The following is a 115,343-nucleotide window of genomic DNA, read 5'->3' as shown; positions in this document are numbered from 1 at the left end:
CGCCATCCTGAATAGCGAAGGCCAATGGCAATGGTTCACTGCGTTGGGTCAGGCATCCGGTCAGAGTAAAGCGGTTCAACTCGCCAGGAACGACATCCAGCTCACAATACTGTGCATCCGTGGAACCCCTTGCCAGCGTCCTCACCTGGCTGAACATATTGACCGGATAAAAAGATGCGACGCGGATAAACGCCATCTCTCCTGGGTTCGGAGCACTATAGAGCGAAACCGAGAAACAGTTGCGATCAACAATCGCCGCCGCCGGTGGCGCACTGAAACATTGGGTCAGATCGTTCCATGGCCAGCCTGGCGCTTTGTCGTGGCTGGCGAATACCGAAGTATCCACCAGAACATCGCCGGTGATCTGGCGCACGCCCTGTTTTTTCAACTCCGCCACCATATTGCGCAGACTCTGGCGTTTGAACGTGGGATCCCCACTGAACCGGGCGATAAGGTTACCGCGCAACACGCCATCCGTGATGTTGCCCTGGCTTTCCAATGTCGTCGTGAAACGATAATCAGGCCCGAGCTGTAATAATGCCGCCAGCGCGGTAAGTACTTTCTGAGTACTGGCCGGTAATGCCATTTGCTGTGAGTGATAATCGACAGTTGGCGCAGTTGCGCCAACCTTCTGAACAACCAGGGCAAGGTTGGCCCCATCAGGCAAATATTGTGTGTAATCTTCAACCGGGGCCGCATTGGCATTAAGGGTAAATGCGCAGGCCATTGCACTGACAATTCGTGAAAAACGCATAATCTCGGGGTAACAGCTGGATAACGTGTTGTCATACTACGGTGCATTAAGGGAGAAAGTAAACGATGACCCTTAAGGAACTCTACGCTAAAATGCATATCAAAATGCAAAATCGATACTGACTTGGAAGACATTCCGGGTTTGGTATCTTTTGTTTATCGCCTGGAGACGGGAGGCGCAACGCTTACCGTAATTTCATACGAATACGTCAGGATGACGGCCATACCTTTGGGTTTCAAGTTGGCCGCTCTAGCGCATTCATGCGCTTGCGGGCATTTGTACCGCCTGTACAGCACTGCCAGTACAGGTAGCAACAGTGCGGCTTGAAAGATGACAGGTATATTTGAACAGGAAAGATTTAGAGGTATTTAAACGATGAAACAGATTCCGATGACCTTGTTTGGCGCAGAACAACTGCGTGAAGAACTCGAATATTTGAAAAGCGTACGTCGCCCGAAAATCATTGCGGATATCGCTGATGCGCGCGAACACGGTGACCTGAAAGAGAATGCCGAGTACCATGCTGCCCGCGAACAACAGGGTTTCTGTGAAGGGCGTATCCAGGAGATCGAAGCTAAATTATCTAACGCGCAGGTGATCGACATCACTAAAATGCCAGATACTGGCCGCGTGATTTTTGGTGCTACCGTAACGGTAATGAATCTGGATACCGAAGATGAAGTGACTTATCGTATCGTGGGCGATGATGAGGCTGACTTTAAGAAGAATCTTATCTCGGTCAATTCGCCAATGGCACGTGGCCTGATTGGCAAAGAACAAGATGATGTGGTTGTCATCAAAACGCCTGGCGGTGATGTAGACTATGAAATTCTGAAAGTGGAATATCTTTAATTGCAATAAAGTTGGTCACATATTCAGCAGCGTTTTGTAAAGAAAGGAAAAAGGCCGCGTGCGGCCTTTTATCTGAGCCCGGTGCATGGCACCGTTTCAGCAAATTGAACGGTGATTAGCGCGGCAAAGTGATCTTGCGATCTTTCGAAGGGCGGTAAAGAATAAGCGTACTGCCGATCACTTGTACATTGCAGGCACCCGTTTCACGCACAATAGCGTCGGCGATCAAGGCTTTAGTTTCACGATCTTCGGCAGCAATTTTTACCTTGATCAGCTCATGATGCTCCAGAGCCTGTTCAATTTCAGCCAGCACCCCTTCGGTGAGACCGTTATTACCCAGCATGACAACCGGTTTTAACGGATGCGCCAAGCCTTTCAGGTGCTGTTTTTGTTTATTATTTAGATTCATTGTCTTTTTTGCTTAAGTTGGGATTGAAAACGGCACATTCTACCGCCATCTCATGTGTATCACCAAATCGGTCTGCACCGAATGGAGTCTATGTGAGTAGCGAACCTGGCTTACCCTATGAATTTCAAGCCGTAACCAGGCATACTGTCGCCCATGTCAATGGGGCGGGGTTTTCGCACCCTGCTGTGAACTGCACAGTCAACGGCATGACAGCTTGAAAGGCGACGGGCATAAGACTCTTTTTAGGATAGTTGGAAAACGAGATGGCAAATAAAAAGCGTTCGGCCAGTTCCAGTCGCTGGTTACAAGAACACTTTAGCGATAAATATGTGCAACAGGCTCAGAAAAAGGGGCTGCGTTCACGCGCCTGGTTTAAACTTGATGAAATACAGCAAACTGACAAACTGTTTAAGCCGGGTATGACAGTCGTTGATTTGGGGGCGGCACCGGGCGGTTGGTCGCAATATGTGGTAACCCAGATTGGTGGTAACGGGCGTATCATTGCCTGTGATATTTTGCCAATGGATCCTATTGTTGGCGTCGATTTCCTTCAGGGCGATTTTCGTGATGAACTGGTCCTTAAAGCGCTGTTGGAACGTGTAGGTGAAAGTAAGGTTCAGGTAGTCATGTCTGACATGGCTCCGAATATGAGTGGCACCCCGGCGGTCGATATCCCGAGATCGATGTATCTGGTGGAATTAGCACTGGAAATGTGTCGTGATGTCCTCGCACCAGGCGGTAGTTTCCTGGTGAAGGTGTTCCAGGGAGATGGTTTTGACGAGTACCTACGGGAAATTCGCTCCCTGTTTACGAAGGTTAAGATTCGTAAGCCAGACGCTTCCCGCGCACGTTCGCGTGAAGTGTACATTGTAGCGACAGGGCGGAAACTGTAGTACCCTAACGCTGTTTGTTAACACAGTTGTAATATGAGGTTAATCCCTTGAGTGACATGGCGAAAAACCTAATTCTCTGGCTAGTCATCGCGGTAGTGTTGATGTCTGTATTCCAGAGCTTTGGGCCCAGCGAGTCTAATGGCCGTAGGGTGGATTACACTACCTTCATGTCCGAACTGACCCAAGATCAGATTCGTGAAGCGCGCATTAATGGGCGTGAAATCAACGTTACTCGTAAAGACAGTAACAAATACACGACATACATCCCTGTCAACGATCCCAAGTTGCTGGATACGTTGTTGACCAAGAATGTCAAAGTTGTCGGTGAGCCACCGGAAGAACCGAGTTTGCTGGCTTCCATCTTTATTTCCTGGTTCCCAATGCTGTTGCTGATTGGGGTCTGGATCTTCTTTATGCGGCAAATGCAGGGCGGCGGCGGCAAGGGGGCAATGTCCTTCGGCAAGAGCAAGGCCCGAATGCTGACGGAAGACCAGATCAAAACCACTTTTGCCGACGTCGCAGGTTGTGACGAAGCAAAAGAAGAAGTCAGTGAATTGGTGGACTATCTGCGCGAGCCGAGCCGTTTCCAGAAACTGGGCGGCAAGATCCCGAAAGGCGTGCTGATGGTGGGTCCTCCGGGTACCGGTAAAACCCTGCTGGCGAAAGCGATCGCCGGTGAGGCCAAAGTGCCATTCTTCACCATTTCCGGTTCTGACTTCGTTGAAATGTTCGTCGGTGTGGGGGCTTCCCGTGTCCGTGACATGTTCGAACAAGCCAAGAAAGCGGCTCCATGCATCATCTTCATCGATGAAATCGACGCCGTAGGTCGCCAGCGTGGTGCTGGTCTGGGCGGTGGTCACGATGAACGTGAACAAACGCTGAACCAGATGCTGGTTGAGATGGACGGTTTTGAAGGCAACGAAGGCATTATCGTTATCGCGGCAACCAACCGTCCTGACGTGCTTGACCCTGCGCTGCTGCGTCCAGGCCGTTTCGACCGTCAGGTCGTGGTTGGCCTGCCGGACGTGCGTGGCCGCGAACAGATCCTGAAGGTGCATATGCGCCGTGTGCCATTGGCTACGGATATTGACGCCTCTGTAATCGCTCGCGGTACTCCGGGTTTCTCCGGTGCTGACTTGGCCAACCTGGTCAACGAAGCCGCCTTGTTCGCGGCGCGTGGCAACAAACGTGTGGTGTCGATGGTTGAGTTCGAAAAAGCCAAAGACAAGATCATGATGGGTGCGGAACGTCGCTCCATGGTGATGACCGAAGCACAGAAAGAATCAACCGCCTATCACGAAGCGGGCCATGCCATCATCGGCCGCCTGGTTCCTGAGCACGATCCGGTGCATAAAGTCACGATTATTCCTCGTGGACGTGCGCTTGGTGTGACCTTCTTCCTACCGGAAGGGGATCAGATCAGTGCCAGCCGTCAGAAGCTGGAGAGCCAAATCTCTACCTTGTACGGTGGGCGTCTGGCTGAAGAAATTATTTACGGGCCGGAAAAAGTCTCTACCGGTGCATCAAACGACATTAAAGTCGCTACTTCGATTGCGCGTAACATGGTGACCCAATGGGGCTTCTCTGAGAAGCTTGGGCCATTGCTGTATGCGGAAGAAGAGGGCGAAGTGTTCCTGGGCCGTTCAGTGGCCAAGGCAAAACACATGTCGGATGAAACCGCACGTATCATCGATCAGGAAGTAAAATCTCTGGTTGAGCGCAACTACACCCGTGCGCGTGCGTTATTAATGGAAAACATGGACATCCTGCATTCTATGAAGGATGCTCTGATGAAATATGAAACCATTGATGCACCACAGATTGACGATCTGATGAACCGTAAAGATGTGCGTCCGCCAGCAGGTTGGGACGACGCGGCAAAGAATAACAGCTCCGACAACGGGGGACTCCAAAAGCCCCTACGCCGGTAGATGAGCCGCGTACGCCAAACCCAGGCAACACCATGTCTGAGCAGCTCGACAAATAACATCGGCTGTGTAATAAAATCGAACCCCGGCCAGCCCGGGGTTTTTTATTGGCCGCAGGCAAAGAAACAGCAACACTAAGATGGAATTATCATGCAGTTAACCGTGCGCGACCAAATCCTTGACCTCAACCATCCTCAGGTCATGGGGATCCTCAATGTCACTCCAGACTCTTTTTCCGATGGTGGGCGGCATAATTCGCTCAATGATGCCCTGTTGCACGCTCATGCGCTGATTTCTGCGGGTGCGACGATGATCGATGTCGGTGGGGAGTCTACTCGTCCAGGCGCGGCGGACGTCAGTGAGGAAGAAGAGATGGAGCGCGTAGTGCCGGTGGTGGAAGCCTTGGCGCAGCGGTTTGAAATCTTTATCTCGGTAGATACGTCGAAAGCCGGGGTGATCCGTGAGTCTGCCAAGGTTGGCGCACATCTGATTAATGACATTCGCTCATTGCAGGAGCCAGGGGCCATGCAAGCCGCTGCTGAAAGCGGGCTGCCGGTCTGCCTGATGCATATGCAAGGCGAGCCGCGTACCATGCAACAGGCTCCGCAGTATGATGACTTGATGGGTGACGTAAATGCGTTTTTCCAGCATCATATTGACCGCTGCATTGCCGGTGGTATAGCAAAACAGAAATTGTTGCTCGACCCGGGCTTCGGTTTCGGTAAGAATTTAGCGCATAATTACCAGCTTCTGGCCCGGTTGGCGGAGTTTCATCACTTTGGTTTACCACTTTTGGTGGGGATGTCGCGTAAGTCGATGATTGGTCAACTGTTGAATGTGCCGCCCGCTCAACGGGTTATTGGTAGCGTTGCCTGCGCGGTGATTGCCGCCATGCAGGGGGCACAAATAGTCAGAGTGCATGATGTAAAAGAAACCGTCGAGGCGATGCGTGTCGTCGAGGCAACACTTTCAGCTAAGGGATAGTAGAGACATGAGCGAGCGCAAATACTTTGGTACCGATGGCATCCGCGGTAAAGTCGGTGACAACCCGATAACCCCAGAATTCGTTCTTAAGCTTGGCTGGGCGGCCGGTAAAGTATTGGCACGCCATGGCTCCCGTAAAATCATTATCGGTAAAGATACCCGTATTTCTGGCTACATGCTGGAATCTGCCCTGGAAGCCGGGCTGGCGGCGGCGGGGCTTTCTGCTTCGTTTACCGGCCCGATGCCAACCCCGGCGGTGGCCTACCTGACCCGGACCTTCCGAGCCGAAGCCGGGATCGTTATCTCTGCTTCGCATAACCCGTTTTACGATAATGGCATCAAGTTCTTCTCCATCGACGGGGCCAAGTTGCCAGACGATGTGGAAGAGGCTATCGAAGCGGAAATGGAAAAGCCGTTGACCTGTGTTGAGTCAGCAGAGCTGGGTAAAGCTACCCGCATTGTTGATGCCGCCGGGCGCTATATCGAATTCTGCAAAGGCACTTTCCCAAGTGAGCTGAGCCTGAACGGCTTGAAAATTGTAGTGGACTGCGCCAACGGTGCGACCTATCACATTGCCCCAAGCGTATTACGCGAACTCGGCGCTACGGTGATTGCTATCGGCTGTGAGCCGGATGGTATGAACATCAATGAAGAGTGTGGTGCTACCGACGTGCGCCAACTACAGGCGCGCGTGCTGGAAGAACAGGCACATGTTGGTCTGGCGTTTGATGGTGATGGCGACCGTGTGATGATGGTTGACCATCAGGGCAACAAAGTTGATGGTGACCAAATCCTTTATATTATCGCTCGTGAAGGCCTGCGTCAGGGCCAATTGCGCGGTGGTGCGGTCGGTACACTGATGAGCAACATGGGCCTGGAATTAGCGCTCAAGCAGCTTGGCATTCCATTTGCCCGTGCGAAAGTGGGCGACCGCTACGTATTGGAAAAACTGCAGGAGATGGGCTGGCGTATCGGGGCAGAAAACTCGGGCCATGTGATCCTGCTGGATAAAACCACTACCGGTGATGGTATTGTTGCTGGTTTGCAGGTGCTGACCGCGATGGTGCGCAACGACATGAGCCTGCACGATCTGTGCAGTGGCATGAAACTGCTGCCGCAGATCCTGGTTAACGTCCGCTTTGCCGGTGAGCACAACCCGCTGGAATCAGATGCTGTACTGAAAGTAACCGAGCAGGTAGAAGCCGAATTGGCCGGTCGTGGCCGAGTGCTGCTGCGCAAATCGGGCACTGAGCCATTGATTCGCGTGATGGTGGAAGGTGAGGACGAACAGCAGGTTATAGCCTTGGCACACCGCATCGCTGATGCGGTAAAGCTGGCGGGTTAATCCCCTGTTTTCACGCAGGCACGGTGCAAGTGCCTGCGTAAGTCACAGATTAACCCTGTTTTTGGTGCTTTTTTCCGCAAACGCATCAGAGGCTGTAAATTGCCCTTGCGTGCTCTGGCGGCTTTGGTTAGTATTCACACCCGCTTCAGTGGGCTGTTTAGTTACACGCCACGACTTCTTTAGTTTGGAAGCATCTGGGGTGAGAAGCATTTGGCACGCGGTGAACCCGCAAGGATACAGGTACAACTATGTACGAAGCTCTTCTGATAATTTTCTTGCTGATTTCAATCGGGCTTGTCGCTCTGATTATGCTGCAGCAAGGTAAAGGCGCTGATATGGGAGCCTCATTCGGAGCAGGTGCTTCTGGCACATTCTTCGGATCGACCGGTTCAGGCAACTTTATGACCCGCATGACGGCTGTTCTGGCGACGCTGTTTTTCGTCATCAGTCTGATCCTGGGCAACCTGAGCAGCAACCAAAGCAAGAAAGGCAGTGAGTGGGAAAACCTGGGTCAGCCAGTGAAAACTGAGCAGACTACAGCGCCGGTGGCACCAGCCAAACCGAGCAGCGATATCCCGCAGTAAGCAGAAAAGGTTTGAAAACGGTTGTTTGGTTTCAGCATAAACAGCCGTTAGCAGTAAGAATCAGTACCGAGGTGGTGGAATTGGTAGACACGCTACCTTGAGGTGGTAGTGCCCTAACGGGCTTGTGGGTTCGAGTCCCATCCTCGGTACCAAATCCCAGAGATAACTTGCGTTTTTGCGATTATCGGCGTAATATTTGCCACGTTTTCGGACGCGGGGTGGAGCAGCCTGGTAGCTCGTCGGGCTCATAACCCGAAGGTCGTCGGTTCAAATCCGGCCCCCGCAACCACTTTCCTTTAAGTGTTTATTTTCAAATACACTTTTCGATTGAAATCCGCTTTTCTCGAACAACATTTGAAAATGACACTTGTTAGAAAGTTGCACCGAAGCCGCATTGCGGCAAACAGGGTCCAGTTGCATAAAGCCCCGAATTTTCGGGGTTTTTTGTTATTTGGCAACAGAATCACTGGGCTATTAGGCCCTTTTTTTATGTCTTGGGGGTGGGCTTGTCCACGTTAGAGCAAAAATTAACAGAGATGCTTTCCGCACCAGTAGAAGCGTTGGGCTTTGAGCTCGTCGGCATCGAATTTATTCGGGCGCGTCAATCGACATTACGCATCTATATTGATAGTGAAAACGGAATCAATGTTGATGATTGTGCTGATGTCAGCCACCAGGTCAGCGCTGTAATGGACGTTGAAGATCCCATTACGGTAGCTTACAACTTGGAAGTCTCCTCTCCTGGCCTTGATCGTCCTATGTTCACCGCAGAGCATTATCAGCGTTTCATCGGTGAAGAAGTCAGCGTTGTGCTGCGTATGGCGATACAAAACCGTCGTAAGTGGCAGGGCATCATCAAGTCTGTTGAAGGCGAGATGATCACGGTTACTGTGGAAGGGAAAGATGAAGTGTTCGCACTGAGCAACATTCAGAAAGCGAACCTGGTACCCCACTTTTAAAGTTTGGATGAGGCAACTAGGATGAACAAAGAGATTCTGGCTGTTGTTGAAGCTGTTTCCAATGAAAAATCCCTTCCGCGTGAGAAGATTTTCGAAGCGCTGGAAACCGCATTAGCCACCGCAACCAAGAAAAAATATGAGCAGGAAATCGAAGTACGCGTCAGCATTGACCGTAAAACGGGCGATTTCGACACCTTCCGCCGTTGGGTTGCCGTTGAAGAAGTAACTCAACCAACGCGTGAAATCACGTTGGAAGCTGCACAATACGAAGATCCGTCCATGGAACTGGGCGGCTATATCGAAGATCAGATCGAATCTGTGACCTTCGACCGTATCACCACCCAGACCGCCAAGCAGGTTATCGTACAGAAAGTACGTGAAGCCGAGCGTGCAATGGTGGTTGACGCCTTCCGTCAGCACGAAGGTGAAATCGTCACCGGCGTGGTGAAAAAGGTTAACCGTGACAGCATTGCGCTGGATCTGGGCAGTAACGCCGAAGCGGTCATTGGCCGTGAAGATATGCTCCCACGCGAAAACTTCCGCCCGGGTGACCGTATCCGCGGTGTGTTGTACGCAGTACGCCCAGAAGCACGTGGCGCGCAACTGTTCGTCAGCCGTTCCAGCCCGGATATGCTTAAAGAGCTGTTCCGCATCGAAGTGCCGGAAATCGGCGAAGAAGTGATCGAGATTAAAGCGGCGGCCCGCGATCCTGGCTCCCGTGCCAAAATTGCCGTGAAAACCAACGACAAGCGTATCGACCCGGTCGGTGCCTGTGTTGGTATGCGCGGTGCCCGCGTCCAGGCCGTTTCAAGTGAGCTTGGTGGGGAACGTATTGACATCATCCTGTGGGATGATAACCCGGCACAATTCGTCATTAACGCGATGGCTCCGGCAGATGTTGCCTCGATCGTGGTGGACGAAGATCGGTGTACAATGGATATCGCCGTTGAAGCCAGCAACCTGGCACAGGCGATCGGCCGTAATGGCCAAAACGTGCGTTTAGCTTCCCAACTGTTGAAACAGCATCGTGATGACGATCGCTGGGAGCTGAACGTGATGACGGCGGACGATCTGCAAGCCAAGCATCAGGCCGAAGCTCATGCCGCCATTGATACCTTCACCAAGTATCTTGATATCGACGAAGATTTCGCCACCATTCTGGTCGAAGAAGGCTTCTCAACGCTGGAAGAGCTGGCCTATGTGCCAATCAAAGAGCTGTTGGAAATCGACGGACTGGATGAAGATACGGTCGAAGCGTTGCGCGATCGCGCCAAAGCTGCATTGACCACGCTGGCCCTGGCTCAGGAAGAAAGCCTGGGTGACCAAAAACCTGCTGATGATTTACTCAACCTTCCGGGGCTTGAGCGCAGCATGGCCTTTAAACTGGCCGCGCGTGGGGTTTGTACGCTGGAAGATCTTGCCGAGCAGGGTGTTGACGATCTGGCTGATATTGAAGGGCTTAGCGATGAGCAGGCCGGCGAGCTGATTATGGCCGCACGTAATATCTGTTGGTTTGGCGACAACGCGTAATAAACTGTAGCAGGAAGGAACAGCATGACGACAGATGTAACCGTAAAATCGCTGGCAGCAGAGATTCAGACTCCGGTTGATCGCCTGGTACAGCAATTTGCTGATGCAGGGATTAACAAGTCCGAAACCGACTCTGTTACCCAGCACGAGAAAGAAGCATTGCTGGCACACCTGAACCGTGAACACGGTAGTGCGCCTGGCAAACTGACGTTGCAGCGCAAAACGCGCAGCACCTTGAATATTCCGAGCACCGGCGGTAAAAGTAAATCGGTGCAAATTGAGGTCCGCAAGAAACGCACATATGTAAATCGCGATACGCAAGAAGCCCAACAGGCTGAAGCGGCAGAGCAGGCACAGCGTGAAGCGGAAGAGCAGGCAAGGCGCGAAGCGGAAGAGCTAGCAAAACGCGAAGCAGAAGCGAAGCGCGCAGCCGAAGAGCAAGCCAAACGTGAGGCCGCGGAGATTGCTAAGCGTAATTCAGCGGAAAAAGAAAAAGTGACCAATCAACATACCGACGAAATGACCAAGCCAGCTCAGGCAGAAAAAGCACGCCGTGAAGCCGAAGCCGCTGAACTGAAACGTAAAGCGGAAGAAGAAGTACGCCGCAAGGTTGAGGAAGATGCCAAACGCGTTGCGGAAGAAGCGCGCAAAATGGCTGAAGAGAATGGTGAGAAGTGGGCAGAAGCTGAAGCAGCAAGCGCTGCGGTTGAAACAGCGGACTACCACGTCACCACTTCTCAGCATGCCCGTGCTGCCGAAGACGAAAACGACGCCAAAGTTGAAGGCGAGCGCCGCAGCCGTACTCGCGGTGGCAAAGCGACCAAGCAGAAAAAAGGCAACAAGCTCTCTGAATCAAAAGCAGATCGCGAAGAAGCTCGTGCCGTTACCCGTGGTGGTAAAGGCAAGCGTAAGCCAAGCACTCTGCAGCAGGGCTTCAACAAGCCAGCTCAGGTGGTTAACCGTGATGTTGTGATCGGCGAAACCCTAACCGTTGCCGAACTGGCTAACAAAATGGCAGTTAAAGGTTCTCAGGTCATCAAAGCGATGATGAAACTGGGCGCCATGGCTACCATCAACCAGGTCCTTGACCAGGAAACCGCGCAACTGGTTGCCGAAGAGATGGGCCACAAAGTTATCCTGCGTCGTGAGAACGAGCTGGAAGAAGCGCTGATGAGCGACCGTGACACCGGTGCTGCAGCCGAGCCTCGTGCGCCGGTTGTTACCATCATGGGCCACGTTGACCACGGTAAAACCTCTCTGCTTGACTACATCCGCTCCACCAAGGTGGCAGTGGGTGAAGCTGGCGGTATTACCCAGCACATCGGTGCTTACCACGTAGAAACCGAAAACGGTATGATCACCTTCCTGGATACCCCAGGCCACGCAGCCTTTACTTCAATGCGTGCCCGTGGTGCTCAGGCGACCGATATCGTCGTTCTGGTGGTTGCCGCCGACGACGGTGTGATGCCACAAACCATCGAAGCTATTCAGCATGCTCAGGCAGCAAAAGTGCCATTGGTGGTTGCGGTTAACAAAATCGATAAGCCAGAAGCGGATCCCGATCGCGTCAAGCAGGAACTTTCCCAGTATGGCGTCATGCCAGAAGACTGGGGTGGTGAAGCACAGTTCGTTCACGTATCAGCCAAAGCCGGTACCGGGATCGACGAATTGCTGAATGCTATCCTGCTGCAGGCTGAAGTTCTCGAGCTGAAAGCGGTTCGCAGCGGTATGGCGAGTGGCGTAGTCATCGAATCCTTCCTGGATAAAGGCCGTGGCCCGGTCGCTACCGTACTGGTTCAGGAAGGTACACTGAACAAAGGTGATATCGTGCTGTGCGGCTTCGAATATGGCCGTGTGCGTGCGATGCGTGACGAGTTAGGCCGCGAAGTGGCTTCTGCGGGTCCTTCTATTCCGGTTGAGATCCTGGGCCTGTCCAGCGTTCCTGCTGCGGGTGATGAAGCGACCGTGGTACGTGACGAGAAGAAAGCGCGTGAAGTTGCGCTGTACCGTCAAGGCAAGTTCCGTGAAGTCAAACTGGCACGCCAGCAGAAATCCAAACTGGAAAACATGTTTGCCAACATGACCGAAGGTGAAGTTTCTGAGCTGAACATTGTCCTCAAAACTGACGTTCAGGGTACTTGTGAAGCGATTTCTGATTCACTGCAGAAACTCTCCACCGACGAAGTGAAGGTGAAGATTGTTGGCTCCGGCGTGGGTGGTATCACCGAAACCGACGCTACGCTGGCTGCGGCATCCAACGCTATCATTCTGGGCTTCAACGTTCGTGCCGATGCTTCTGCACGCCGCGTGATCGAATCAGAAAGCCTGGATCTGCGTTACTACTCCGTCATCTATAATCTGATCGACGAAGTGAAGCAGGCGATGAGCGGTATGTTGGCGCCTGAGTACAAACAGCAGATCATTGGCCTGGCCGAAGTGCGTGACGTGTTCAAATCACCTAAATTCGGTGCAGTTGCCGGCTGTATGGTTACTGAAGGTACGATCAAGCGTCACAACCCAATCCGCGTTCTGCGTGACAACGTGGTTATCTACGAAGGCGAGCTGGAATCCCTGCGCCGCTTCAAAGATGACGTTAACGAAGTCCGTAACGGCATGGAATGTGGTATCGGCGTTAAGAACTACAACGATGTGCGCGTTGGCGACATGATCGAAGTGTTCGAAATCATCGAGATCCAGCGCACTATCGCTTAAGCCTCGAATAACGCTTAAATTTGTTTTAGGGGGCCTTGTGCCCCCCGATTTGTCTGGAGGATTTCCAAATGGCAAAAGAATTCAGCCGCGGTCAACGCGTGGCACAAGAGATGCAAAAAGAGATCGCAATCATTCTGCAGCGTGAAGTCAAAGATCCACGGATCGGCATGGCGACCGTCTCAGGGGTAGAAGTATCACGCGATCTGGCCTATGCCAAAGTTTTCGTCACCTTCCTGAACGTTCTGACCGAAAACCACGATCCGGATCTGGTGACCAACGGCATCAAGGCGTTGCAGGACGCTTCAGGTTATATCCGTACTCTGCTTGGCAAGGCAATGCGCCTGCGTGTCGTGCCGGAATTGACCTTTGCCTACGACAACTCACTGGTTGAAGGCATGCGTATGTCCAACCTGGTGACCAACGTAGTGAAGAACGACGCCGAACGTCGCAACGCATCAGGCGATGACGAGGAGGCTTAATGAGTCGCCCTCGTCGCCGTGGCCGTGACATTCACGGTGTTCTGTTGCTGGACAAACCGCAGGGCCTGTCGTCCAACGACGCCCTGCAAAAAGTAAAGCGTATCTACAATGCCAACCGCGCGGGCCATACCGGTGCGCTCGATCCGTTGGCGACCGGTATGCTGCCAATTTGCCTGGGCGAGGCGACCAAATTCTCCCAGTACCTGCTTGATTCTGATAAACGCTACCGCGTGATTGCCCGCTTGGGGCAGCGCACGGATACGTCGGATGCTGATGGCCAGGTGGTGCAAGAGCGGCCAGTGAAGTTCACACAGGCTCAGCTTGATGCTGCACTGGACACCTTCCGGGGTGAAATCCAGCAAATACCTTCTATGTATTCAGCACTAAAATACCAAGGCAAGAAGCTGTATGAATATGCTCGCCAGGGAATTGAAGTGCCGCGTGAAGCGCGCAGCATCACCGTGTATGAACTGCAGTTTATCCGCTGGGAAGGGGATGAACTTGAGCTGGAAATCCATTGTTCGAAAGGCACCTATATTCGCACTATCACCGACGATCTTGGTGAATTGCTGGGTTGCGGAGCACATGTGATTTATCTGCGTCGTCTGCAGGTGGCGAAGTATCCGATAGCTCGCATGGTCACGTTGGAACACCTGAACGCATTGTTGGTACAGGCACAGGAGCAGGGTATCGCTCCGAGCGAGCTGCTTGACTCATTGCTGATGCCAATGGACAGCCCGGCAGAAGATTTCCCTGAAGTCAATCTGTTACCCGCGGTAGCAGGTTACGTCAAACAGGGGCAACCAGTGCAGGCGGCAGGTGCGCCAGCTTCCGGTCTGGTGCGTATTACCGAAGGCGAAGCGCGTAAATTTATCGGTATCGGCGAGATTGCCGATGATGGCCGGGTGGCTCCGCGCCGTCTGGTTGTTGAATATTTCGACTGACCTGCCTGCCTTGCGATCATTCAGCGCTAAGAGTAGAATGGCGCAGCTTATGCATTGGGTTGCTGAATTAGAGATCGGCGCCTGTATTTATTATCTATAATCTGGAGTATGACAATGTCTCTAAGTGTTGAAGCTAAAGCTAAAATCGTAGCTGATTTCGGTCGTGGTACTAACGACAGCGGTTCTACCGAAGTTCAGGTTGCCCTGTTGACTGCGCAGATCAACCATCTGCAAGGCCACTTCTCAGAGCACAAAAAGATCACCACAGCCGTCGTGGTCTGCTGCGTATGGTTTCTCAGCGTCGTAAGCTGCTGGACTACCTGAAGCGTAAAGATGTAGCACGTTACACCAGCCTGATCGAGCGTCTGGGCCTGCGTCGCTAATCGAGCAAGTTTCAGTGGAAAGGGGCCTAATTTGGCCCCTTTCTTCTAGGAAGCATAAGCAAATCAGGTTAATGTATTAACGAGGATCTTCCGTTACAGAGGTTCGCGCGGCTAATGAGAGGCTTTATCTCAGGCTGGGATAAGGATTGTCATTAGTCGCGAGGATGTAGGGTGAAGGTCAGTGAGTCACTGGCGTGTCGAGTCGTCAAAACGATTGCGCGCCGTCAATTAAGGGTTAAATTTTGCTGACACCGATTATTCGCAAATTCCAGTATGGCCAACACACCGTTACTATCGAGACCGGTATGATGGCACGTCAGGCCACTGCCGCCGTTATGGTGAGCATGGATGACACCGCAGTATTCGTCACCGTTGTGGGCCAGAAGAAAGCCAAACCAGGCCAGAGTTTCTTCCCACTGACCGTGAACTATCAGGAGCGTACCTACGCTGCTGGCCGTATCCCAGGCAGCTTCTTCCGTCGCGAAGGCCGCCCGAGCGAAGGCGAAACCCTGACTTCCCGTCTGATCGACCGCCCGATTCGCCCACTGTTCCCAGAAGGTTTCCTGAACGAAGTGCAAGTGATTGCGACCGTGGTTTCTGTTAACCCGCAGGTTAACCCAGACATCGTTGCGATGATCGGCGCTTCTGCTGCCCTGAGCCTGTCCGGTATCCCTTTCAATGGCCCAATCGGTTGTGCACGCGTAGGTTACATCAACGATCAGTACGTGCTGAACCCAACTACCGACGAACTGAAAGAAAGCCGTCTGGATCTGGTTGTTGCCGGTACTGCTGGCGCAGTGCTGATGGTTGAATCCGAAGCAGACGTGCTGAGCGAAGATCAGATGCTGGGCGCTGTGGTATTCGGCCACGATCAACAGCAAGTGGTTATCGAAAACATTAATGCTCTGGTTGCTGAAGCTGGCAAGCCTAAGTGGGACTGGCAGCCTGCTGCGATCAACGAAGCGCTGCATGCGCGCGTGGCCGAACTGGCAGAAAGCCGTCTGGGCGATGCTTACCACATCACCGAGAAACAAGAGCGTTACACGCAGGTTGATGCGATCAAAGACAGCGTAGTGGAAGCTCTGCTGGCACAAGACGAAACGCTGGATGCGTCAGAAATCAAAGACATCCTGGGCAGCGTCGAGAAAAACGTCGTACGTAGCCGTGTGCTGCGTGGCGAGCCACGTATCGATGGCCGCGAAAAAGACATGATCCGTGGTCTGGACGTGCGCACTGGCGTTCTGCCACGTACTCACGGTTCTGCACTGTTCACCCGTGGTGAGACTCAGGCGCTGGTTACCGCCACGCTGGGGACCACGCGTGACGCACAGAATATCGATGAGCTGATGGGCGAGAAAACCGACAGCTTCCTGTTCCACTACAACTTCCCTCCGTACTCGGTAGGTGAAACCGGCATGGTCGGTTCACCGAAGCGTCGTGAAATCGGTCATGGTCGCCTGGCAAAACGTGGCGTATTGGCTATGATGCCTAAACCAGAAGATTTCCCGTACACCGTACGTGTGGTGTCTGAAATCACTGAATCCAACGGTTCCTCTTCAATGGCTTCCGTCTGTGGCGCGTCTCTGGCGCTGATGGATGCAGGTGTGCCTATCAAGGCAGCCGTTGCGGGGATCGCGATGGGCCTGGTGAAAGAAGAAGAAAACTTTGTGGTTCTGTCTGATATTCTGGGTGACGAAGATCACCTGGGCGACATGGACTTCAAAGTGGCCGGTAGCCGTGAAGGTATCACCGCGCTGCAGATGGACATTAAAATTGAAGGCATCACCCGCGAAATCATGCAGGTAGCTCTGAACCAGGCCAAGGGTGCGCGTCTGCACATTCTGGGCGTGATGGAACAGGCAATCAGCACGCCACGCGGTGATATCTCTGAATTCGCACCACGTATTCACACCATCAAGATCAATCCAGACAAGATCAAAGATGTTATCGGTAAAGGCGGTTCTGTTATCCGTGCATTGACCGAAGAGACTGGCACTACTATCGAAATTGAAGATGATGGTACCGTCAAGATTGCAGCGACCGATGGCGATAAAGCGAAATACGCGATTCGTCGCATCGAAGAGATCACCGCTGAGATCGAAGTTGGTCGTGTGTATCAGGGTAAAGTAACCCGTATCGTTGATTTCGGTGCCTTCGTGGCCATCGGCGGCGGTAAGGAAGGTCTGGTTCACATCTCTCAAATCGCAGACAAGCGCGTAGAGAAAGTGACCGACTACCTGCAGATGGGCCAGGAAGTGCCGGTTAAGGTACTGGAAGTTGATCGCCAGGGCCGTGTACGCCTGAGCATCAAAGAAGCGACAGCGCCAGAAGCGTCTGCGGCTCCTGCACCAGAAGCAGAGTAACTGTATCAGAAGTTTTACAGCTCCCTGCCGCAAGGCAGGGGCTGTTCTTATCGCGTGGGTAGGATACTCGCGTATTAGCAAGCGGAGGACAGGACGTTCATCCAATGTTTGTCTTCGGGAGTGGGAAATGAAGCCTTTCTTGCGCTGGTGTTACGTTGCGACAGCACTCATGCTGGCAGGATGCAGCAACCATGATTGGCGTAAAGACGAAGTTCTGGCTATTCCTTTGCAGCCAACACTGCAGCAGGAAGTGATCTTGGCGCGCATGGAACAAATACTTGCCAGCCGGGCACTGACGGACGATGAGCGCGCGCAGCTTTTATATGAGCGCGGTGTGCTGTATGATAGCCTCGGGCTACGTGCACTAGCGCGCAACGATTTTTCGCAAGCGCTGGCGATACGTCCTGATATGCCGGAAGTTTTCAACTACCTGGGCATTTACTTAACGCAGGCAGGCAATTTTGATGCTGCCTATGAAGCGTTTGATTCTGTACTAGAGCTTGATCCAACTTATAACTACGCGCGTTTAAACCGGGGCATCGCACTGTATTATGGCGGCCGCTTCCCGTTGGCGCAGGATGATCTGCAGGCGTTTTATCAAGACGACCCAAACGATCCCTTCCGTTCGTTATGGCTTTACCTGGTGGAAAGAGAAATCGATCCCAAGGCAGCCATCGTTGCGCTTCAGCAACGTTCTGACAAAGCGGACAGAGGGCAATGGGGATGGAATATTGTCGAATTCTACCTGGGCAAAATCAGCGAAAAAACGCTGATGGAAAGCCTCAAGGCAGATGCAACGGATAACACTTCGCTCGCTGAGCATCTCAGTGAAACTGACTTCTATTTAGGTAAACATTACCTAAGTCTGGGGGACAAGGACACCGCTTCGGCGCTGTTCAAACTGACGGTGGCTAACAACGTTCATAACTTTGTTGAGCACCGCTATGCATTGTTGGAATTGGCGCTATTAGGCCAAGAACAAGACGACCTATCGGAATCGGACCAGCAATAGCTGACGGACACTATACCCAATAGATTTCGGGTTGCGGCAAGGCGGCAATCGAACGGATCCCTGGGAGCTTAGTTGACTAAGTGACGAGGGTGAGAGAGAGCGGCTAACGCAGCGGTAACTTGAAAAATTAAGGGTAATCAGCCTGATATACATTGGTTTTTAACCAAAGTAATCGCCTTAGCGGGCGAGGGCTTTTTTGTCTGTTTTATAATCTAATTTGAGCCGGTTCACACTTTTCAATGAAAATGACTGAAAATTTTCTCGACGAGTTATGTAGACTGGCAGCCATTATTAATGAGGCACGTGTACATGACTACTGAGATTGAAACCTCTTTTGCTGACCTGGGGCTGTCTGCTCCTATTATCGCTGCTCTGACCGATCTGGGCTACGAAAAACCATCACCGATCCAGGCTGAGTGTATTCCTCACCTGTTGAACGGCCGCGACGTGCTGGGCATGGCACAGACCGGTAGTGGTAAAACTGCGGCGTTCTCGCTGCCACTGCTGCACAATTTAGATGCAGCCCTGAAAGCACCACAAATCCTGGTGCTGGCACCTACCCGCGAACTGGCGGTTCAGGTTGCTGAAGCAATGACCGATTTCTCTAAACACATGCATGGCGTGAACGTGGTTGCCTTATACGGCGGCCAGCGTTATGACGTGCAATTGCGCGCTCTGCGTCAGGGCCCGCAAATCGTCGTAGGGACGCCAGGCCGTCTGCTGGACCACCTTAAGCGTGGCACCCTGAACCTCTCCAGCCTGAAAGGCCTGGTGTTGGATGAAGCCGACGAAATGCTGCGCATGGGCTTTATCGAAGACGTTGAAACCATCATGGCGGAGATCCCGGCTGAACATCAGACCGCGCTGTTCTCTGCAACCATGCCGGAAGCGATCCGCCGTATTACTCGCCGCTTTATGAAAGAGCCGCAGGAAGTACGCATTCAGTCCAGCATCACGACTCGTCCAGACATCAGCCAGAGCTACTGGACGGTGCACGGTATGCGTAAAAACGAAGCGCTGGTTCGTTTCCTTGAATCAGAAGACTTTGACGCTGCGATCATCTTCGTACGTACCAAAAATGCAACCCTGGAAGTGGCCGAAGCGCTGGAGCGCAGTGGTTACAATAGTGCGGCACTGAACGGTGACATGAACCAGGCACTGCGTGAGCAAACCCTGGAGCGTCTGAAAGATGGCCGTCTGGATATTCTGATCGCCACTGACGTTGCTGCGCGTGGTCTGGACGTTGAACGTATCAGCCTGGTAGTAAACTATGATATCCCTATGGATTCAGAGTCTTACGTTCACCGCATCGGCCGTACCGGCCGTGCTGGTCGTGCTGGCCGTGCGCTGCTGTTTGTGGAAAACCGCGAACGTCGCCTGCTGCGTAATATTGAACGCACCATGAAGCTGACCATTCCAGAAGTAGAACTGCCAAACGCAGAACTGCTGGGTGAGCGCCGTCTGGCCAAGTTTGCCGCTAAAGTACAACAGCAGCTGGAAAGCAGCGATCTGGATATGTACCGTGCGCTGCTGGCTAAACTGCAACCGGCAGAAGAGCTGGAAATGGAAACCTTGGCCGCAGCACTGCTGAAAATGGCTCAGGGCGAACGTCCTCTGATCCTGCCACCGGATCCGGTCTTCAAACCACGCCAGCGTCGTGAGTTCAACGATCGTGACGAACGTGGTAGCGACCGTCGTCGTGATTCGCGTCCAGACAGCCGTGACGGTGGCGCTGAGCGTCCACGTCGTGAGCGTCGTGACGTTGGCGAAATGCAGCTGTACCGCATTGAAGTGGGCCGTGATGACGGTGTGGAAGTTCGTCATATCGTTGGTGCGATCGCTAACGAAGGTGATATTAGCAGCCGTTACATTGGTAACATCAAGCTGTTCGCTTCTCACTCCACCATCGAGCTGCCAAAAGGCATGCCGGGCGAGATCCTGAATCACTTCACCCGTACCCGTATTCTGAACAAGCCGATGAATATGCAACTGCTGGGTGATGCGCAGCCGCATGAACGCCGTGAGCGTCGTGATGGTGGTGCTGGTAACGGTGGTGAGCGTCGTGGTAATGGCCGCCCGTCCAACGGTGGTGAACGCCGTGAAGGCGCTGGCGCTCCGCGTCGTTCTTTCGGTGATCGTCGTGAAGGCGGTAACGCCGGTGGCGAACGTCGTGGCGGCAACTTCAACCGCGATGGCAAGCCAGCACCACGTCGTGATGATGCAGCAGCACCAGCTGCTCCACGTCGCCGTTTTGGTGATGCATAATTGTTGAGTTGACCTTTTACGGTTAATCAAACCAAAAACCAGCTTTCGGGCTGGTTTTTTTACGTCTGAATAGCGGCTAACGGGGATAAATGGCGTATCATTCGCAAGGTTTATCTTACGGATGTAACGTGCAGGAGATGCCATGAGCTGGCAGCAATTCAAATCTCAATACCTGGTGCGCTTTTGGGCACCTTTACCGGCGGTAATCGCGGCCGGGATCCTCTCTACTTACTATTTTGGTATGACCGGCACCTTCTGGGCGGTGACCGGCGAGTTCACCCGCTGGGGCGGTCACGTTCTGCAATGGTTTGGCTTCCACCCGGAGCAGTGGGGTTACTTCAAAGTGATTGGCCTGCAGGGCACACCGCTGGAACGCATTGATGGCCGGATGATAATCGGCATGTTTGCTGGCTGCATCGCCGCTGCGCTTTGGGCCAACAACATCAAATTGCGCATGCCACAGCACCGTATTCGTATAGTCCAGGCGTTGTTAGGCGGCATTATTGCCGGTTTTGGCGCACGCCTGGCTATGGGATGTAACTTGGCCGCCTTCTTTACCGGCATTCCTCAGTTCTCGGTGCATGCCTGGTTCTTCGCATTAGCGACGGCGGTGGGCTCCTATTTTGGTGCCAAATTCACCCTGCTGCCGATGTTCCGTATACCTGTGAAGCTGCAAAAAGTTAAATCGGCATCTCCGTTAACGCAAAGGCCTGAGCAGGCGCGCCGTCGCTTCCGCTTGGGTATGGTGATCTTTTGTCTTACCGTTGCCTGGTCGTTATGGACGCTGTTTGATGCCCCGAAACTCGGCATTGCCATGCTGTTCGGGATCGGCTTTGGCCTGCTGATCGAACGGGCACAGATTTGCTTTACCTCGGCGTTCCGCGATTTGTGGATCACGGGCCGTACTCATATGGCTAAAGCGATAATTCTCGGCATGGCGGTGAGCGCTATTGGCATCTTCAGTTACGTGCAACTGGGGGTCGCACCAAAGATCATGTGGGCCGGGCCAAACGCTGTGCTGGGCGGCCTGCTGTTCGGTTTTGGTATTGTGCTGGCTGGCGGTTGTGAAACCGGCTGGATGTACCGCGCGGTTGAAGGGCAGGTGCATTACTGGTGGGTAGGTCTGGGTAATATTATCGGCGCGACCCTGTTGGCTTACTATTGGGACGATCTGGCACCGGCCCTGGCTACCAATTACGACAAGATTAACCTGCTGGATACCTTCGGCCCGATCGGTGGTCTGTTGGTGACCTACCTGCTGCTGGCCATCGCCTTTGGTGCGATGTTGTGGTGGGAAAAACGCTTTTTCCGCGCAAAACCGGATGCTCAGGTGGTGAACTTAAGGAGTGACGCATGAAACAGGCCGAGATAGTGCCGGATTATCGTCTGGATATGGTAGGAGAGCCTTGCCCATACCCGGCGGTAGCCACGCTGGAAGCGATGCCGCAACTGAAACCCGGTGAAATACTGGAAGTGATCAGCGACTGCCCGCAGTCGATCAATAATATCCCGCTTGATGCCCGCAACCACGGCTACAAAGTGTTGGATATCCAGCAGGACGGGCCGACCATTCGTTACCTGATCCAACGCTGAAAAATTGGGGCACCATTGCGGTGCCCCTGCCCTTTATCCCTTCACCAGATCGCCTTTCACACCGGCGACAATCTCAAATGACTGCAATCTTGCCTGATGATCAAAAATCTGGCCGTTAACCATGATTTCATCCGCGTCGGTTTCTCGCAACAGTGCCTGCAGGCCATGGCGTACCGTGCTTTCGCTACCCACAATCGACATACGCAGTGCCTGATCGACGCCATACTGCTCACCGGCGGTCCACAGAGCGTGAATATTATCAACCGGCGGTGGAAGTGGGCCCGGTGAGCCACGGCGCAGGTTGATAAATTGCTGCTGCATTGAGGTGAACAGGAAGCGTGCATCGTTATCGCTCTGGGCGGCAATCACGTTCACACACACCATGGCATGCGGTTTCTGGCACTGTTGCGAAGGCGTGAAATTCTCGCGGTACAGATTCAGCGCCTGGAACAGCATATCTGGCGCAAAGTGCGAAGCGAAGGCAAACGGCAGGCCGAGTTGTGCCGCCAACTGCGCGCTGTAAAGGCTGGAGCCGAGCAGCCAGATCGGTATGTGTAATCCCTGGCCCGGTACAGCCTGCACCGCTTGCCCAGGTTGCACATCGCCGAAGTAATGTTGCAGCTCCTGCACGTCACGCGGGAAGTTGTCTACCTCGCCAGAAAGATGGCGGCGCAGCGCCATCATGGTACGTTGGTCGGTACCCGGTGCGCGGCCAAGCCCCAGATCGATACGCCCAGGATAGAGAGATTCCAGGGTGCCGAACTGTTCGGCAATTACCAGTGGGGCGTGGTTTGGCAGCATTACGCCACCGGAACCAAGACGAATACTCTGGGTGCCCGATGCCAGATAGCCCAGTAACACCGAAGTCGCCGCACTGCCGATGCCGGTCATATTGTGGTGTTCAGCCAGCCAGTAGCGCTGATAGCCCCACTTTTCGGCGTGCTGGGCTAAATCCAGGGAGCAATGAAACGCATCGCGCGCTTTGGCTCCCTGAGGGATTGGGGATAAATCCAGTACCGAGAGCGGCACCCGTGTATTTTCAGTCATATTATCGTCCATTGTGCTGATACCCTCGGTTTTCGCCGGGTATTAGGTTCATCGCTTAAAGGGCGATTGCAGGAGTCTGCAATTTCAAAAGCATTTATGCTTTTAGTGTTAAAAGCATAATTCAATTTGCGGTTATAAAAGAGGATATACGTGCTTGCGTTATCCTTATAGACCCGTCGTCTTGCAAGCCGCAGCCTTTATTACGAACCCCATCGGTGGGTTTCACCCCTCACCAGGCGACAGATTTGTCACTTACCCCAGTGGCTTACTGGAGTATGCTCCAGGGGATGAGTGAGGTGGACGACGAGCTGCAACATGAAACTCATAAGGTATAGGAATAGTAGTTTTTACTGGGAGAAGGATCCGAAGGGGCCGATGTAATGAAAAAAGACGCTGTTTACACTGCTGCTGATAGCAATTGCTATTGCGATGGCGGTGTTGTTCCGGGCTCACAACCAGGATTTATTATTGCAGGGTGAGGTGGATGCCCCAGAAGTGATTGTTGTCTCCAAGGCCAAAGGACGGGTGATTGAGCGCCTGGTAGAGCGTGGGGATGATGTAAAAGCCGGGCAACTGATGATCCGGCTGGAAAGCCCGGAATTGATGGCGCAACTGCATGCGGCACAGGCCACGCGCGATGAGGCCAAGGCACAACTGGATGAATCGCTGCATGGCACCCGTGAAGAGAGCATCCGCAACTTGCGAGCCAACCTGGCACAGGCCGAAGCGGAATATCAAAATGCCCAGCACGATTACGATCGTAACCTGAGCGTCGCAAGTAAAGGCTACGTATCCAAATCCGAACTGGACAGCTCGCGCCGTTCGCGTGATACCGCCTATCAGCAAGTGCAGGCCGCCAAAGCCAATCTGGATGAAGGCATTAACGGCGATCGCATCGAGCTGCGGCAGAAATACCAGGCCGCGCTGCGCGCTGCAGAACAGAATCTGCTGGAAATTCAGGCCCAGACCGACGATTTGCAGGTTGTGGCACCGGTAGCTGGTGAAGTGGGGCCGATCCCGGCGGAGGTGGGTGAACTGCTGAACGCATCAAGCCCGTTGATGACGTTGGTTCGCCTACCGCAGGCGTACTTCGTGTTTAACCTGCGTGAAGATATTCTGGCGAATGTGCGCAAGGGCGATAAAGTCCAACTGCGTGTACCGGCGCTGCAAGACAAAATGATCGAAGCCGAAGTGCGCTATATCGCTCCATTGGGGGATTACGCTACCAAACGGGCCACCCGGGCTACCGGCGACTTTGATTTGAAAACCTTTGAAGTTCGTTTATATGCCTTGCAACCGCTTGATGGTCTGCGCCCAGGGATGAGTACCTTATGGCAATGGAAAGAGTAAGAGCAGGCTGGCGCTGTTTCAGCCACGCGTTTGGTAACGAATGCCGCATCGCTTTCCGCCAGCCGGTAGTGCATTGGCTGGGATGGATTTTCCCGTTGCTGCTGTTCGGCCTGATCAGCAGCAACTTCTCGGAAGGCACTTTGCTCGATCTGCCGGTATCGGTGGTAGATAACGATCACAGCTCATTGTCAAAAAACCTGACGCGCAGGCTGGATGCCGGTTCGCATGCTCACGTACAAGCCTATGAAGGCGGGTTGCCAGAGTCGTTACGCCGCCTGCGCAGCGCGCAGGATTTCGCATTACTCTCCATCCCGGTAGATTTCGAGGCGGATGCACTGGCGGGTAAGCAGCCGAACATCGTGCTGTATTACAACGCACTATTCTATGGCGCAGGGTTGTATGCTACGCAGGATTTCAGCGGCCTTATGGCCGAGGCCAATACCAATTACCGTTCGATCATGGCCAGTGCCATGGGGAAATCGCTGCCGCCGTTGGCGGATGTCACCCTCAACTATGGCAGCTTGTTCAATGCCAGCGGCAGTTACATTTACTATCAGCAGTTCGCCGCCACCATACATATGCTGCAACTGTTTGTGGTGACCTGCATGATTTACGTTATGGCACGCAGCAAGTCCTTGCTGAAGGCCAAACCGTTCAGCCTGGCCCTGCTGGGCAAACTGGCGCCTTATACCCTTTGCTTTACCGCATTGCTGATGGTTGAAATTGCTGCCCTGGTGGGCATTTTCGGCGCCCGCGTCAGCGGTAATCCGCTGTTCATGCTGATGATTGGTTTTTTCTATGTGATGGCGGCACAAAGTGTTGGCCTGTTGCTGTACACCTTTACCGGCAGCAGCATTACCGCCTACACCCTGATTGGGATGCTGGTGAGCATTGCATTGACCTTTTCAGGTCTGGCGGTGCCTGAGCTTTCCATGCCGCTGCCAGCGCGCATTATCTCGAATATTGAGCCGCTTACCCACGCCCTGTACGCCATGTTCGACGTCTTCCTGCGGCAGGTGCCTGCCAGTGCCATCCTCAGCGTATGTGCCCTGTTGTTGATCTACCCGCTGGTGACCGCCGTGCTGGTACGTAAAAGGCTGCCGCAGCGGTTGGCAAAAGAGGAGGCGGCAGCATGAAAAGTTACTGGCAAACCTTCAGCCGGGTATTGATCGGCATGCTGGAGCGGCCGATGTGGCTGATGCTGATCCTGTCGTTGTGCGTGATGAGCATGGTTTATGCCAACCGCACGGTGTGGGATTTGCCGGTAGCGGTGGTCGATCAGGATCACAGCACGGCCAGCCGCGAACTGATCCGCCAGTTGGATGCCACCTCAAAGATCTCCATTCAGATCTACGACGAACTAGATGAGGCCAAGCGCGATCTCGGTTGGCGCAAACTGTTTGCGGTGATCATCATGCCGGTGGATCTGGAGAAAAAGATCCTCAATGGTAAAAACCTCGAGATCCCGGTGTTCGGTGATGCCACCAATCGGCTGGCAAACGGCCAGATCCAACAGGACGTGGTGGCGGTGTACCAGCAGTTGCTAAATCAGTACAACGGTTCGCTGCTATTGCGCAGTGGTTTCAGTGAGCGGCAAGCGCAGGTGATCCTGACACCTATCCAGAGCCAGACGCTGGATGTGTTTAACCCTGGGATCAGCTTTGCGGCGATTATCTTCCCTGGCCTGTTGGTGATGTTATTGCAGCACTCCCTGCTGATTGCCTGCGTGCGCGTCAGCATTGTGCTGAAAGGGGCGCCGGGAGGTAAACCGTCGATCCCGGTTTATTTGGGGGGTTGTCGGCACTGATACCGATCTGGTTATTCCTGTCGATCGTATTGTTTGTGCTGTGGCCGTGGCTGCTGGGTTATCGCCAGACGGCGGCGATCCCAGAGATCCTGCTGTTGACGTTCCCTTTCCTGCTGGCGGTACTTGGTTTGGGTAAGCTGGTGACCGAATGCTTGCGCAGCGTGGAGATGATCTACCTGACGTTATCCTTTATCACCACCCCGGTATTTTACCTTTCCGGCACCATCTGGCCGTTGCAGGCAATGCCGCAATGGGTGCGGGCGGTTTCTTCAATGATCCCGTCAACCTGGGCGACCAAAGCTATAGCTGGGGTAAACCAGATGGGGTTATCGTTGCGTGATGTGGGCGGTGACGTGGCCATGTTGTTGCTGCTGGGGGCGATTTATACATTGATTGGCATTGGCGTGGGCCATGTGCGCAACCGCGTGGCGATGCGCAGCCTGTTCCGTAAACGCCGGGCTTCCTGATGAGGTTAAGGGGCCGCGAGCCTGGCCCCTGTCTAACGCGTTATTGCACCAACTCCAGCCCGGCTACGCGCCGCCAATAGCCGTTGCATTCGGCGTGATCGGTTAATGCCAGCGGTTGTGTGCCTTGCTCATTGGCACGGAAGCTGTCGATTAGCGCCAGGGTTTCCAATCCCTGTGGCGAAAGCCGCACAATATCCACCAACCCTTGCATACTTGCCAGCTCGTTACCCAGGTTATAGCAATAGCCACTCATGGTCTGAATGCCGTTGAGCACGAACACCTGCTGGTTCTCCTGCGAGTTGACTATGCGCCCCTGAGGATATTTGATGCAGCAGGTTTTGCATTCATCTTTGCCACGGTTTTCTGAGCGAGCGGTAAAGCAACGTGCAGAATAGGCCAAGGGCAGATGGCCATAACTCAACACTTCCACTTCAAACTGCTGGCGGAACCCCAACTCTTCGCATTGCTGCAGCAATGCGATCAGCCAGTCGCGGGAAAGCTCCACCGGCATGCACCAGCGCATCATGCCTTGCTTATGCAGCAGGCGCAGCGTGTAGGCGTTGTAACAGTTGAGGGCATGCCCGGCCACAAACGGCAGGCCACGGTCGGCGGCCATATTTACCGTGCCGAGGTCGTTGGCTTCGATCAGGAACTCCCCGTTTTCCACATAGCGCTTCAGTTCGTTCAGCTCTGAGGGCGCCTGCAACAGCGCCAAAGTGGAGATCACTACCTGTTTACCCGATTTGGCGATCTCCTGCGCCAGCGCCAGCCAATCAGCAACCTTCAGCTCACGCCGCTTGGTGCAGACGCTCTCGCCAAGATAAACGATCTCGGCGCTGCTGCTGGCGACCTGTTGGTAAAAGGCCTCCACCTCGGTTTTTGGCCAGTAGTAGAGCACCGGGCCTAATGCATATTTCATGGTTTCTCCTGCTACTGCCATTTGCGGTGATAAGCGCCAAGTGTGGTCTGGGTGCCTTCGGACATCGAGCCGAGCGTTTCCATCCAGGCAGCATCGGCCTGGTAGCTGGCCGGATTGGCCATACAGCGGTCGATCGCCTGGCGCCAGACGCGGGCCACCTGGCTGACATATGCCGGGCTACGTTGGCGGCCTTCGATCTTCACCGAAGCAATATTGGCGGCCAGCAGTTCCGGCAACAGTTCCAGCGTATTCAGGCTGGTGGGCTCTTCCAGCGGATGATAAAGCACGTTATCCACCAGATAGCGTCCTTTGCACAGCGTTGGATAACCGGCGTTTTCACCGTCCTGATAGCGATCGATCAGCACGTCATTCAGGCGCGATTCCATCCCTTGCGGTGTCTGCTGCCAGCGTACAAAACGGGCAGGGGAGCAGGCACCCACGGTGTTGGGGGATTCACCAGTCAGATAGGAGGAGAGGTAACAGCGCCCTTCGGCCATGATGCACAGGCTGCCAAAGGCAAACACCTCCAGCGGTACCGGGCTGGTGCGGGCCAACTGCTTCACCTGGTGCATGGAAAGCACACGCGGCAGCACCACGCGGGCGACATCAAAGTGGCGCTGATAAAAACGGATGGCTTCTTCATTAGTGGCGGAGGCCTGCACCGAAACGTGGCGTTCTACTTGCGGGTATCGTTCGGTGGCATACTCCAGCACCGCCAAATCCGCCAGGATCAGCGCGTCAGCCCCAAGTTGGGCCGCCATATCGACGGCGCGTTGCCAGCGGGCATAACCATCGGGATGAGCAAAGGTGTTGATGGCGATGTGCAGTTTACGGCCATGGCGGTGCACATAATCAGCCGCTTCCTGCAATTTTTTCTCGGTAAAGTTCAGCCCGGCGAAGTGGCGCGCATTGGTATCATCTTTCAGGCCGATGTAAACGGCATCTGCGCCATTATCCACCGCGGCTTTCAAGGCTGGCAGGTTGCCAGCGGGACAAAGCAGCTCCATAGGTCTATCCTGATTCAGTCGCATACCAGGCCAGGCATGCGCTGTAATAAGCGTTGCCGGGCAATTTCTTCGACCGGCAAAAATGTAAACGGGTGGGCAATTTTAGTAAACCCAAGGTTAACAAGCTTTGATTTGGGGCAGTTTCTGGCGTATTGGTATACCCATCGCCTTTCAAGCCGTACCCTGAGTGCCATAAGGTACAGAAGGGATAACACGAGCGTAAATTACACTATTTGTTGATATAGGCCGGTTACGCGTGGCATCAATGTGGCAAAATAGACTCAGATTGAGTCGAAAGGAGTGAATGACAGTGTTGGAAAAACTACGAGCACGTATTGTGCGTCAAGGGCCGTCGCTGTTGCGCGTACCGTTAAAATTCACGCCGTTTGCTCTGCAGCGCCAACTTCTGGAACAGGTGTTGGGCTGGCAGTTTCGTCAGGCACTGGCAGACGGCGATTTAGCATTTCTTGAATCGCGCTGGCTGAGGATTGAGGTCCGCGATCTGGCATTGCAATGGTTTATGACGGTTGAGAACGATAGGCTGGTGGTGAGCCAACAGGCTGAGGCTGATGTCAGTTTCAGTGGTGAAGCCAACGATCTGATCTTGATTGCAGCACGTAAACAAGATCCCGATACGCTGTTTTTCCAGCGTCGGTTGCAGATTGAAGGAGATACAGAATTGGGTCTGTATGTAAAAAATCTGATGGATGCCATCGATCTGGATGCTATGCCCGCGCCGTTACGCATAGGGTTGCTGCAGCTGGCAGATTTTGTTGAGGCAGGTTTGCAGGAGGGCACGGTGCAGTCTTCCCGTGTGCCGCAGCCATGCTGATCCGTGTAGAAATTCCGGTAGATGCCGCAGGCATTGATGCCCTGTTGCGTAAAGCATTTGGCCGCGATGACGAAGCCGAACTGGTGCAGCAACTGCGTGAAGACGGCTTGCTGACGCTGGGGATTGTCGCCACGGATGACGAAGGTGGCGTGGTAGGCTATGCCGCTTTCAGTCCGGTTGACGTTGCGGGTGTTGATCGCCAGTGGGTTGGCCTGGCGCCGTTAGCAGTAGAGGAAAGCCTGCGCCGCCAAGGGCTGGCTGAAAAGCTGGTTTACGAAGGGCTGGATGCGCTGAATGAATTCGGTTATGCCGCCGTTGTGGTGCTGGGTGAACCTGCTTACTACGGGCGTTTTGGCTTTAAAAATGCCGCCCAGTACGATCTGCACTGCCGCTGGCCAGGAACGGAAGCCGCATTCCAGGTTTACCCACTGGCGGAAAATGCGCTGAACGGCGTAAACGGGCGGGTAGAGTATTCGGCTCCCTTTAGTCGCTTTTAATCATTTTTAACTGCGGGCAGTAAGTAGGCCAATGAGAGAGGCCGGTCAATGACCAGCCTCTCTTTTTGTTTTTACCCAGTTGCTTAACCCGGTATTCCAGCCTCAATGCCGTAGAGCGATCCCCCACCAGGCAGTGAAAAACCAGATCCAGCTCCCCCTTCCCGCGCAGAGCTTTAGCCCCTTTGCCGGCCTGATGCTGTGCCAAACGCCGCGCGACATCGGTGGTAATGCCGGTATACAACATGCCGCTTGGCATCCGCAGCATATAAAGGTGCCAGACTGGTTCATTCATAACGGCCTGCGTAAAGTTTCGTGAGGATATCCGCCGCTATTTTTAAGGGTTACTCGCGACAGTTCAACTGATAAATGACGACGCTTATAATGGCATGAAACCCTTAAAAAACGCTGGGGTTCATCTCATTGAGTCAGGTGATCGCGTGAACGATCACCTGGGTGGCATAGGAATGATGGTGGGTTGTCTTAATCCTGCGGACCACTCGCCATTAATTATCGCTTATCATCGGCTCAAGACCCTGTTCAAAAATGACCTCTTGTACCGCCCCATTGTTGAGCACAATGGGCTTTGTTGAATAAATCATATTTGGAATAAGCATCCCCGTAGCAGGTCGGTGCCAGTCAGGCGATACGCACACTTTCAGGCATACCAGCCTTCGTTAGTCACATTATTCAGTGACAGGTCCGCACAGATGACTTCATGTGTTTTGCTGTCAACGGCCAGATGCAGCTTCCGCCAGATACGACGGCGTTCTTTACCGTGCTTTTTGACTTTCCACTCACCTTCACCGAAGACCTTCAGCCCGGTAGAATCAATCACCAGGTGTGCGATTTCACCCCGAGTGGGCGTTTTAAAACTGACGTTAACCGACTTAGCCCGCTTACTGACACTGGTGTAATCCGGGCTGCGCAACGGAACGCCCATCAGGGCAAAAATGGAATCAATAAAGCCCTGTGTGGCCCGCAGAGTCAGCCGGAATACGCGCTTAATCACCAGGACAGTCGTGATGGCAAGATCAGAATAGCGCTGAGGTCTCCCCCGTGATGAAGGTATTGCTGACTCATACCAGGCCTGAATAGTCTCGTCATCCAGCCAGAACGTCATGGAGCCTCGATTGATAAGGGCTTTGTTGTAAGTGCGCCAGTTGGTGATCCTGAACTTCTGCTTTGCCACGGGACTGTCTGCGTTGTCAGAGAATGCGTGATCTGATCCTTCAACTCAGCAAAAGTTCGATTTATTCAACAAAGCCCAAAAAAGAATAAATGTACTTCAATTTATAGCATAGTTAAGTGAGCATATTATGTATGTTAAAATACAAAAAAGTATCTTATAATCCTATTCTTTCTGCTTGTGATAATCATTGTTTTTGCAGTAATAAATCGCAACCACTTATTCCAATCGGATGTCATAAACTGCTCAACGCATATGATCATTAAAAATGGTCATACGCCTGATACTTGTATGGAAATCTATGTTAATTATAGAATGAAAAATGGAAAACTGATTGCTCGGATTGAGGGCGAAGTTCACCATCAAGGCAGGGAAAGTGGGCTGAGTCGGTTGGTATATCTTGATTATAAGAAAAATGGCAGCAACCTGAGTATTATCACTAATAAAATTGTTATTTCTCCCGTCGATAAGGTGAGTAATGATATATTAAAAGGCATGCTCCCACCGTTTTATCTCATGGTAGGAGCCAGTGCAGATATCTATATTTATCCATTTCATAACGCAGGTTATGTATTTTCTACGGGTATGACGCCGTCTTTAATTTGCCTAAATAAACATCGTTAGTTACAGAGCCCATACTGACATCGCCATATTATTTCCCCCAGAAAGGCCCATGACCAATCGAATCCCTGACGATAAGGTCTGAGGTAAAAAGATTGTCCTTCGAAAGATAACCGCCGTCGAGCATGGAAATCAGCCGGTTGATCACTTCGCTTATCATATCGCTAACCGGGTCTTTAACGCTGGATAATGCCGGGGACAGGTAGGGAGCCGTTGGCACGTTATCGAACCCGATAATAGAAACCTCGCCCGGCACGGCAATGCCCGCGTCGGTCAGTTTTTTAATGGCGCCAATGGCCATATCATCATTACTGGCGAGCACTGCGCTAAAGGCAACGTTATCCTTTAACAGAGATTCGATCGCTGCCGCGCCGCTGGCTGGCGTCCACTTTCCCTTGATGATGAGCTTATCCTGCAACTCGATCTGATGCTGATTTAATGCCTCTTTATAACCGGAAAGACGCTCGATCGCCGTCGGGGAATCCAACGACCCGGTAATAAAGGCGATATCCCGGTGGCCCTGCTTAATCAGGTATTTTGTCGCCATAAAACTGGCGCCTTTGTGGTCACAGCAGATGCAGTGGCTTTGGTTTTTCCGTAGCCTGCGGTTCGCCACCATAATCGGTTGTTTATGCTGTTCAATGATGTCATCCATCACGTCAACGGTTAAGAAACGCGGGTAGATGATTACCGCATCGCATTGTAAATCAAGAAGAAACTGAATCGCCTCCTGTTCTTCTTTGGCGCTGTGCTTGCCATCGACCAGAATAAGTTGTCGCCCGTTGTCTTCCAGTTTCTGGGCCGCCTGGGAAAGCAGCTCGCTGAAATAATTACCGTTGTAGAGCGTGTTGGTCACCACTATGCCAATACATTGAGATCTATTGGTTGCCAGATTTCTCGCCAGCAGATTTGGGCGATAGCCCGCCTCTTCAATGGCTTTATAAACCTGATCTTTAGTTGCCTGGCTGACGTACCCTTTGCCGGAAAGAACACGCGAAACAGTGGCTTTTGATACGCCTGCTTTGTTGGCCACTTCTTGCATGGTAGACATAGGGTTTTCCTGGCTCTTTGAAAATTAATCACATTCTATACCCAAAGTCATTGGAGTTGCAGCCTGGCGGCAAGAGAGTTAACCCCCCTGTAACCCATTTAGCCAAGAGACTGGGGTCCATCCCGCCGCCAATAACGCAGCAACTTCAAGTAACAAGGGTATCGGCATTCTGACGTGTCAGCGCAAATTATCGAGCGCGCCCATGTCGATCGTCATCACAAAATAGACAATAAATAAATTTATAGATTGATATTTAATCTGAATGTTTACACCATTGTGTGAAACCGGTTACTTACCTATGAGAGTTGGCCTCATGTCTAAGAATTATGCGGCAGTATCAGGATCGATTGTGGATGCACTTGGGGGCGTGAGTAATATCGCTGCGGTCACACATTGCATGACGCGTTTACGCTTTGTACTCAACGACGACACCCTTGTCGATGCCGCCAGACTAAAGGCGATCGGCGGAGTGCTGGGTGTGGTAAGAAGTGAAAACCAATGCCAGGTGATCATCGGCAACACGGTTTCACAAGCCTATGCCGAAGTGCTGAAATTGCTGCCTGAAGGGGCGCAGGCACAAGAGCCTGTACCGGCAAAAAACAAGATCACCCTGAAACGCATCGGGGCCGGGATCCTGGATGCGCTGATTGGCACCATGTCACCGCTTATCCCGGCAATTATCGGCGGTTCGATGGTGAAACTGCTGGCCATGATCCTCGATATGACGGGCGTATTCGAGAAAGGCTCCTCAACGCTGATCATTCTTAACGTGATTGGTGACGGGGCATTCTTCTTCCTGCCAGTGATGGTTGCTGCTTCTGCAGCGATAAAATTTAAAACCAATATGTCATTGGCTATCGCGATTGCCGGGGTGCTGGTGCATCCCAGCTTTATCGATTTAATGGCCAAAGCGGCGCAGGGGCAGCAGGTTGAATTTATGGGGTTATCGGTCACGGCGGTGAAATATACCTATACGGTGATCCCGGCGCTGTGTATGACCTGGCTACTCTCATATATCGAAAGATGGGTCGATCGCATTACCCCAGCCGTGACGAAAAACTTCCTCAAACCGATGCTGATCGTGTTGATCTCTGCGCCGATTGCCATTCTGTTGATCGGCCCGTTGGGTATCTGGATCGGTAGCGGTATTTCCGCGTTGGTGTACACCATCCACAGTTATCTGGGGTGGTTATCCGTGGCGATTATGGGCGGGTTGTGGCCACTGCTGGTGATGACCGGTATGCACCGCGTATTCACGCCAACCATCATTCAAACCATCGCGGAAACCGGCAAAGAGGGCATGGTAATGCCGTCAGAAATTGGGGCCAACCTCTCGTTGGGGGGCTCATCGCTGGCGGTGGCCTGGCGCACCAAAATCCGGAACTGCGCCAGACGGCGTTGGCCGCGGCGGCATCTGCTATCGTTGCCGGTATTTCAGAGCCTGCGCTTTATGGCGTGGCGGTGCGCCTGAAGCGCCCATTGATTGCCGCGCTGATCAGTGGGTTTGTCTGTGGCGGCGTTGCCGGGGTTGCCGGGTTGGCAAGCCATTCGATGGCCTCACCGGGCCTGTTTACCAGCGTCCAGTTCTTTGACCCGGCAAACCCGATGACCATTGTCTGGGTGTTTGGCGTGATGATCCTGGCGGTAGTGCTTTCCTTTGTTCTGACGCTGTTACTTGGCTTTGAAGACATTCCTGTCGCTGAAGATAATGAAAGTGAAAAAGCTAAATCGGCACCCGCGCTAACCGTATAACTTGTTGTAAAAATGCATAATTGAGAAGAGGTATCTTATGCCAGCATCTGTTTTCCCCACAGATTTTTTATGGGGTGGTGCGTTAGCTGCCAACCAGGCCGAGGGCGCTTATCTTGAAGGTGGCAAAGGGCTGACGACGGTTGATATGATCCCTCATGGTAAAGATCGGCTGGCGGTAAAGTTGGGCCAGGAAAAGCGCTTTACGCTACGTGAGGATGAGTTCTACCCAAGCCATTTGGGTATCGATTTTTATCACCGCTATAAAGAAGATATCGCCCTGATGGCGGAAATGGGGTTCAGCGTATTTCGTACCTCCATCGCCTGGAGCCGTATTTTCCCTAATGGTAATGAAACGGTCCCCAACGCGCAGGGCATTGCTTTTTACCGCGCGGTGTTCGCCGAATGTAAAAAACATGGCATAGAGCCGCTGGTGACCCTGTGCCACTTTGATGTACCGATGCATCTGGTGCGGGAATATGGTTCGTGGCGTAACAGGAAAATGGTGGAGTTTTTCACGCACTACGCCCGTACCTGTTTTGAAGCATTTGATGGGCAGGTGAAATACTGGCTCACCTTTAATGAAATCAACATCCTGCTGCACAGCCCGTTCTCTGGCGCGGGGTTGGTGTTCGAGAAAGACGATAACCAGGAGCAGGTGAAATACCAGGCTGCCCATCACGAGCTGTTAGCCAGCGCTTTAGCCACTAAAATTGCCCATGAGGTCAACCCGCATAATCAGGTTGGCTGTATGCTGGCCGGTGGCAATTTCTACCCCTGGTCGTGCAAACCCGAAGATGTGTGGGCCGCGCTGGAAAAAGACCGCGAAAACCTGTTCTTCATCGATGTTCAGGCCCGTGGAGCTTATCCCTCATACACAACACGCCTGTTCAAGGAAAAGGGCATTACCATCCAGATGGAGGAAGGTGATAGCGAGATCCTCAAAAACAGCGTCGATTTTGTCTCCTTCAGCTATTACGCTTCCCGCTGTGCATCGGCCGATATGAACGAGCACAACAGCAGCGCTGCCAACATCGTCAAGTCATTGAAGAACCCATATGTCCAAGCCAGCGAATGGGGTTGGGGCATCGATCCTCTGGGCCTGCGCATCACCATGAATATGATGTATGACCGCTACCAGAAACCGCTGTTCCTGGTGGAAAACGGTCTGGGTGCGAAAGACGAGATCAATGCGCAGGGCGAGATTGATGATGAATATCGCATCAGCTATTTGCGCGAACATATCAAAGCGATGGCGGATGCTATTGAGGACGGCATCCCGGTAATGGGTTACACCTCCTGGGGCTGCATTGATCTGGTATCTGCCTCCACCGGGGAGATGAGTAAACGCTATGGTTTGGTTTATGTCGACCGCGACGATCAAGGTAATGGAACATTAGCCAGAACCAGAAAGAAATCGTTCTATTGGTACAAAAAAGTCATCGCCAGTAACGGTTCAGATTTAAGCTAATCAAAAAGGGGATATCGGCGATACGGTATTCCCTTTTGTTTCGCACCTTCATTTATCCTCTTCTGCTGACCTTATTTTTGATAAGTTATCTAATACTCTGATTTTAAATAGATAAAAAATAGCCGTGAAAAAAAGGTATTTCTCCCTTTAACATAACGACGCTTGGCATATCAGAGAGTTATGGTTACTCTGCAACAGTTCACTGCCGTACAGGCAGCTTAGAAAAGGGAAGCCAGGAGGCTAAGGCAGAACTCAAGGTTCACTGCCGTACAGGCAGCTTAGAAACCTTTGGCATTACACCTGAACCCATACACAGCGTTCACTGCCGTACAGGCAGCTTAGAAACACAAACTGCGATGATGGACGCTGGCCAAATCGGTTCACTGCCGTACAGGCAGCTTAGAAATGGCTGCTGGTTTGAAAAATGTTGATGATAGTGTTCACTGCCGTACAGGCAGCTTAGAAACCGGTTTGCTACTTCTTCAATTGGCCTGTCGGTTGTTCACTGCCGTACAGGCAGCTTAGAAATGATGAAGCCCAGCGCGGATCGAAGTGATTTTGTTCACTGCCGTACAGGCAGCTTAGAAACATAGCGCGGCATTTCGATGATGGATTAACTCGTTCACTGCCGTACAGGCAGCTTAGAAAAATTGCGCCACCTCTAATGCGGATATATGGCCGTTCACTGCCGTACAGGCAGCTTAGAAATAAAGGCCGCATGAAAGACCTGCTGATGTGTAGTGGATCACAAAATTAGGACACCGGGATAACCTGTCTCCACTGTTCTTCATACGCACAAGGGGGTATACCCCCGTTATGCGTATGAGGACGAAAAACGTTGTAATAACCGTTTATCCAATTGCTGATATCACGTATCGCATTGCCAAAATCAACATAGCCTCCCTTTGGCAACCACTCACTTTTTAGACTACGAAATACCCTTTCCATTGGTGAATTATCCAGGCAATTCCCTCTGCGACTCATGCTTTGCATTACCCCATATAGCCAGAGTAACCTTCTATATTTATTGCTTTTATATTGACTGCCTTGGACGGAATGAAAAAGCAGACGACCATTGCGAGGGCGAGTTTCCAATGCATTACGTAAAGCCCTACACACCAGGTCAGCGTCAGCTGTTAATGACAGAGCTGACCCCACAATCCGGCGTGCATATAAATCCACAACCAAAGCGAGATAACACCATTTATCCTGTAAACGAACAAAACTGATATCGCCACACCACACGCGATTGGGGGCTGAAGGGGTAAATCTGCGACCCAATATGTTGGGTAATGCAGGACTGTTATTATCGTTTATTCGGTAATGGTGTTTACGCGGTTGACAGCTTGTCAGGCCGCACTCTGTCATCAAGCGTCGCGCCAACCATCGACCTACATCACATCCACTCTGGCGCAACATTTGGCTAAGTGTACGGCTGCCTGCCGCACCACGACTGAGTGCATGAAATGCTCTCAGTCGGCTACGTAACTCCACTCTACGAGCATCAAGGGGACGTCTTACATAAGCATAATAAACGCTGCGATGAACCCCCAGCAAACGGCAGAGTGTCACTATCGGCCATTTCACCTTTAGCCGTGTGATTAGCGGACAGATTTTCCGGGGATTTCGCTCATCAACACGGCAGCCTGCTTTAGTATTTCTTTTTCCATCTCAAGGCGCTTTATCTGCGCTTTAAGCTGCTGAATTTCCCGCTGTTCGGGGGTATAGCGTTCCCCATCGGCTCAATGCCGCGGAGTTCTTGTTGATAAAGCCGTATCCATTTACGCAGATGGTCAGGATTGAGTTCAAGTGATTGAGCAACCTCTCGAACATCGCGCTGATATTTAACGACTTGCTCGATAGCTTCAAGTTTAAACTCTGGGGAGAATGTGCGTTTGGTTCGCCGAGTTTTGAGCATGTATCACCTCATATTCACTGTTTTAACATTAACAGGTTTTAGAGATGTCCTGAATGACCGAACCACTACACTTCCATACCACCAAATTTCGCTTTCCAATTGTAGTACGAGGCCTCAGATATCCCTGCTTCACGGCAGACATCTTTGACAGTACGTCCGGCTTCAACGGACTTCAAAACGGCGATGATCTGGTGTTCGGTGAATCGAGTTTTGCGCATAGCGATCTCCTCAATGGGACATAATCAGTATGTCGGAAGATCTCTAAAAGTGAATGGTTCGTTTTGCCGGGATACTTACACTATCCCCTTGCTCTTGAACGGCATCACCATAGAACCCACATTATATTTCAATAAAGGTAAATGATTGTAACTATATAGAATGTGTATTGTTTCAGTGGGGGATTATTGGTACCTTTCTTCTCAATATCCATATCTTAATCAAGGGAATATCATGAAGAAAATCTCAGGCATTATCAGTTCATTACTACTGATTTCTAGCTCAGCATGGGCAGCAGCACCTGCTGCAGATTGTGTGAAAACAGACAAAACGAATATTGAAGGCCTATTTGACCGTTGGAATAATTCATTAAAAACTGGTGATGCTAAAAAGGTTGCTGATACATATCTTAGTGATGCAGTTTTATTGCCAACGGTCTCAAATAAAGTTCGCCTGACTGATGCTGAACGCATAGATTACTTTGAACATTTCCTAGAAAAAAGCCGGTTGGTAAGATTGACACCCGAACTATCCGCCTAGGTTGCAATAAAGCAATAGACACCGGTACGTACACCTTTACGTTCGCCGATAAAACAGAAGTTTCTGCTCGTTATACGTTCACTTACGCCTGGAATGGCAGTGAGTGGAAAATCTCCTCACACCATTCCTCAGCAATGCCTGAAGCTTGATGTTCATACGGCTTGATGTTCATACGGGTAGCAACAAAAGTCACCATCTATAAACGATGGATAACGCGCGGAGCGACCATTGCTGACTCTGACGTTATGGACAGAAAACCAAGGCATGATTCGTCAGCCGGGTTATGATGCAGCCCGAAGCAGAACTGACTCCTTGTTTCGTCTAAGCTTCTTGGCTATTTTCGTCAGGGACCTGACATTGGCTTTTTTGTGCCAGGTTCCTGACGTCATCAAAAGCAACATCGGCCTAAAAAGGTGCGCCAGATCCGATTGCGGCTTCAGTCTGTCTTCCCTCAGCCTCAAGGGCCAGACGCTGGCTTATACCCTGGAGAATAATCAGAGGGGAAAGAAAACTACGCATCACGGTTCATCGGGTTGATGTACGAAAAAGAGCCTCAGCTGAAAATAGCCCAGCAGTTGGCACTCGACTTCTACAGAATGTTGAAAACGAAAAATAAAACACTGTTAAATCCGTGGTTCATCAATGTACGCGAAAGCGGACTGGTTGACCTTCAACGGGTTGCAGCAGGAATTGAATCTGACGCAGCCGCAATAGTTGAAGTTGTTTATTGTAGGTGAAGTAGCTGAGTTGTTGAGGGAAATGTAAACCGACTGAAGATGTAGAAACGCCAGATGTATGGTCGTGCCGGGTTCGAGCTGCTGAGACGGCAGTCTTGCAGGATCAGATCCAACCAGTCGCGAAAGACAATCTAATACAAATCGAGATGATTGACACATCTGTTATGCAGCGCGATAGGGAGCAAACATGAAATACAATAATAATACATTCGCATTTATCAGCGTGATGTTGTGATCTGCTCTTTAGTGGTTATATATTCGACAATGACCTAACTAAGAATATGGATATAAAGTGAACGGAGTGCTTTTTCACCACACTCCATCTGCTCACAGATCATATTCCTCACCTATTTCTGTTGTTGGTGGAGGTTTGGATATAGAGAATTATCATCGGTAAGCCTGTTTTTTGAACAGGCTTACCGATGATAATAAAGTATAGGGCAGAATTGTCTATCGGGGCAAAGTCAGCCCACCTTACTCAGTTGAGTTTCCAACTTTTGGGCTGCAGTTCTAACTGGCGGGACGGTTGATTATACTGCTGGAAAAAAGCTTTAATCCCTAGTAGTAGGCTATAAGAAAAATAGTGGTGATATCTATTATCAAAATGGAGATAATTTTTTAGATATGAGCAGGATTTATCCTAATTCTAGGAATTAGCTTTTGATGTTCAGCTCGGTCATGCCATCGACGAATGTATAACTCCAATTGGTTATGTTGCGTGGCGTTGTGAAAAATTATTTAAGTTACTCGAAAGACAAATAAGTCTTTTAAGGACAATGTAGAAATAAGTCAGCGTAGGCTGTTGTTTATAGTCGTTTTAGTAACACTTATATCACCGGTGCTCAGTTGCTCACGTAGGTAATAGCGCGCAACATAAATATTCATGTCACAATAGTTAGCATCCTCTCGGCTTTTAGTCCAGTGATGTTGAAGTGGCATTTTTTCAGTCCTTAAACGGCGGCACAATGTCTGTTAATCCTGTCGTGCCTTTTATTTTCAATTGTTTTTATTGCCTTTTTCATGGTTAACCTTAAGTTAAGATTGAATTGGTGACAGGGTGACAGTAAAAAACTTATCATTCAAGCGCGGGAATGTGCACTCTTTTACCCACAAAATCCCAGTCGATGATACCCATCCTTCTTAAGTTAGTCTGCCTAGGCTTGTGCTCCATTATAGTTAAATTAAGCTATATTTTAAATATACTACAGCCAATATGCCGATTGTGTATAATTACATACCGATTTTTTAATTATTTATAATTATTATCTATAGTTATTCTATTAATTTGGAGTTGTCGCCTTCATGTTTAAATTATTCTTAAGTATTGGTGGGTGAATGGAAAATATCTGTATTTATGCTTTTAATTATTAATTGAAGTTGTTATAGTTATCGGCGTAAAGCGAGATTTATCCTGTTGTTGTGATTTTATTTTTCATGCATGAAGTGTTTTTTAATAAAACAATGTATGTCCACGTGTGGTTATTTATTGGCTTAATGTTCGCAAACTGATTATAGCATAGTGTGACTCACTTGATGATTTTTCGGAATGTTATTTCCTTTCTCCCCCGTTTTTTATAATGGGAGGGGGAAGGAAAAGCCTTCATTTTATTATCGCTGAAAGAAGCATGCTGTGGTTTTACTGATTTTGGGGCGGTGTGAGCAGAATAACGCTTTATATCGTGTCCAGAGCCCCTGTCTGTAACTGTGTTTCTGGCCTAAGGGGCGGGCCTACTCTCAACCAATGGAATTCAATGCCTAACTACGCATTTATTTTAATCAAGGAATAAGTACACATGAAAAAGAAAATTATTGCTGCACTGTTTGTTAGCGTCTTCTCTGCCTATGCTGTGGCGGATGATGGCCAAATCAACTTTGTGGGCTCTATCACCGATGATGCTTGCACAGTTACAAACAACATGAGCAATCCATTGACCGTGACGCTAGGCAATGTGGCCAGCGCCGCGTTCTCTAACGGTTCCCTGACCGCAGCACCGACTGCATTCACCCTTAAACTGGACAGTTGCCCGGCAAGCGTGGTGACCGCCAAAGTGGTGTTCGACGGTACCGCAGACGCCAACGATAACACCCTGCTGGCCCTGACACCGGGTGCTGACGTGGCAACTAACGTGGGTATTCAGTTGATGGATCATAACAACGCCGTTGTACCGTTGTACACCGCCTCTTCAGCATACCCGCTGTCAGCCGGTACCAACGATCTTGCCTTCGTCGCCCGTTACTTTGCAACTGCGTTGCCCGTGACGGCCGGTTCAGCGAATTCAACCAGCAGCTTCACCATCGTTTACAACTAATTACTCGTCACTTACCGACGAGTTCTGTGCCGGAAAGTAACGCCTGCGGGCCGACTCAGGTGGGCCCGTATTTTTAGGAGCTGTGCATTATTATGAATATCCGGTTTAAAGCTCTTTCTCTCTCCTTACTGCTGAGTGGCACGCTGGTGCACGCTGCCGAGACGGGCGGCGTGACCGTCGGTGGCACACGCGTGATTTACGAGGGCGGCAAGAAGGAGGCTTCACTGAGCGTCACCAACTCTGACATCCATCCCTATCTCATCCAGTCTTGGGCGGAGCACCCAAACGGCGGTGCTGAGAAAGCCCCTTTATTGTTACCCCGCCGCTGTTTCGCCTGGAAGGTAACGAGCAGAACTTGCTGCGTATCATCCGCACCGGCGGCAATCTGCTCGAGGATCGGGAATCGCTTTACTGGCTGAATATCAAATCCATCCCGTCTGACGGTAATCAGGAAAACGTCAACACCTTAAAAATCGCGGTGAAAACCCGCATCAAACTGCTCTACCGCCCGAAGGGGCTGAAAGGGGTCCCCGAAGACGTGACGAATAAATTGACCTGGTCACAGAACGGCACGCGTTTAAGTGTTACCAACCCGACGCCGTTTGTGATGAATTTCAATGGGGTCAAAGTAGGCGGACGTGACATTAAAGACGCCACCTATGTGCTGCCGATGAGCCAGGCCACCTTTACCGTGCCGGCGAATGTTAGCGGCAAAGTGAGCTGGAAATTGATCAACGATTACGGCGGTGTCGGGCCGGAGCACGTGAACGGACAGTAACATGATGTCTATGCGGAGCATGAATATTCAGGATTTTTGTGAGCAAACGGAGTAATTAAGGATGAAGAGTAATCGTTGCGTAAGGCTGCGTTTAAGACGAGTCGACTACTTTGTGGCGGCTCAGTTTGCGTTGCTGACCGGATCAATGATGAATGCGCAGGCGCGGGATTACTTCGACCCGGCGCTGCTGGAGCAGGGCGCTCCCGGGCAGAGGGCTGTTGATCTTTCCTCTTTTGAGAATAAAGGGGGCCAGATCCCCGGGACCTACCGGGTAGACGTTTTTCTCAATAATCAAAAGATGGAAACCCGTAACGTTGACTTCAGCGCGATCAGGGGCGCGGCAGGCAATACGGCTCTGTTGCCGTGTATCCCGGTCGACGATCTGGCCAACTGGGGTGTATTGACACAAAAATACCCGGGACTCGGCGCATCAGGTCACGTCTGCGCCAATTTGGCAGCCATTCCCCAGGCAAGCAGTGATTTCCGTTTTAACCGGCAAGAGTTACTGCTGAGTTTACCGCAGTCGGCGATGAATAATGCGGCTCGTGGTTGGGTGGATCCAAAACTGTGGGATGAAGGGATCCCTGCGGCCTTGTTTAACTACAGCGCCACCGGAGCTAACAATTACGCCAAACATGGGCGAGGTAGTAACAGCAGTAGCCAATACGTTAACTTGCGCCCGGGCATTAACATGGGTCGCTGGAGACTACGCAACTACACCACCTGGAACCGTTCTGACAGCGGCTCCAATGGGAAAGCCAAAAATGACTGGGATACAATTTATACCTACGCCCAGCGCGACATCATCGCCCTCAAGAGCCAGTTGACGCTGGGTGACAGCTCCACTGCGGCCGATATTTTTGACAGCATCCCGTTCCGGGGTGCACAACTGGCCTCGGATGACGACATGCTACCAGAGAGCTTGCGCGGCTATGCGCCGATTGTGCGGGGGATCGCACGCAGCAACGCCCAGGTCACCGTCCGTCAGAACGGTTATGTGATTTATCAGACTTATGTGTCGCCGGGCAGTTTTGAAATAAACGACATGTACCCCACCGGCGGCTCGGGTGACTTGAATGTGACCATCAAAGAGTCTGACGGCAGCGAACAGCTACTGATTATTCCTTTCGCCTCCCTGCCGGTATTGCAACGAGAAGGCCGCCTGAAATACGCTGTCACCACCGGGGTTTACCGTTCTTATGACAACAGCGTGGACCAGACTCCGCTGAGCGAGGGCACGGCGATTTACGGCCTGCCGGCCGGTTTTACCCTTTACGGAGGCGGGCAGTTAAGCAGCCAATATCAGTCACTGGCGCTGGGGCTGGGCAAAAACCTAGGTGATTTTGGTGCGTTGTCTACCGACGTCACCCAGGCCTGGTCTAAACAGCGTAATCAGGAGAGAGAGAACGGGCAGTCCTGGCGTGCGCGTTACAGCAAAAACTTCGTGCGAACGGGCACCAACGTTGCGATGGCCGGTTACCGTTATGCCTCGGATGGCTATTGGGGCATGCAGGAGGTGTTGGACACCTACACCAGTGGCAGCAGCTATTGGATGCAGGAGCGCAGGCGCAACCGGACCGAACTGACCCTGTCCCAGGATCTGTGGGTAGTCGGTGGCAACCTGGGGTTGACGGTAGCGCGAGAAGATTATTGGAATACCGACCGACGAATGGCGTCGTATAGCGCCAATTACAGCAACGGCTGGAACGGGATTAGCTACGGGCTCAGTTACACTTATAACCGCAATTCAAGCCAGAACTACGGTGCAAGCAGCAGTGGCCGTATTTATGACAAAGACCAACTGTTCGCCTTCAACCTGAGTGTGCCGCTGAGCAAACTGTTCGGGGAGACTTCTTCTACCTATGTGAACTACGCGGCCAATACCAGCAAAAACGGCAACACCACGCACAGTGCCAGCGTGAGCGGAACCACACTGGCGGATAACAACCTGAGCTGGAGTGTGCAGCAGGGTTACGGTACGCAAGGGCAGGGCAACAATGGCAGCATCAATGCCGACTGGCGTGCGACCTACGGCGAAGTCAATGGCGGCTATGCCTATGACAGTAACAACCAGCGTCTGAATTACGGTTTGCAGGGTGGGATTGTCGCTCATGAGAATGGCGTGACGTTGGGCCAACCGCTGGGTGAAACGGTGGTGTTGGTGGCTGCCCCGCAGGCCAATGGGGTTGCTGTTCAAGGGCAAACCGGGGTGAAGACCGATTTCCGTGGTTATGCTGTGGTGCCCTATGCCAGCCCATATCGTAAAAATGCGGTGACGCTCAATCCCGAGACTTTCAGTGACGATACGGAAGTGGTCATTACCACCCAGACGGTTATTCCCACTCGCGGCGCGGTGGTCAGGGCCAACTTTCAGACCAATGTCGGCAACCGAGTATTAATGACCTTGCTGCATGCGGGGGGCAGCCGGTACCTTTTGGTGCTATTGCTATAGAGACCGATCTGGTGGTCAACGATGCCCAGGGCTTTATTGTGGGGGAGGGGGGCCAGGTTTACCTGACGGGGTTGAGCCCGAACGGAAAATTAAAAGTGCAGTGGGGCAACAGTATTGATGAACAGTGCTCGGTCGCTTACAGCCTGTCAAATAATACCCAGGGTATTTTGAATATCACCGAGCAATGCCGATAAACATTCCATGTTACGTTGGTTACATCGAATTATTTTAAGGTGGGAAAATGAATATATTATTTATAATTGAAAGCTTTGCAAAATTGACCAGTACTAACAGTGTTTCAGTGTCTACCCCACCGAAATGGTTTCGACCAATGATTCGCCATTTATAGAGTAGTTTAATACAATGGTAACGGCATATTACAACTAATGCTATCAACCAATAATTATATCATTTAATTAAAACACACAGACATATGATAATTATCAAAAAAAGCTATTTCACTTGTAATGGCAGTGGCGATCTTATTTGTACTTTTGGGTGCCACTGCGGCTCCTGTAACCGTCAATATTACGGGCAATGTTGTTGCCGCTGCTTGTACTGTCGATAATAACGGTATTTATAGCGTTATTATGTCTGATGTTAACGCTGCGACTCTGAGCCCGGCTAACTCGTCGGGTATCTGGAAAAATTTTGACGTGACCCTGAGTAATTGCCCCGAAGGTACCTCTACGGTGACTGCTAATTTTGATGGTACAGCGGATGGCACCGATGCCAATAAATATGCTAATGCTATAGGGGTGGGCTATGCCACCAACGTCTCGGTCCAGTTGCAAAACCGTTCTGGCACAGTGGCCGACAAAGGGAAAAACAGCACCATGACGGTGAATGTTGATGCCAGTAAAAATGCCACTTTTGATCTGCAGACGCGCCCCTACAGCACTATGGGCGGTGTTACCGTCGGGGATATCAGCACCGTTGTGTCAATCAACTTTACCTATAACTGATGGCGCCATCATCAGGCGGGAGGGTAATTCATGTTAAAACGTCTTCTTTTTCTCAACATCCTGCTTTCCATTTTCGCTGTCCTGTCGGGCACGAAGGCCGGAGCTGCCGATGTGATTATCACGGGCAAAGTGACGGCGGCATCCTGTACTGTCAGCCATGTTTTGGTCGGTGGACAGGGGGTTAATCTCGGTACATTGGGAAGAACGCAGTTCCAGCATGCTAACGATACGGGTGACTGGAAGAACTTTAGCCTCGACCTAACAAACTGCCCGACAGGTACCAGCCAGGTCACGGCGGTGTTTACCGGCACAGCAAGTGGCCCGGGTGGCACATTATTTGCCAATACTGAACCGGTTGCCACCGCCGCGTCTAACATGGCAGTGCAAATGGCAAAAGACACCAACCCTGGCTCAGTATTATCCAATGGCAGCACCATGACGGCCAATGTGGATAGGACCACCGGGATCGCAACATTTCCTCTGATGGCCCGCCTTTACACGCCGTTAGGCAGCGTACAGGCGGGGCAGGTGTCCAGTAGTGTATTGGTGAATTTCACCTACCAATAATGCCTGACCATTTTCGTATTATTATAATGATATTATCATTTGATGATTCCAATGTATGGAAATATATAAGTGTCTTATTGTATTTGTGTGGGGTTTTAAATAACCCCCCCTCCTTTATTTTATGTTTTTGTAATTGACGGATTTGGAAAGGATAAATTAAATTTTAACGATCAATGAAAATCGTTATGGAGAGAAAATTAAATTATGATAAACCTAGCGTTGATATTGAGTATTTTATCTGCTCCGTATTAATTCTATAACTAGGCCTGCATGATCGACTTGGCAAAAATAGCATGTTGTAAGTTGAGCACGAAGGTTAGTTAAATATACTTTTAAGAATATATGTTCTCATGGGGAGGTAGTCAGTATCGATGGAAAAGAAAAAATAAAGGCTCATTATATTACTGTAAGCGTTAGTTATCTACGCCAATTTTATTTCATAAAGGATAAACAATGATTCATTTCATAAAAATGATCACTTTCTTAATTTTAGCAGGGTTTTCATTAATAGCTCAAGCGAATTGCACTATATCTAATGCTATGGCAGTCAACCCCGTCGGTCCTTTAACATATAAGGGGCAAGCAGATGGTGCTGTAATTGGATCTCAAATAGGTAGCGGGTGGGGAGGCTCTGTCACGCAGCCTACAGTTTTTGGTAACTGCGGAGGAGCGACTAAACAGAATGCCTATGTTAAACCAAGAGATATCCCGACAGGTGTTATATATAGCAACGCAGGTATAAATTATCCGATTTACCCAACAGGGGTTAACGGTATAGGTTACGTTATTGGAATTAAAGACCCCTATGCATCAGCTTACATATCGATTTCACCTCCACAGGTACAAACATTTCCCACAGCTGGTGTGTCTAATGATCCGAGGAGTTCTATAGGGTATACAGCGCAAGTTCTATATGTTATTACAGGGACTTTGAAAACGGGTACTTATGTTGTTCCAAGCAAAATTATTGCTGATTTGACAATTACAAATGCTATTACTGGTGCAATGTTTGCCTCTCCGACAACTCTTACATTGGGGGGTGACTATTAATGTCACTGCATATGCTTGTTCTTTAAATTCTAGCAATATTACGGTACCTCTTGGTGATACCAAAGTTTCACAATTTAAAACGATAGGCAGTACATCTGTACAAAACGATTTTAATGTGAGTATGAATTGTGATGCATCTGCAAGAGTAAATGTTTCAATGAGCGCTATAGCTAATACCGATGTCAGTAGTAACGATGTTATTGCATTGACAGGGGCTGGTGCTACAGATGTAGCTAGTGGGTTAGGGGTGCAAATTTTGTATAATGGTGATGCACTGAAGTTAAATAATAATATCGTCTTAAAGACATCTGCCGGTGGGCAAGAAACTTTCTCGTTCATTGCACGATATTATCAAACCAAAGCTACTGTTACCCCAGGTAAAGCTAATGCGGTTGCAACATTAAATCTAACTTATCAGTGATAATGCTTATGGCCAATATATTTAATTTGCTATTAATTAAGAAAAGAGATGGTGAAGTTTATCAGATAATGCTTCTGATTAGGTTGAGCTTGATGCATAATTCGGATTTTTGATATGGGCTCATAGCCCGCATTAATGTCGATTGTCTAAATAGCTGTTCCAAATAGTAGATCACTAGAAGGGAACTCAGTCCGATTTAAGCGATCTGATCAATCGCTGAATATCCCAAACCACTCAACCGGACTGAGTTATGCCGATAATAGCACCGATACCCCGAGACGAAAGACGCCTGATACTGAAAACTATTCACAAAACACGCGACAAAGGTCATGCCCGCAGACTGACCGCGATGCTTATGCTTCATCGTGGTGACAAAGTCAGCGACGTTGCTTTTATTGTTATTTATCAACCAGTCTACTCACCGTGGGTCAACCACGTAGAGCGATTCATCCGGTTTACGTCGCCAGACCGCCATTATCAGCGCATCCAGTGCCAGTTCGCGTGAGAGGGTCGGCTTTATCGACCAGCCCACCACGTTACGGGCGAAGAGGTCGATAACCACCGCCAGATACAACCAGCCCTGCCAGGTCCGGATATAAGTGATGTCGGTGACCCAGACCTGATTGGCCTGGACAACGGTAAACTGCCGCTGCACGCGATTAGGGGCAACCACTGAAGGTCGGCCGGCGATACGCCGTGGCGCTTTATAGCCACGCACGGCTTTAATCCGGTTCAGTTGCATAATACGGCCCACCCGGTTTTTGCCGCAGGTTTCCCCGATTTCGTTCAGATCGCCATGAACCCGCCGGTAACCGTATACGCCTCCGCTCAGTGAATAGGAATCACGGATAAGCGTCAGCAGACGCTGGTTATCTTTATCACTCGCCGAGACCGGGTTGTGCAGCCACGGGTAGAACCCGGCCCGGGCGACATTCAGTACCCGACACATCGTCATCACACCCCATACAGTGCGGTGCTCATTGATAAAGCGGTACTTCAGTCGGGCTCCCTTGCAAAGTACCGCGCGGCCTTTTTCAGGATATCCCGTTCTTCTTCGGTGCGTTTTAGCTGCGCGCGTAGTTTCAGGATCTCGCTTTTGGCTTCCAGTAAATCCTGGGCATGCTGTTCGCTGTTATCAGGCTTGATAGCCCGTAGCCACTTGTAGAGGCTGTACGCAGAAACGCCCAGACGGTCGGATACTTCGGCAACGGAATAACCGCGCTCCGTCATCTGACGGACGGCTTCTTCCTTAAATTCAGGTGTAAATCGTGGTGTGCCCATATACTCCCCCTATGCTCAAACTATAGGGCAGGATCGTCTACCGGGGTGGGGTCAGTCCAGTTTTTGAACCTGCTTTAGGTGCATTTTTCTTGTGCCCGAGGCGATCAGTTAACTTAACCTTTAGCGCCGTTTCAACGGTCAGCATACGGGAAAACTGATTGAGGCCGGTTTCGGTTTTAAGGCCTTTAACCAGTTCAGTTGCGAGGGCTTTAAGTTCCTTTTCGTCCATAATTTGCCTGTCTCCGTTGTTGGAGTGAACATATCAAAAACAGGCAGATACACAATTTTACTTACAGTCTCCCTCTAGAGGTTAGAATGAATAACGGCGCTTTTGCGCCGTTATTATAAGAAATAACCAAGGTTAGAAGTTGTATTTCACCCCCAACATCACACCCGTATCGCTGTAGCCTTTGTCACCCACCTGCTGGCCGACATTGCCCCAGACATTCAACTGCTTGCTGATTTGCCCTTCGATACCCAGCTTCAGCTCACCGATGTTCTTAGACCCGGCCTGCTTCACTTCTGCGCCATTCATTGTGGTGCCGAAGTCTTTGCTGTTGTGGATCCAGTTGGCCTCCACAAACGGCTGGAACTCACGGTCTTTACCATTATCCATAGCATGATGGCCTTTCATATAGGCACGCACGCCCAAACGCGTCTGGATATTGCCGTCACCCTGGCCGCTCACCTTAGTGCCGTTGGTTTCACGATGCTCGTCCGCCTTGACTCCCATCCAGGTTACCTGTGCTTTAGGCTGGACAAAGTATGTCTTGGTCTTGGCCGCATTTTCACCCAGGTTGAAGGTATAGCCGCTCTCCACCGAAGCCGTCACCCCTTTCGACTTGTACTCTTCGGCTGACAGTCCTTCGCCCTGCACGCTGTTGTTGAACCAACTGTATTGTGCCCAGCTGTCTACATACAATCCGGATTTATCTTCCTCGTTGGCATACCAGGTACCATACACACCCAGGTTGTAGCCATCAACCGAGCCATCAGAGCGGTATCCGGAACGGTTCGAACGGGTATTGCTCTTGCTGTTACCGTAACCGGCCATGACCCCCAGGTGGAAACGATCAAGATCATTGTTGCTCCATTGGGCAATATCACCCCCCAACTGCAAGACATAGCGGTTGCTTTGCGTTTGCAATTGACCAGAAGCGTCGCGTGAACGGGTGTGACCGCCTTCATTGCGCATCCACATGCTGGTCACTTTCCGCTCACCGGTCAGCATGTCGATATACTGGGTTTCACCCAGGCGATCGTGCAGACGCGTCACAAACATAGTGTTGGCCGCGGCCAGGTTGGCAGTGTAGCTACCAGCTTCCGGCCGCTGGGTTTCCTGCCCAGGATTGGCTGGGTTTTCCGGCTCTGTCGGGTTCTCGGGATCGGTCGGCGTTCCCGGTTCATCCACGTAATTGCTCAGGTACCAGTTGGCGGCATTGCTGCCTGCTCCCCGGATGAGGCTGTAATCATAGGCACCGGCGACAATACGCCCGCTCTGCTCGAACTCACCTGCTGACTGACCATTCACCTGGATCAGCTCGATACCGTTGAGGGTTTGTGCGCCCAGACCGCCGGCATTATCCACGCTGACACGCGTGGTGCCGCTGGTGTTGCCGTTGACCACCATGTGGTCGGTCAGTGAACTGTCATCGCCCAGCACGGTGTTGAAATGCAGCAGGCCGTTGTTGCCGTTATAGTTGCCCTCGACCACTAGTTGGTTGCCGACCGCACTGTTCGGGTTGCCAATAAACACCATACCGCTGTTGTTCAGGTTGCCGCCAACGGTAAATACCGGACTGCCCGCAGACTGAAGGGCAAAGTCTTGCACCTCGGCCGCCGTCGGGCTGCCGACAAACAACATCCCCTGGTTATCGATCGTCCCCGCAACGCCACCAAAACCGCCCATAAAGGCCCCGCTGGCAATATTCACCTGCTGGCTGGCCAACGTCATCGGCACCTCGCTGCTGCCCAGTATCAGGCCGCCCGCATTAATGTCCGTCTGGCCGGTGTAGGCCGCTGTTTCGGTCAAGGATACCGTGCCTGCGCCATTTTTAGTCAGGCTACCGGTACCGGACACGCTGTTTTCCAAGGTCCAGTCCGTGGCGGAGTTCAAGACCAGCGAACCGTTGTTGGTCACCGCCGCGCTGCCCAGATTGTCCGCCTGTGACACCGCCAGTTGGCTATCTTGGTTGATATCAAACAGGCCGCTGAACAGGCTGTTATCACCGCTGGCCGCCACGTCGCTGTTATTTTGCAACACCACACTGCCTGCATCACTGATGGCATTGACCAATTCACCGGTCGCACCTTGCAGGGTCAGCAAACCGGCGTTGACGATGTTGCCACTGCCCAGACCCGCCGTGTTGTTGAGCACGGCTTGTGCATCACTGGCAATGATGGTGGTGACGGTCAACGCGTTATTGGCTCCATTAACGGTCAAGATATCGGCGGCAAGGGTCAGCGTACCGCTGCCGGCCAGTTCACCGTCAGATACACCGCCCCGACTCAGGGTCAGGTTGCCGTTATTGACATTTAATAACGAGCCCGCCGTTCCATTCAGTTCACCCACCGTCTGGTTGCGACCGTTCATGTCAAAGGTGGTCTCTGCCGCCAGTGACAATAGCGAGGTATTGCCCAGCACGTTATCATTCAGCATCTGCAAGGTACCGTTGCGCACCTCGGTCATGCCGGTGTAGTCGTTGTTCCGGTTAGACAGTGAAACATAGCTGCCCGCTCCGGTATCAATCGCCAAATCACCGCTGCCGGTAATTCTGGCACTCAGATCGGCTGCCGCACCGGTTTTATTGGTGGCATACAGTGACAAGGCCTCTGCGCCGCTGCCCAGCAGGTCGACTTCCGTCAGGCCATAGCTCACATACAGACCATCATTACTCAGCCCACTGCTCAGACGGTAATCGTAGGTGCCTTTCGCCACCGTGGTGCCGTTCTGCACGATATTGGCCGTGGTGCTGTCGGTGATCACATTGCCATCCTGGTCTTTCAGTACCAGGTTACCGCCATTGCCCTGCACTGCCACATCACTCACCGCCAGTTGCAACAGGGTATTGCCATCATCCTGCTCCATGATGGGCAGTGCTGGATTGACCGGCGTCTGGCTGTTGTCGACGCTGTCGATGTCCACGACCACGGTACCGGTGCCCAGCAGGTTCATCTCTTTCGTGGTATGAATGGTGCTTTTCGCCACCGTTTCACCCGGGGTGCCGGTATCGAATTTCGCCGTCCCGCCATCAAAGATCAATCCGCCAATGGTCTGGATACCGTCCCCAACTGTGGTGAAGCTGTCCGCCCCCAGCTTCAAGGTGGCATTAATCAATGCTGCCGTGTTATCCGCCGCCAAATCAAAGGTGGAGTGGCCCAGCGCCAGCACCCCATTAAAGGCATTCTGAGCAGCATTGGCGGTAAAGTTGAACGCATTACCCGCTGTATTGACCGCAACCGTGCCCAGGCCGTTCAATTTGCTGTTAAAGTTCACGGCATTGAGGTTGTTGACCTGCAACAGGCTGCCATCCCCCAGGTTAAAGCCGGTATTCGCGTTATCATCCTGATTGTCCCCCAGTGCCAACAGCACATTGTCCAAAGTCAGCGTGGAGTTGTTGATCAGATTGATGTATTCCATATTCTGGATAGCATCCACATTGCTCAGGGTATACAGCGAGCTGTCCAGCGTCAGGGTGTCGCTGCCCGTGCCGCCGTTCAGTGAACTGAATACGCCAGTATCCGCCAGTGTCAGCCCTTTCAGAATGAAGGCATCATCACCGCTGCCGGTGGTGAAATCAGTCCCTTGACTGCCTTGCATCAGGGTGACGGTGTTGTTGCCCGCCAACAGGTTGACCTGGCCGACAATGCTGCCGCCCGTCTGGTTGGTAAAGGCAACACCATTGCCGGTGGTATTGGTTATCGCTTCCTGCGCCGCGCTATGGGCCTGTATAGTGCCGTTGTTGACGAAACCGGTGACAAACCCATTGTTGATGTCCACTACCGGGCTGGTGAGAGATTGTGAAATCAGTTTGCCCGACTGGACGACATGACCGGTGGTTCCACCAACAATCAGTGCCGCTCCACCCGCCGCATCGTTGACGTTCACGCTGGCACCGGTGTTCAGATCCTGGCGAGAATTGCTGACAATCCCTTTGCCCGCGGCTGAATTGACGTTAATCACTAAATCTGCTGAGTCGGACATGTCCAGAGTGTTGTTGGTAATGCTACCGTCGGCATTGGCAAACAGAATACCCGTGCCGCTGCCGTTGACATTGATCACGCCAGAGTTGGTCGCCGCCATAGACGTCCCGGTACGAACGCCCGCACCATCGCCAACGGTCAACGTGGTGTCTTTGAGCCGTATTCCGGCGATTTCCGCACTGTTTTCAATCGCATTACCGGTACCGCCTGCCATCATGGTGATGGTGGCGCCGTCAACCGTCAGCGCCGTGGCCCCGGTATCCAGCAGTACGCCATGCGCCGTGCCGCCCGCCTGGGTTTCGCCATTGCCGGACAGGGTCAGGCTCGCTCCTGCGCCCAACAGATAAGCAGCTGTACCGTCGGTGGCCTTCACGATTCCGGTGTTATTGACAACGGAACCCGCGCCCTGAATATTCACGGCAGTGCCGTTGACAGTAATACTGTTCTGGTTGGTCAGCGTACCCCCACTCACCAGCACCCCGGTGCTGCCCGCCTGGGTAAAATCAATTGAGCCGGTGTGGACCAGTTCGCCGCCGTTGCGGGCGATATAGCCATACGCGCCCGACGCCGTGTTGCCGGTGGTGAGCACAGCCGCACTGTTCAGTACGGATTTGCCTTTGGGCCCCGTGGGGTTGCCATCCAGGCCGTAGTAGTTTCCATCCACAATCCCGGCCGTTGCGCCGCTACCACTTAACGTCAGGCTGGCATCAGCCGTGATGGTACCGACAGCCCCACCTTCGACTTTCACGCCGCTGGTGCCATCCCCCATCAGGTTCATCGCCAGGGCACCGGAACTAAAGTTGCTGCCCGTACCGGTGACCTGAATAAGCGATGAGTCCTGGCCGGTGGCATTCATGGTAGACGCGTTTGTCCCCTCAAAGGAGGCGCCTCTATCAACACGATACAACGTAGAACGGTTCGTTGAGACCGTCTCCTCCCCAGGGCAGTGTTGTTAATGCTTGCACCCGCACCGTAGATCAGGTAGCCCACCTGTTTTTCGCCGGCAGTAAACGCCACCTGGCCGTTGCCGTTGACGTTGATGGTGCCCCTGTCTTCGGCAACCACACCGATAGCGCTGTCACCGGTAAGGCTCACCTTACCCGAAAGGTTAGCCACCGCGCCTGCGCCTATCGCTTGAATACCGTAGTTCGCTACATTAGTGGCAGTATCAAGCCCTTTATTGACATAAATGTTACCCGCATTCGTCGCGGCACTGTTGTCCAGCACTTTCATGCCTACCGTATTAATACCATTAATAATGATATCGCCATTATTGAAGACATTTTGGGCTCCAGAGCCAGAGGAAATACCGATATTCTGTTTGCTGACGACCCCAGGGACTGTGCCTGCGCCGTTCAGTTCGATGACCCCGTTCTGGTTGACCTGCGTCCCCGCCCCCTGAGCCAGGATCCCTGTTGCGCCTTCAGTTTTACTGCCAATTACGATTTTACCCGTGGCATTGTTGTTGAAGATCGCATTCTGAATCAGTTTTACTGCAAAAGAGGCTTGGCTGATCGCCAGATCGGTGGTGGCATCGCCCAAGAAGCGCTGGGCAGTACGGCCAATATTGATGGTGCCGTTGTTATCAAAGGTCGAGCCTTTTTGAACGTTGACCCCTTCAGTGGTCGCTCCTGTAGAGGATAAATCCGGCGTTGTGGAAATATTGATAGCGCCGTTATTCGTAAAGGATGAAGTATCGTCAATAATGGCAGCTTTGGTAAAACCACTGTTGCCGGGTGTTGCCGTATTAATTACGCCATTGTTAATCACCGTCGAGGCACCATTGGCCAATATTGCCGTGTGTTTGCCGTTAGCAACATACAGAGGTACTGAAGACGTGGGAGTGGGTTTAAAATCGGCCATCTCCGTGTTGGTGCCAGCATCCAGCACCCCCGTCGCCTCATTGATTACCGTACTGTTGGTAGCAGAAATGAGCCTCGTTCCACCTGTCGTTGCTGCCGCAGAACCCAAGGTTCCGGCGTTATTCAAGGTTGCACCATCCTCAAGACGCACAACAGAAATATCACTGTTGTAGGCCTGGATATTCGCGTCTGCAGCAATGTTGACTATGGCATGTTGCCCGGTGCCATGGATAAACGCGACCCGATCGGCATCAATGAGATGATAGATGGCATCGTTGGGGTCAATCCCCATATCAACGTATATGGGGGTAACCTTCGGTGATAAGTTGGAGCTACTTGCCGGATAGTAGGCCAGTGCCAGCTGTTTCTGATAACCTTTAGTGTCAAGCACAACCGTGCCGGTTCTAATGGCATTGATCAACGCGGTATTATAATTTTGGAAGTCAGCAAAGTTCTGTACGTTTTGCGGCCCTAAAAGACTGGTGAATGAACCCACGAAATTATCGAGTGGTGGGTTGGCAATGGCGGTACTTTGATCACGAATGTTATTATTTAGATTCCCCATGTCAACGACAGTCTTGGAATTATAGTTGAGCACCGTGTTCAGGGCTGAACTATTGTCGGAAGTAACACGGAAGGCGGAAGCGGTTGTCATCACGGGCTCGCCTGGTAAGCCTTTCTTGCTTCCCTTAAGAATAGCGCTAAAGCGGTTATCTGCACTATTAACCCAATCTGCGGCTACACTGCCGACATTGACATTTAAATCGCTACCGTCTTGCAACTGGAAGAAGTTGCGGTTTATATATTGTCCATTCTCACCCGCAGCGGTAGAGACCGTGACGTCAAAATTGGCAAGAGGTTTGATCGACATTTTGTCGTTGCTGTACACATCGATTGATATGTCAGCACCCGTTCCTTTGGGATCCGGGAAACTTGTGGTAACAAGAGAACCTATATTGAAAATATTCTTACTAATCAGGTTTTCCGCACCGTTAAGAAAATTAGCGGCGGGAATATTACCTAACTTGGTGTTGACAGAACCACGATTACCGCGGGCTATCGTGCTGAAACTACCTGTGAGGTTATTGCCAGTTCCCGAAATCAGCTGTTCAAAATCAACCTCTGGAGTAAACGCCGGGACATCAATATCGGCAGCAAATACCACGTGCCCGCTCAAGGCCAATAGCAAAGTCAGTGCTATCTTACTCAAGTGGGATGGGGCCGCTAAACGCAAGTCATCACTGACCGTCGACGTGGAACTTGATTGACATTTTTTTCCTGATTTAACGAACTCAGGTACCACATCGAAACGATTCAATGCGGCATTCCAAATAACTTTAAACACTCTGTTCATAATATTCCTAGGTTATAATTAAAGTAACATCGATGAAAATAGCAAATCTTCCTTAACAACTAAGTGGTTGCATAAAATTCCAAAAACCTGTGCAAATCATGTTTGTATTGGTATTCAGGATTCCTCTCTGTTCCTTGAGTTATTTTCAATAAAGTCACTAATCTGTTCTCCAATCCTAGTTTTCTAAAAAAACTACATTTATAATGACTAATTGTTTTTAAGCTTCTTCTTTTTATGAACGCGATTTCCGATAAAGAATGCCCAGCAGAAAGCATCCTGACAACCTCTATCTCATAAGAAGTTATCGCATTTTTATTTTTTTCTCACCATATATAGATTTTCTTTGTGATATGGCTGCACTGAATTCGTCAATGAGTATCTTCGTAGGCAAAGTGATATCAATATGTTTATATTCATGGCACGCAATAGCGTTGAATATTAAGTTATTTCTCTCATCGCCAAGTAAGATAATTTTCTCATACGGGATATACTTGCAATATTTGAGAAAAAACTCACTGTAGTACAGCAAATTACATTCATTGAGTATAAAAATAATTCTATCAGTATCTATCAAGTCAAGAGGATCACTTGCATCTGCATCTTTGATTTCAGCACCTGGATATAGGTCGATAAGAATAGAGTGTAATGCCGCACGCGAAAATGTGCAGTTACTGAAAATGACAATCCCTTTCATGGCTAGTTATCCTTTATTAACCATTTTCGTCAGAAAATAAAAAAGCCAGCAAAAACCAAAACGTTATTGAAAAAATAACGGCAAAAGCCCAAACAAAGCACCAACTTAAATGTGAAAAAATGGCGTTATCTATTTTCATTGAATAGCACACATTAGTTCATCTGAACAAATTGTAGTCAGAAAATTCCCGGCAAGATAATCGTTTAAAACGATCGATAATAAAATCATGATAGGTTTTTACTATCAATTACAAAATAACGATCGTTAAAACATATCAATGTATTTGATCTATAAGGGGTAACTAATTATCTGAAGCATATGAATTGCGTGATCGTTTTATACTGAAGAATTGTCACTGGAGAGCATAAAAAAGCGTGAGGCAGTCACCGAAAGAGTCGCTTGCCTGGGCAAGCAGTCCGGGCAGCAGAACGTCGTGTGGCGGAAGTCACCCGTGCTGCCGGTGAACAGACCGGAGACCGGGGAAACAGTGGCTATTGGCCCGGTCTTTTTGATGGGCAGCAAGCACGATTGTTGAAGATTAATATCAGGGAGGATTTTTTTCACGATATTGAACAAAGGGGGCTACCCTTGTCGCATAAGGTTCTGCGGCGCTGCCTGAAATCGATAACCCGATCACCAGGTTACTTGTCACGAATACTAACGAATGCCCCTCGATATGATCTCGACGGAGAGGTTCAGGGCTATGTAACCGAGCTTGAGTCCCAACTGGCATTAGAACGTCTTGCGCTTACGGAGGACCGATAAAAGTTGGCAGTTATCCCAGCAGTAACCCCAGACCGGTTGCTTCCATGTGCAACAGCACAGATAACAGCAACCCGCCGCTACGCATACGCGCTATAGATGTAATAATCCCGACTAGGAACATCTCGACCAGCGTGCTTAGGTTCTGGTACTGCGAATGTACAACAGCAAAGAGCAGTGAGGTGAACACTGCACCCAACCATAACGTCCATCGCTGCCGCGAATGGAACACGTTCGTCATGAAGCCGCGAAAAAGCGTTTCTTCATTCAGCGGCGCAAGCACAAAAATGGTGAGGGTCGTGGTGACAATCCCAGCCAGCGTTTTGCTATCATAGAGCGTCGTTACAAAAGTCTCAGTTGGCTGACCGGTCGTCTTACCCCAGATATATTCCGCTATGTACAGTACCGCCATTGCGCCAACAAGCCACAGTGCGCCGACGTTGTGCAGTTGGCCGACAACAGGTAGTGGAGCAACCCAGCGCCGGTACACGAAAAACACGGGCAACAGATAAATGAATACGACACCGTGGCTGGCAAACATCGCGTGCTGCCCTTCGCCGTAAAGAAGAACGGCTTGCCCCATGACAAAAAGCGTTCCCCAGATGATGGCCCAGGCTGACATCAAAACGAGTAGAAACTGAAGGTATTTGTTGCGCGTGTGAATCACTCTTTCTCCTGTCTATTTTAATAAGGATCGTTCATGACACATACCTCTATTTGTAAGGGCCCGCAATCGAAATCCCTTCGACTCGCAATCAGCGCCGATTTTGGTTCACATTAATTGAAAATGAAAAACACTACCGGCTCACATTACGTGATACTGAGCTCGCATTTAGCCTGCCCGGCTCGCAATCCATTGCCCCTAGCTCACAATAACTGCAAATGAAATTTACGCTGATTGTATAAGCCATACTATGATTTCCTCCATGTCGGGATAGCTGTCGGATTTGGATTGCATTGTGGCCTGACTACACACTACTTTTCATGTTATTGAGAGGAAATTATGATTAGATATATTTTTATGTGTTTTACTTTGATACCTTTTTTTGTGGCGCTGCTGAGAACGGCTTTAATCACTCTAGTGTCTTTGTAAGTTTAAAGCAGTTGCAATATGTTAAAGATAATCTATCCAGAGAGCCGTGGAAGTCAGCCTACGAAAGGGTTTTACAAGACCCTCTCGCTGACAAACATTATGAACCACCCTCTGGAGTACTGTTGAATGTGGTTCATCTTCTAATCCAAATAATGGATGTACGGATGAAGTAAGGGATGCTCAAGCCGCTTATACACAGGCGCTGTTGTGGAGGCTTAGTGGTGAGACTGTCTACGCTGAAAATGTACGCAAAATTTTTAATGCCTGGGCTAATACCCTCACGGGGGGACATACCAATAGCAATGGACCATTGCAGGCATCCTGGTCCGCAGCAATGTTCACCCGGGCTGCTGAAATTGTTAAGTACACTTACACCGGCTGGCCTCAATCAGAAAAAGACAAGGTGAATAAATTATTTGCGGAGCAGTATAGCCTCGATATTTCACGAATGTTTTCCGGTAGCTACGCTTGCTATAATAAGAGCTGGCATGCGAGTGCGATAGAGGCGATGTTAAATATTGCAGTTTTTAATAAAAATACGAAGTGGTTCAATGATGCCATTGAGAAATGGCACAGCCTTGTCCCGTCCTATATTTATCTATCGTCCGACGGTTCCAGACCTAAAAACGTCTCATGGTGTTCACGTAATGACTCACAAATAAATGCATACTGGAATAACCCCAAAAGCTATGTTGAGGGTTTGACACAGGAAAGTTGTCGTGATTTTGAGCATACTGCTTATGGCCTAGCGGCCATAATCAATACTACCGAGACAGCCAGGTTGCAGGGTATTGATTGATATCAGGATAACTCCAAAAATGCTCAGATGCGCATTATTAAAGCTATAGAATTGCACAGTGCATACCAGGCTGCTGTGTTATCTGATAAATTATGCCAAAACTATGATGGCTACAAACTCAATACTAAAGGTACATTTGAAGTCGGATTTAACCAGTACTCTGTACGTCAAGGACTTGACCTCCCTCACACTGCTGAATTTCTGGTAAGCACCAGGCCAACCAAAGGGCATTTTCATTACCTCTGGGAGACATTGACTCACGGTTTAGTTGGTGATCGTAACTAAGATAACTGACCTTCCCGTGGGCAAAGCCATATTAAACCCGTCCGTTTTAGGTAAACCCAAAGCAGTCAACCCGGTGAGACAGTTTTGGGTTACCCTACCTAAACACCTGGGAAATACCATGGCTAAAATTTAGTTACCCACCAGATCCATTATTGGTAACATAATAATTTTTATCTGCCTCAACGATTTTACTATCGATGACAGATATAAGATTTATTTTTTGCCTCTTCAGGGGTGTAAGTTATTCGATTAGACTCACTATAAAGAATGTTATTGATCATGTCATTAGTTAAATTAGTGCATGTTTTATATGTTTTTTTGAACATATTATTAAACCTTCTGCTTTCATTACTCATTTCATGAATGTTATTTGGCCTCACATCCCCATTGTAATTAATAAATGATGGGTGAAGGTAAATATATCCATCAGGTAAGGAACGTCTGTCCTCTGCTGCGCAAAGCATGATGGTCGCTGATGAGCCAACTGTTGACATGGCTATCGTGGTTACAGGGATTCTTGAACTTTTAATTACAGCTGACGCCATTAACCCTGCGTCCATATCTCCCCCATAGCTATTAATATATAGATAAATTTTCTTAGTGTCTGAGCTTTTATTGATTTCATCAAAAACACTGACCAATCGACTGATTGATGATGTATTCATATCACCAGAATAGTATATTTTTGCAATTTCATTAGCCGGGTATGATTTCTGAATAGAAGCAGCATTGACTACCGAAATTGATAATACGGCGCATGCCAGAATTGGTGATATGAAATTTTTCAGCATAATAACTCTTTGTATTTTAGTTTATGAGATGTTATTGAAACCACTGTTTATTTTTGCCATTCATAGCAAACGATGGATTCAAGTCCGAAATGCAACACTAAACTACCTGTCTTAGACCTGCAAACACTATCGAAGACCGCTGAACTCAGACACTTTTCAGTGCTACCTGATAGAGCTGTAACGCCGCATAAACACAGCCAGTTGAGATGAACAGCGCAACAGAATTCTGGCAGTTGGTTTGTCGATATGACAATGTCTATTTGCAGTTATTGTTAGCTCGGGGCAATGGATTGCGAGTCGAAGGGATTTCGATTGCAGGCTCTTACACGTAGGTAAAGCGATCGCCGATATCAAAACTAAAATCATCAATCACGGTCCGGAACGGATTATCCGGAAAGCCAGTGCCACCGTCGTAAGAGATACCGTAATCTTTGCCGTGAATATGAAACTGATGGAGGTAGTCATCTCCCCTGCCCTGCATGATCTGGAAAATGAAGTGAAGTGCGGCTAGCGAAGTATCAGCAGCGATTCTTAGCTGGTGCTAGACCATGGGACTTACGCCACGAACAGCGATTTTGATGACGTAAATCTTCGTGGCAGGCAACAGGTGAAATGATGGCAGTTATTCTACCTTCAACAGTAAGTTATTCGATGACGTGCCCCACGTTTTTTCATGCTCTCCATTAACCGTCAGCCGTAAAGCCAAATTATGCGGATAGGGGGCAAAGTATTTTTGCGTCAGCAGGTAGCTATCTGGGTATTCGCCCAAATAATGCTTAAGCAGTGTTAACGGCGCGAGTATTGGCAGCAGCCCCTCGCGATAGTGAAGGATCACGTCATGCAGTTCGCCGCGTTGACGCGAATTTAGTTGGTTACGAAAATACCCTTGAATGTGCATCAGTACGTTGGTGTGATTCTTGCGCGAGGCGGGTTTTCTGAGGATCGTCATCAGTTTTTCGCGATAAGCTACGAAGAATGCGTCCAGATCTTCCCACTCGTGCAACGAGGCGACAAACGGTCCAATTTCTCGATAGCCTTTTTGGTGGTGCGCCAGCAGTTGGAGTTTGTACCGGCTGTGGAAGTCCAGCAGCGCATGGCGGGTCAGACCGTTGGCCTTCAGGGTGTTCAACTCGTGCAGGGCGAAGATGCGCTCGACAAAGTTTTCCCGCAGTACCGGGTCGTGCAGGCGGCCATCTTCTTCAACCGGTAACCACGAGTATTTCTCCAGCAGCGCCCTGGTAAAGAGGCCCACGCCCTCCTTACGCCCGCGATTGCCCTTTTCATCGTACAACCGCACGCGTTCCATGCCGCAGCTCGGCGATTTGGCGCAGACGATAAAGCCCGATAGTCCGTCCAGACGTGAGAGATAGGAATCCGTGAATTCGGTCATTTTCTCCGTCACATCGTCGTGAGGCGCTTTGCTGAATTGCAGCCGAAAATCCCCTTCAGCGGTCTGAACCAGACGCAGGGTCGGATGGGGAGAGGGCAGGCCGATGGCCATCTCCGGGCTGACGGGTTTGAAGGTCACCCACTGCGCCAGCCCGTCCATGACAAAGCTCATGCGTTTATGTCCGCCGTCAAACCGAACAGTCGAACCGGTTAAACATCCGCTGATCCCAATGACGGGTTGCTTATTCATGTCGCGATCCTCTTACTGTTCTTTTCGGGTGAAGAAAAGCGTCACCTGACCGACAGTGATACCGAATTTCTTCATCTCTGTTTTATTAAAAAGATGCGTGTCATCCTGCAGGTACATCCAGTCATCAAAGTGAAGCAGCCAGGTACTGCCATTGGCTTTCACGTTCATGCTGTAACGCCAGTTAAAGGCATTGCCTTCGGCCACGCCGCTGGCCACACCTTCAATATCGCCCGCGGTGCCTTCGTAGCGATTGGCGCTGACGCGCCGGATATGCCACACCCGTTGCTGCTTCTCGCCATCGTCATAGACAAAGTGTTCATTTAGCGTCAGCGTGTCGCCGATGACGTTGCCAGTGATTTCCACGTGGAAGCGGCGCAGCTGTTTTCCGCTGCGGTCCTGTACCATGCCCCATGCCTCGGTTTTCCCCTGGAAGTAGTGGAAGATATCGAGCGGCGGTTCTCGATGCCGATAGTCGCTGATGTCTGTGCTACAACCCACCAGAAGCATCATCAGCGCCAGGCCAAGTGTCAGAATGCGTTTCATTTTTCACCTCCGATCAACTGCTGACGTAGTTCGGGATATTGCGTGCGTGGATCGAGCCAGATGGCCAGAAAGTTTGTACTGAAGGCTGCAGACTGGCTGGAGCCGAGCGGGGTAAAGCTTTTTCTGCCGCCGAGGCGCGATACCAGAACTGCCCCTGCTTACCCTTGAGAACAAAGGTAAGCTGCGAGCCCGGCGTGACGTCCGGCCAGAGGGACTGCAGCATGCGCAGCCAGGCTTCGCTCTGTGGTTCGCGCTCCAGGATCCCCTGCGCCTGCCACTGGTAACGGGTAGCTTCGACCAACTGGTCGCGATCGATGTCGCGTTTGTAGGTAATAATCAGCGCCTGATCCTGCTCCGGCCCATGATACCGACCATCCGGCGTGCTCAGTTGGGAGGTATAAACGGTAAACGGCCCCCATGTGAGGCTGGCATCACCCACTTTGCGCCAGCTTAACCAGTCGGCGGCATGGGCGACGGGCGCGATGGCCGCCAACCACAGCAGCATCAGTAAAGAGGTTCTCATTGTCGCCTCCCCGTCAGAATATGGAACAACAGCATCAGAACCAGCCAACCCGGTGCTATCCAACTGACGACGATCAAGGTCGGCTCCCGGAAGGTAATGGCACCCAGACGTTCGCCAATCACATACGCGACGGGACCGCCAACGGTTGCCAGCAGAGCCAGCATCCACCCCGGCAGCGTGGTCGTGTGGATCAAGTGGATCCAGACGGTGGCGAACATCAGCCACAGCGCCATCATCCACAGGGGCAACAGTGCGTCGCTGTTAAAGCCGAACAGCCCCGTCTGCACCCAGAGGGCATCCAGACTGCAGCCCGCTGCGGCCAGCAGCAGGGCGTAAACACGGTGTGCAGGCGACAGCATCAGACAGGCCAGGATCGCCAGGGCGAGCCACAGAAACAGGCCGCGCTCGCGAAACAACACTACCAGCGTCCAGTAGAGATCGAACGCGAGAGCCATCAGCACGATCTGCACAGAGCGGTTCATACGCGCTCGGCGGTCAGTTGCACCACGCTGATGGTGCGTGCGTTAAAACCGGCTTCGCAGTAGCCAAAGTAGTAGAGCCACATACGGCGGAACCTGTCATCGAAACCGAGCTTTTCAATGTCCTGCCAGGCGTGCAGAAAACGCTGCCGCCAGTGCGTCAGCGTGCGGGCATAGTCTGGCCCCATATCGAACAGATTACGGACGACAAAATCGGTGTGACGCGTCATCAGTTCACTCATTGCCGTGATGCTCGGTAGGAACCCGCCGGGGAAGATGTAACGCTGGATAAAATCGACGCTTTTGCTGTAGTCGCGGTAGCGCTGATCCTGAATGGTGATGGCCTGAATCGCCATTCTGCCGCCCGGGCGCAGGCGCGCCTGACAGGTGCGGAAGAAGTCCGGCAGGTAGCGTTTACCCACGGCTTCAATCATCTCAACCGATACCAGTTTGTCGAATTCTCCGGTCAGGTCGCGGTAGTCGCACAGCAGAATCTGTACTCTGTCTTGCAATCCCGCACGGGTAATCCGCTCTGTAGCCCAGATGTACTGCTCCTGCGACAGCGTCGTGGTAGTGACGCGGCAGCCGTAGTGACGGGCGGCGTATTCCGCCATTGCCCCCCAGCCGGTGCCGATTTCCAGCAGATGATCGCTTGCGGTTAGCGCCAGTTGTTCGCACAGACGCGCCATTTTTGCCTGCTGGGCCTGGGAGAGTGCCTGGTCGTCGGCGGTGAACAGCGCGCTGGAGTAGAGCAGATCTTCATCGAGAAAGTGCGCATAGAATTCGTTACCCAGGTCGTAATGGGCGGAGATGTTTTCCCGCGCCTGTTTGCGGTAGTTACGCCGCGTCCAGTGGCGAAGCCGCTCCAAGGGATTGCCCAGCAGGCGAAAGCCACTTTCCAGCCTTCCCAGCACCTTGCCGTTGAGGGCCAGGATCTGCAAAAGCGGGGTTAACTGATGCGTCTCCCACTCACCCTCCATCCAGGATTCGGCCGCGGCGAGGCTGCCGCCGGTGAGCAGACGCCAGTAAACACCCGGCGTGAGGATTTGCACTTCAGCACGCAGCGTGGAGGACTCATCACCAAAATGGAGGGGCTGCTGTCCTTCTCGCACGGTGAGCGAGCCCTCGCGGATACCGCTAAGCAAACGAAAGAGTAGCCAGCGCGCGATACGGGCGTTACGAGGGATATCGGATTCAAGCGCAAAGGCAGGATCGGTCATAAGCGCTAACTCCTTCTGACGGGATGGTTGTACAACGGCACGCGTTTAAGCCACAGCCGTAACGCTTGCCAGTAAATCGCCAGGATGGTTTTCAGGGTCATCAGCGGTATGCGCAGCAATATCGATCTCAGGGTCGCACGCGTTAGGTGCTCACGGCGAAGCGCGAGCGTGGCGTCGAACACCTTCGACTCCTGATGATTTTCGATATGCATATGCAGCGTTTTACCGGGGGCGTTGAAGCGCCAGTGATAGACCATATCCATCGGGTTAAACGGGGAGACATGGAAGGCTTTCGGCTGCGGGCGAGCCACCTGGCCATCCACCGCATAGTAATGGCGCTCGTTCCACGGGGTGTTGCGCACTTCGGCCAATATCCAGCGCAGGATGCCCGTACTGTCATAGCAGTAGTAGAGATTGATCGGATTAAAATGGAGGCCGAAATAACGAAGCTGGGTCAGGAGCATGACGCGGCCATCGGGACGTTCCCCGGTCAGGGTTTGCAGCCGGTCGAGGGCGTTCTCTTTAAGCGGTGCGCCGAGTGGGTAATCCGCGTCATGGAAGGTGGCCGCGGCAAATCGATTACGGCGGATCCCCGCCGACGGCAGCGCATCCAACTCGTCCAGATCGATCCAGGCCATAAACACGTTATAGCGAAAATGGTGTGATTTCGGCTGGAAGCGACGATGGCGTAACACACCCTGGTAAAGGCAGCTGTTCATCTTACAGGTCCTCCCCGGCAGCGATCCCTTTCACCACGTCCAACGCGCTACGTACCCCATCCTCGTGAAAACCGTTGTACCAGTAAGCTCCACAGAACCAGCTCCGTTGGTGGCCGTTAATCTCGCCGCGGCGCGACTGGGTGCGCCAGCTTTTCGGGTTGAACAGCGGGTGCTCGTAGACAAAGCGTTTCCAGACATAGCGCTCGTCCACCGGCGTTTCCGGGTTCAGGGTGACGCAGAACAGGGGGCTACCCTCAGGTAACCCTTGTAAGATATTCATGTTGTAGGTGACGCCGGCGCTGGCCTGGTCCCGTTCGCTCAGGCGATAGTTCCAGCTTGCCCAGGCACGCTCGCGCACCGGCAGCCAGCGTGGATCGCTGTGCAAAACCACCTCGTTATGCTGCCAGCTAATATCGCCCAGAACCTCGCTTTCTGCAGGAGTAGGATGAGCAAGCATCGCCAGCGCCTGTGGGGAATGGCAGGCGAAGATCACTTGGTCGAACGTGTGGCTCGACTGCGCAAGCTGGATTTCAACGCCCCCGTTGTGGCGGATGACCTGCTGCACCGGAGCGTTGAGGCGCAGGGTCAGGCGGTCACCCAACTGGGCCAAAATGGCGCGAACGTACTCGCGAGAACCGCCGGGCACCACATACCACTGCGGACGGTGAGTAACGTCCAGCAGGCCGTGATGCTCAAAGAAGCGCAAAAACAGCGGAAGCGGGAAGCGGCGCATCTCCTGCAGTGACGAGGACCAGATGGCAGCCCCCATCGGCAGGATATAATGACGCGCGAAAAACGCGCTGAAGCCGTGCTGTTCGAGAAAAGTCTCCAGCGTGGCATTTTCGTTAACATCGCCCACCAACGCCTCTTTTGCCAGGCGGTTGAAGCGTACAATATCTCTCAACAGCCCCCAAAACGCCGGATTAACCAGGTTACGACGCTGTGCAAACAGCGAGGTGAGGGTGTGGCCGTTGTACTCAAGCCCGCTTTGCGGATTATGCACGGAGAAGCTCATCTGCGTTTTTTGCCCGCTGATGCCCAGCTCGCTGAGCAGACCCATAAAGCGCGGATAGGTACGGTCATTGTAGACGATAAACCCGGTATCGATGGCATACGTGCCCTGCGGCGTGGTCACATCCACCGTGGCGGTATGCCCACCCACAGTGGGTTCCGCTTCGAAAAGTGTGACCTGATGATGTCCGGCCAGCCTCCAGGCGCAGGTGAGCCCTGCGATACCGCTGCCGATAATGGCGATTTTCATGAGCGAACCATCCTGCGCAACAGCCTGCGCTGAAGGAAATTCGGGAGCCCTGAAAGCAGCTTCATGACCAGGCTGAATCCGGTGGGAAAGGCGATGTGCTTTTTCCCTTTCGCCAGCCCGCGACGGATCGCCTTCACGGCATCGTCGACGCTCACCTGGCTGGGCATGGCAAAATCATTTTTACGGGTAAGCGGCGTATCTACAAAGCCCGGTGAGACAACCGTGACGGCAATGCCTTTAGGCTCCCAGTCAAGGCGCAGGCTATTGGCAAACCAGGTGAGGGCGGCTTTTGACGCGCCATACGCCTCTGCTCGTGGGAACGGCAGCCAGTGCGCCATCGAACTGACCAGCGCCACGCGACTTCCTGGAAGAAGCAGGGTCTGAAGTGCGGCCAGACAGTTCACTGGCCCCAGGAAGTTGGTACTCATCACTCGTTCCACCAGAGCGGCATCCACCACACCCTGCTTCAGGTATTCGCAGGTTCCCGCACAAAGAACGATCAGATCGGCACTGCAATCTGCAAGCGCCAGACGGCAGGCCTCCCTGTCCGTCATATCGAACACGCGTAACCTGATATTCGGGCTGTACTGTTGCAGTGCTTCCAGCCTGGCCCGGTCTCGCCCGCAGGCAATGACGTGGCAGCCGTCATCGGCCCAGGACTTCGCGAGCCCGGCACCAATGCCGGAGCTTGCGCCGGTGATGAGGACAGTCATCATGAGCGCATTCTCCTTTTAACACTTCGCACCGCCCAGCCAAGAAGGGGAAGACGCTCGTAAATCATCTCCCCGGCATCGTAGTAATCGCGCTGGCGAATAATCAGGTTATCCTGCACATCGACGATTGAACATCCTGCGAGGACTAGTGTTTCTCCCCCTGAAATCCGCGGGTGAGACCAATGCATTGCCCAAGTTACGGCAAAACGATGGCCTTCGCAGAGGGGGTATCGATGGTAAAGCGGCAATGCTTTACGTTGGCCAATAGATGAGTGAAGTAACGCTGGATCGACAAAAGACCCTGATGCTCACCAAACGGGTCGCTCAGCCTGGCATCAGCATGATAGATCTCCGCCAACGCAGATGGCGGCTGGTTATCCAGCTTGCTGTAATAATCAACAAACCGGGTAATGATGGATGGCATAGAGCTCATGAGCCTCACCTGGAAGTGAACAACGTAGCGTTATTGCATAGTTAAAACTTACACAATTATTTATGTTTGTCCAACTTTGGAGGGGTGATAATTATTTTCTCAGTAGCTTCAACGTATTAAGTTTGCATGCTCATGCTGTTAACTGCGCAACATGAGCATGCTTTATCTTTAACTTCCTTTGTAGGTCGAGTATCCATACTGGCTTAACAGCAGTGGGATGTGCAGTTTTTCATTGGTCTTGGTGACGGTGAACATCACCGGGATCTCCGGGAAGAACGACGTTTGCTTCTGTTAGTGGAAATAGTCACCGGTTTTGAAGGTCACTTTGTAAATTCCCGGCAGCATATCCTTGTCCTGTGGATAGAGAGATTTGATACGTCCGTCTTCGTCCGTTTTACCGCTAGCCAGCGTGACCCTGCTGTTTTGCTGCTCTTTTTCAAGCGTGACGGTAACATTCGGCGAGGGAATACCTGTCTGTTGGTTCAGAATATGGACGCTCAGCGTGCCAGCAGGGGCACTGAAAGCGGCAGGAGCTGTTGCCAGAGAGGTTAACAGAATAAGACCGGTAGCTTTTATCATCATGATTTCCTGTAGGGGTTGAAACAAACAGGAAAAAGGTAGCATCCCGGTGAAAAATAAATATTCAAACTTTTATGATAATTAACGGAAGAACAACGTCAAAGTGTAATGACCTCAAGAGATATCACCTGTTGTTGCCACAGTTCAATCTGTTGTTTGCGGGCGGGGGTGAGTTTACCTGTCATGACAAGCAGCCATTTTCGTTCAGGAAACAGCTCCGGAGCCAGACTGGCAGGCGGAACGGGAAGGACATCAATGTGCTGTCCTTGACCAGTACGCCTGAGCGCTTCCAGCCAGATTTCGCACGGGTCTGACAGGTACCAGCCGGTGATCAGATAGTTATCCCCTGCCGCTTTTTTGTCCCTTTCGAGGCAAAATGAGGTGTAGGAAATGATAATGCCATCCAGGATCTCGCGCAGGGTCATCATCGCCGGAATATTGGCAGAGACTTTACTGCGCAGCGGGCGCAGCACTTCCTTGACCAACTCCGGGCGAGGATACTCGCGGCCAGAAGCGTAAATCTGCTGGCGCAGCGATTCGATTTTTCCCTCTTTAAGCAACTGCAGCATTCTCTCTTGCAGAGTGTGCCAGTTGTTTGTCTGACCTTCTGTCGGGCGAGCCAGCAGGGGTTTCACCTGGCTGATGGTGACCCCTTTTTTACCCAGTCGAGAATTTTGAGCGCCTGCTGGACATCATCATCACTGTACTGGCGATGTCCACCATCGGTGCGCATCGGTTTGAGCAGGCCGTAACGACGCTGCCAGGCGCGTAATGTGGTTGCGTTTATTCCGCAAAGCCGGGCAAATTCGCCGATAGAGTAAGCCATGAGAGACATCCGATAACAAAGAACACTTTCAATATACTACGCATAATGCCGGCTTGAATGAAGTGTCGGGCGTTTGCACGACACTTTACTCCCAACCGTGCCTCAAACCTCAACTTCACCAATTCTTTCCAACGTATCCACAATCAGATTGAACAGGCGGGGTATTATGAAACAGCCCACCATAAGAAGCTGATGAAAGACATTAAAGGGGCGATACGCGAAGGGCGAGTGATAGCCGTCTGTGGCGTGGTCGGGAGTGGCAAAACGGTCACCCTGCGCCGCCTACAGTAGCAACTGATGGATGAAAACAAAATTATTGTCGCCCGTTCCCTGTCGGTAGATAGGCACAGTGTCCGGCTCGCAACGCTGATTAACGCCCTGTTTTACGATCTGGCGCAGGATAAGCAGGTGCAGATCCCCAAACAAGGTGAACGCCGCGAGCGGGAACTGCAGGAACTGGTCAAAAAAGGTAAGCGCCGGTTGCACTGTTTGTTGATGAGGCGCATGACCTGAACGGTAATACGCTGACGGGTCTCAAACGGTTGATGGAAGTGGTTGAAGATGGCGGTGGCCGGTTATCTGCCGTTATACCGCATCCCTCGACCACAATCCCGACTCAATCAATGCACTACATGCCATAGCCCGGAAACCTCTGTCTTCATGTCATAGCTCATCACACGCAAAGCTTTGTTGACGGTATTCTCGCTCACCGCGTAAAATTTATTGCAAAAAATAAGCAATGGCATAATGCAACATCACCACTGGTGATAGTGGATTTGTAAGATCGGTTACTACGAAACAGGAAGGTTCGGAATGACTCCTCCATGTTCCAAGCTATCGATGTAATCGGCGTACCACTGCATCATATTTCGCCGTTGGTCGAGATACAGGGCGTGGTTATACGTACCCCGGATGCTGTTTTTATCCACATATGCTAACTGAAGTTCAATCCAGACCGAGTTAAAGCCTTTCTCATGTAAGAGGGTACTTCACGTATGTCGAAACCCGTGGCCGGTTGTTCTCCCTTTATACCCCAAGTCATAAAGCATGTGGTTAATGACCGCTTCTGCACGAGGTTTATCCAGGGCATCACGTCCCGGCAATAACAAACGGTGCCCGCCTGTTAGATTCTGAAGTTGCTTGAGTAACGCAATCACTTGAGAAGATAGCGGTACCAGATGAGGGCGTCGCATTTTCATCTTCTCTGTCGGTATAATCCATATCGCATTCTCCCAATCAAACTCATCCCATTCTGCCAGTCGTAACTCCATGGTACGAACTCCCGTCAGTAACAGTATCTTGGTCGCAATCTGCAATACCGGGTTGGCCTCATAAGCTGATAGTGTACGAAGAAACTCGGGCAACTCTTCTTCTTTCAGATGCGGCAGGTTGTCGGAAACCGGGGTTTTAAGCAGTTTGGCTAAATCACTGGCCGGATTGGAATTGACAAGTTCAAGCGCCATGGCGTAAACAAAGATTTGGTGGCAGTGCTGACGAACTTTACGTAAGCGAACAAACACCCCTCGTTTTTCCAGTCGCCGCAGTACGTCAAGTAATAGCCTTGGGGTGATATCTCGAATGGGGATTTTACCAATATGGGGAAAGACATCATTAACCAGCCCCGATTTGACATCATAGGCGTGAGTTGCTACCCAGTCACCAGACTGTTGTGATTTGTAGTTAAACCACTCCATGGCGATGGTTTCAAACGTATCTTCATGATGCTGTTTCTCAGAAATTCGAGTGGTCCGTTTCAGCGTGTTGGGATCTTTGCCTTCAGCGAGCTGTTTACGGGCATTCTCCCGTTCGATACGTGCCTGTGCCAATGAGATTTTGGGATAGACACCGATAGCCAGCTTTTTCTCTTTGCCATAGATTCGATACTTCATACGCCAGTATTTGGCTCCGTTGGGTTTGACCAACAGGTAGAGCCCGTTACCATCATAAAGCTTGTACTCTTTATCACTGGGTTTTGTGTTCCTGATATCCAATGCACTCAGACTCTTGGCAGGTTGTCATGACATGAGAACCTCGGGTAGAAATGATGTTTAGGGCCCCCATTTAGGCCCCCAGGTAGTTGTTGAAACAGGGTAACGCCAGTTGAACTTTGTTGACAATGAAAATTCATAACCAGTTATAAAATAGAGTTAAAATATCAGATGTGTTGAATTGTGTGGAGCTGTGTTGACTTGATGTTTGCTTCCGTACAGGCAGCTTAGAAAAGAATCAGTCACTCTTTTGAACCTGTCATGCGGTTCACTGCCGCTCAGCCCTGTTCCAGCGGCAATACATCCAGCGGTTTTACCTCGCGCAGGACAAAGCTGGTTTGCATCTCTTTAATGCCTGCCAGCCTGCGCACTACTTCCATGGCAAAAGTGGAGAAACTGTCGAGGTCTTCAGCAACGACTTGCAACAGAAAATCGGCATCGCCTGCAATCGCGTAGCAGGCGACTACCGGCTTCAACTCACCAACCTGCCGTTCAAACCGCTGAGCTTCTTCCTTGCTGTGGCTGTCAATTTTGACGCGGATAAACGCCATCAGCCCGAGCCCGGCTTTATGGCGATCTATCTTGGCCTGATAGCCGGTGATCACGCCACTTTCCTCCAACTGCCGGACTCGCCGCCAACAGGGGAAGTCGCCATGCCGATCTTATCTGCCAATTCCTGATTGGTCATGCGGCCTGCATGCTGTAATTCTTTGAGAATACGCAAGTCTACCGGTGCGATTTTTGAAATTGACATATTTTACCCAATTTAATTTTATTCCAGGTAGAGTCTACCAAATAACAGGGATTCTACACGCTAAAAGAAAGCACTTTTCAGTGAGCCATTGCTATGCTCGTAGGCAGAAAACACTCACAGAAAGGAACCGGCGAATGTCAGAAAAAATGCGGCTTGCCATCATCGTGAACCCAGAGCTTCCGTTGGGATTATTAGCTAACACCGTCAGCGCGATAGCCATCGGCATGGCGGCAAAATTTCCTATGTTGGCAGGGACAGCGCTAAGCGATACCAACGGCAACCGAATTGATGTCAGTTCTAAATATCCGGTGCCGATCCTGCAAGGTGATGCAATACAGATAAAGGCGCTCATGCTCAAAGCATTGCAGTCGGCAGGTGAACGCGCTGTCGTGCCATTCCCTGCTTTTGCCCGCTCCCTGCATGCTTTTGAACAATACGAACAGGCATTTCCAGAGCGAGATCTTACCGAGGAACTTATCGATGGGGTGGGTCTGGTGGGTCCGGATAAGTGGGTAAAATCTTTGACGGGTAACTTGAAGCTACTGCGCTAATTTGGGCCCCAATGGGCGCTTTCGCGCCCAGGGAGTTACTACCCAAATAAATCAGACTTTTTTATCGGCCAGCTCAAAACGAGGTGAGACGATGCCGTACAGTGTCCAACCAAGGAAGGTGGCAATCGCGCCCCACATCATCGCTTCTTCACCAGAACTGTAGAGCGCATAGAAGCTGTACAGAGCACCAATTCCGGCGATCACGTTGGCGATGCGTGCCTTGTTCTCCGGTACTTTTGCCACTTTCTGGATGATGACCAGCGCCGCCATCGACAAGATGTACGGGATGATATTGGTCACCACCGCCAGGTTAACCAGCACGTTGAACTGCTTGTTCAGCGATGGGCTGATGGTCATCAACGACATCACGCTCTGGATAATCACAATGGTCAGCATGCCCTTAACCGGTGCATCGGCTTTACTGACCTTGGAGAAGATTTTCGGGAAGAAACCGCTGTCGGCAGAAGATTTAAACACCTGTGCGATGGTGAACTGCCAGCCGAGCAGTGAGCCAACGCAAGACATCACCATCAGCGCCATGATGATTTTACCCACCGTCGGGTTGAACATATGCGAGAACGCCAGCCCGAAAGGCGCGGTGGAGTTGGCCAGATCCATATTCGGTACAATCCCGGCGATCACGTTGGTGGAAATAATGTAAATCACCGCTGCACCCAGCGTGCCGCCCAGTACGGCGATAGGCACGTTACGTTCCGGGTTCTCAACCACGTCAGTATTGGCGCAGGCAGATTCCAACCCCAGAAAGGCCCATAAGGTCATTGAGATAGACGCCCCGACGGCTTCAAAAGTCGGTACTGCGTGCGGGTTCCAGGCCGCCATATAGGCCGTGCCACTGAACCAGTACCAGCCGATAATAGAGATGCCGACCACCGGGATGATCACCCCCAGACGGTGATGCCACTGATCTGCCCGGTGATGCGTGCACCACCGAAGTTGGCCACGGTCGCCAGCCACAGCACGGCGATAGTGGCAATGCAGATGCCCAGTGGTGTCAGGGCTACGCCGAACAGCTCGGTGCCATAACCCACGGCAGAAATAGCGATGGCGATATTGGCGATCAGCAGCGAAACGCCATAGGTGTAGTTGGCCATAAAGTTGCCGGACTTACCGAAGGCATACTCGGCGTAACCGCCCATCCCACCGGATTTGCGGCTGAACATGCCGCATTTGGCAAAGGCATAGGCCAACGCCATGGAACCCACCGCAGTGACCAACCAGGAAACGATAGAAATAGTGCCGACTTCCGCCAGCTTGGTTGGCAGCATAATTATGCCGGAACCCATCATATTGACCGCAGTCAGGATCGTTAATTGAACGACCCCCATTTTATTATTGGATTTGCTCATGACAGTTTTCTCTTGTATACCCCGCGAATTATCTTCAATCTGATATTCGAGAGTATTTATATTTGCGGCGGCAGCATACTGCCGCCTCCCTGTAAGGTAATTAAGCTTTCATGACATAACCGTAAGCCCGGTTCCAGCCGTCTTCATCTTGCTGGATATAAACGCCTTGTAATTCAGGGGCGAATCCCGGTAATAAGTTGATGCCTTCTTCCAATGCCAGGAAATAGCGCTGCGCAGAACCGCCCCAGATTTCTCCAGGAACCACACAAAGCACGCCCGGTGGGTAAGGTAAAGCACCTTCAGCCGCAATTCGCCCTTCGGCTTTAGCCAGAGAAACTAATTCCACCTTGCCACGGACAAACTCGGTATTGGCCGTTTGTGCATCCATCGCCACGCGGGGGAAATAGCTTTTACGGAACATCTCTTTCTGCAGTTCTTTCACGTTATAGCTAACGTATAAATCGTGCATCTCCTGGCAAAGCTGGCGTAGGGTATAATTCTGGTAGCGCTGTTGGTTATTTTTATAGACCGTCGGCAACACTTCACTCAGCAAGGAATCTTGTTCAACGTGTTTTTCAAAGCGGGCAATCAGCGCCACCAGGTGCTGCATTTTGGCGTTATCTTCCGCCGGGGTAAGCAGGAACAGGATCGAGTTGAGATCACATTTTTCCGGTACTATGCCGTTCTCGCGCAGGTAGTTGGCCAGAATGGTGGCCGGAATACCAAAGCTGCTGTACTCCCCGCTGGCGGTATCGATCCCCGGCGTGGTTAACAGCAGTTTGCATGGATCGACGAAGTATTGTGATTCTTCATAACCTTCGAAGGCGTGCCACTTTTCGCCAGGGACAAAGTTAAAGAAACGCAGATCGTTGGCCATGATCTCAGTGCTGTAGGATTGCCACGCCTTGCCGTCGATCTGCTCTGGCACGAAGGGTTTGATCATTGAGCAGGTTTCCAGCAGCATCTTGCGTGCTTCAATACCGATGCGAACGCACTCTTTCCACAGGCGTTGGCCGCTTTTGCCTTGGTGCATTTTGGCATTGACATCCAGCGCGGCAAACAGCGGATAGAACGGGCTGGTGGAAGCATGCAGCATAAAGGCGTTGTTGAAACGCTTATGGTTGCAGTAGCGATCCTGCCCTTTGATGTGCTTGTCTTTTTTATGGATCTGCGACGTCTGCGAGAACCCGGCCTGCTGTTTATGCACCGATTGGGTAACGATAATCCCCGGATCGTTTTCATTCAGTTCCAGCAACAGCGGCGAGCAGTCTTTCATCATCGGAATAAACTGCTCGTAACCAACCCATGCGGAGTCAAACAGGATGTAGTCACACAGGTGGCCAATCTTGTCTACCACCTGGCGGGCGTTATAGATGGTGCCGTCATAAGTTCCCAACTGGATAATCGCCAGGCGGAATGGGCGTGCTTCCCTGGCGCGCTCCGGGGCAACTTCGCTGATTTGCTGGCGCAGATAGCGTTCTTCGAAGCAGTGAGCATCAATCCCGCCGATAAAGCCGAACGGGTTACGGGCGGTTTCCAGGTAGATCGGAGTCGCACCGGCCTGGATCAACGCACCATGATGGTTGGATTTATGGTTGTTGCGGTCAAACAGCACCAGATCGCCACGGGTCAGCAGGGCGTTGGTCACCACCTTGTTAGAAGCCGAGGTGCCATTAAGCACGAAGTAGGTTTTATCGGCATTGAACACCTTGGCGGCATGTTTTTGTGCATCGCAAGGCGCACCTTCGTGGATCAGCAAGTCACCCAGTTTGACGTCGGCGTTGCACATATCGGAACGGAAGATGGTTTCACCATAAAAATCAAAGAACTGGCGGCCAGCCGGATGCTTGCGGAAGAACTCCCCACCCTGGTGGCCTGGGCAGGCGAAGGTCGCGTTACCCATTTCGACATATTGGGTCAGGGTATTAAAGAACGGTGGCAGCAATTCGCTTTCATATTTTACCGCCGCGGCCTCTAACTGCTTGCCGTAAAACTGGATATTATTACCGCAAAGCTCAAATACCCCCTGCAGTGCCGGTAATACGGCGTTATCCAGCTCCTCTTCACAGCAGACCGCCACAAAGATCGGGATATTCAGGCCGGTTTCTTCCAACTGCGCCACCATACCCTGCTGCACGTCATCAACGGAAAGCACAATGGCGGCCACGTCATTGAAATCACTGTGATGTACATCGGTAATATCACGAGCGGTTTCAAAGCAGGAAAAGGTTTTCTGATTAGCAGCAATTTTTAATTTTTTCATTTTTCTCATTCTTCAGACGAAAATATCCCGTCGGCAAATAAATGCGTTGCCGAAAAATATTTCCGTTAAAATAAAGGTATGCAATATCGCAGTAATGTTTATCTGACATTACCCGGTTACGGATTTATTTTTACGAAATAGTTTTCGCTCTTATGCGAAGTTGCAGAGAGTTCGAATTAACCCTGTCTTGATTAAAGACAAAGTGATGCCGTCGCCATCAGGCGCATAAATTTATTTTTTGGCATAAGACGTTCTGCACTGCACAATAAGAACGCAGGAGAGGGGAAGGTTATCTGAAGTTAAAGAAGGCAAAGCTAAAGCAACTACGATGAGCCATCATCATAATATGCGTAGTTCGTCGGATGTGCGCCATTTTTCGATTATTGTTTTCCATTTCTAATCCACCTGTTTTAGTGAAAAGATGGCGCCATTCTAGCGAATAAAACCGCAAAAAATGTGATTTTTATCACGCAAATAGCGGATTTTATACGTAAATATTCACTTTATATTCATTGAGGTGAATAGATATGGCTTATGGCGTTATTTTGGAATGTGAATTAATTGATACAAAAGGATCTGCCGCCCAGGTAAATTTTGCTTAAGCTAACCCCGGTTTGGGAAACGGTCTGCCACTATGGGGAGGGAATAACCATATTATGGCTAAGATGTTTGTTATTTGTTATTGCGCGAATGTGGTTTGATTTGCATATTAATGCAGTAATCAATTATTAATATGCTACTTTGGAGTTAGTCCTAAATTGTCGCCAATTGTGACTGCCTTCAAATGCGGGGGTAAGATAGCGCAGGCGAAGAGGAGAACTTACGTTGAACCAGACCGAAGATCAGCTGCATATTATCCGTTTTCTCACCAGGCAGCATGTACTTACGCTTTGCGCCGGTAATGGCCTGGAGATGTGGTGCGCCAACTGCTTTTATGTGTTTGACGCCGAGCGCATGGCGCTGTGGCTGATGACCGAGCCGCACACCCGCCACGGCGGCCTGATGCAGCAGAACGGCCAGGTCGTCGGCACCGTTGCCCCGCAGCCAAAAACGGTTGCCTTGATTAAAGGGGTGCAATATGCCGGTAAAATCACGTTGCTGGAGGGCGATGAAGCGCTGCTGGCGCGTGCACGCTACTGTAAACGCTTTCCGGTAGCCAAGGTGATGAAAGCCCCTATTTGGCAGATCGGTTTGCAGGAAGTGAAAATGACCGATAACACCTTGGGCTTTGGCAAAAAGCTGCACTGGGTGCGTTCGCGACCGGATTAACCAGAAAAAATACATTATCTGTGGCCGAAATTAAGGGATTAGGGCATGCGAAACAGAGAGATAGCAGTATTCATGTTGATGGGCGCCTTTATTCCCTCCGCGCAGGCGCAAGACAGCGGCGTTTCTTTTAGTCATAAGAACTGGGAATTGGTTTGTGATAACACCCATACCTGCCGCGCTGCGGGTTACGCTGAGGATGAAGGGGAGTCCGGTGGTTCCGTCCTGCTCACGCGCATTGCAGGCCCAGGGACCGTGCCAACGGGTGAGGTGACCTTGGCAGATATAGAGTCTGATGGTTCAACCCCGGTGGCCAAACTGACGCTGTGGATTAATGATAAGCCGCTCGGCTCGCTCAAACTGGCAAAGGATGGCGATTGGCAACTGTCAAAAACCCAGACCCTGGCGCTGATCAACGCCGTCAAAGGCCGCGGCAAAGTCGAATTTAAAGGTGGCCCGGCTCCTTTTGTGCTCTCAGGTGAAGGGGCGTCGGCGGCATTGCTGAAAATGGACGATGTTCAGGGGCGCATCGGCACGCCAGGCGCAATGACTAAAAAAGGCGACCAACCGGAAGCCACAGTGCCAGCCGCGATTGCTGCCCCGGTTATTCAGGCGGTGAAGGTGGCTAAAGCGCAGGCGCGCCCACTTACTGCAGCAGAAATCGCCGCGTTGAAACCAAAGCTGTTGGCAACGTTGCAGCAGGATGATTGCGAACGCATGCAGTCCCCTCAGGATAACGGCGAGCAAGGTGAGGGTGGCATCACGCTGACTCCATTGGATAAAGACCATGCGCTTATCTCTGCGCTGTGTTGGCGGGCAGCCTATAACGAAGGCTATGGTTACTGGGTTATCGACAGCGCGTTGAACACCCCCCGGTATTGGTGACAAATTCCGCTTCGGACTATGGCGAAGGGGAGATTTCAATGGCCCAGAAAGGCCGGGGCCTGGGGATTGCTGGGGAATGGCCAGTTGGGTGTGGGAGGGGAGGTGTTCCGTAAAAGCAGAGAATCCACCACCGGTATGTGCCGTTATATCCGCTTGGGCGGAACCTGGGATCTACCGACCTTGGTTACCGACGTTAAACCCGCACGGTGAGGCGCCATGATCAAGCTAAAACCCCTCAGCTATTTTAAAGCGGTGGTCGAACAAGGTTCGGTTTCTGCGGCGGCAGACGTGCTGTATATCGCCCAGCCGCCGCTCAGCAAGGCCTTGTCGCAGTTGGAAGAGCAGTGGGGGTAAAGCTGTTTGAGCGCTCCAGCCGGGGGATGGCCCCGACAGAGGCTGGGCGTTATCTGTATCAGCGCGCCTGCCATCTGCTGCAAATGGCGGCGGACGTGGAAGAAGAAATGCAGGCCTTTGGTGAGGGGCAACGGGGCGTGGTGCGCATTGGTACCGTTTCGATGGGTATTCCAAGGGTTGCGCAGATGATGCAGAGGTTACGCCAACAGCGGCCTGAGCTCAGCTTTTCGCTGTACCAGGGGGATACACGGCATCTGGAAGAGTTGCTGGATAAGCAACGTATCGATCTGGCATTGGTCCACTTACCCCTGACCATCAACGAGGCCGATATCGCCATCACTCCCTTGGCCCATGCCAGCTTCCGGGCGTTGTGCCATCCGGATTCCCCCTTGGCGCAGCATGCCACGCTGAGCCTGAAGCAGTTGCAGGCCTGGCCGTTGACGCTGTTGCGGCGCAAATCGGGGTTCGGGGTGTATGAGCAGGTGCTGCAAAGCTTTGCCAAACAGGGGTTGCAGCCGCAGGTGTTTGCCGATGCCAGCGATGTACCGATGATGCGCTATCTGGCACAGCAGAATATGGCGATCGCGCTGTTACCCATGTTGCCAAAGGAACAGGTCTGGGAAGGGGTGGTGGCGATCCCGGTTCCGGAACTGGACGCGGTGGCCGACGATCTGGTGATGCTGTACCGCACGCAGCAGGAAACCCGTTCTGCACTACGTGCGGTGGTGGATTATTTAAAGCACACCGCCAGCTTACTGCCTGAAATAGCGAATAATTCAGGATAAAGCAACGGGTAACGCCGCCTCTCCCCGAAGGAAGGGCTAGCGGCGTTTACGTTCAGAGATCGCTGGCATGACCCCAAAATTCGCCATCTCTGCCGGGGCAAATTTAAAGTTGGGGGGTACTTGGCCGGGTCGGTAATGAAATCCGGCTCGGTGCTGCGCCAGGTAAAGAAGCAGGTTGGGCAATGGAACACCGTCCAGGCGCCCGCTACCGGTGAATGGCTGAGAGCTTCCGGCCCGGCAGACTCGCAGCGCGGGCATTTTTCAGGGTACTGATTCATGAGATTCTCCTTAATGGCCCGCTTTCGCCGTTTCAATCAGGGTTTGTAATTTTCCGACCCACTCGTTGGTGGTGATCGGATCGCTAAGCTCCTGTGAAAAGTGGCCGTGCTCCTCCGGCGTCTTTGGCGTGGTGGCATCAATGATCACTTTGCTGGTCATCCCGGCAGGTTGAGAAGCCGGATCCAACGGCAGGATCGACAACCCCGGCACCTTGAGCAGATCGTAATCCGGGTTGAACTTGGTCGAGATCGCCCACATCACCTGCGGCAGGTTAAAGGGATCCACCGTCTCATCCACCACGATCACCATCTTGGCGTAGCCCAGGCCGTGTGGCGTGGTCAACACGCGCATCCCCACCCCTTTGGCAAAGCCGCCAAAACGGGTTTTGGTCGCAACGATCACAATCAGCCCGTGGGTATAGAGCGCATTCACTGCCACCACTTCCGGGAAAGCCTGCTTGAGCTGCACGTAGAGCGGCGCACAGGTGTTGATCCCCATCAGATAGTCGATCTCGGTCCACGGCATGCCAAGATAGAGATGTTCAAAGATCGGTTTACGGCGATGAGAAACCTGGGTGATCTCCACCACTGGCATGCGGCGCCCGCCGGAATAGTGGCCGGTAAACTCACCGAACGGGCCTTCGGCTTCGCGCACTCTGGAGAGGATCTTCCCTTCCAGCACAAACTCCGATCCCCAAGGCAGATCCAGGCCGCTGAACTCACTGTAAACCACCGGGTAAGGCTGGCCGTTGAGCGCCGCCGCCATGGCATATTCAGACTGATCGTAGAGGATCGGCATCGCGCCAACCGTGCTGATCATCGGATCGTTACCTATGGTGATGGCGATCGGCAGATCGACCCCCAGTTCTTCCGCACGTTGCAGATGAATGGCAATGTCGTGGGCTGGTACCGGTTGCAGGCCAAGACGATTACGCCCCTTTACCTCAATGCGGTAAATGCCGACGTTCTGGCTTTTTTGGTTATCTTCAATAGAGGGATCGCGTGAAACCACGCTGGCTTTATCGATGTAGAAACCGCCGTCGCCGTGATTGAGGCGGAACAAGGGGAGAATATCGAACAGGTTGATGTCTTTATCAATCACCACTTCCTGCCAAGGCGCAGTGGCGCGATGCTCCACTTCACCGGGGTAGTTTTGGTAACGGCGGACAAACTCAAAGAACTGGCTTTTCAACGGCGTATTTTTGGGCATATCCATAGCGATCGCCAGATTGGGCCAGGAGCCATGGACGTTCATGGCGATGCGCGCATCGTGGTAACCGTGGATATTTTCGAACAGCAGCGCCGGAGAGTTTTCACCCAGCTTGCTGGCAGCACAGGCCGCTGCCGAAATATCCGGCTCGGGTTTAACCTGTTCCTCAATGTGTAACAACTGCTGTTGTTGCTCCAGCGCAGCCAAGTAGCTGCGTAAATCGAGATAAGGCATGGCGATCTCCGGTAGAGTCCAAGAAGAGATTTTCCCCATTGTCTGGCGTAGCCAGCGGCAGGAAAATGACTTAAAAAATATCGGGGTATAGCTTTTCGGTATGGCTATACTTTGGGCGAACAGCGTAGAGAGAAAGGAGATCACATGGCACGGGTATTGATTACGGGCGCCAGCGGGCTGGTGGGGGGCGAACTGCTGCATTTGCTGCAAGCGGATATGCAGATAACCGATATTGTGGCCCCCACACGCACAGCACTGCCGGTACATGCCAAACTGCAAAACCCGGTCGGCAACGATCTGCAACAGTTGTTAGCGCAGTTGGCACAACCGGTAGATGTGGTGTTTTGCTGCCTGGGCACCACGCGCAGCCAGGCAGGCAGCGCCGGGGCTTTCCGGCATGTGGATTATCAGCTGGTAATAGACACGGCACTTGCCGGCCGGCGGCTTGGTGCGCAGCACTGCCTGGTGGTGAGCGCTATCGGTGCCAATCCGCGCTCCAGGTTCTTGTATAACCGCACCAAAGGGGAGATGGAGCAGGCGCTGCGTGAACAAAACTGGCCACGTTTGACGCTGGTTCGCCCTTCAATGCTATTCGGCTCCCGCGCCAAACCTCGTTTACTGGAGCGGCTAAGCCAGCCGCTGTTTAGCCTGTTGCCTGGCAAATGGAAAGGTGTTGCCGCCAAAGACGTGGCGCAAACCCTGCTGACACAGGCGGTTAGCCCCGGCAGCGGGGAAAAGGTGCTGGAGTCTGATCGGCTGCATTGCTCGCACCGTTTATAGCCCGACGCTGAGATTATCGAAGGCCAGCTCCATACCGGGTGGCAGTTCGTTTGCCATCAGCCATAAATCAAGATGATGGCTGATGTGCGTCAGCAGCGTGCGTTGTGGTTGCAGACGCTGCTGGATCTCCTGGGCGCGAGGCAGGTCGTTGTGGTTACGTGGCGCGTGCGCTTGCGGCGGCAGGCTGCAATCCACCACCAGTAAATCGATATTTATCTGTTGCAGATAGCGTGCGGTTTCAGGCGGCAAGCCGACGGTATCGGTCAGATAGGCCAAGGCCTTGCCTGGGGTCTGGATCAGATAACCGTGGGTAAGTTTGGAATGTATCAAAGGTAAAGGCGTCACTTGCAGCCCGCCTAATTCTACCGTTTCAAAGGGTTGCAACGGGGGTTGGAAAGCCAGAATACCGGGGTGTTTGAACAGATCGTCACAGCCCTGTTCGTCTGCCGGGCCATAGACCGGAATGGAATTTCCGCAGCCCCAGCGTAAAGGAAATAACCCCTGAACGTGATCCATGTGGTAATGTGTCAGCAAAAAACGTTGAATTTCCCCCGCCGCAAAACGCCTTTCCAATGAGTTCAATCCCGCATCCAGTAACGTCGTTTCCCCCAGATAGTTAAGCATGGCGCTGCATGGCCGCCGTCGGAACGCAGGTTCACGCCTGGCACGCTGGCATACCAGACAGCCACAGCCAAAGACGGGCACCTGTTGAGCGCCGCCCGTACCAAGAAAGGTCAGTTGCATGATATTTTCCTCCTGCTGGTTTTCTCTAACCCCTTGTTTATTCGAGGGGAGCCCATTTGTTTCTCCGCTCCCCGTGGCGGAGGGTTTATAAAACAGCGCCTTGTTGCTGTTTCCCGGTCAAGATCAGCAACGCATTGAGCGTATGCGCAAGATCGCCGTTGTTATCCAACAGGCGACAACCGGCTGGCAGGGTCTGCTGATAGTCGGCTGCGCGCACCAGCCGTTGCTCGATCTGTATCGGGGTTTCCCGCCCGCGCTGTTCCAGCCGCTGGCGCAGCACGCCAGGGGAAACCTGCAGACAGACGGGCATCAACTGCGCACCATAGCGCTGTATCGCCTGGGGCAGGTGAGCGCGGGAGCCGTTCACCACCACATCGACCCCTTGCAGCAACCAAAGATCGACCTCAATGCCAAAGGCGTAATGTTGCCCGTGGGCCTGCCAATCCAGGGCGAATAGCCCTTTGGCCCGACGGCGCAAGAACTCCTGTTCACTCAGCGCAATATGATTCTCGCAGCCTGCATTGGCCGGGCGGGTAATGTAACGGTGCGCCACCAGCGGTCCGGTGCGGGTTTCTGCCCGTAACCGCTCGAGCAGGCTGTCTTTACCCGATCCTGACGGGCCCATCAGGTAGATAAGATAGGCCATCAGAATACCTGCTTGCCCTGGCGCCAGACGTTTTGCACATAGATATGCTCACCGTGCGGCTTTGCCAGCACCAGATCTGCCCGCAGCCCTTCGGCGATCAGGCCGCGATCCTGTAAACCTAACGCACGGGCCGGGTTACGCGTGATTAATCGTACTGCCTGCGGCAGCGTGAAGGTATTTCGCTGGTCTGCAGCGAGGCGGAAAGCCGCATCCAGCAGGCTGGCAGGGTAGTAATCAGAAGACAGAATATCCAATACCCCCAGGGCTGCCAGATGATGTGCCGCCACGTTGCCGGAATGAGAGCCACCGCGCACGATGTTCGGCGCGCCCATCAACACCTGCAAACCTTGCTGATGTGAGGCCCGAGCGGCGGTTTCGGTGGTCGGGAATTCGGCAATCGCGCTGCCCAACGCGCAGGACTCGGCAACGTGTTCGGCGGTAGCATCGTCGTGGCTGGCGAGTGAAATATTGCGTGCCCGGCAGTGGGCGGCAATCGCCGCACGGTTTGGCGCCGACCAGCGGCCAGCCAGCGCGATTTGCTGCTGTTCAAACTCGTTCATCTGCTGGTCATTGAGGTGATATTTGCCCTGGTAATATTCACGGTATTTGGCGCTGGAGGCGAACTGGCGCTGGCCTGGCGAATGGTCCATCAGCGAAACCAAAGACACGCCCGGTTTTTCCATCAGCTGTTCGAACAGCGGCAGGGTGCTTTCATGGGGCAACTCGCAGCGCAGGTGCAGCCGGTGTTCAGCCCGGTTTACGCCCGCAAGCTGGCTGTGGATCACCGCGTCGATCATTTTTTGCAGGTTTTCCAGCCGGTGCCCGCCGTCGCGTACGTCACCAATCGCCACCGCATCCAGCACCGTCGTGATGCCGTTGGCCACCATCAGAGCGTCGTGGCTGCTCATGGCTGAATGTGCTGGCCAGTCGACGTTTGGGCGCGGGGTGAAAAACTTGTCCAGATTGTCGGTATGCAGCTCAATCAGCCCCGGCAACAGCCAGCCCCCTTCGCCATCCAGCGCCTGCGGCAGCTGGCTTGGCTTCTCGGCAAAACTGCGGATCACGCCCTCGGTCATTTCCAGCGAGCCTGCAACAACCTGGTCTTCCAGCACCAGTCTGACGTTATTGATAATCATGGTGTCTCCAGAAGCTGTGGGGCCTGCATGGTATGTAAGCGGTCGGCGACCTGCTGGCGGGTACCTTCATCATGGAAGATACCGACGATGGCTGCGCCCCGCTGTTTGGCCTGTTCGATCAGGTTAACTACCGCAGCGCTGTTGCGGCTGTCGAGAGACGCAGTCGGTTCGTCCAACAGCAAGATGGGGTAGTCCTTGATAAACCCACGGGCGATGTTTACCCGCTGTTGTTCGCCGCCGGAAAAGGTCGAAGGGGCCAATTGCCACAGGCGTTGCGGCACGTTGAGCTGGCTGAGCAAGGCTGCGGCCCTTTCGCGGGACTCACTACGCTCGACGCCAGATTCCACCAGGGGTTGCATCACCACCTCTAAGGCACTGATACGCGGGATCACGCGTAGAAACTGGCTGACCCAGCCGATGGTGTGGCGGCGTACCGCCAGGATTTGGCGTGCCTCGGCCCGCACCAACTCCAGCCACCGATCCTGGTGCTCAACCCAGATATGGCCGCTGTCTGGCTGATAGTTGGCATACAAAGAACGCAGAAGGGTCGATTTTCCGCTGCCGGAATGGCCGTGCAACACGACGCATTCGCCGCTGTTGACGGTCAGGCTGGCATCATGCAGCACTGGCAGGCGGGTACCGTGCTGTTGGTGCAGCACAAAGGTTTTGCTCAGGTGTTCAACCCGGATTTTAATCGTCATCATGTCACCTGTGTTACGAAAGTACCGAAGAGACCAGCAACTGAGTGTAAGGATGATGCGGATCGTCCAGCACCCGATCGGTGAGGCCGCTTTCCACGACTTCGCCTGCCTTCATCACCAGCAAACGGTGCGCCAGCAGGCGCGCAACCCCGAGATCGTGGGTGACAATCACCGCCGCCAACTGCATTTCCACCACCAGATTACGCAGCAGATCCAGCAGGCGTGCCTGTACGGAAACGTCCAGCCCGCCGGTCGGCTCGTCCATAAACATCAGCTTCGGGTGCGTTACCAGGTTACGGGCTATTTGCAGGCGCTGCTGCATACCGCCGGAGAAAGTGGTGGGCAGATCGTCCAGGCGGGAAACCGGGATCTCCACGTCTTCCAGCCATTGGCTGGCCTGCTGGCGGATCTCGCCGTAATGGCGCTGGCCGATAGCCATCAGGCGTTCACCGATATTGCCACCGGCAGAAACCTGTGGCCGCAGGCCGTCGAGCGGGTGCTGATGCACCACGCCCCATTCGGTGCGCAACAGGCGGCGGCGATCGCTTTCCGCCATGGCATACAGATCTTGCTGCTGCCCGGGCTGCGGGCGGTAAAGGATTTGCCCCTGCTGCGGTGCCAGCCGGGCAGAAACTGATTTCAGTAGCGTGGTTTTACCCGAACCGGATTCGCCGACGATGCCCAGCACTTCGCCGGGATAGATATCGAACGACACATTACTAAAACCTTTGCCCGGTGCGTAAAGATGGGTGAGGTTGCTGACTGTCAGCAACGGCGTAGAACTCAACGGAACAGAAGTCATCAGCGCGCTACCTCTTGGTTTAATTGTTGCTGGCAGAAATCGGTGTCTGAGCAGACAAACATCCGGCTGCCTTGATCGTCGAGCACCACTTCATCCAGGTAGCTGTGGCGCGATCCGCACAGGGCACAGGGCTCATCCCACTGTTGTACGCTGAACGGGTGATCGTCAAAATCCAGGCTTTCGACCTTGGTGAAAGGGGGCAGGGCGTAGATACGTTTTTCGCGCCCGGCCCCGAACAGCTGTAGCGCTGGCATCATGTGCATCTTCGGGTTATCAAATTTCGGGATCGGCGAAGGGTCCATCACATAGCGATCGTTAACTTTTACCGGATAGGCGTAGGTGGTGGCGATATGGCCGTAGCGGGCGATATCCTCATACAGCTTCACCTGCATCACGCCGTATTCTTCCAGCGCGTGCATCTTGCGCGTTTCGGTTTCTCGCGGTTCGATAAAACGCAGTGGTTCCGGGATCGGCACCTGGTAAATCAGGATCTGATCCGTCTGTAATGCCGTTTCCGGTATGCGGTGGCGGGTTTGGATCAGCGTGGCCTCTGGCGTGCGCTCGGTGGTTGCCACACCGGCCACGCGTTGGAAGAAGCGGCGGATGGAAACCGCGTTGGTGGTGTCGTCTGCGCCCTGGTCGATCACTTTCAGCACGTCGGCGCGGCCAATGATGCTGGCGGTGATCTGGATGCCGCCGGTGCCCCAGCCATAAGGCATCGGCATCTCGCGGCCACCGAATGGCACCTGATAGCCGGGGAGCGCCACGGCTTTAAGGATAGCGCGGCGGATCATTCGCTTGGTTTGTTCATCCAGATAACCGAGGTTATAGCCGGTTAATACTTCACTCATGGCGGGCCTCCTGCACGGCGGCAGATGCCTGTTGCAGGCGTTTAAGCAGTTCCAGTTCGGCCTGGAAATCGACGTAGTGCGGCAGTTTCAGGTGGGAGACAAAACCGGCGGCTTCCACGTTATCGGCATGGGCTAACACAAATTCTTCGTCCTGCGCCGGTCCTGCCGCTGTTTCGCCGTATTCGGCGGTTTGCAGGGCGCGATCCACCAGCGCCATCGCCATGGCTTTACGCTCGGAGCGGCCAAACACCAGCCCGTAGCCACGGGTAAAGTGGGGCGGGCGATCCTGGGGGTCGACAAAGCCGTTGACCATCTCGCATTCGGTCAACAGGATCTCGCCGATATCTAGCGCGAAACCCAGCTCTTCCGGTACGATCTCCACCGAAACCCAGCCGCTGCGGATCTCCCCGGCGAACGGATGGTTACGGCCATAGCCGCGTTGGGTGGAATAACTCAGTGCCAGCAGGAAACCTTCATCCCCACGCACCAGCTGTTGCAGGCGTGCCGAGCGGGAACAGGGGTAAACCGGTGGGTTGCGGGTAATGTCGTCCGGCGTGCTGCCATCATCCACTTCCGCCGGTGCCAACTGCTGCTGCTCAAGCAGGCTAAATACATGGGCGCAACTGTCTGGCAATGGCTCATCGGCCTGTGGCGCCGGGGGCGTTTCACCTTCTGCCAGCAAGGTAAAATCCAGCAGGCGATGGGTATAGTCGTAGGTTGGGCCAAGCACCTGGCCGCCGGGCAAGTCTTTGTAAACCGCCGAGATCCGCCGTTCCAACCGCATATTTCCGCTAGCCAGTGGCTCGCTTATCGCCAGGCGGGGCAAGGTGGTGCGATAGGCGCGCAGCAGAAAAATGGCTTCTACCAGATCGCCGCTGGCCTGTTTGATGGCCAGCGCGGCCAGTTGGCGATCGTAGATACCGCCTTCGGTCATTACCCGGTCTACCGCCAACCCAAGCTGTTCACCAATCTGTTCTACGCTGAGTGCGGGCACACTGTGCTCGCCACGGCGCAGGTTTTCCTGCAATTGATGGGCTGCCTCAATGGCTTTTTCGCCCCCTTTTACCGCAACGTACATCAGTACTCCTCCACGTGGGTGGTTCTTGGCAACGCCAGCAGGCGCTCACCGCAGGTCAACACAATGTCCAGCCCTAGCGGGAAGCGCTGTGGCCGTTCGAGCAAGTAATGCAGTAGCGCAGGCGGTAGGCATGGGGCGATTTCCCGTTGATTTTCAATGCCGGGGCCGGAAAGACGCAGTTTTTGGCCTCCTTCCAGCGCGACAATCTGCACCACCAGCGTGGCGCTGAACTCCGGCGAGATTTCACTGCCGTGCGGCAATGTGGCCAAGTCAGCCGCTTGCAACTGGCTATCCCACAGGGCCAGGCAGATATCTGCTTGCCGGGTAGCCAGCGGGGCACCGGTATGGAAACGAATGTTAGTTAGCACTTGCTCACTTTTAAATGCTTCACAGAGCTGAAGCGGTGTTTCCTGATCTGCCAGGGTCAGCAGCATCGCAGTGCTGGCGGCGTTCAATGCACCCCAGACCGGGCTATCTGGCAACGTAACCGTCACGCCCGGTTCGCTTAATGCTTTTAAAATCAAACGGAAAGTATGTTGAGATTGTTCAATAGGTTGGTCAAAACCGGCCAAAAGCGTCATGGCTTAATCCCCTCGCACCAGCGTAAAGAAATCCACCCGGCTGGTCGCGATTGCGCGGGCACGTAACCGGTGCTGCTCCTGTTGTAATGCTGCCAGCGGTTCGATCAGTTGCTGTTGTAGTAACTCATGGCTGCCCGGCTGTTGCAGCAGGGCATCTATCAGCGCGCACAGCTCGGCATGGGCCTTATCGCGCCCGGTGATATAGCTGTAACCCTGGCCGCCATTTGCCAGTTGCACCACCGCACGGGTCACGGTCATATCACCCAGCACAAAGCGGCGGCCGGTGGCCCCCATTCTCCCCAGCAACTGCGTCAGGCCAATCTCCGGTGCGCGCAGGCGCTGGTAGACCGGGTTGAGGTTCAGCGCCTGCCAGTGGCTGCGCACCTCGGCTGGCTGGCTGTGCGCCAGTACCGACATCCAGCGCTGTCTCTGCTGTAAGCTTTGCATTCAGTGCTCCATCGTCAGTTCGAGCATATCGGCGCGGGCCAGGCTGACGGAGTATTCCGCCACCAAATCGCTGCCGGTACAGGTATTAAGGGTGCGCACGCAGATCAAGGGGGCGTGGGTCGCTATCTCCAGCAGACGACTCTCTTTGGCCTGCGCCCGGCGTGCGCTGATGCGGGTCTGGCGGCGGGTCAGAGGTTGGTGGATCTGCTGTTGGATAAATTCGTGCAAGGAGCCGCTGTGAAACTGTTGCAATGCGGGCCACCAGTCCAGATCGGGCAGATAATGGTCAATCACGCTCAGCGGTACGCCGTTCACCCGACGCAAAGTACGCAGATGAATCACGGTTTCGCCTTCTTCGCGGCAGAGCGCAGCGGCAACATGCCCATTGCACGGGCGTAATACTGCGAGTAAGCGCTCACTGGTGGGGTGGCTACCCTGCTCCAGCAGGTTCTGGCTGAAACGGGTATTAGCATGCAGCGGATAGTCGTATGGGCGCATCAACACCAGAATGCCGATGCCATGGCGGCGTTGTAGCCAGCCCCGCTCCACCAACTCATCTACGGCCCGGCGCAGCGTGTGGCGATTCACCTGATAACGTTCGGCAAGCTGTTGCTCGGAAGGCAGATAATCCCCAAAACGATATTGGCTGCGCAGTTCTTGTTCCAACTGGGCGGCGATTTGCTGATAACGTGCGGGGTAACTGGTCGGATGTCTAGATAAGTGCATCATAGCTAAAACCTCGACACTTCGGTCAGGGAAGAAAGTGAGAAAGCGATGAAAGGAATCATGATCGGTACTCGGTAACAACGTTGCGCTCATGGTGCCTAGGGCAGATGACAGTCTCGTGACGCGCAGGTGGCGGAGTGATGAACAATTTGGGTCAGGGAGATGATGCTTTAGCGTGCTGTAAAGAGGGGGTGCTGGTTCGCCAGAGTTGAGTGAAAAAACAGCAATAAGGCTTATTTTGTTGTCACAAACGTGCTAACGTTTAGGCATGTCGAAGACGGAGCATGTAGGAATTTTGAAGATGGAAAGCCGTATCCAGTTTCGCATTGAAAATGAAACTAAACTGTTGGCACAGAAAGCCGCCGAAGCGAAAGGGACAACCTTAAGTGAAGCCTGCCGACGTTTAGTGCAGCAAATGGCGGACGATCAGCGTGCTGCCGAAGAACACGAGAACTGGCTGAAAGATAAGGTTGATGCTGCCTTTGCCCGTTTGCATGAAGGAGAGGCGGTTTATCTTACCCAGCGGCAAGCTGAAGAGAGGATGGGCGACTTTAAAGCCAAAGTCAGGGCGAAATACGCACTCAAGTAAGGATTATTATGCGTATCGAATGGGACGACGTTGCGTTGCAAGATCGAGAACGCATTTTTGAATTCCTCTATCCAATCAATCCATTGGCGGCGGAACAAGTTGATGATGAGATTGAGCTTACCATCGAGTTGCTGCTAGAAAAGCCGGAAATGGGTAGGCCTTGGCATGGGGAGGCTCGCAAACTGGTGATCAGTAAAGCCTCCTTATTGCTGATTTATGTCATTTTGGATGAGGTAATAAGAATTTTAGCCATTGCCCACCAGCGAGAGAAATTTCCCAACTAGCGCAGCTTATGCACCACCTGGTTGCTGCTGCCGCGCCAAATCAGCGCCGGGTCTTTGAGATCCTGCACAAATTTGCCGTCTATCAAGACGTTTATCCGATCGACAATCTGCATCTGTTCGCTATCCAGCTCATCCAGCTTATAGCCGGTCCACAGCCAGATATCTTTGCCGGGGCATTCGGCACCCACGCGCTTTACCAGCCTTAATACGCCAGCGACGTTGGCCGGGTGTAGCGGGTCGCCACCAGAAAGAGAAAGCCCCTGGCGCGGGATACGCTGGTCGTTGAGATCCTGGATGATCTGGTCTTCCATCTGTTGGGTAAACTCCAGGCCGGAGTTCAGCCGCCAGGTGCTTTTGTTATAACAACCGGGGCATTGATGCACACAGCCGGAAACAAACAGCGTACAACGCGTGCCAAGGCCGTTGACGACATCGATAGGGTAATATTGGTGATAATTCATGTTATTACGTTCTTTTGTTTCTCCCCTGGCCCCAACCCTCTCTCCGAAGGCGAGAGGGTTGCTACAGCGCGGTGGTCAGGTACAGGAGCCCCTATGTAGCACGAGATAATCCCCTCTCCTTTGGGGAGAGGGTGAGGAGTGTTTAACCCATCTGCCCATTGCCCAAATGCTTCACCCGGCGTTTCACTTCTTCCTGCTTACCGGCGTTGAAAGGGCGGGCGTCCGGGCTGCCAAGGTAACCGCAAACGCGGCGGGTCACAGACACTTTTGCCGAATCATGGTTGCCGCATTTAGGGCAGGTAAACCCCTTGCTGGTGCAGGAGAACTCACCGGTATAGCCACATTCGTAACACTCATCAATCGGCGTATTGGTGCCGTAATAAGGTACGCGGGTGTAGCTGTAGTCCCACACGTCCTCCAGCGCCTTCAGGTTGTGCTGCAGGTTCGGGTATTCGCCGTAACAGATGAAACCGCCGTTAGCCAGTGGTGGGTACGGCGCTTCAAAGTCCAGTTTGTCGTATGGGTTAACCTTTTTCTCAACGTCCAGATGGAAGCTGTTGGTGTAATACCCTTTGTCAGTCACACCCTCGACCACGCCAAACTCGCTGGTATCCAGGCGGCAGAAGCGATCGCACAGGTTTTCACTCGGCGTGCTGTATAGGCTGAAACCGTAGCCGGTCTCTGCTTTCCATCTTTCGGTGGCGGCTTTCATATGTTCCACGATGGCGATGGCTTTGGCCCGCAACTGCTGATCGTCGTAAACGTGTTGCTCTGCGCCAAACAGGGCATTGATGGTTTCATGCACGCCGATATAGCCCAGCGAGATCGAAGCGCGGCCATTTTTGAAAATTTCGGCAATATTATCGTCGGCCTGCAACCGCACACCACAGGCTCCTTCCATATACAGGATCGGAGCCACGCGGGCCTTGATACCTTCCAGGCGGGCAATGCGGGTCATCAGCGCTTTTTTAGCCAGCAGCAGGCGTTCATCCAGCAGCTTCCAGAACCGGCTTTCGTCGCCCCGGGCTTCCAGCGCGATACGCGGCAGGTTAAGGCTGATCACGCCGATATTGTTGCGACCATCGTGGATCTGCTCGCCGTTCTCTTCGTAGGTGCCCAGGAAGCTACGGCAGCCCATCGGGGTTTTAAACGAACCCGTGACCTTGACCACCTGATCGTAATTGAGAATATCCGGGTACATGCGTTTGCTGGCGCACTCCAGCGCCAACTGTTTGATATCGTAGTTGGCATCGCCGAACTTGTGGTTCAGGCCATCGCGGATGGCAAAGACCAATTTCGGGAACACCGCCGTTTTACGGTTTTTGCCCAGCCCGGCAATACGGTTTTTCAGGATCGACTGCTGGATCATGCGCGATTCCCAACTGGTGCCAAGGCCGAACCCGAAAGTGACAAACGGCGTTTGGCCGTTAGCGGTATGCAGGGTGTTCACTTCATATTCCAGCGACTGGAAGGCGTCGTAACACTCTTTCTCGGTACGCGCCATCGCATAACCTGCCACGTCCGGGATCTGCCACTCCTGCGCCACTTTCTGGTGCTTGAGGAAGCTTTCGGTCACGAACGGGGCCAGGATCTCATCGATGCGGTTGATGGTGGTGCCGCCATAAATATGGCTGGCCACCTGGGCGATGATCTGCGCAGAGACGGCGGTGGCGGTGGAGATCGACTTCGGCGGTTCGATCTCGGCATTGCCCATCTTGAAGCCGTTGGTCAGCATGCCTTTCAGATCGATCAACATGCAGTTGAACATCGGGAAGAACGGTGAATAATCGAGATCGTGATAGTGAATTTCACCCCGCTCGTGCGCCAGCACCACGTCACGCGGCAGGATATGTTGCTTGGCGTAGTGTTTGGCGACGATACCGGCCAGCAGGTCGCGCTGGGTAGGGATCACTTTGCTGTCTTTATTGGCATTCTCGTTAAGCAACGCCACGTTACTTTGTTCCACCAGGCCACGGATCTCCTGGTTCAGCCGCCCACGCAATTCGCGTGAAACGTCGCGATCGTGGCGATACTCAATGTAGGTTCGGGCCAACTGCTTGTATTGGCCTGCCATCAGTTGGTTTTCGACCGCCTGCTGGATCTCGTGAATGTCGACACGCGGTTGCTGTTCCATCTGTTGAGCGACCACACGGGCGACGGTAGCGCAGTAGTCGGCATCGACCACTCCGGCGGCCAGCGCGGCCCGCTCAACGGCCTGCTTGATCCGCACTTCATCGAAAGATACCTGGCAACCGTCCCGTTTAATCACTACTGGTTTCACGTTGTTACTCCTGTTCCCATAAGGGAGCGTCGGCTTATCCACAGGGCAACACCGCAGGGCACAAGGGCTGCGGGGCGTGTGGATGAGTTTGTGGATAACTACTACATATAGGCGTCTGAAATTCTTAATGCACTATATATGGGTGTGGTAACGTTTTTTTTGATGTAGGACAAAGAATTTGGGAGGTAGTTTGAACGCTGTACAGCTGTTAATTTCACGAAGGTGGGTAGCCCTTGCTATCAGTGGGCTGAATACAAAACTACCGAGATTCTTAAAGATCGTCAAAGCGTGATAGCGATCGCATCACTCCAGACCGTGGCGAAAATGAGCCAGTAAAAAATCCACCCAGGCACGTACCCGGGGCGGCAGATCCGCAGAAGCATAATACAGCCAGATTTGCGTGGGTTTGGGCCAGTAATCTTGTAACACTGCCTGCAGTTGGCCTTGCTCAAAATATTTCTGCACATACCAGCGCGACAGGCAGGCAATGCCTAACCCGGCCAGTGCGGCGTCCAGCAGCATCTCTGGATTGCTGGCTGCCAGGCGACCACGCAGTTCCAGCGTTTCATGTGGCAATGGCCATTTGACGTTGCGCCCGGTGGCGGGGTTACGGTGCAGCAGGCACTCGTGTTGCAGTAAATCTTCCGGTACCTGCGGTGTGCCATGCTGGGCCAGGTAACCGGGGGTGGCGGCCAACAACATCTGCATCGGGTAAAGTGGGCGTGCCACCAGGCGGCTATCGGGATCGACCTGGCTACCGATACCGACATCAAAACCTTCTCCTACCAGATTCACTACCCGTGCATCCAACGACAGATCCAGGTCGATCAACGGATAGCGTTGTAAAAACTCCGGGATCAGCGGCATTAACATCTGGCGGCCAAAGCCAGGGATCATGCTGACGCGCACGGTGCCAGAGGGCGGTTGCTGTGCGCCTACTGCCGTTTCCAAGGTGGTAGAGAGCGCCTGCCATAAAGGAGCGACCTGATCCAATAACGCCCTGCCTTCGTTGGTCAGCACCACGCTGTGGGTATTGCGCTGGAACAGACGCAGTGCCAGCTTCTCTTCCAGTACACGGATATTTTTGCTGATTGCCGCTGGCGTCACACCCAACTGGCGTGCGGCAGCAGAGAAGTTTTGTGTCTGAGCCGCGCTAAGAAAGGCTGGCAACAGGCGGTGCACGTCAAGGGGCAAAGACATAATGGTTGATACTTCAGGTTGAAGTTAATGTGACTGTTAACAGACTACACCGGAAATGGCAGAAATGAAAAAATGAGGGCATCATCATTAAATAAGGAATTCCCAATGTCGCGTATTTTAGTGTTGGCTGCCCACCGCTTCCCTGACGATTCCCGTATCAATAAAGCGCTGATCGAAGCGCTGCGTCAGTTACCTAACGTTACCGTCCATGAATTGATGCGTGCTTATTCGGACTACCGGATTGACGTGGCCCGTGAGCAGGAACTGTTGCAGGCACACGATGTAGTGGTGATGCTGTTCCCGTTTTACTGGTACAGCTCACCGGCGATCCTCAGCGAGTGGCAGGATGCGGTATTAACCCACGGTTTTGCCTATGGTAGCGAAGGCACCCAATTGCAGGGCAAGCCTTTGCAACTGGTGGTGACCACCGGGGGCAACGCTCAGGCCTATTCGCCGACGGGGTATAACCGTTATCCGGTGGCTGATTTGCTGCGCCCGGTTAACGCCATGGCCAATCTGACCGGCATGGATTACCTGCCGCCTCATCTGGTGCAGGGGGTATTTGATATGAGCGATGAGCGTTTGGCGCAAGAAGTTGCCGGTGTGGTGAAGCTGGTGCAGGGGTTTTAAGCGCCCGATCCCTCTCCCGGCGGGAGAGGGATCGGCTGGATTACAAAATACCGGCCCCAAGTGGGAACAACGGATCAACAGAATCCTGTGCAACATCTTCTTTCTGATCGAGCACGGCTTGCCAGCTAGAGGGCAACTCGAATGGTAATTTACCCTGTGCCTTGCTCTTACCGGTGATCACATCCAGCACTGCCTCATCGGAAGCCCCGAAGTTGGCCAGCAATACATCGGTTTTATCCACGATATTGGTCAGGATCGCCGGGCGATCGAGGTACACCGAAATCACCGTTGGGATGTTGAGTGCCTTCACTTGCTTGATCAACTGGTAGTCTTCGCTGCCGCTATACGTACCGGCTTTCTGGTCCAGCACCACGGTATCGGCATCTTCAAAACCCAACTGACCGAAGTTGACTGAAACGCCAAACGGGTAGTGTGGATCGTTCTGATGCGGCGTATCCACACGCAGGATGGCGATTTCCGCCTCTTCTGGTGTCGCCACCGCTTCCAGCCCGTAGCGTGCCGCCACGCTGGCGTTGACGTTATGCAGGAATACCTTCTTACCACTCAGCGCCAGGGGTAACAGCGCATTGTTGTTTTGCAGCACGACCTGCGAACGGCGCTGTGCGTCATCGCCTTTCTGCTGGAATTCGCTGTTACCCACAATTTTCACCGCCTGGGTTTCATCCACATACGGTTTTTCAAACAGCCCCAGCTCAAACTTCTGCTGCAAAATACGGGTCACAGCAGCGTCGATGGTGGCGATGGGCAACTGCTGCTGGTTGATGGCGGCTATCAAGTCACCGGAGTCGGTGGTGCCGCCGAACTGATCGATACCGGCTAGCACCGCTTTGACTACGCGCTCCTGGCGGGTGAGGTTTTCAACCCCCACGACATGCCGATCCCGGCCGTCCAGGGAGAGACCCCGGCAGCAATATCGGCATCGCTGATCCCGGTGGCGCATTTACCTTCACAGCTTTCCAGGATGCCCCAGTCGCTCAGCACCACGCCGGTGAAGCCAAAGCGGCCACGTAACATCTCGGTCAACACCTGCTTGTTAAAGCCGAAACCGACCTCTTCAATCAGTTGATCCTTATACCAAAGGTTGATCGGCTGGCCGTAATAAGGCATCACCGAAGCCACATTGGCAGCAAAAGCACCTTCAAACGGTACCAGGTGGTATTCCAGGTTTTCCCCTGGGTAAACCTGCTCTTTTCCGTAGACGTTATGCGGATCCAGCCCGCCAAGCTGTGGGCCACCACCGGCAAAGTGTTTTACCACCGTGATGACGCTGGTAGGCACCAGCCCTTTGTCACCGTCCTGGAAGCCTTCGATGTAGGCTTGCACCAGCCGTTTGGCAAGTTGGTTATCCTCGCCGAAAGTGCCGTTGATCCGCCCCCAGCGTGGCTCGGTTGCCAGATCGGCTTGAGGTGAAAGTGCCATTTGGATCCCAACCGCACGATATTCCTGGCGGGCGATATCCCCAAAGGTTTTGACCAGGGCGGCATCGTCGATCGCCGCCAGCCCCAGGGGTTCTGGCCATTGCGAGAAACTGCCTGCCGCTACGCTGGTGGCGTTAGGATCGTTAACAAAGTGGTTACGCGGATCGGTGCTGATAGTGATAGGAATCCCCAGGCGGGTTTTCTCGGCCATTTCCTGCAACGCATTATTGTCGGCGGAAATATGCTGCGGATCGCCAGCCATGCGCGTAATAAAGGTATTAACGAAACGCTGATTAACGTCTTCTTCCGCAGCGCTGAAATCTACCCTCCCTGCATTGTTGAGAGCGACGGTACCGTGCATCATGGCCCCGGCTTTTTCCTCCACATTCATGCGTGCGGTCAAGTCTTTGGCACGGGTGGCGCTATCAAGACGCCAATCTTCATAAGGTTCAAGCTGGCCGTTTTTATTCAGATCTTTAAATTTAAGATTATCGACCGTGATGATCGGAATATTCTTACCTTCCAGTTCTGCCTGGTTATTAGGCGTCACGTGAGAGTCGTTATTATCACACCCGCTTAAACCGGCTGCTAACAAACCGCTTAATATAATTGCCGACTTCCTTTTAAAGGTCATAAAAATAGCTCCATATTGGTAGAGGTAAAAATGGCAAACAGAGGAAAACAACCCACAGCAAAGTGTGAGTAATATTTATGTTTAAATTTCAATTAGTTAAAGATTTTCATCCCATCTTTGGAACAATGTTTCAATCCTGGGTAAGACATGCGGTTCATGGGGTGTAATCCTATTTTTTAAAGTATTACATGTTTTTTTCACGGCGTGAAATAAATGTATTCCCAATTTGGGATTACCTTCACAGTTTGATCTTTATCGTGGTTCTTTTACGGCTTGAAATAGCGTAATAATGTTCTTAATAGTTTAATGGTGGAATTAAAGGGTGATCATAGATAGTGATTATAATAATTTTGCTGAGTGACTTATTTACGCGGAGAATATTAACCTTAAGTTACTCGGTGCTGAATATATGAATCTTGCGCAAGGAATCGCGGCTATTTTTATGCCCTCGCCAAGCCGTTTTATTTGGCTGGTGAATGGGGCGCTGGCGTTGGCGGCAGCCTGGTTATTGGCCTTGATCACCTGGCAGTTACTGCTACCTGCCGAAACCCTCCCTTTACCGGCTGTGCGGCCGGTAGCTGAGCCAGTTGTGGTACCGCTGGCGGGGCGTAGCGCCTGGTTTGGGGCCCCTGCAAGGCAGACCCCCGCCGCCCAGGATATGACCAACTTGCCTCTGACGCTAACCGGGTTGCTGGCCAGTAGCGATGAGCGTGCGGCGCTGGCGGTGATCCTCTATCAGGGCAAACAGGCCAGCTATGCGCCAGGGGATGCGCTGCCTATTGCCGGTGTCAGTGTGCAGGGGATCAATACTGAAGGCGTGGTGCTGGCAGAGCCGGGTGGGTTGCGTCTGTTAAGCTACCCAAAGCAGGCACGCAGTGCGGCACCGGTGGAGCGCAAGCTGGCGGCCAGCGTGGCGCAACATCCCCAGCAAATCTTCGATTACTTGAGTGTGTCGCCGGTGCGTGATGATAACAGCGCATTGCTCGGCTACCGCATCAACCCCGGCCGCCAACCCGCACTGTTCGGCAGCCTGGGTTTTAAACCCAATGACTTGGCGGTGGCGATTAACGGCGCCGACCTGCGCGATACCCAGCAGGCGCAGCAGATCTTGCTGCAGTTGCCGCAGCTTACTGGCGCTACGGTCACCGTGGAGCGTGAAGGGCAGCGGCACGATATTTTGGTTTCACTTGATGAGGGAACGCCATGAGGCCATTTTGCCTGGTGCTGACTTGTATGCTCTGCCTGGCGCTACCCGTACAGGGGGCAGAATTTTCCGCCAGCTTCAAAGGGGTTGAGGCGCAGGAATTTATCAACACCGTCAGTAAAAACCTCAATAAAACGGTGATTATCGATCCCAGCGTGCGCGGTACTATTACCGTGCGCAGCTACGACATGCTGAACGAAGAGCAGTATTACCAGTTCTTCCTTAGCGTCCTGGATGTCTACGGCTTTGCCGTAGTGCCGATGGATAATGGCGTTTTAAAGGTGGTGAAATCCAAGGATGCCAAGAGCGCCTCCGTGCCGGTGGTCGATGACAGCACCACGGCACGCGGGGATGAAGTCGTGACGCGGGTCGCCCCGCTGCATAACGTAACCGCCCGCGATCTGGCGCCGCTGCTGCGCCAACTGAATGACAACGCCGGGGTCGGCAACGTGGTGCATTACGATCCTTCCAATGTGCTGCTGCTCACCGGACGGGCGGCGGTAATTAACCGCCTGATGCAGATTATCGAGCGGGTGGATCGCGCAGGCGATCAGTCGGTGCAAACCTTGCCGCTGCAACATGCCTCGTCAGCGGAGGTCGCAAGGCTGGTGACGCAGATGGTACAGGAGAGCGGCAAAGGCGCCGCTCCATCCGGGCGTATCGTGGCGGATGAACGCACGAATGCGGTGCTGATCAGCGGTGATGCCAGCACGCGGGAACGCCTGGCGGCAATGGTGCGCCAGTTGGATAAACCACAGGTTAGCCGCGGTAATACGCAGGTGATTTACCTCAAATATGCCAACGCCGAGAAACTGGCCGCCGTGCTGAGCGGCATCAGCAGCGAGCTGGAAAAGGAGCCGTCGGCCGCAAAAAGCAATAATGCCCTGGCCAAAGATACGATGATCAAAGCCGATCCGCAGACCAATTCGCTGATCGTCAATGCTGCCCCCGGCGTGATGAACGAGCTGGAACAGGTGATCGCCCGCCTGGATATCCGCAGGCCGCAGGTATTGGTGGAGGCAATCATTGCCGAAGTGCAGAACGCTGATGGGCTGAACCTGGGGATCCAGTGGGGTAACAAGCACGCCGGAGTGACTCAGTTCACCAACACCGGTTTGCCGATCACCACGCTGGTTGCGGGTGCGCAACAGTATCAGCAAAACGGCACTATCCCCACCAGCATGGCCAGCGCGCTGGCTTCCTTTAACGGCATCGCCGCCGGGTTTTATTCTGGCAACTGGGCCATGTTGCTGACCGCACTGTCCAGCGACAGCCAGAACGACATCCTGGCCACCCCCAGCATCGTCACCCTCGATAACAAAGAGGCCACCTTCAACGTGGGGCAGGAGGTGCCGGTGCTGACAGGCTCGCAAACGACCTCGGGGGATCACGTCTTTAACACCGTCGAGCGCAAAACCGTGGGTATCAAGCTGAAGGTCAAACCGCAGATCAACGATGGGGATTCGGTGATGCTGGAGATTGAGCAGGAGGTGTCCAGCGTGGCGGATACCGCCAACAGCGCCAATGCCGAGCTGGGGGCCACCTTCAATACCCGCACCGTGAACAATGCGGTGCTGGTAGCCAGCGGCTCCACCGTGGTGGTGGGCGGGTTGCTGGATCACAGCAGCCGCGAGAGCGCCAGCAAGGTGCCGCTGCTGGGGGATATCCCGCTGCTGGGCAACCTGTTCCGTTCCAAAAGCAAAAGCCGTGAGAAGCGTAACCTGATGCTGTTTATCCGCCCGACGATCATCCGCGATCAACGGCATTACGACGATGCGTCGGCTGGCAAATACCGGCAGTTCAAAAGCGATAGCGCGCAGAAAATCAGCGATCGCAGCCTGTGGCACAGCGAAGGCGGGGAGCCGCTGTCGTTGCCGGAATTGCAATCTGCCCAAGGGTTTAATGAAGTGCGTAGCGCCATTGCGTTGTTTTACAGCACCCAAGGCGCGGCGAGGTGATCATGGAGCCTGTGCTTGCCCCTGCGTTTGCCCGCAAACACGGCGTTTTGCTGATGCGTAAATCCGGGGCTGACATGCTGCTGTGGTGCCGGGCAGACGTCACGGCGACAGCACTTCAGGAAGCGCGGCGTGTCGCAGCGGCCCCTTTACAGGTGTTGGTATTGGATGACGAGGAATTCGAAAGGCAACTGGCGGCCTGCTACCAGCAGGACTCCGACCAGGTGCGGCGCATGATGGCTGAGCTGGGCAATGAACTGGATTTCTACACCCTGGCAGAAGAGCTGCCAGAGCAGGGCGATCTGCTGGAAAGCGATGACGGTGCGCCGATAATCCGCCTGATCAACGCCATGTTGAGCGAGGCTATCAAAGAAGGAGCCTCTGATGTGCATATCGAAACCTTTGAACGCTACCTGAGCATCCGTTTTCGCATCGACGGGGTATTGCGTGAAATTCTGCAGCCCCAGCGCCGCCTGGCGGCACTGTTGGTCTCACGCATCAAAGTGATGGCGCGGCTGGATATCGCTGAAAAGCGCATTCCCCAGGATGGGCGAATCGCATTGCGCCTTGGCGGGCGGGCGATCGACGTGCGCGTTTCGACACTCCCGGCCAATCATGGCGAGCGGGTGGTGCTGCGCCTGCTGGATAAAAACGCGGTTCCGCTGGATCTGGCGGCACTCGGTATGACACCGGCGCTGTGCCAGCAGGTGAGTGCCTTACTGGCGCAACCACACGGCATTATTCTGGTAACCGGCCCCACCGGTTCCGGCAAAAGTACCACTTTGTACGCCGGGCTGAGCCAGCTTAACAGCAAAGAGCGCAACATCCTGACGGTGGAAGATCCCATCGAATACGATCTGCCCGGTATTGGCCAAACCCAGGTGAATGGCAAGGTGGATATGACCTTCGCACGTGGCCTGCGTGCCATTTTACGCCAGGATCCAGACGTGGTGATGGTCGGGGAGATCCGCGACGGTGAAACGGCGGCGATTGCGGTGCAGGCTTCCCTGACCGGGCATCTGGTGCTCTCGACGCTGCACACCAACAGTGCCGCCGGGGCAGTGACTCGCCTGCAGGATATGGGCATTGAACCCTTCCTGTTGGCTACCTCGCTGCTGGCGGTATTGGCTCAGCGCCTGGTGCGCGTACTTTGCCCGGCCTGCCGCCAACCCTGGGAGGTGGGCGAAGGCCAGCCGTTGCCTGTGGGCAGCCGTATTTATCGTGCTGCTGGGTGCCGCGCCTGCAATGCCAGCGGCTACCGGGGGCGCACGGCAATCCATGAACTATTACGTGTTGACGAGGCTCTGCGTGGGGCGATCCAACGGGGGAGAGCGAAGCGGCACTGGAACAGCATTTGCAGCAGGCCACCCTTTATCAGAGCGGGCTTGAGCTGGTGCTGGCAGGGATTACCACGCTTGAAGAGGTCACGCGCGTGACCCGGAGTGGTTGATATGGCGCAGTTTGACTACCAGGCACGGGATGCGATGGGCAAACCACGCCGCGGCAGGATTGAGGCGGAATCGGCACGTCACGCGAGCAAGATCTTGCGCGAGCAAGGCTTACTGGTGATGGCTCTGTGTGAACGTGCTCCCCACCGGCTAATGCCGCGCTTACGCCGCGTTGCCATAAATGGCAATGCGTTGGCGCTGGTCATGCGCCAACTGGCAACCATGGTGGCGGCCGGATTACCGCTGGCGGAGGTGCTGCACGCGGTAATGCAGCAAAGTGAGGATCGGCGCGTGGTGCAGGTTTTAACCGCGGTACGCCTGCGGGTGATCGAAGGGTTCACCCTGGCCGATGCGTTAAGAGAACATCCGCGTGCCTTCGGCCCGCTGTATTGCGCGATGGTGGCGGCAGGTGAGGCCTCGGGCCAGCTTGATGGGGTGCTTAATCGTCTGGCCGATTATGCCGAGCAGCGCCAACAGATGAAAAGCCGCTTAACCCAGGCGCTGGTCTACCCGCTGTTGCTGACGCTGGTGGCGGTGGGGGTGGTGACAACGCTGCTCAGCGCCGTGGTGCCGAAGGTGGTGGAGCAATTTATTCATATGAAACAGGCATTGCCATTTAGCACGCGGTTGTTGATGGCATTGAGCGATGCCGTGCGCCACGTTGGCCCCTGGATATTGTTGCTGGTCGCCTGCACCGGGCTGTTGGTGCTGGGGTTGTTGCACCGCCCGGCAAACCGGCTTGCCTTGCATCGGCGCCTGCTGGCGCTGCCGTTCTGGGGCCGCCTGATCAGAGAAATGAACACCGCCCGTTATGCTCGTACGCTAAGCATTCTCTATCACAGCGGGGTGCCTTTGCTGCAAGCCATGCAGATCAGCGCTCAGGTCCTCGGCAACCTGCAGGCCTGCCGCCTGCTGACCGCCGCCGGTGAGCGGGTGCGCGAAGGGGGCAGCTTACAACAGGCGCTGGAACAGACCGCGCTGTTCCCGCCAATGATGCGCCACATGATCGCGGCGGGCGAACGCAGCGGCGAGCTTGGCGATATGTTGCTGCGCGCCGCCGACAATCAGGATCGCCAGTTCAACGCCCGCATCACGCTGTTTTTCAGCCTGTTTGAACCGTTACTGGTGGTGGTGATGGCGGCGGTGGTGCTGTTTATCGTGCTGGCCATCCTGCAACCCATTTTGCAACTGAACAATATGATGACGCTGTAAGTACACAGGGGTAAATGCAATGCAACAACATGCGATAAAAATGCCGCGCCAGGCTGGTTTCACCTTGCTGGAGATTATGGTGGTGATCGTCATTCTCGGCATCCTGGCGAGCTTGGTGGTGCCTAATCTGATGGGCAACAAAGACAAGGCGGATCGCCAAAAGGCCGTCAGCGATATCGTGGCGCTGGAGAGTGCGCTGGATATGTATCGCCTGGATAACAGCCGTTACCCGACCACCGCCCAGGGGCTGGAGGCCTTGATTGCCCGCCCGACGCAGCCGCCGGTGCCACGTAATTATCCTGAAGACGGTTACGTGCGCCGTTTGCCAAAAGATCCTTGGGGTAACAGCTACCAACTACGTCAGCCTGGCGAGCACGGCAAGATAGATATCTTCTCTGCCGGGCCAGACGGTGAGGTGGGGACAGAGGACGATATCGGCAACTGGAACCAGGATCGCTGATGGCGAGGTATCGCAGAGAGCGTGGATTCACGCTGCTTGAAATGATGCTGGTACTGCTGTTGCTGGGGATTGGCACCTGGTTGGTGATCGGCAAACTGCCCAACTCGGCATATCGCGTGGAGCAGGAGAGCCAGCGCCTGGCGGAACGGCTGCAGCGCTTAACCTATCAGGCAACGCTGGAAGGGCGCACCTATGGCCTGAGGGTGGAACCTGGGCGCTGGCAGTTAAAGCGCTGGCATGCGCAAGGTTGGCAGGACGTGACGCTGCCGCAGGGAGCCGCAGCGCAAACCCTGCCTGCGGGGTGGCGGTTGGAGCTGTTGCCGCCCATGCAGGAAACAGCAGAGGGTGCGCCACAGGTGCTGATGCTGCCGGGCGGTGAAGTCACCCCGTTCCAGTTGCGTTATTTTTTGCGCAACGGCTGATGGCCGAGATCGTACTGGATGACGAAGGCAGGATACGTACCTTGGATGACATCGTTGAAGAATCATAAAGGGATGACGCTGTTAGAAGTGCTGGTGGCGCTGGCGATCTTCTCCCTGGCGGCATTGGCGCTGTTGCAAAGCCTGGGCCATTTGGCGCTGGGGCCAGCGCGATTGGCGGATAAAACCTACGCCGATTGGGTAGCCGAAAACCAAATGGTGGAATTACGGCTGCAATCTACCTGGCCGGCGTTGCATTGGACACAGGGCAGCAGTGAACAGGCCGGGCGTACCTGGTATTGGCGCTGGCGCGGGGTGGAGAGCGAGATGGCTGGCCTGCGGGCGCTGGAAGTAGAAGTCTCGGCCACGCCCTGGCAAAGCGGCGGTTTACCGTTGACCCTGTTACGTACCTACGTGGTGCAGCCATGAGCAGGCGCAGCGCGGGTTTCACTCTGTTGGAGATGATTCTGGCGTTGGCGGTTTTTGCCTTGCTGAGCCTGATGGCGAACCGTTTGCTGTTGCAGGGTTTGGAGCTGGAGCAGTTTTCTTCCCGCCATGCTCATCGATTAGCCCAGATCCAGCATGCGTTCGCGTTGTTAGAGCGCGATACCTTCGCCATGCTGCCCCGCCCGGTGCGTGGCAGCGGCACATTTTCGGGCGCACCGTTATTGGCTACCGAAGACCGCAGCGGTGGCGATAGCCTGATCTTCACCCACGCCGGTTGGCCAAATCCTGGCGATCGGCTGCCGCGCTCGGTATTACAGCGGGTGGGCTACCGGCTGGCGGAGGGATATCTGGTGCGCGAGTATTTTGATTACCCCGATGTGCCTGAGGGGGCACAACCTCATCGGCAGCGCTTGCTGGGCAAGGTCAGTGGTTTGCAGGTGCGCTATTGGCATCAGGGCCGCTGGTCACGCCAATGGCAAGGGAGCGAAGGCCTGCCGCAGGCGGTTGAAGTGGCGTTGACGCTGGCGGAGGGCGGCACCATCGTACGTCGTTTTCTGTTGCCGGGGGCACGATGAAACAGCGGGGTATTGCGTTGCTGGTGGTGTTGATGCTGCTGGCGGTGATGGCCGCACTGGCCGCCGTAGCCAGCGAACGGTGGTTTTTCAGTTTCCATTCCAGTCTGCAACTACACCAGCGGTTACAGGGCAAATGGGTTGGCGCAGGGGCGGAGACCCTGGCAGCGACACTACTGCGCCTGGATGCTGCGGATGATGGGCTGCACACTCATCTGGCCCAACGCTGGGCGACTGCCGGGCAGAGCTTCCCGCTGGAGGATGCCGAGTTACAGGCGCGGCTTACGGATGCGCAGGCCTGTTTTAATCTGAATGCCGTGGCAGGTAACGAAGAAATATCGCGTATTTTCATGCGTCTGCTGGTGCTGCTGGGCGAGGAGGACGGGCAGGCGCAACGTATCGGTGCCGCTCTGGCTGACTGGCTGGATGAAGATGACCAGCCGCGCGACGGTGGCGCAGAGGATGCCGACTATGCCGCATACTCCCTCCTTATCTTACCGCCCGCCAGCGCTTGCAGGACGTTAGCGAATTACGTCAGGTGCGTGATATCAGCGCCGGTTTATTACAGCGGCTACGGCCATTGGTATGTGCGTTACCGGATGGCGCGTTACGGATCAATATCAACACCCTGGCTGTTTCTCAGTGGCCATTGCTGGCGGCATTAGCGGAAGGGATAGATGAAACTACCGCCCGACAGTTGCTGACGCGGCGGCCACCAGCCGGGTGGGATACGCTGGCCCAACCGTTGGCGGACATGCCGCTATTGGCCCCCGGGCGACACCTTTTGACCTTAAATAGCGATTATTTCAGCCTGCGCATGGTCGTACGGTTGTCCGATACAAATTACCGGCAATACAGCCTGTTACAGCGCAGCAATGGCCAAGCCAGAGTACTGCGGCGGCATTGGGAGATAGAAGAATGAAACAGGGCGTGCAGGTAGCTCGGCCCATTAGGCCATGCCGATCCAGTCCCTTCTCCCTTTGGCAGAGGGTGCGGGGGATCTTCTCAAGCCAACCCCATGCGCCTGGGCCTACTCCCAGAGTCACAGGTGGCACGGCCTCAAACCAACAGGCGCAATGTTATCTGGTGCTGCACAGCGAAGCGAATAAGCAGGACAAGATGCTCTGGCAGCGTATTGATGCCGATGGAGAAGTCAGAGCAGAGGCCGGAGAGATCGCCCCCTCAGCGCTTGGTGAACTGGCTGCCCGCTATCCTCATGACCAGATTTGCCTGCTGGTGCCTGCCGCTGCGATTGGCCTGTATCAGGTCCATTTACCGGGGCGGCACGATGCCGCGGGGCTTAGGGCGCTGCCCTGGCTGCTGGAAGAACAGTTGGCCTGCGCGATAAAAGAGGTGGCTATTGTGCCGCTGGGATCGGCTGGGGAGGCGCTGTGGGTCGCGGTGGTAACCCAACAGCAGTTAGCGCAATGGCAGCAACCTTTCAACGCTGCGGGCCTTGTGCTCGATAAACTGGTGCCCGATGCGCTGCTGTTACCCTGGGCAGAAGGTGAAATAACCGCGCTGCAATGGGGCGGGTGCTGGTTGTTGCGCACTGGCTTTTGGCAAGGGGCACAAACGGAGGCCAACTGGCTGCCGCTTTGGGTCAGTGCCTGGCAACGCACCCAGTTGCAGCCAGCGAGACTATGCTGTTACGGCACGCCTGCGCCAGAAGGCGCGCAATGGCAGATCATCCCTCTGGAAGACCCCCCTTGGCGCTGTTGGCGCGCCAGGTGCCGCAGGCGGTTTCATTACTGCCACGCAAAAAATCCGCGCAACAAAAGGTCTGGCGTATACCGTTGGCGACTGCCGTTGCCGTGCTGGTTCTGCTGTTTTGCCAGCAGGGCCTGGTGTGGTGGCAATTGGCCCGGCAGGGGGATGCTATGGAGCAACAATTCTTGCAGCAGTTCCGCCAGCATTTCCCTGGGCAGCCAGAGCAGCATTGGCAGGCAACCCTGCGGCGGGCAGTGCAGCAGGATGATACCGAAGGAGTGGTTGCCTGGTTGGCCCAAATGCCCACCTTGCCGCAAGGGGTCAGGGTGCAGCAGTTGCAGTACCGTGCGGCACCCGGCCAGTTGCAATTGCGTCTGGAGGGCGAAACGCCTCAGTTACAACGCATGCGCCAGTTATTGGCCGAACGCTTTAGCGTGCGCAGTGAGCCTGATGGCAGTCTGACGCTTGAACCGCTGGGGGCTGAGCGATGACGGAGTTTTGGGCCGCATGGCGGCAACGTTCCGCACGAGAACGAGGATTGATGCTGGCTCTGCTGGGGATCGTGGCCGCCGTTGGCCTATGGCAGGGGGCGTGGTTGCCGTTACAGCAGGCGATTGCTGGCGAGCACCAGCGCCAGCAGCAATTACGCCTCCAGTGGCAGCAGTTACAGCGCCTGGTGCCACAATCGGTTGCAGAGGGCGATTTGCGTCAACGGTTGGCAACAACCGTCGCAAAGCGCGCGATTGTGCTGCAGAGCCTAACCGAACGGCAAGGCCAGATGCAGGTGGTGCTGGCAAAAGCCAATGCTGACGATGTGCTGAGCTGGCTTGCGCAATTGGAAAGCCAGGGGGTGTGCGGGTGGTGGAGCTGGGCCTGCAAGCCTCCACACCGCCAGATGGCCTGGTGCAGGTCGCACCGCTGATTGTGGAGCAACGATAAATGCGCCGTTGGCTACGGCGGATCTGCCTGTTTCTGCTGCTGTATATCGCTTGCCTGCTGGTGAGCTTGCCAGTGCGGTTGCTGATAGCGTTTTCCCCGGCGCAACTCCAGTTCAACTCGGTGTCGGGTACTTTGTGGCATGGAGAAGCCGGGCAATTGCAGTGGGGAAAACGGCTGCTGGGCAAGCTGAATTGGCATTGGGGCTGGCGCCACGGCTTACCGGTCTGGCGGCTATCGCTGGCGGAGGGTGAGATTGGCAGTGGGCAGGTCACGATAGGCTGGATGGGGCATTGGCAGCTTTCGGCAGGCCATTGGCAGTTGCCGGTTGAGCGCTTGCCCGCGTTGCTGGGTTATCCCCTTGCGCTGGAAGGGCGCGGAGAATTGGCGTTGGTTGTGGAAGATGCCCGGTTCAGCGCCACTGAATGCCTGGCGCTGGTGGCAAACGTTGAGTGGCGGAGCGCGCAAGTCACGCTGCTGGGGCAGACAATGCCGCTGGGCGAGCCACAACTGCGGTTACGCTGCGAGCCTGAACGCCTGCTGTTCGCATTCCAGCCGCAGCAACCGCCGCTACGCTTGTTCGGTGAAGGCCGCGTGGATCGGCACGGCAGCTATCATTTCAACGGTGGTCTAGGGGGATGGAAGCATTGCCCACGCCGTGGCGGCAGGCGGTTGAAGCGGCTACCCGGTCAGGTAGCGAAGGTCAACGGACGATCGAGGTTTCAGGAATATGGCCAATAAGATAAGCGGTGGTTATCGTCTCCCTCATTGGCTGCTGGTGGTGTATGCCTTGCTGTTTATGCTGCTGGGTTGGTTGGGGGCTGGCGTTTGGGCCGGTTATCACCCCGCCCCGGCGTGCGCAGCATCGTTACCCGCGCCTGCCGAGGCTGCGCCGCGTGTTGCGGCGGCGGATATCTGCCAGGGTAACGTACTGCCGCCTTTGCGCTACAGCGCGCATGTTTACGCCGAAGACCCCACACAACGGAGCATCACGTTTAATCGCAGGCAGTATCGGGAAGGGGATTCGCTACCCTGTGATGTTGTGGTAGCGCAGATCCAGCAAGACGTCACGGTATTGGAACAGCATGGCCGGGTGGTGGTGCTGGATGCATTGGAAGATTGGCCCGGTGGTTCACCGGATGAGGGAGAAAACCATGACTGACGGCTTGTGGCTGATGGTAATGTGTGGGCTGGGTTTGCTGGCAGGCAGCGTGCTGAACTGCGTGATCTGGCGCTTGCCGCTGATGCTGCAACGCCGAGTGCAGAGCGAAGCTTATCAACTGCTGGGGTTAACGCCACCGGAAGATGGCTGGCCTGCGCGCTTTAACCTGTTTTTACCCCGTTCCTGTTGTCCGCACTGTCGGCGTACCATCCCCTTTTATCACAATATCCCATTGGTGAGCTGGCTGTTGCTACGTGGCCGCTGCCACTCCTGCCAGCAACGTATCGGCTGGCGTTATCCGCTGGTGGAACTGACGGCGGCATTAAGCGGCGCTTGGGTGGCGTGGTGTTGGCCACCGGGTGAAACCGCTTTGGCATTGGCGCTGTGTGCCTGGCTGCTGATTGCCCTGATCGCTATTGATATCCAGCACCTGCTGCTGCCAGATGCACTGACGTTGCCCCTGTTATGGCTGGGGCTATTGGCGAATCTGAATGGCGCCCTGGTGCCGCTGAATGACGCGGTGCTGGGGGCGGCCATCGGCTATTTATCCCTGTGGTTACTTTTTTGGGGGTTTAAGCTCGCCACCGGCAAAGAGGGGCTGGGTTACGGAGACTTCAAGCTGTTGGCAGCGTTGGGCGCCTGGTGCGGTTGGCAGAGTTTGCCTTGGCTCCTGCTGTGCGCCGCGTTGCTGGGGATTATCGCCATCTTGCTGCTGCGAATGGCCGGGCGTACCGGGCGCGGCGAACCACTGCCCTTTGGCCCCTGCCTGGCGTTATCGGGTTGGATGACGTTGATCACGCCTTTGGCAATGTGGTGAGGAAAGGCTGCAGCAGTTGCTGGAACTCGGCGCATTGCGCGGCACGCGGCGTGCTGTCTTTTAGCAGTTGCTGATAAAGTTCACTGCTGCGCGCGGCAATGCCAGCAGGTGGCTGCCAACCACGCTGATGTGCTGCGGCGTAGGCCGCCTGCTCAATTTGCCCGTCGGTAGGAAGCGTGCTGTTACCGCATTGATACTTCAGATAACGGGTTCCGGCGATCAGTGAGGCGATTTGCTGAGCCTGGCCGTCGAGCGCCATCGGTGTGGTTTCTGGTGGCCTTGCCTGCTGGCAGGCGCCAAGGAATAGGGGAAGTATCACTAGCGCCAGTTTAGTTGCACGATCCATACAAAATCCCTTTGTTTTAATGCGATTTTGTACGGATTGTAACAAACAAAATTCCCAACACCAATCAGGATGCCAACAACCACCAGATTGCCTCAAAAGGCCGCAATATGCTGGCTCTGGGTTGTTCTGCCGCATCCGCATAGTTGCTCATCAATGGTCGCCACTGCTCGGAAATCTCCACGCCTGCGGCATCCCATGCCAGCAGCTCACGGCTCAGGTTGGCCACCACCAGTAGCCGTTGCCCATTCCAGCTACGTTGATAACACCAGAGTACCGGATGGGCTGGGGCCAGATCCTGATAGTCGCCGTGCGTCAGCAGCGGATACTGCTTGCGCAGGGTGATCAGATGACGATAGGCGTAAAACACCGAATCACGATCCGCCAACGCCGCTTCAGCATTAATCTGCGGGTAATTTTCCGCACAATCGATCCAAGGCGTGCCGCTGGTGAACCCTGCGTTGGCGCTGGCATCCCACTGCATGGGCGTGCGGCCATTATCCCGTGATTTGCTGGCCAGGATCGCCAACAGCTCGGCTTCACTTTTGCCCTGTGCGTGCAGTTCGGCGAACATGTTCAGGCTTTCCACATCGCGGTATTGGTCGATTTGGTTAAAGCCCGGGTTGGTCATGCCAATTTCTTCACCCTGGTAGATGTACGGTGTGCCCTGCATGCCGTGCAGCACCATCGCCAGCATCTTGGCCGCCGTTACCCGCAGTTCGCCTTCGTCGCCAAAGCGTGAAACGATGCGTGGCTGATCGTGGTTACACCAGAACAGCGCGTTCCAGGCGCGGTTGTGCATGCCTTGCTGCCAATGATGGAAAATCTGCTTTAGCTCGACATAATCCGGTGCCGCCAGCGTCCATTTCTGCCCGTTGGTATAATCCACTTTCAGGTGGTGGAAGTTGAAGGTCATCGACAACTCTTCACCACTCTGGGCGGCATATTGCTGGCAGTGCTCCAAAGTGGTGGAAGACATCTCGCCTACGGTCATCAGGCCGCGTGGCTGGAACACTTCTCTGCTCATTTCCTGCAAAAATTCGTGGATGCGTGGGCCATCGGTGTAGAAACGGCGACCATCGCCTTGCGTGTCGTCTGGGAAGTCCTGCTGCTTGGAAACCAGATTGATCACGTCCAGACGTAACCCATCGACGCCCTTATCAGCCCAGAACTGGCAGACTTTCTTCAGCTCTTCGCGCACCGGCGGGTGTTCCCAGTTCAGATCGGCCTGCTCGGTAGCAAACAGGTGCAGATAATACTGGCCGCTTTCGGCATGCCATTGCCAGGCATTGCCGCCAAACTTGGAACGCCAGTTGTTGGGCAGGGCATCGCCCTCACCCTCGCGCCAGATATAGAACTGGCGCATTGGGCTGCTGCTATCCTGCGCTGCTTTAAACCACGGGTGCTCGGTAGAAGTATGATTGAACACCATATCCATCACGATACGGATACTGCGTTGATGGGCCTGCGCCACCAGGTTTTCGAAATCGGCCATGGTGCCATAAGCCGGATCGATGGCGCAGTAGTCGGCCACATCGTAGCCGTTATCCACCTGTGGTGAGACATAGACCGGCGTCAGCCAGATGGCATCAACGCCTAACTCCTGCAAATAGTCCAGCCGCCGGGTCACCCCGGCCAGGTCGCCATAGCCATTACCGGTACTGTCCTGGAAGCTCTTCGGGTAGATTTGGTAGATGACGCCGTTCTGCCACCAGGGGATGAGGTTGTTCATAGTAATACCTTAATCGCAACACCCTCAATCTTCCAAGTTGCAGCGCTGTGGGCTGCAACTTGAAATCTGTCGGGTAAGAATGTGGAGTAAGTTTAGACCGGTAATTCGCCACGGCTGGCTTTACGTTTATAAACCATGATGGTCAACAGCAGCGGGATCACCACCGCCACCAGGATCGCCAGGGAGTAGATCAGCCAGAACTGCGGTTGGATAGATAAAATACCTGGCAGGCCACCAACGCCGATACCGTTGGCCATCACGCCGGTCAGGCCGCAGATCAGGCCTGCCATGGCGGAGCCAATCATGGCGCACAGCATCGGGAAGCGGTACTTGAGGTTGATACCGTACATGGCCGGTTCGGTGACGCCAAGATAGGCGGAAATGGCTGCCGGAACGGAAATTTCACGCTCGTTGGCCTTGCGGCTGACAATGATGATACCCAGCACCGCCGAGGCCTGCGCAATGTTTGAAAGGGCGATCAACGGCCAGACTGGGGTGCCGCCCATGCTTTGGATCATCTGCATATCAATGGCCAGCGTGGTCTGATGCACGCCGGTGATCACCAGCGGGGCATACAGGAAGCCAAACAGTGCCGCGCCGATAGGGGCGAAGCTGCCGGTCATCACCCATTTCACTGCCCAGGCTACGCCATCGCCGATCATGCGGCCAAATGGACCGATCAGCGTGTGCGCCAGGAAGACCGCCAACAATAAAGAAACTACCGGAACGATGACCAGATACAGGTAATCTGGCACGATCTTCTTCAAACGGGTTTCGATCCAGCCTAACGCCATACCGGCGAGGATCGACGGGATCACCTGCGCCTGATAGCCCACTTTCTCAATGGTGAACCAGCCAAAATTCCACACCTCTGGCACTTGCTGGCCCAGCAGGTAAGAGTTCATTAACTGTGGAGATACCAGGGTGATCCCCATCACGATGCCGAGCACCGGCGTGCCCCCCATCTTCTTCACCGTTGACCAACAGATGGCCACCGGCAGGAACATAAAGATGGCTTCACCGAGTAACCACAGGAAATCGTAAATGGTTTTCCAGGCCGGGTGCATCTGGGCCAGCGTCTGGCCACCGGACATGGGGATGTCGCCAATTACGTTGCGGAAACCGAGGATCAAACCGCCACTGATCAATGCAGGCAGCAGCGGGAAGAAGATTTCGGCAAAGTGGGAAATGCCCCGTTCGAACCAGGTCATATTCTGGCGAGCGGCCAGCTTGGCCTGCTCCTTATCGGCTTCGTTGATGCCGGTGGCGGCGATCAGCGCATGATAATAATCACCCACCTCGGGGCCGATCACCACCTGGAACTGCCCGGCGTTGGTGAAGCAGCCTTTGACCATCCGCAGTTGTTCAATCTCTTTCGGTTTGGCCTTGGCGGGATCGTTGAGAACGAAACGCAAGCGGGTAATACAATGGCTGACGGTGGCGATATTCTCGCGACCCCCCACCAGCTCAATCAGGCGATCGATGTCCTGCTGCTGAACTTTACTCATTAGGGAACCCTTTTTATCAGTGAGGCGCAGAGGTGTGGATACTCAAAGCTTAGCTACTCGCTGGTTTTTAGGAAATGGGAACGTTCCCAACTTGGAGCAGAGATCACAAAACGGATAATTAGTGACCTTTTTAGCCCGGTGGGCTTTATCTTCAGGCCAGTTTGCTGGGGATGATGATCTGACGAATGCTCTGTTCGCCGCTTAACTGGCCCAACAGCTGTAATGCTGCCTGTTGCCCAGCGGTGCCATAACCCAGTTCGACAGAGAATGTCTCGGGGAACAGGAAATTGAGCATCGGCGTATTACCGATGGCGCACACCTGTAACTGTGGGATGTGCTGCTGTTGCAGGTACTTCATCGCACCAAGGGCGATGGTATCAGACGCGCATACCAGCGCAGAGGTTTGCGGTTCAATCACGCTGGCGGCCAGTTGAAAACCGCTCTGATAGCTCAGCTCCCCCAGCGCGGCGAGAGGGGTGAGTTTCAGCCGTTGGCAAGTATCCAGATAGGCCTGATAACGGCGCATCCCGGTGGTGGCATCAGATTCCTGTACGCCGAGGTAGCTGATATGAGAATGACCCTGCTTGCGCAAACGTTGCATCAGCAGCTTCACGGCGCCGTCATCGTCATAACAGACGCTGGAGATACCCGGGTATTCACGGGCAACCACCACCATTTTGTTTTGCCAGGGTTTTAGCATATCAACGCTCAGGCCGGTGAAACCGAACAGGATCACGCCATCGACGTTACGCTGTTGCAGCACATGGAGATGTTCCTGTACCAGCCGGGTTTCAAACTGGCTTTCCATCACGATCGGGTCAAAACCCTGCTGATACAACAGCGGCAGCATGGTACGCACGGCCTGGTTTTCTGAAGGCGAATCGAGGCGGGAAACGATAATGGCCACCACTTTGTCACTCTGGCCACGCATCGCGCGCGCCGATTTTGACGGGGTAAAGCCCTGGCTGCGGATCACCGCCTCTACGCGTTCTCGGGTCTGTGGGCTTACGCTGCCTTCGTTGTTCATCACGCGTGATACGGTGGATTTACCCACGCCGCTCAGGCGGGCGATATCCTTGATTGTCAGCCGGTTTTGCATGGTTTATTTATCGTTTAGGTTAATAGGCTTAAACTTCGCATGCTTGTCACAATAGCGTATTTTACAGCACAGATCTTGATGCAAAGTCGCCATCGTGACGCAAAACGGAATAGCCGCAACTGCTGTTCCCACTTTTTCCTTACCGGAGGTTAATCCCTTAATGGACCCAGATCCGAGCCCGACAACATCCATTCGGCTCCCCGGTAAAACCTCATCGCTTTGCGCTGCTGTTTTACCGGTTTAGGTAAGCAGCGGCATTCGCCCCTGTTTTTATTGATAAAAAAGGATCTGCTCAGGCGGATGATTTTTTGGCGTGCCCGAAAATCGTACCCATTGGCAGCTTCACCATTCACCCATTGCCGTGAGGTA

Annotated in this window: 89 protein-coding genes, 2 tRNA genes, 31 pseudogenes and 1 CRISPR repeat array (1 of these 123 cut by a window edge); of the genes and pseudogenes, 66 read left to right on the top strand and 56 right to left on the bottom strand. The window is 53.2% G+C overall.

Features of this window, described 5'->3' with window-relative positions:
- Positions 1-754, bottom strand: partial view of a serine-type D-Ala-D-Ala carboxypeptidase gene (gene dacB / locus ACQ86O_RS02735; RefSeq protein WP_431224034.1) — the 5' portion only. It extends 680 nt beyond the left edge of the window; only the first 754 of its 1,434 coding nucleotides appear in the window; its start codon is at positions 752-754; its stop codon lies beyond the left edge, outside the window.
- A gap of 375 nt (positions 755-1,129) precedes the next feature.
- Between dacB and greA the strand changes: the two genes are divergently transcribed.
- Positions 1,130-1,606 carry a transcription elongation factor GreA gene (greA, locus tag ACQ86O_RS02730; protein WP_431224033.1) on the top strand — a complete coding sequence of 159 codons (477 nt, stop codon included), beginning with the start codon at positions 1,130-1,132 and terminating at the stop codon, positions 1,604-1,606.
- A 115-nt stretch (positions 1,607-1,721) separates the two neighbouring features.
- On the opposite strand, the gene yhbY is transcribed toward greA, so the two are convergent.
- Positions 1,722-2,015, bottom strand: coding sequence for a ribosome assembly RNA-binding protein YhbY (yhbY, locus tag ACQ86O_RS02725; RefSeq protein WP_431224032.1), 294 nt, complete (start codon positions 2,013-2,015; stop codon positions 1,722-1,724).
- Between the two features lie 263 nt (positions 2,016-2,278).
- On the opposite strand from yhbY, the gene rlmE reads away from it, so the two are divergent.
- From rlmE to yedF, 19 genes and pseudogenes are all read left to right on the top strand, one after another.
- The gene (gene rlmE, locus ACQ86O_RS02720) at positions 2,279-2,908 is read left to right on the top strand and encodes a 23S rRNA (uridine(2552)-2'-O)-methyltransferase RlmE (protein ID WP_431224031.1); all 630 of its coding nucleotides are present in this window, start codon (positions 2,279-2,281) and stop codon (positions 2,906-2,908) included.
- Between the two features lie 56 nt (positions 2,909-2,964).
- Positions 2,965-4,895, top strand: a pseudogene (ftsH, locus tag ACQ86O_RS02715) (ATP-dependent zinc metalloprotease FtsH).
- A gap of 91 nt (positions 4,896-4,986) precedes the next feature.
- A complete protein-coding gene (gene folP, locus ACQ86O_RS02710) occupies positions 4,987-5,820 on the top strand; it encodes a dihydropteroate synthase (protein WP_431224030.1) in 834 nt (277 codons plus the stop codon).
- A gap of 7 nt (positions 5,821-5,827) precedes the next feature.
- Complete coding sequence (gene glmM, locus ACQ86O_RS02705; protein WP_431224029.1) at positions 5,828-7,165, top strand: phosphoglucosamine mutase; 1,338 nt, start codon at positions 5,828-5,830, stop codon at positions 7,163-7,165.
- 248 nt (positions 7,166-7,413) lie between these two features.
- A complete protein-coding gene (gene secG / locus ACQ86O_RS02700) occupies positions 7,414-7,749 on the top strand; it encodes a preprotein translocase subunit SecG (RefSeq protein ID WP_431224028.1) in 336 nt (111 codons plus the stop codon).
- Between the two features lie 65 nt (positions 7,750-7,814).
- Positions 7,815-7,901: transfer RNA gene (locus tag ACQ86O_RS02695), tRNA-Leu, on the top strand.
- A gap of 60 nt (positions 7,902-7,961) precedes the next feature.
- Positions 7,962-8,038: transfer RNA gene (locus ACQ86O_RS02690), tRNA-Met, on the top strand.
- A gap of 217 nt (positions 8,039-8,255) precedes the next feature.
- Positions 8,256-8,708, top strand: a complete 453-nt coding sequence (gene rimP, locus ACQ86O_RS02685; protein ID WP_431224027.1) for a ribosome maturation factor RimP — start codon at positions 8,256-8,258, stop codon at positions 8,706-8,708.
- Between the two features lie 21 nt (positions 8,709-8,729).
- Complete coding sequence (gene nusA / locus ACQ86O_RS02680) at positions 8,730-10,238, top strand: transcription termination factor NusA (protein WP_431224026.1); 1,509 nt, start codon at positions 8,730-8,732, stop codon at positions 10,236-10,238.
- A gap of 24 nt (positions 10,239-10,262) precedes the next feature.
- A complete protein-coding gene (gene infB / locus ACQ86O_RS02675; RefSeq protein WP_431224025.1) occupies positions 10,263-12,950 on the top strand; it encodes a translation initiation factor IF-2 in 2,688 nt (895 codons plus the stop codon).
- A 68-nt stretch (positions 12,951-13,018) separates the two neighbouring features.
- Positions 13,019-13,429 carry a 30S ribosome-binding factor RbfA gene (gene rbfA, locus ACQ86O_RS02670; protein WP_431224024.1) on the top strand — a complete coding sequence of 137 codons (411 nt, stop codon included), beginning with the start codon at positions 13,019-13,021 and terminating at the stop codon, positions 13,427-13,429.
- Positions 13,429-14,373: a tRNA pseudouridine(55) synthase TruB gene (gene truB, locus ACQ86O_RS02665; RefSeq protein ID WP_431224023.1), complete on the top strand. Its 945-nt coding sequence runs from the start codon at positions 13,429-13,431 to the stop codon at positions 14,371-14,373. Before rbfA ends, truB begins: the two co-directional genes overlap by 1 nt.
- 114 nt (positions 14,374-14,487) lie before the next feature.
- A pseudogene (gene rpsO, locus ACQ86O_RS02660) lies at positions 14,488-14,756 on the top strand (30S ribosomal protein S15).
- A 242-nt stretch (positions 14,757-14,998) separates the two neighbouring features.
- Positions 14,999-17,119 (top strand): polyribonucleotide nucleotidyltransferase, encoded by a 2,121-nt coding sequence (pnp, locus tag ACQ86O_RS02655; RefSeq protein ID WP_431224022.1) that lies wholly within the window; start codon positions 14,999-15,001, stop codon positions 17,117-17,119.
- A gap of 127 nt (positions 17,120-17,246) precedes the next feature.
- Positions 17,247-18,131, top strand: a complete 885-nt coding sequence (gene nlpI / locus ACQ86O_RS02650; protein ID WP_431224021.1) for a lipoprotein NlpI — start codon at positions 17,247-17,249, stop codon at positions 18,129-18,131.
- A gap of 239 nt (positions 18,132-18,370) precedes the next feature.
- Complete coding sequence (gene yrbN / locus ACQ86O_RS02645) at positions 18,371-18,451, top strand: protein YrbN (RefSeq protein ID WP_096335046.1); 81 nt, start codon at positions 18,371-18,373, stop codon at positions 18,449-18,451.
- A complete protein-coding gene (locus ACQ86O_RS02640; protein ID WP_431224020.1) occupies positions 18,441-20,396 on the top strand; it encodes a DEAD/DEAH family ATP-dependent RNA helicase in 1,956 nt (651 codons plus the stop codon). The genes yrbN and ACQ86O_RS02640 overlap by 11 nt, the downstream gene beginning before the upstream one ends.
- Positions 20,397-20,538: 142 nt before the next feature.
- Positions 20,539-21,753 (top strand): selenium metabolism membrane protein YedE/FdhT, encoded by a 1,215-nt coding sequence (yedE, locus tag ACQ86O_RS02635; RefSeq protein WP_431224019.1) that lies wholly within the window; start codon positions 20,539-20,541, stop codon positions 21,751-21,753.
- On the top strand, positions 21,750-21,989 hold the full coding sequence (yedF, locus tag ACQ86O_RS02630; RefSeq protein ID WP_025122890.1) for a sulfurtransferase-like selenium metabolism protein YedF: 240 nt from the start codon (positions 21,750-21,752) through the stop codon (positions 21,987-21,989). The genes yedE and yedF overlap by 4 nt, the downstream gene beginning before the upstream one ends.
- A 33-nt stretch (positions 21,990-22,022) precedes the next feature.
- On the opposite strand, the gene ACQ86O_RS02625 is transcribed toward yedF, so the two are convergent.
- Positions 22,023-23,048: a luciferase-like monooxygenase gene (locus ACQ86O_RS02625; RefSeq protein ID WP_431224018.1), complete on the bottom strand. Its 1,026-nt coding sequence runs from the start codon at positions 23,046-23,048 to the stop codon at positions 22,023-22,025.
- 417 nt (positions 23,049-23,465) lie between these two features.
- Here ACQ86O_RS02625 and ACQ86O_RS02620 point away from each other — a divergent pair, with 417 nt between their 5' ends.
- The 3 genes and pseudogenes from ACQ86O_RS02620 to ACQ86O_RS02610 all read left to right on the top strand — a co-directional run bounded on the left by ACQ86O_RS02620 (position 23,466) and on the right by ACQ86O_RS02610 (position 26,660).
- Entirely contained in the window at positions 23,466-24,386 is a 921-nt protein-coding gene (locus ACQ86O_RS02620) for an HlyD family secretion protein (RefSeq protein WP_431224017.1), read from the top strand.
- Positions 24,368-25,522, top strand: coding sequence for an ABC transporter permease (locus ACQ86O_RS02615; RefSeq protein ID WP_431224016.1), 1,155 nt, complete (start codon positions 24,368-24,370; stop codon positions 25,520-25,522). The genes ACQ86O_RS02620 and ACQ86O_RS02615 overlap by 19 nt, the downstream gene beginning before the upstream one ends.
- A pseudogene (locus ACQ86O_RS02610) lies at positions 25,519-26,660 on the top strand (ABC transporter permease). Before ACQ86O_RS02615 ends, ACQ86O_RS02610 begins: the two are co-directional and overlap by 4 nt.
- A gap of 40 nt (positions 26,661-26,700) precedes the next feature.
- Here the strand turns inward: ACQ86O_RS02610 and ACQ86O_RS02605 are convergent.
- Positions 26,701-27,579 carry a U32 family peptidase gene (locus tag ACQ86O_RS02605; protein ID WP_431224015.1) on the bottom strand — a complete coding sequence of 293 codons (879 nt, stop codon included), beginning with the start codon at positions 27,577-27,579 and terminating at the stop codon, positions 26,701-26,703.
- A gap of 11 nt (positions 27,580-27,590) precedes the next feature.
- Entirely contained in the window at positions 27,591-28,586 is a 996-nt protein-coding gene (ubiU, locus tag ACQ86O_RS02600; protein WP_431224014.1) for a ubiquinone anaerobic biosynthesis protein UbiU, read from the bottom strand.
- A 310-nt stretch (positions 28,587-28,896) separates the two neighbouring features.
- Here ubiU and ubiT point away from each other — a divergent pair, with 310 nt between their 5' ends.
- A complete protein-coding gene (ubiT, locus tag ACQ86O_RS02595; protein WP_431225632.1) occupies positions 28,897-29,418 on the top strand; it encodes a ubiquinone anaerobic biosynthesis accessory factor UbiT in 522 nt (173 codons plus the stop codon).
- Positions 29,412-29,915 carry a GNAT family N-acetyltransferase gene (locus tag ACQ86O_RS02590; RefSeq protein WP_431224013.1) on the top strand — a complete coding sequence of 168 codons (504 nt, stop codon included), beginning with the start codon at positions 29,412-29,414 and terminating at the stop codon, positions 29,913-29,915. The genes ubiT and ACQ86O_RS02590 overlap by 7 nt, the downstream gene beginning before the upstream one ends.
- Here ACQ86O_RS02590 and ACQ86O_RS02585 read toward each other — a convergent pair.
- A pseudogene (locus tag ACQ86O_RS02585) lies at positions 29,912-30,207 on the bottom strand (GIY-YIG nuclease family protein). The gene ACQ86O_RS02590 and the pseudogene ACQ86O_RS02585 overlap by 4 nt on opposite strands.
- 381 nt (positions 30,208-30,588) lie before the next feature.
- Positions 30,589-31,148: pseudogene (locus ACQ86O_RS02580) on the bottom strand (IS5 family transposase); the annotation flags it as partial.
- A gap of 244 nt (positions 31,149-31,392) precedes the next feature.
- Between ACQ86O_RS02580 and ACQ86O_RS02575 the strand changes: the two are divergent.
- Positions 31,393-31,725 carry a hypothetical protein gene (locus ACQ86O_RS02575; protein WP_431224012.1) on the top strand — a complete coding sequence of 111 codons (333 nt, stop codon included), beginning with the start codon at positions 31,393-31,395 and terminating at the stop codon, positions 31,723-31,725.
- Positions 31,726-31,753: 28 nt separating this feature from the next.
- Here the strand turns inward: ACQ86O_RS02575 and ACQ86O_RS02570 are convergent, their stop codons facing one another.
- Entirely contained in the window at positions 31,754-32,773 is a 1,020-nt protein-coding gene (locus ACQ86O_RS02570; RefSeq protein WP_431224011.1) for a LacI family DNA-binding transcriptional regulator, read from the bottom strand.
- Positions 32,774-33,086: 313 nt separating this feature from the next.
- Here ACQ86O_RS02570 and ascF point away from each other — a divergent pair.
- Both ascF and ACQ86O_RS02560 read left to right on the top strand, forming a co-directional pair.
- Positions 33,087-34,525, top strand: a pseudogene (gene ascF, locus ACQ86O_RS02565) (PTS cellobiose/arbutin/salicin transporter subunit IIBC).
- 37 nt (positions 34,526-34,562) lie between these two features.
- Entirely contained in the window at positions 34,563-35,993 is a 1,431-nt protein-coding gene (locus ACQ86O_RS02560) for a 6-phospho-beta-glucosidase (protein ID WP_431224010.1), read from the top strand.
- Positions 35,994-36,190: 197 nt separating this feature from the next.
- Positions 36,191-36,701: a CRISPR direct-repeat array (repeat unit 28 nt; unit sequence GTTCACTGCCGTACAGGCAGCTTAGAAA).
- Positions 36,702-36,746: 45 nt separating this feature from the next.
- On the opposite strand, the pseudogene ACQ86O_RS02555 reads toward ACQ86O_RS02560, so the two are convergent.
- Both ACQ86O_RS02555 and ACQ86O_RS02550 read right to left on the bottom strand, forming a co-directional pair.
- Positions 36,747-37,911: pseudogene (locus tag ACQ86O_RS02555) on the bottom strand (IS3 family transposase).
- Between the two features lie 71 nt (positions 37,912-37,982).
- A pseudogene (locus ACQ86O_RS02550) lies at positions 37,983-38,129 on the bottom strand (transposase); the annotation flags it as partial.
- Positions 38,130-38,289: 160 nt separating this feature from the next.
- Here ACQ86O_RS02550 and ACQ86O_RS02545 point away from each other — a divergent pair.
- From ACQ86O_RS02545 to ACQ86O_RS02500, 10 genes and pseudogenes are all read left to right on the top strand, one after another.
- A pseudogene (locus ACQ86O_RS02545) lies at positions 38,290-38,816 on the top strand (SgcJ/EcaC family oxidoreductase).
- A 260-nt stretch (positions 38,817-39,076) separates the two neighbouring features.
- Positions 39,077-39,446, top strand: a pseudogene (locus ACQ86O_RS02540) (ISL3 family transposase); the annotation flags it as partial.
- 1,751 nt (positions 39,447-41,197) lie between these two features.
- Entirely contained in the window at positions 41,198-41,713 is a 516-nt protein-coding gene (locus ACQ86O_RS02535; RefSeq protein ID WP_431224009.1) for a fimbrial protein, read from the top strand.
- Positions 41,714-41,805: 92 nt separating this feature from the next.
- Positions 41,806-42,491: pseudogene (locus tag ACQ86O_RS02530) on the top strand (fimbrial biogenesis chaperone).
- 61 nt (positions 42,492-42,552) lie between these two features.
- A pseudogene (locus ACQ86O_RS02525) lies at positions 42,553-45,137 on the top strand (fimbria/pilus outer membrane usher protein).
- A 273-nt stretch (positions 45,138-45,410) separates the two neighbouring features.
- Positions 45,411-45,908 (top strand): fimbrial protein, encoded by a 498-nt coding sequence (locus tag ACQ86O_RS02520; protein WP_431224008.1) that lies wholly within the window; start codon positions 45,411-45,413, stop codon positions 45,906-45,908.
- Positions 45,909-45,938: 30 nt separating this feature from the next.
- Positions 45,939-46,475 carry a fimbrial protein gene (locus tag ACQ86O_RS02515; protein WP_431224007.1) on the top strand — a complete coding sequence of 179 codons (537 nt, stop codon included), beginning with the start codon at positions 45,939-45,941 and terminating at the stop codon, positions 46,473-46,475.
- A gap of 453 nt (positions 46,476-46,928) precedes the next feature.
- Entirely contained in the window at positions 46,929-47,525 is a 597-nt protein-coding gene (locus ACQ86O_RS02510; RefSeq protein WP_431224006.1) for a hypothetical protein, read from the top strand.
- Positions 47,515-47,946, top strand: a complete 432-nt coding sequence (locus ACQ86O_RS02505; RefSeq protein WP_431224005.1) for a fimbrial protein — start codon at positions 47,515-47,517, stop codon at positions 47,944-47,946. The genes ACQ86O_RS02510 and ACQ86O_RS02505 overlap by 11 nt, the downstream gene beginning before the upstream one ends.
- 250 nt (positions 47,947-48,196) lie before the next feature.
- Positions 48,197-48,337, top strand: a pseudogene (locus tag ACQ86O_RS02500) (IS630 family transposase); the annotation flags it as partial.
- A gap of 42 nt (positions 48,338-48,379) precedes the next feature.
- Here ACQ86O_RS02500 and ACQ86O_RS02495 read toward each other — a convergent pair.
- The 5 genes and pseudogenes from ACQ86O_RS02495 to ACQ86O_RS02475 form a co-directional block, all read right to left on the bottom strand.
- Positions 48,380-49,227: pseudogene (locus ACQ86O_RS02495) on the bottom strand (IS3 family transposase); the annotation flags it as partial.
- A gap of 58 nt (positions 49,228-49,285) precedes the next feature.
- A pseudogene (locus ACQ86O_RS02490) lies at positions 49,286-49,456 on the bottom strand (IS256 family transposase); the annotation flags it as partial.
- Between the two features lie 132 nt (positions 49,457-49,588).
- Positions 49,589-56,646 (bottom strand): annotated as a pseudogene (locus tag ACQ86O_RS02485) (autotransporter outer membrane beta-barrel domain-containing protein).
- 59 nt (positions 56,647-56,705) lie between these two features.
- Positions 56,706-56,921, bottom strand: a complete 216-nt coding sequence (locus tag ACQ86O_RS02480) for a hypothetical protein (RefSeq protein ID WP_431224004.1) — start codon at positions 56,919-56,921, stop codon at positions 56,706-56,708.
- A gap of 26 nt (positions 56,922-56,947) precedes the next feature.
- Positions 56,948-57,340, bottom strand: coding sequence for a hypothetical protein (locus ACQ86O_RS02475; RefSeq protein WP_431224003.1), 393 nt, complete (start codon positions 57,338-57,340; stop codon positions 56,948-56,950).
- A gap of 435 nt (positions 57,341-57,775) precedes the next feature.
- Between ACQ86O_RS02475 and ACQ86O_RS02470 the strand changes: the two genes are divergently transcribed.
- Positions 57,776-58,105, top strand: coding sequence for a ProQ/FINO family protein (locus ACQ86O_RS02470; protein WP_431224002.1), 330 nt, complete (start codon positions 57,776-57,778; stop codon positions 58,103-58,105).
- A gap of 10 nt (positions 58,106-58,115) precedes the next feature.
- Here the strand turns inward: ACQ86O_RS02470 and ACQ86O_RS02465 are convergent, their stop codons facing one another.
- Entirely contained in the window at positions 58,116-58,769 is a 654-nt protein-coding gene (locus ACQ86O_RS02465) for a lysostaphin resistance A-like protein (protein ID WP_431224001.1), read from the bottom strand.
- A 610-nt stretch (positions 58,770-59,379) separates the two neighbouring features.
- On the opposite strand from ACQ86O_RS02465, the pseudogene ACQ86O_RS02460 reads away from it, so the two are divergent.
- A pseudogene (locus ACQ86O_RS02460) lies at positions 59,380-59,994 on the top strand (alginate lyase family protein); the annotation flags it as partial.
- A gap of 476 nt (positions 59,995-60,470) precedes the next feature.
- On the opposite strand, the gene ACQ86O_RS02455 reads toward ACQ86O_RS02460, so the two are convergent.
- The 13 genes and pseudogenes from ACQ86O_RS02455 to ACQ86O_RS02395 all read right to left on the bottom strand — a co-directional run bounded on the left by ACQ86O_RS02455 (position 60,471) and on the right by ACQ86O_RS02395 (position 70,005).
- Positions 60,471-61,070 carry an ATP-dependent Clp protease proteolytic subunit gene (locus tag ACQ86O_RS02455; protein WP_431224000.1) on the bottom strand — a complete coding sequence of 200 codons (600 nt, stop codon included), beginning with the start codon at positions 61,068-61,070 and terminating at the stop codon, positions 60,471-60,473.
- A gap of 322 nt (positions 61,071-61,392) precedes the next feature.
- Entirely contained in the window at positions 61,393-61,551 is a 159-nt protein-coding gene (locus ACQ86O_RS02450; protein ID WP_431223999.1) for a hypothetical protein, read from the bottom strand.
- A gap of 201 nt (positions 61,552-61,752) precedes the next feature.
- A pseudogene (locus ACQ86O_RS02445) lies at positions 61,753-62,709 on the bottom strand (YbgA family protein); the annotation flags it as partial.
- Between the two features lie 12 nt (positions 62,710-62,721).
- Entirely contained in the window at positions 62,722-63,252 is a 531-nt protein-coding gene (locus ACQ86O_RS02440) for a DUF3833 domain-containing protein (protein ID WP_431223998.1), read from the bottom strand.
- Positions 63,249-63,775, bottom strand: a pseudogene (locus ACQ86O_RS02435) (hypothetical protein). The gene ACQ86O_RS02440 and the pseudogene ACQ86O_RS02435 overlap by 4 nt, the downstream one beginning before the upstream one ends.
- Positions 63,772-64,257 carry a DUF2878 domain-containing protein gene (locus ACQ86O_RS02430; RefSeq protein WP_431223997.1) on the bottom strand — a complete coding sequence of 162 codons (486 nt, stop codon included), beginning with the start codon at positions 64,255-64,257 and terminating at the stop codon, positions 63,772-63,774. Before ACQ86O_RS02430 ends, ACQ86O_RS02435 begins: the two are co-directional and overlap by 4 nt.
- A complete protein-coding gene (locus ACQ86O_RS02425; protein ID WP_431223996.1) occupies positions 64,254-65,474 on the bottom strand; it encodes a class I SAM-dependent methyltransferase in 1,221 nt (406 codons plus the stop codon). Before ACQ86O_RS02425 ends, ACQ86O_RS02430 begins: the two co-directional genes overlap by 4 nt.
- Positions 65,475-65,479: 5 nt before the next feature.
- Entirely contained in the window at positions 65,480-66,193 is a 714-nt protein-coding gene (locus ACQ86O_RS02420; protein WP_431223995.1) for a DUF1365 domain-containing protein, read from the bottom strand.
- A 1-nt stretch (position 66,194) separates the two neighbouring features.
- Complete coding sequence (locus tag ACQ86O_RS02415; RefSeq protein WP_431223994.1) at positions 66,195-67,454, bottom strand: NAD(P)/FAD-dependent oxidoreductase; 1,260 nt, start codon at positions 67,452-67,454, stop codon at positions 66,195-66,197.
- Entirely contained in the window at positions 67,451-68,170 is a 720-nt protein-coding gene (locus ACQ86O_RS02410) for an SDR family NAD(P)-dependent oxidoreductase (protein WP_431223993.1), read from the bottom strand. Before ACQ86O_RS02410 ends, ACQ86O_RS02415 begins: the two co-directional genes overlap by 4 nt.
- Positions 68,167-68,600 (bottom strand): annotated as a pseudogene (locus tag ACQ86O_RS02405) (nuclear transport factor 2 family protein). Before ACQ86O_RS02405 ends, ACQ86O_RS02410 begins: the two are co-directional and overlap by 4 nt.
- A 168-nt stretch (positions 68,601-68,768) precedes the next feature.
- Positions 68,769-69,179 (bottom strand): annotated as a pseudogene (uraH, locus tag ACQ86O_RS02400) (hydroxyisourate hydrolase).
- A 98-nt stretch (positions 69,180-69,277) separates the two neighbouring features.
- Positions 69,278-70,005, bottom strand: a pseudogene (locus ACQ86O_RS02395) (MerR family transcriptional regulator).
- A 135-nt stretch (positions 70,006-70,140) separates the two neighbouring features.
- On the opposite strand from ACQ86O_RS02395, the pseudogene ACQ86O_RS02390 reads away from it, so the two are divergent.
- A pseudogene (locus ACQ86O_RS02390) lies at positions 70,141-70,604 on the top strand (AAA family ATPase); the annotation flags it as partial.
- On the opposite strand, the pseudogene ACQ86O_RS02385 reads toward ACQ86O_RS02390, so the two are convergent.
- The 3 pseudogenes from ACQ86O_RS02385 to ACQ86O_RS02375 form a co-directional block, all read right to left on the bottom strand.
- A pseudogene (locus tag ACQ86O_RS02385) lies at positions 70,594-70,715 on the bottom strand (tyrosine-type recombinase/integrase); the annotation flags it as partial. The pseudogenes ACQ86O_RS02390 and ACQ86O_RS02385 overlap by 11 nt on opposite strands.
- A gap of 81 nt (positions 70,716-70,796) precedes the next feature.
- Positions 70,797-72,005 (bottom strand): annotated as a pseudogene (locus ACQ86O_RS02380) (tyrosine-type recombinase/integrase).
- A gap of 266 nt (positions 72,006-72,271) precedes the next feature.
- Positions 72,272-72,747 (bottom strand): annotated as a pseudogene (locus ACQ86O_RS02375) (Lrp/AsnC family transcriptional regulator).
- A gap of 134 nt (positions 72,748-72,881) precedes the next feature.
- On the opposite strand from ACQ86O_RS02375, the gene ACQ86O_RS02370 reads away from it, so the two are divergent.
- Positions 72,882-73,298, top strand: coding sequence for a DUF2000 domain-containing protein (locus tag ACQ86O_RS02370; RefSeq protein ID WP_431223992.1), 417 nt, complete (start codon positions 72,882-72,884; stop codon positions 73,296-73,298).
- Between the two features lie 51 nt (positions 73,299-73,349).
- Here ACQ86O_RS02370 and potE read toward each other — a convergent pair.
- The 3 genes and pseudogenes from potE to speFL all read right to left on the bottom strand — a co-directional run bounded on the left by potE (position 73,350) and on the right by speFL (position 77,322).
- Positions 73,350-74,665, bottom strand: a pseudogene (gene potE / locus ACQ86O_RS02365) (putrescine-ornithine antiporter).
- A gap of 100 nt (positions 74,666-74,765) precedes the next feature.
- Positions 74,766-76,928 (bottom strand): ornithine decarboxylase SpeF, encoded by a 2,163-nt coding sequence (speF, locus tag ACQ86O_RS02360; RefSeq protein ID WP_431223991.1) that lies wholly within the window; start codon positions 76,926-76,928, stop codon positions 74,766-74,768.
- A gap of 289 nt (positions 76,929-77,217) precedes the next feature.
- Positions 77,218-77,322, bottom strand: a complete 105-nt coding sequence (gene speFL, locus ACQ86O_RS02355) for a leader peptide SpeFL (RefSeq protein ID WP_112363015.1) — start codon at positions 77,320-77,322, stop codon at positions 77,218-77,220.
- Positions 77,323-77,753: 431 nt separating this feature from the next.
- Between speFL and ACQ86O_RS02350 the strand changes: the two genes are divergently transcribed.
- From ACQ86O_RS02350 to ACQ86O_RS02335, 4 genes and pseudogenes are all read left to right on the top strand, one after another.
- On the top strand, positions 77,754-78,197 hold the full coding sequence (locus ACQ86O_RS02350) for a YhbP family protein (RefSeq protein WP_431223990.1): 444 nt from the start codon (positions 77,754-77,756) through the stop codon (positions 78,195-78,197).
- A gap of 72 nt (positions 78,198-78,269) precedes the next feature.
- Positions 78,270-79,289, top strand: a pseudogene (locus tag ACQ86O_RS02345) (DUF1176 domain-containing protein).
- Between the two features lie 6 nt (positions 79,290-79,295).
- On the top strand, positions 79,296-79,433 hold the full coding sequence (locus ACQ86O_RS02340; RefSeq protein ID WP_431223989.1) for a LysR family transcriptional regulator: 138 nt from the start codon (positions 79,296-79,298) through the stop codon (positions 79,431-79,433).
- Positions 79,424-80,218: a LysR family transcriptional regulator gene (locus ACQ86O_RS02335; protein ID WP_431223988.1), complete on the top strand. Its 795-nt coding sequence runs from the start codon at positions 79,424-79,426 to the stop codon at positions 80,216-80,218. The genes ACQ86O_RS02340 and ACQ86O_RS02335 overlap by 10 nt, the downstream gene beginning before the upstream one ends.
- Here ACQ86O_RS02335 and ACQ86O_RS02330 read toward each other — a convergent pair.
- Complete coding sequence (locus ACQ86O_RS02330; RefSeq protein WP_431223987.1) at positions 80,164-80,496, bottom strand: non-oxidative hydroxyarylic acid decarboxylases subunit D; 333 nt, start codon at positions 80,494-80,496, stop codon at positions 80,164-80,166. The genes ACQ86O_RS02335 and ACQ86O_RS02330 overlap by 55 nt on opposite strands.
- Before the next feature lie 10 nt (positions 80,497-80,506).
- The gene (locus ACQ86O_RS02325) at positions 80,507-81,940 is read right to left on the bottom strand and encodes a non-oxidative hydroxyarylic acid decarboxylases subunit C (RefSeq protein ID WP_431223986.1); all 1,434 of its coding nucleotides are present in this window, start codon (positions 81,938-81,940) and stop codon (positions 80,507-80,509) included.
- A gap of 144 nt (positions 81,941-82,084) precedes the next feature.
- On the opposite strand from ACQ86O_RS02325, the gene ACQ86O_RS02320 reads away from it, so the two are divergent.
- Positions 82,085-82,720, top strand: a complete 636-nt coding sequence (locus ACQ86O_RS02320) for an NAD(P)H-binding protein (RefSeq protein ID WP_431223985.1) — start codon at positions 82,085-82,087, stop codon at positions 82,718-82,720.
- Here the strand turns inward: ACQ86O_RS02320 and phnP are convergent.
- From phnP to phnF, 10 genes are all read right to left on the bottom strand, one after another.
- The gene (phnP, locus tag ACQ86O_RS02315; RefSeq protein ID WP_431223984.1) at positions 82,715-83,464 is read right to left on the bottom strand and encodes a phosphonate metabolism protein PhnP; all 750 of its coding nucleotides are present in this window, start codon (positions 83,462-83,464) and stop codon (positions 82,715-82,717) included. The two genes, ACQ86O_RS02320 and phnP, sit on opposite strands and share 6 nt — an antisense overlap.
- 85 nt (positions 83,465-83,549) lie before the next feature.
- Positions 83,550-84,110 (bottom strand): ribose 1,5-bisphosphokinase, encoded by a 561-nt coding sequence (phnN, locus tag ACQ86O_RS02310; RefSeq protein WP_431223983.1) that lies wholly within the window; start codon positions 84,108-84,110, stop codon positions 83,550-83,552.
- The gene (phnM, locus tag ACQ86O_RS02305; protein ID WP_431223982.1) at positions 84,110-85,246 is read right to left on the bottom strand and encodes an alpha-D-ribose 1-methylphosphonate 5-triphosphate diphosphatase; all 1,137 of its coding nucleotides are present in this window, start codon (positions 85,244-85,246) and stop codon (positions 84,110-84,112) included. The genes phnN and phnM overlap by 1 nt, the downstream gene beginning before the upstream one ends.
- Entirely contained in the window at positions 85,243-85,947 is a 705-nt protein-coding gene (gene phnL / locus ACQ86O_RS02300; RefSeq protein ID WP_431225631.1) for a phosphonate C-P lyase system protein PhnL, read from the bottom strand. Before phnL ends, phnM begins: the two co-directional genes overlap by 4 nt.
- Positions 85,948-85,960: 13 nt before the next feature.
- Positions 85,961-86,749 (bottom strand): phosphonate C-P lyase system protein PhnK, encoded by a 789-nt coding sequence (phnK, locus tag ACQ86O_RS02295; RefSeq protein WP_431223981.1) that lies wholly within the window; start codon positions 86,747-86,749, stop codon positions 85,961-85,963.
- A complete protein-coding gene (locus ACQ86O_RS02290; RefSeq protein ID WP_431223980.1) occupies positions 86,749-87,600 on the bottom strand; it encodes an alpha-D-ribose 1-methylphosphonate 5-phosphate C-P-lyase PhnJ in 852 nt (283 codons plus the stop codon). The genes phnK and ACQ86O_RS02290 overlap by 1 nt, the downstream gene beginning before the upstream one ends.
- A complete protein-coding gene (locus tag ACQ86O_RS02285; RefSeq protein ID WP_431223979.1) occupies positions 87,593-88,678 on the bottom strand; it encodes a carbon-phosphorus lyase complex subunit PhnI in 1,086 nt (361 codons plus the stop codon). Before ACQ86O_RS02285 ends, ACQ86O_RS02290 begins: the two co-directional genes overlap by 8 nt.
- Positions 88,678-89,259, bottom strand: coding sequence for a phosphonate C-P lyase system protein PhnH (gene phnH, locus ACQ86O_RS02280; protein WP_431223978.1), 582 nt, complete (start codon positions 89,257-89,259; stop codon positions 88,678-88,680). The genes ACQ86O_RS02285 and phnH overlap by 1 nt, the downstream gene beginning before the upstream one ends.
- A gap of 3 nt (positions 89,260-89,262) precedes the next feature.
- Entirely contained in the window at positions 89,263-89,706 is a 444-nt protein-coding gene (gene phnG / locus ACQ86O_RS02275; protein ID WP_431223977.1) for a phosphonate C-P lyase system protein PhnG, read from the bottom strand.
- Positions 89,707-90,432, bottom strand: a complete 726-nt coding sequence (gene phnF / locus ACQ86O_RS02270; protein ID WP_431225630.1) for a phosphonate metabolism transcriptional regulator PhnF — start codon at positions 90,430-90,432, stop codon at positions 89,707-89,709.
- A gap of 301 nt (positions 90,433-90,733) precedes the next feature.
- Here phnF and ACQ86O_RS02265 point away from each other — a divergent pair, with 301 nt between their 5' ends.
- Both ACQ86O_RS02265 and ACQ86O_RS02260 read left to right on the top strand, forming a co-directional pair.
- Complete coding sequence (locus ACQ86O_RS02265) at positions 90,734-91,021, top strand: type II toxin-antitoxin system RelB/DinJ family antitoxin (protein WP_431223976.1); 288 nt, start codon at positions 90,734-90,736, stop codon at positions 91,019-91,021.
- An 8-nt stretch (positions 91,022-91,029) separates the two neighbouring features.
- Positions 91,030-91,305, top strand: coding sequence for a type II toxin-antitoxin system RelE/ParE family toxin (locus tag ACQ86O_RS02260; RefSeq protein WP_431223975.1), 276 nt, complete (start codon positions 91,030-91,032; stop codon positions 91,303-91,305).
- Here the strand turns inward: ACQ86O_RS02260 and nrdG are convergent.
- The 3 genes from nrdG to ACQ86O_RS02245 all read right to left on the bottom strand — a co-directional run bounded on the left by nrdG (position 91,302) and on the right by ACQ86O_RS02245 (position 95,247).
- On the bottom strand, positions 91,302-91,766 hold the full coding sequence (nrdG, locus tag ACQ86O_RS02255; RefSeq protein ID WP_431223974.1) for an anaerobic ribonucleoside-triphosphate reductase-activating protein: 465 nt from the start codon (positions 91,764-91,766) through the stop codon (positions 91,302-91,304). The two genes, ACQ86O_RS02260 and nrdG, sit on opposite strands and share 4 nt — an antisense overlap.
- A gap of 142 nt (positions 91,767-91,908) precedes the next feature.
- A complete protein-coding gene (gene nrdD / locus ACQ86O_RS02250; RefSeq protein WP_431223973.1) occupies positions 91,909-94,047 on the bottom strand; it encodes an anaerobic ribonucleoside-triphosphate reductase in 2,139 nt (712 codons plus the stop codon).
- Between the two features lie 303 nt (positions 94,048-94,350).
- On the bottom strand, positions 94,351-95,247 hold the full coding sequence (locus ACQ86O_RS02245; RefSeq protein ID WP_431223972.1) for a LysR family transcriptional regulator: 897 nt from the start codon (positions 95,245-95,247) through the stop codon (positions 94,351-94,353).
- Between the two features lie 105 nt (positions 95,248-95,352).
- Here ACQ86O_RS02245 and ACQ86O_RS02240 point away from each other — a divergent pair, with 105 nt between their 5' ends.
- Complete coding sequence (locus ACQ86O_RS02240; RefSeq protein ID WP_431223971.1) at positions 95,353-95,877, top strand: NAD(P)H-dependent oxidoreductase; 525 nt, start codon at positions 95,353-95,355, stop codon at positions 95,875-95,877.
- Between the two features lie 40 nt (positions 95,878-95,917).
- Here the strand turns inward: ACQ86O_RS02240 and ACQ86O_RS02235 are convergent, their stop codons facing one another.
- Positions 95,918-96,766 carry a glycoside hydrolase family 3 C-terminal domain-containing protein gene (locus tag ACQ86O_RS02235; RefSeq protein WP_431223970.1) on the bottom strand — a complete coding sequence of 283 codons (849 nt, stop codon included), beginning with the start codon at positions 96,764-96,766 and terminating at the stop codon, positions 95,918-95,920.
- Positions 96,730-97,866, bottom strand: coding sequence for a glycoside hydrolase family 3 protein (locus tag ACQ86O_RS02230; protein ID WP_431223969.1), 1,137 nt, complete (start codon positions 97,864-97,866; stop codon positions 96,730-96,732). Before ACQ86O_RS02230 ends, ACQ86O_RS02235 begins: the two co-directional genes overlap by 37 nt.
- Before the next feature lie 526 nt (positions 97,867-98,392).
- On the opposite strand from ACQ86O_RS02230, the gene gspC reads away from it, so the two are divergent.
- From gspC to ACQ86O_RS02150, 16 genes and pseudogenes are all read left to right on the top strand, one after another.
- Positions 98,393-99,157, top strand: a complete 765-nt coding sequence (gene gspC / locus ACQ86O_RS02225; protein WP_431223968.1) for a type II secretion system protein GspC — start codon at positions 98,393-98,395, stop codon at positions 99,155-99,157.
- Entirely contained in the window at positions 99,154-101,112 is a 1,959-nt protein-coding gene (gspD, locus tag ACQ86O_RS02220; protein ID WP_431223967.1) for a type II secretion system secretin GspD, read from the top strand. The genes gspC and gspD overlap by 4 nt, the downstream gene beginning before the upstream one ends.
- A gap of 2 nt (positions 101,113-101,114) precedes the next feature.
- Positions 101,115-102,559, top strand: a pseudogene (gene gspE / locus ACQ86O_RS02215) (type II secretion system ATPase GspE).
- Position 102,560: 1 nt separating this feature from the next.
- The gene (gene gspF, locus ACQ86O_RS02210) at positions 102,561-103,769 is read left to right on the top strand and encodes a type II secretion system inner membrane protein GspF (protein ID WP_431223966.1); all 1,209 of its coding nucleotides are present in this window, start codon (positions 102,561-102,563) and stop codon (positions 103,767-103,769) included.
- Positions 103,770-103,809: 40 nt separating this feature from the next.
- On the top strand, positions 103,810-104,229 hold the full coding sequence (gspG, locus tag ACQ86O_RS02205) for a type II secretion system major pseudopilin GspG (protein WP_431225629.1): 420 nt from the start codon (positions 103,810-103,812) through the stop codon (positions 104,227-104,229).
- Positions 104,229-104,651, top strand: coding sequence for a type II secretion system minor pseudopilin GspH (gene gspH, locus ACQ86O_RS02200; protein WP_431223965.1), 423 nt, complete (start codon positions 104,229-104,231; stop codon positions 104,649-104,651). The genes gspG and gspH overlap by 1 nt, the downstream gene beginning before the upstream one ends.
- 45 nt (positions 104,652-104,696) lie before the next feature.
- The gene (gene gspI / locus ACQ86O_RS02195; RefSeq protein ID WP_431223964.1) at positions 104,697-105,077 is read left to right on the top strand and encodes a type II secretion system minor pseudopilin GspI; all 381 of its coding nucleotides are present in this window, start codon (positions 104,697-104,699) and stop codon (positions 105,075-105,077) included.
- A complete protein-coding gene (gspJ, locus tag ACQ86O_RS02190; RefSeq protein WP_431223963.1) occupies positions 105,074-105,670 on the top strand; it encodes a type II secretion system minor pseudopilin GspJ in 597 nt (198 codons plus the stop codon). The genes gspI and gspJ overlap by 4 nt, the downstream gene beginning before the upstream one ends.
- Positions 105,667-106,208: pseudogene (gspK, locus tag ACQ86O_RS02185) on the top strand (type II secretion system minor pseudopilin GspK); the annotation flags it as partial. The gene gspJ and the pseudogene gspK, both read left to right, overlap by 4 nt.
- 108 nt (positions 106,209-106,316) lie before the next feature.
- Positions 106,317-106,589, top strand: a complete 273-nt coding sequence (locus ACQ86O_RS02180) for a type II secretion system protein GspK (protein ID WP_431225628.1) — start codon at positions 106,317-106,319, stop codon at positions 106,587-106,589.
- Positions 106,586-107,419 (top strand): annotated as a pseudogene (gene gspL / locus ACQ86O_RS02175) (type II secretion system protein GspL); the annotation flags it as partial. The gene ACQ86O_RS02180 and the pseudogene gspL, both read left to right, overlap by 4 nt.
- Positions 107,311-107,868 carry a GspL/Epsl periplasmic domain-containing protein gene (locus tag ACQ86O_RS02170; RefSeq protein WP_431223962.1) on the top strand — a complete coding sequence of 186 codons (558 nt, stop codon included), beginning with the start codon at positions 107,311-107,313 and terminating at the stop codon, positions 107,866-107,868. The pseudogene gspL and the gene ACQ86O_RS02170, both read left to right, overlap by 109 nt.
- Positions 107,865-108,299 carry a type II secretion system protein GspM gene (gene gspM / locus ACQ86O_RS02165; protein ID WP_431223961.1) on the top strand — a complete coding sequence of 145 codons (435 nt, stop codon included), beginning with the start codon at positions 107,865-107,867 and terminating at the stop codon, positions 108,297-108,299. Before ACQ86O_RS02170 ends, gspM begins: the two co-directional genes overlap by 4 nt.
- A 17-nt stretch (positions 108,300-108,316) precedes the next feature.
- Positions 108,317-109,054: a type II secretion system protein N gene (locus tag ACQ86O_RS02160; protein WP_431223960.1), complete on the top strand. Its 738-nt coding sequence runs from the start codon at positions 108,317-108,319 to the stop codon at positions 109,052-109,054.
- Positions 109,044-109,475 carry a type II secretion system assembly factor GspB gene (gene gspB / locus ACQ86O_RS02155; protein ID WP_431223959.1) on the top strand — a complete coding sequence of 144 codons (432 nt, stop codon included), beginning with the start codon at positions 109,044-109,046 and terminating at the stop codon, positions 109,473-109,475. Before ACQ86O_RS02160 ends, gspB begins: the two co-directional genes overlap by 11 nt.
- Positions 109,468-110,292 (top strand): prepilin peptidase, encoded by an 825-nt coding sequence (locus ACQ86O_RS02150; protein ID WP_431223958.1) that lies wholly within the window; start codon positions 109,468-109,470, stop codon positions 110,290-110,292. Before gspB ends, ACQ86O_RS02150 begins: the two co-directional genes overlap by 8 nt.
- Here ACQ86O_RS02150 and gspS read toward each other — a convergent pair.
- From gspS to treR, 4 genes are all read right to left on the bottom strand, one after another.
- A complete protein-coding gene (gene gspS, locus ACQ86O_RS02145) occupies positions 110,270-110,638 on the bottom strand; it encodes a type II secretion system pilot lipoprotein GspS (protein ID WP_431223957.1) in 369 nt (122 codons plus the stop codon). The genes ACQ86O_RS02150 and gspS overlap by 23 nt on opposite strands.
- A gap of 64 nt (positions 110,639-110,702) precedes the next feature.
- Positions 110,703-112,367 (bottom strand): alpha,alpha-phosphotrehalase, encoded by a 1,665-nt coding sequence (gene treC, locus ACQ86O_RS02140; RefSeq protein ID WP_431223956.1) that lies wholly within the window; start codon positions 112,365-112,367, stop codon positions 110,703-110,705.
- Positions 112,368-112,459: 92 nt separating this feature from the next.
- Positions 112,460-113,875, bottom strand: coding sequence for a PTS trehalose transporter subunit IIBC (gene treB, locus ACQ86O_RS02135; RefSeq protein ID WP_431223955.1), 1,416 nt, complete (start codon positions 113,873-113,875; stop codon positions 112,460-112,462).
- Positions 113,876-114,026: 151 nt separating this feature from the next.
- Positions 114,027-114,974: a trehalose operon repressor TreR gene (gene treR, locus ACQ86O_RS02130; RefSeq protein WP_431223954.1), complete on the bottom strand. Its 948-nt coding sequence runs from the start codon at positions 114,972-114,974 to the stop codon at positions 114,027-114,029.
- Positions 114,975-115,343: the final 369 nt, after the last annotated feature.

Origin of the sequence: Serratia sp. L9 (assembly GCF_050632285.1) — a bacterium.
GTDB lineage: Bacteria > Pseudomonadota > Gammaproteobacteria > Enterobacterales > Enterobacteriaceae > Chania.
Note: the sequence above shows the minus strand (reverse complement) of the source record. Positions and strands in the feature narration are given on the sequence as shown.

Coding starts and splice junctions, on each gene's coding strand:
- ACQ86O_RS02410 (WP_431223993.1), bottom strand. CDS start 68,170: ATGATGACTGTCCTCATCACCGGCGCAAGCTCCGGCATTGGTGCCGGG.
- phnL (WP_431225631.1), bottom strand. CDS start 85,947: ATGACGATTAAAATCCGGGTTGAACACCTGAGCAAAACCTTTGTGCTG.
- ACQ86O_RS02420 (WP_431223995.1), bottom strand. CDS start 66,193: ATGAACAGCTGCCTTTACCAGGGTGTGTTACGCCATCGTCGCTTCCAG.
- yedE (WP_431224019.1), top strand. CDS start 20,539: ATGAGCTGGCAGCAATTCAAATCTCAATACCTGGTGCGCTTTTGGGCA.
- ACQ86O_RS02245 (WP_431223972.1), bottom strand. CDS start 95,247: ATGTCTTTGCCCCTTGACGTGCACCGCCTGTTGCCAGCCTTTCTTAGC.
- phnK (WP_431223981.1), bottom strand. CDS start 86,749: ATGACTTCTGTTCCGTTGAGTTCTACGCCGTTGCTGACAGTCAGCAAC.
- gspG (WP_431225629.1), top strand. CDS start 103,810: ATGCCGCGCCAGGCTGGTTTCACCTTGCTGGAGATTATGGTGGTGATC.
- ACQ86O_RS02415 (WP_431223994.1), bottom strand. CDS start 67,454: ATGAAAATCGCCATTATCGGCAGCGGTATCGCAGGGCTCACCTGCGCC.
- rbfA (WP_431224024.1), top strand. CDS start 13,019: ATGGCAAAAGAATTCAGCCGCGGTCAACGCGTGGCACAAGAGATGCAA.
- ACQ86O_RS02265 (WP_431223976.1), top strand. CDS start 90,734: ATGGAAAGCCGTATCCAGTTTCGCATTGAAAATGAAACTAAACTGTTG.
- phnN (WP_431223983.1), bottom strand. CDS start 84,110: ATGGCCTATCTTATCTACCTGATGGGCCCGTCAGGATCGGGTAAAGAC.
- treC (WP_431223956.1), bottom strand. CDS start 112,367: ATGAACAACCTCATCCCCTGGTGGCAGAACGGCGTCATCTACCAAATC.
- rlmE (WP_431224031.1), top strand. CDS start 2,279: ATGGCAAATAAAAAGCGTTCGGCCAGTTCCAGTCGCTGGTTACAAGAA.
- phnH (WP_431223978.1), bottom strand. CDS start 89,259: ATGACGCTTTTGGCCGGTTTTGACCAACCTATTGAACAATCTCAACAT.
- ACQ86O_RS02340 (WP_431223989.1), top strand. CDS start 79,296: ATGATCAAGCTAAAACCCCTCAGCTATTTTAAAGCGGTGGTCGAACAA.
- ACQ86O_RS02625 (WP_431224018.1), bottom strand. CDS start 23,048: ATGGACGATAATATGACTGAAAATACACGGGTGCCGCTCTCGGTACTG.
- ACQ86O_RS02440 (WP_431223998.1), bottom strand. CDS start 63,252: ATGAAACGCATTCTGACACTTGGCCTGGCGCTGATGATGCTTCTGGTG.
- speF (WP_431223991.1), bottom strand. CDS start 76,928: ATGAAAAAATTAAAAATTGCTGCTAATCAGAAAACCTTTTCCTGCTTT.
- treR (WP_431223954.1), bottom strand. CDS start 114,974: ATGCAAAACCGGCTGACAATCAAGGATATCGCCCGCCTGAGCGGCGTG.
- ACQ86O_RS02475 (WP_431224003.1), bottom strand. CDS start 57,340: ATGAAAGGGATTGTCATTTTCAGTAACTGCACATTTTCGCGTGCGGCA.
- phnM (WP_431223982.1), bottom strand. CDS start 85,246: ATGATTATCAATAACGTCAGACTGGTGCTGGAAGACCAGGTTGTTGCA.
- infB (WP_431224025.1), top strand. CDS start 10,263: ATGACGACAGATGTAACCGTAAAATCGCTGGCAGCAGAGATTCAGACT.
- ACQ86O_RS02455 (WP_431224000.1), bottom strand. CDS start 61,070: ATGCTGAAAAATTTCATATCACCAATTCTGGCATGCGCCGTATTATCA.
- gspI (WP_431223964.1), top strand. CDS start 104,697: ATGACATCGTTGAAGAATCATAAAGGGATGACGCTGTTAGAAGTGCTG.
- ACQ86O_RS02430 (WP_431223997.1), bottom strand. CDS start 64,257: ATGAACCGCTCTGTGCAGATCGTGCTGATGGCTCTCGCGTTCGATCTC.
- phnF (WP_431225630.1), bottom strand. CDS start 90,432: ATGCACTTATCTAGACATCCGACCAGTTACCCCGCACGTTATCAGCAA.
- ACQ86O_RS02615 (WP_431224016.1), top strand. CDS start 24,368: ATGGCAATGGAAAGAGTAAGAGCAGGCTGGCGCTGTTTCAGCCACGCG.
- ACQ86O_RS02620 (WP_431224017.1), top strand. CDS start 23,466: ATGGCGGTGTTGTTCCGGGCTCACAACCAGGATTTATTATTGCAGGGT.
- glmM (WP_431224029.1), top strand. CDS start 5,828: ATGAGCGAGCGCAAATACTTTGGTACCGATGGCATCCGCGGTAAAGTC.
- yrbN (WP_096335046.1), top strand. CDS start 18,371: ATGAAAATGACTGAAAATTTTCTCGACGAGTTATGTAGACTGGCAGCC.
- gspJ (WP_431223963.1), top strand. CDS start 105,074: ATGAGCAGGCGCAGCGCGGGTTTCACTCTGTTGGAGATGATTCTGGCG.
- ACQ86O_RS02590 (WP_431224013.1), top strand. CDS start 29,412: ATGCTGATCCGTGTAGAAATTCCGGTAGATGCCGCAGGCATTGATGCC.
- yedF (WP_025122890.1), top strand. CDS start 21,750: ATGAAACAGGCCGAGATAGTGCCGGATTATCGTCTGGATATGGTAGGA.
- ACQ86O_RS02640 (WP_431224020.1), top strand. CDS start 18,441: ATGACTACTGAGATTGAAACCTCTTTTGCTGACCTGGGGCTGTCTGCT.
- speFL (WP_112363015.1), bottom strand. CDS start 77,322: ATGGAAAACAATAATCGAAAAATGGCGCACATCCGACGAACTACGCAT.
- folP (WP_431224030.1), top strand. CDS start 4,987: ATGCAGTTAACCGTGCGCGACCAAATCCTTGACCTCAACCATCCTCAG.
- gspD (WP_431223967.1), top strand. CDS start 99,154: ATGAGGCCATTTTGCCTGGTGCTGACTTGTATGCTCTGCCTGGCGCTA.
- gspC (WP_431223968.1), top strand. CDS start 98,393: ATGCCCTCGCCAAGCCGTTTTATTTGGCTGGTGAATGGGGCGCTGGCG.
- yhbY (WP_431224032.1), bottom strand. CDS start 2,015: ATGAATCTAAATAATAAACAAAAACAGCACCTGAAAGGCTTGGCGCAT.
- truB (WP_431224023.1), top strand. CDS start 13,429: ATGAGTCGCCCTCGTCGCCGTGGCCGTGACATTCACGGTGTTCTGTTG.
- ACQ86O_RS02285 (WP_431223979.1), bottom strand. CDS start 88,678: ATGTACGTTGCGGTAAAAGGGGGCGAAAAAGCCATTGAGGCAGCCCAT.
- ACQ86O_RS02450 (WP_431223999.1), bottom strand. CDS start 61,551: ATGCAGGGCAGGGGAGATGACTACCTCCATCAGTTTCATATTCACGGC.
- phnG (WP_431223977.1), bottom strand. CDS start 89,706: ATGCAAAGCTTACAGCAGAGACAGCGCTGGATGTCGGTACTGGCGCAC.
- ACQ86O_RS02605 (WP_431224015.1), bottom strand. CDS start 27,579: ATGAAATATGCATTAGGCCCGGTGCTCTACTACTGGCCAAAAACCGAG.
- ACQ86O_RS02290 (WP_431223980.1), bottom strand. CDS start 87,600: ATGAGTGAAGTATTAACCGGCTATAACCTCGGTTATCTGGATGAACAA.
- ACQ86O_RS02330 (WP_431223987.1), bottom strand. CDS start 80,496: ATGAATCAGTACCCTGAAAAATGCCCGCGCTGCGAGTCTGCCGGGCCG.
- ACQ86O_RS02570 (WP_431224011.1), bottom strand. CDS start 32,773: ATGTCTACCATGCAAGAAGTGGCCAACAAAGCAGGCGTATCAAAAGCC.
- ACQ86O_RS02260 (WP_431223975.1), top strand. CDS start 91,030: ATGCGTATCGAATGGGACGACGTTGCGTTGCAAGATCGAGAACGCATT.
- ubiU (WP_431224014.1), bottom strand. CDS start 28,586: ATGGAGCTGCTTTGTCCCGCTGGCAACCTGCCAGCCTTGAAAGCCGCG.
- ACQ86O_RS02535 (WP_431224009.1), top strand. CDS start 41,198: ATGAAAAAGAAAATTATTGCTGCACTGTTTGTTAGCGTCTTCTCTGCC.
- ACQ86O_RS02425 (WP_431223996.1), bottom strand. CDS start 65,474: ATGACCGATCCTGCCTTTGCGCTTGAATCCGATATCCCTCGTAACGCC.
- ACQ86O_RS02170 (WP_431223962.1), top strand. CDS start 107,311: ATGCTGTTACGGCACGCCTGCGCCAGAAGGCGCGCAATGGCAGATCAT.
- nusA (WP_431224026.1), top strand. CDS start 8,730: ATGAACAAAGAGATTCTGGCTGTTGTTGAAGCTGTTTCCAATGAAAAA.
- ACQ86O_RS02560 (WP_431224010.1), top strand. CDS start 34,563: ATGCCAGCATCTGTTTTCCCCACAGATTTTTTATGGGGTGGTGCGTTA.
- nlpI (WP_431224021.1), top strand. CDS start 17,247: ATGAAGCCTTTCTTGCGCTGGTGTTACGTTGCGACAGCACTCATGCTG.
- phnP (WP_431223984.1), bottom strand. CDS start 83,464: ATGCAACTGACCTTTCTTGGTACGGGCGGCGCTCAACAGGTGCCCGTC.
- ACQ86O_RS02370 (WP_431223992.1), top strand. CDS start 72,882: ATGTCAGAAAAAATGCGGCTTGCCATCATCGTGAACCCAGAGCTTCCG.
- gspM (WP_431223961.1), top strand. CDS start 107,865: ATGACGGAGTTTTGGGCCGCATGGCGGCAACGTTCCGCACGAGAACGA.
- gspH (WP_431223965.1), top strand. CDS start 104,229: ATGGCGAGGTATCGCAGAGAGCGTGGATTCACGCTGCTTGAAATGATG.
- gspS (WP_431223957.1), bottom strand. CDS start 110,638: ATGGATCGTGCAACTAAACTGGCGCTAGTGATACTTCCCCTATTCCTT.
- ACQ86O_RS02160 (WP_431223960.1), top strand. CDS start 108,317: ATGCGCCGTTGGCTACGGCGGATCTGCCTGTTTCTGCTGCTGTATATC.
- ACQ86O_RS02510 (WP_431224006.1), top strand. CDS start 46,929: ATGATTCATTTCATAAAAATGATCACTTTCTTAATTTTAGCAGGGTTT.
- gspF (WP_431223966.1), top strand. CDS start 102,561: ATGGCGCAGTTTGACTACCAGGCACGGGATGCGATGGGCAAACCACGC.
- ACQ86O_RS02320 (WP_431223985.1), top strand. CDS start 82,085: ATGGCACGGGTATTGATTACGGGCGCCAGCGGGCTGGTGGGGGGCGAA.
- secG (WP_431224028.1), top strand. CDS start 7,414: ATGTACGAAGCTCTTCTGATAATTTTCTTGCTGATTTCAATCGGGCTT.
- ACQ86O_RS02520 (WP_431224008.1), top strand. CDS start 45,411: ATGGCAGTGGCGATCTTATTTGTACTTTTGGGTGCCACTGCGGCTCCT.
- ACQ86O_RS02515 (WP_431224007.1), top strand. CDS start 45,939: ATGTTAAAACGTCTTCTTTTTCTCAACATCCTGCTTTCCATTTTCGCT.
- gspB (WP_431223959.1), top strand. CDS start 109,044: ATGGCCAATAAGATAAGCGGTGGTTATCGTCTCCCTCATTGGCTGCTG.
- ACQ86O_RS02325 (WP_431223986.1), bottom strand. CDS start 81,940: ATGCCTTATCTCGATTTACGCAGCTACTTGGCTGCGCTGGAGCAACAA.
- ACQ86O_RS02240 (WP_431223971.1), top strand. CDS start 95,353: ATGTCGCGTATTTTAGTGTTGGCTGCCCACCGCTTCCCTGACGATTCC.
- ACQ86O_RS02575 (WP_431224012.1), top strand. CDS start 31,393: ATGGAAATCTATGTTAATTATAGAATGAAAAATGGAAAACTGATTGCT.
- ACQ86O_RS02480 (WP_431224004.1), bottom strand. CDS start 56,921: ATGCTTTCTGCTGGGCATTCTTTATCGGAAATCGCGTTCATAAAAAGA.
- treB (WP_431223955.1), bottom strand. CDS start 113,875: ATGAGTAAAGTTCAGCAGCAGGACATCGATCGCCTGATTGAGCTGGTG.
- nrdG (WP_431223974.1), bottom strand. CDS start 91,766: ATGAATTATCACCAATATTACCCTATCGATGTCGTCAACGGCCTTGGC.
- greA (WP_431224033.1), top strand. CDS start 1,130: ATGAAACAGATTCCGATGACCTTGTTTGGCGCAGAACAACTGCGTGAA.
- ACQ86O_RS02150 (WP_431223958.1), top strand. CDS start 109,468: ATGACTGACGGCTTGTGGCTGATGGTAATGTGTGGGCTGGGTTTGCTG.